114 protein-coding genes, 2 tRNA genes, 1 other RNA gene, 1 pseudogene and 1 other annotated feature (2 of these 119 cut by a window edge) are annotated in these 115343 nt (G+C 53.7%); of the genes and pseudogenes, 57 read left to right on the forward strand and 61 right to left on the reverse strand.

What is annotated here, in order from left to right; genetic code table 11:
* Window positions 1-343: the 5' end (the start) of an anhydro-N-acetylmuramic acid kinase gene (anmK, locus tag KE671_RS04750; RefSeq protein ID WP_206161967.1), read on the reverse strand. Its footprint begins 779 nt before the window's first position; 343 of the gene's 1122 nt are visible here — the first part of the coding sequence; the start codon lies at window positions 341-343; the stop codon falls past the left edge of the window.
* Window positions 344-614: 271 nt separating this feature from the next.
* On the opposite strand from anmK, the gene slyB reads away from it, so the two are divergent.
* Complete coding sequence (gene slyB, locus KE671_RS04755; RefSeq protein ID WP_206161968.1) at window positions 615-1082, forward strand: glycine zipper 2TM domain-containing protein; 468 nt, start codon at window positions 615-617, stop codon at window positions 1080-1082.
* Between the two features lie 44 nt (window positions 1083-1126).
* Here the strand turns inward: slyB and slyA are convergent, their stop codons facing one another.
* Window positions 1127-1567, reverse strand: coding sequence for a transcriptional regulator SlyA (gene slyA / locus KE671_RS04760; RefSeq protein WP_195293978.1), 441 nt, complete (start codon window positions 1565-1567; stop codon window positions 1127-1129).
* Between the two features lie 222 nt (window positions 1568-1789).
* Between slyA and KE671_RS04765 the strand changes: the two genes are divergently transcribed.
* From KE671_RS04765 to KE671_RS04775, 3 genes and pseudogenes are all read left to right on the forward strand, one after another.
* Window positions 1790-1999, forward strand: a complete 210-nt coding sequence (locus KE671_RS04765) for a DUF1656 domain-containing protein (protein WP_233623035.1) — start codon at window positions 1790-1792, stop codon at window positions 1997-1999.
* A 2-nt stretch (window positions 2000-2001) separates the two neighbouring features.
* Complete coding sequence (locus KE671_RS04770; RefSeq protein WP_206162755.1) at window positions 2002-2859, forward strand: efflux RND transporter periplasmic adaptor subunit; 858 nt, start codon at window positions 2002-2004, stop codon at window positions 2857-2859.
* A pseudogene (locus tag KE671_RS04775) lies at window positions 2860-4933 on the forward strand (FUSC family protein).
* On the opposite strand, the gene sodC reads toward KE671_RS04775, so the two are convergent.
* The 3 genes from sodC to KE671_RS04790 all read right to left on the reverse strand — a co-directional run bounded on the left by sodC (window position 4876) and on the right by KE671_RS04790 (window position 6660).
* Window positions 4876-5397 (reverse strand): superoxide dismutase [Cu-Zn] SodC, encoded by a 522-nt coding sequence (gene sodC / locus KE671_RS04780; RefSeq protein ID WP_206161970.1) that lies wholly within the window; start codon window positions 5395-5397, stop codon window positions 4876-4878. The pseudogene KE671_RS04775 and the gene sodC overlap by 58 nt on opposite strands.
* Window positions 5398-5474: 77 nt before the next feature.
* Complete coding sequence (locus KE671_RS04785; protein WP_206161971.1) at window positions 5475-6371, reverse strand: aldo/keto reductase; 897 nt, start codon at window positions 6369-6371, stop codon at window positions 5475-5477.
* A gap of 49 nt (window positions 6372-6420) precedes the next feature.
* Complete coding sequence (locus tag KE671_RS04790; RefSeq protein WP_206161972.1) at window positions 6421-6660, reverse strand: DUF1289 domain-containing protein; 240 nt, start codon at window positions 6658-6660, stop codon at window positions 6421-6423.
* A gap of 101 nt (window positions 6661-6761) precedes the next feature.
* On the opposite strand from KE671_RS04790, the gene KE671_RS04795 reads away from it, so the two are divergent.
* The 5 genes from KE671_RS04795 (at window position 6762) to KE671_RS04815 (ending at window position 14594) form a co-directional block, all read left to right on the forward strand.
* Window positions 6762-7361, forward strand: coding sequence for a TetR/AcrR family transcriptional regulator (locus tag KE671_RS04795; protein ID WP_206161973.1), 600 nt, complete (start codon window positions 6762-6764; stop codon window positions 7359-7361).
* 57 nt (window positions 7362-7418) lie between these two features.
* Window positions 7419-8516: an alkene reductase gene (locus tag KE671_RS04800; RefSeq protein ID WP_206161974.1), complete on the forward strand. Its 1098-nt coding sequence runs from the start codon at window positions 7419-7421 to the stop codon at window positions 8514-8516.
* Between the two features lie 97 nt (window positions 8517-8613).
* Window positions 8614-9021: a lactoylglutathione lyase gene (gloA, locus tag KE671_RS04805; protein ID WP_043000807.1), complete on the forward strand. Its 408-nt coding sequence runs from the start codon at window positions 8614-8616 to the stop codon at window positions 9019-9021.
* Between the two features lie 104 nt (window positions 9022-9125).
* The gene (gene rnt, locus KE671_RS04810) at window positions 9126-9773 is read left to right on the forward strand and encodes a ribonuclease T (protein WP_206161975.1); all 648 of its coding nucleotides are present in this window, start codon (window positions 9126-9128) and stop codon (window positions 9771-9773) included.
* Between the two features lie 147 nt (window positions 9774-9920).
* Window positions 9921-14594, forward strand: a complete 4674-nt coding sequence (locus tag KE671_RS04815) for an ATP-dependent helicase (RefSeq protein WP_206161976.1) — start codon at window positions 9921-9923, stop codon at window positions 14592-14594.
* A gap of 65 nt (window positions 14595-14659) precedes the next feature.
* Here the strand turns inward: KE671_RS04815 and grxD are convergent, their stop codons facing one another.
* Window positions 14660-15007, reverse strand: coding sequence for a monothiol glutaredoxin 4 (grxD, locus tag KE671_RS04820; RefSeq protein ID WP_042319226.1), 348 nt, complete (start codon window positions 15005-15007; stop codon window positions 14660-14662).
* A 335-nt stretch (window positions 15008-15342) separates the two neighbouring features.
* Here grxD and KE671_RS04825 point away from each other — a divergent pair, with 335 nt between their 5' ends.
* Window positions 15343-16176 (forward strand): C40 family peptidase, encoded by an 834-nt coding sequence (locus tag KE671_RS04825; RefSeq protein ID WP_206161977.1) that lies wholly within the window; start codon window positions 15343-15345, stop codon window positions 16174-16176.
* Window positions 16177-16302: 126 nt separating this feature from the next.
* Complete coding sequence (gene sodB / locus KE671_RS04830) at window positions 16303-16884, forward strand: superoxide dismutase [Fe] (RefSeq protein ID WP_206161978.1); 582 nt, start codon at window positions 16303-16305, stop codon at window positions 16882-16884.
* Window positions 16885-16930: 46 nt separating this feature from the next.
* Here the strand turns inward: sodB and KE671_RS04835 are convergent, their stop codons facing one another.
* Both KE671_RS04835 and KE671_RS04840 read right to left on the reverse strand, forming a co-directional pair.
* Window positions 16931-18097, reverse strand: coding sequence for an MFS transporter (locus KE671_RS04835; protein ID WP_206161979.1), 1167 nt, complete (start codon window positions 18095-18097; stop codon window positions 16931-16933).
* A gap of 167 nt (window positions 18098-18264) precedes the next feature.
* A complete protein-coding gene (locus tag KE671_RS04840; RefSeq protein WP_206161980.1) occupies window positions 18265-18354 on the reverse strand; it encodes a YnhF family membrane protein in 90 nt (29 codons plus the stop codon).
* Window positions 18355-18647: 293 nt separating this feature from the next.
* Between KE671_RS04840 and purR the strand changes: the two genes are divergently transcribed.
* Window positions 18648-19673: an HTH-type transcriptional repressor PurR gene (gene purR, locus KE671_RS04845; RefSeq protein WP_206161981.1), complete on the forward strand. Its 1026-nt coding sequence runs from the start codon at window positions 18648-18650 to the stop codon at window positions 19671-19673.
* Here purR and punR read toward each other — a convergent pair.
* On the reverse strand, window positions 19670-20602 hold the full coding sequence (gene punR / locus KE671_RS04850) for a DNA-binding transcriptional activator PunR (protein ID WP_206161982.1): 933 nt from the start codon (window positions 20600-20602) through the stop codon (window positions 19670-19672). The two genes, purR and punR, sit on opposite strands and share 4 nt — an antisense overlap.
* Window positions 20603-20713: 111 nt before the next feature.
* On the opposite strand from punR, the gene punC reads away from it, so the two are divergent.
* Both punC and cfa read left to right on the forward strand, forming a co-directional pair.
* Window positions 20714-21919, forward strand: a complete 1206-nt coding sequence (gene punC / locus KE671_RS04855; protein WP_206161983.1) for a purine nucleoside transporter PunC — start codon at window positions 20714-20716, stop codon at window positions 21917-21919.
* A gap of 291 nt (window positions 21920-22210) precedes the next feature.
* Window positions 22211-23359, forward strand: a complete 1149-nt coding sequence (cfa, locus tag KE671_RS04860) for a cyclopropane fatty acyl phospholipid synthase (RefSeq protein ID WP_206161984.1) — start codon at window positions 22211-22213, stop codon at window positions 23357-23359.
* A 41-nt stretch (window positions 23360-23400) separates the two neighbouring features.
* Here cfa and KE671_RS04865 read toward each other — a convergent pair whose 3' ends face one another.
* On the reverse strand, window positions 23401-24042 hold the full coding sequence (locus KE671_RS04865) for a riboflavin synthase subunit alpha (RefSeq protein ID WP_206161985.1): 642 nt from the start codon (window positions 24040-24042) through the stop codon (window positions 23401-23403).
* 219 nt (window positions 24043-24261) lie between these two features.
* Here KE671_RS04865 and mdtK point away from each other — a divergent pair, with 219 nt between their 5' ends.
* The 3 genes from mdtK (at window position 24262) to KE671_RS04880 (ending at window position 25944) form a co-directional block, all read left to right on the forward strand.
* The gene (gene mdtK, locus KE671_RS04870; protein ID WP_206161986.1) at window positions 24262-25635 is read left to right on the forward strand and encodes an MATE family efflux transporter; all 1374 of its coding nucleotides are present in this window, start codon (window positions 24262-24264) and stop codon (window positions 25633-25635) included.
* Between the two features lie 151 nt (window positions 25636-25786).
* Window positions 25787-25863 (forward strand) — tRNA-Val (locus KE671_RS04875).
* Window positions 25864-25867: 4 nt separating this feature from the next.
* Window positions 25868-25944: transfer RNA gene (locus KE671_RS04880), tRNA-Val, on the forward strand.
* Window positions 25945-25994: 50 nt separating this feature from the next.
* Here KE671_RS04880 and KE671_RS04885 read toward each other — a convergent pair.
* Entirely contained in the window at window positions 25995-26609 is a 615-nt protein-coding gene (locus KE671_RS04885; RefSeq protein ID WP_206161987.1) for a hypothetical protein, read from the reverse strand.
* 146 nt (window positions 26610-26755) lie between these two features.
* Here KE671_RS04885 and KE671_RS04890 point away from each other — a divergent pair, with 146 nt between their 5' ends.
* On the forward strand, window positions 26756-27061 hold the full coding sequence (locus KE671_RS04890) for a monooxygenase (RefSeq protein ID WP_206161988.1): 306 nt from the start codon (window positions 26756-26758) through the stop codon (window positions 27059-27061).
* Window positions 27062-27097: 36 nt separating this feature from the next.
* Here the strand turns inward: KE671_RS04890 and KE671_RS04895 are convergent, their stop codons facing one another.
* Window positions 27098-27895, reverse strand: a complete 798-nt coding sequence (locus tag KE671_RS04895) for an MBL fold metallo-hydrolase (RefSeq protein WP_206162756.1) — start codon at window positions 27893-27895, stop codon at window positions 27098-27100.
* A 167-nt stretch (window positions 27896-28062) separates the two neighbouring features.
* On the opposite strand from KE671_RS04895, the gene KE671_RS04900 reads away from it, so the two are divergent.
* Window positions 28063-29673 carry an FAD-NAD(P)-binding protein gene (locus tag KE671_RS04900; protein ID WP_206161989.1) on the forward strand — a complete coding sequence of 537 codons (1611 nt, stop codon included), beginning with the start codon at window positions 28063-28065 and terminating at the stop codon, window positions 29671-29673.
* Window positions 29674-29756: 83 nt separating this feature from the next.
* A complete protein-coding gene (locus KE671_RS04905; protein ID WP_152404854.1) occupies window positions 29757-29897 on the forward strand; it encodes a hypothetical protein in 141 nt (46 codons plus the stop codon).
* 119 nt (window positions 29898-30016) lie between these two features.
* Here KE671_RS04905 and KE671_RS04910 read toward each other — a convergent pair whose 3' ends face one another.
* Window positions 30017-30208, reverse strand: a complete 192-nt coding sequence (locus tag KE671_RS04910; protein WP_206162795.1) for a hypothetical protein — start codon at window positions 30206-30208, stop codon at window positions 30017-30019.
* A 232-nt stretch (window positions 30209-30440) separates the two neighbouring features.
* On the opposite strand from KE671_RS04910, the gene KE671_RS04915 reads away from it, so the two are divergent.
* From KE671_RS04915 to KE671_RS04930, 4 genes are read left to right on the forward strand one after another with little or no spacing between them, the layout of a single operon-like run.
* Window positions 30441-31280 carry an ABC transporter substrate-binding protein gene (locus KE671_RS04915; RefSeq protein WP_206161990.1) on the forward strand — a complete coding sequence of 280 codons (840 nt, stop codon included), beginning with the start codon at window positions 30441-30443 and terminating at the stop codon, window positions 31278-31280.
* Between the two features lies 1 nt (window position 31281).
* Window positions 31282-32100 carry an amino acid ABC transporter ATP-binding protein gene (locus KE671_RS04920; RefSeq protein WP_206161991.1) on the forward strand — a complete coding sequence of 273 codons (819 nt, stop codon included), beginning with the start codon at window positions 31282-31284 and terminating at the stop codon, window positions 32098-32100.
* Window positions 32097-32879 carry an amino acid ABC transporter permease gene (locus tag KE671_RS04925; RefSeq protein WP_206162757.1) on the forward strand — a complete coding sequence of 261 codons (783 nt, stop codon included), beginning with the start codon at window positions 32097-32099 and terminating at the stop codon, window positions 32877-32879. The genes KE671_RS04920 and KE671_RS04925 overlap by 4 nt, the downstream gene beginning before the upstream one ends.
* Complete coding sequence (locus KE671_RS04930; protein ID WP_206161992.1) at window positions 32869-33546, forward strand: amino acid ABC transporter permease; 678 nt, start codon at window positions 32869-32871, stop codon at window positions 33544-33546. Before KE671_RS04925 ends, KE671_RS04930 begins: the two co-directional genes overlap by 11 nt.
* A 4-nt stretch (window positions 33547-33550) precedes the next feature.
* On the opposite strand, the gene ydhT is transcribed toward KE671_RS04930, so the two are convergent.
* The 9 genes from ydhT to ttrS all read right to left on the reverse strand — a co-directional run bounded on the left by ydhT (window position 33551) and on the right by ttrS (window position 42389).
* Window positions 33551-34360, reverse strand: a complete 810-nt coding sequence (gene ydhT / locus KE671_RS04935) for a protein YdhT (RefSeq protein WP_206161993.1) — start codon at window positions 34358-34360, stop codon at window positions 33551-33553.
* Between the two features lie 3 nt (window positions 34361-34363).
* Complete coding sequence (gene phsC / locus KE671_RS04940; protein ID WP_206161994.1) at window positions 34364-35149, reverse strand: thiosulfate reductase cytochrome B subunit; 786 nt, start codon at window positions 35147-35149, stop codon at window positions 34364-34366.
* Entirely contained in the window at window positions 35146-35814 is a 669-nt protein-coding gene (locus tag KE671_RS04945) for a 4Fe-4S dicluster domain-containing protein (RefSeq protein WP_206161995.1), read from the reverse strand. Before KE671_RS04945 ends, phsC begins: the two co-directional genes overlap by 4 nt.
* Window positions 35815-35864: 50 nt before the next feature.
* Window positions 35865-36515 carry a YdhW family putative oxidoreductase system protein gene (locus KE671_RS04950; protein ID WP_206161996.1) on the reverse strand — a complete coding sequence of 217 codons (651 nt, stop codon included), beginning with the start codon at window positions 36513-36515 and terminating at the stop codon, window positions 35865-35867.
* A 10-nt stretch (window positions 36516-36525) separates the two neighbouring features.
* Window positions 36526-38628 (reverse strand): aldehyde ferredoxin oxidoreductase, encoded by a 2103-nt coding sequence (locus KE671_RS04955; RefSeq protein ID WP_206161997.1) that lies wholly within the window; start codon window positions 38626-38628, stop codon window positions 36526-36528.
* 20 nt (window positions 38629-38648) lie between these two features.
* Window positions 38649-39275, reverse strand: coding sequence for a ferredoxin-like protein (locus KE671_RS04960; RefSeq protein WP_206161998.1), 627 nt, complete (start codon window positions 39273-39275; stop codon window positions 38649-38651).
* 461 nt (window positions 39276-39736) lie between these two features.
* A complete protein-coding gene (gene fumD / locus KE671_RS04965; protein ID WP_206161999.1) occupies window positions 39737-39946 on the reverse strand; it encodes a fumarate hydratase FumD in 210 nt (69 codons plus the stop codon).
* Window positions 39947-40039: 93 nt separating this feature from the next.
* Window positions 40040-40642, reverse strand: a complete 603-nt coding sequence (ttrR, locus tag KE671_RS04970) for a tetrathionate respiration response regulator TtrR (RefSeq protein WP_206162000.1) — start codon at window positions 40640-40642, stop codon at window positions 40040-40042.
* Window positions 40617-42389, reverse strand: a complete 1773-nt coding sequence (gene ttrS, locus KE671_RS04975; RefSeq protein WP_206162001.1) for a tetrathionate respiration histidine kinase TtrS — start codon at window positions 42387-42389, stop codon at window positions 40617-40619. Before ttrS ends, ttrR begins: the two co-directional genes overlap by 26 nt.
* 179 nt (window positions 42390-42568) lie before the next feature.
* Between ttrS and ttrB the strand changes: the two genes are divergently transcribed.
* From ttrB to ttrA, 3 genes are read left to right on the forward strand one after another with little or no spacing between them, the layout of a single operon-like run.
* Window positions 42569-43297, forward strand: a complete 729-nt coding sequence (gene ttrB, locus KE671_RS04980) for a tetrathionate reductase subunit TtrB (protein WP_206162002.1) — start codon at window positions 42569-42571, stop codon at window positions 43295-43297.
* The gene (gene ttrC, locus KE671_RS04985) at window positions 43297-44319 is read left to right on the forward strand and encodes a tetrathionate reductase subunit TtrC (protein WP_206162003.1); all 1023 of its coding nucleotides are present in this window, start codon (window positions 43297-43299) and stop codon (window positions 44317-44319) included. Before ttrB ends, ttrC begins: the two co-directional genes overlap by 1 nt.
* The gene (ttrA, locus tag KE671_RS04990; protein WP_206162004.1) at window positions 44312-47383 is read left to right on the forward strand and encodes a tetrathionate reductase subunit TtrA; all 3072 of its coding nucleotides are present in this window, start codon (window positions 44312-44314) and stop codon (window positions 47381-47383) included. Before ttrC ends, ttrA begins: the two co-directional genes overlap by 8 nt.
* 86 nt (window positions 47384-47469) lie before the next feature.
* On the opposite strand, the gene KE671_RS04995 is transcribed toward ttrA, so the two are convergent.
* From KE671_RS04995 to KE671_RS05005, 3 genes are read right to left on the reverse strand one after another with little or no spacing between them, the layout of a single operon-like run.
* Window positions 47470-48282, reverse strand: coding sequence for a MetQ/NlpA family ABC transporter substrate-binding protein (locus tag KE671_RS04995; protein WP_206162005.1), 813 nt, complete (start codon window positions 48280-48282; stop codon window positions 47470-47472).
* A gap of 21 nt (window positions 48283-48303) precedes the next feature.
* Window positions 48304-48972 (reverse strand): methionine ABC transporter permease, encoded by a 669-nt coding sequence (locus KE671_RS05000; protein WP_054176650.1) that lies wholly within the window; start codon window positions 48970-48972, stop codon window positions 48304-48306.
* Entirely contained in the window at window positions 48965-49987 is a 1023-nt protein-coding gene (locus tag KE671_RS05005; RefSeq protein WP_206162006.1) for a methionine ABC transporter ATP-binding protein, read from the reverse strand. The genes KE671_RS05000 and KE671_RS05005 overlap by 8 nt, the downstream gene beginning before the upstream one ends.
* A 285-nt stretch (window positions 49988-50272) precedes the next feature.
* Here KE671_RS05005 and KE671_RS23050 point away from each other — a divergent pair, with 285 nt between their 5' ends.
* From KE671_RS23050 to lpp, 3 genes are all read left to right on the forward strand, one after another.
* Window positions 50273-50503, forward strand: a complete 231-nt coding sequence (locus tag KE671_RS23050) for a hypothetical protein (protein WP_432759329.1) — start codon at window positions 50273-50275, stop codon at window positions 50501-50503.
* A gap of 7 nt (window positions 50504-50510) precedes the next feature.
* Window positions 50511-51923 (forward strand): pyruvate kinase PykF, encoded by a 1413-nt coding sequence (gene pykF / locus KE671_RS05010; protein ID WP_043000839.1) that lies wholly within the window; start codon window positions 50511-50513, stop codon window positions 51921-51923.
* Between the two features lie 309 nt (window positions 51924-52232).
* Window positions 52233-52469, forward strand: coding sequence for a murein lipoprotein Lpp (lpp, locus tag KE671_RS05015; RefSeq protein ID WP_001082307.1), 237 nt, complete (start codon window positions 52233-52235; stop codon window positions 52467-52469).
* 65 nt (window positions 52470-52534) lie between these two features.
* Here the strand turns inward: lpp and ldtE are convergent, their stop codons facing one another.
* The 8 genes from ldtE to KE671_RS05055 all read right to left on the reverse strand — a co-directional run bounded on the left by ldtE (window position 52535) and on the right by KE671_RS05055 (window position 60489).
* Window positions 52535-53530 (reverse strand): L,D-transpeptidase LdtE, encoded by a 996-nt coding sequence (ldtE, locus tag KE671_RS05020; protein WP_206162007.1) that lies wholly within the window; start codon window positions 53528-53530, stop codon window positions 52535-52537.
* Between the two features lie 98 nt (window positions 53531-53628).
* Window positions 53629-54045, reverse strand: a complete 417-nt coding sequence (gene sufE / locus KE671_RS05025) for a cysteine desulfuration protein SufE (protein ID WP_206162008.1) — start codon at window positions 54043-54045, stop codon at window positions 53629-53631.
* A gap of 12 nt (window positions 54046-54057) precedes the next feature.
* Window positions 54058-55278, reverse strand: a complete 1221-nt coding sequence (gene sufS / locus KE671_RS05030) for a cysteine desulfurase SufS (RefSeq protein ID WP_206162009.1) — start codon at window positions 55276-55278, stop codon at window positions 54058-54060.
* Window positions 55275-56546 carry a Fe-S cluster assembly protein SufD gene (gene sufD, locus KE671_RS05035; RefSeq protein ID WP_206162010.1) on the reverse strand — a complete coding sequence of 424 codons (1272 nt, stop codon included), beginning with the start codon at window positions 56544-56546 and terminating at the stop codon, window positions 55275-55277. Before sufD ends, sufS begins: the two co-directional genes overlap by 4 nt.
* Window positions 56521-57267: a Fe-S cluster assembly ATPase SufC gene (sufC, locus tag KE671_RS05040; protein ID WP_206162011.1), complete on the reverse strand. Its 747-nt coding sequence runs from the start codon at window positions 57265-57267 to the stop codon at window positions 56521-56523. Before sufC ends, sufD begins: the two co-directional genes overlap by 26 nt.
* 9 nt (window positions 57268-57276) lie before the next feature.
* Window positions 57277-58764 (reverse strand): Fe-S cluster assembly protein SufB, encoded by a 1488-nt coding sequence (gene sufB, locus KE671_RS05045; RefSeq protein ID WP_206162012.1) that lies wholly within the window; start codon window positions 58762-58764, stop codon window positions 57277-57279.
* An 8-nt stretch (window positions 58765-58772) separates the two neighbouring features.
* The gene (gene sufA / locus KE671_RS05050; RefSeq protein ID WP_061077356.1) at window positions 58773-59141 is read right to left on the reverse strand and encodes a Fe-S cluster assembly scaffold SufA; all 369 of its coding nucleotides are present in this window, start codon (window positions 59139-59141) and stop codon (window positions 58773-58775) included.
* Window positions 59142-59601: 460 nt separating this feature from the next.
* A complete protein-coding gene (locus tag KE671_RS05055) occupies window positions 59602-60489 on the reverse strand; it encodes a LysR family transcriptional regulator (RefSeq protein ID WP_206162013.1) in 888 nt (295 codons plus the stop codon).
* Between the two features lie 124 nt (window positions 60490-60613).
* On the opposite strand from KE671_RS05055, the gene KE671_RS05060 reads away from it, so the two are divergent.
* Entirely contained in the window at window positions 60614-61465 is an 852-nt protein-coding gene (locus tag KE671_RS05060; protein WP_206162014.1) for a Vmh family MBL fold metallo-hydrolase, read from the forward strand.
* A 68-nt stretch (window positions 61466-61533) separates the two neighbouring features.
* Here KE671_RS05060 and KE671_RS05065 read toward each other — a convergent pair whose 3' ends face one another.
* From KE671_RS05065 to ydiJ, 3 genes are all read right to left on the reverse strand, one after another.
* Window positions 61534-61722: a YdiH family protein gene (locus KE671_RS05065; RefSeq protein ID WP_042282711.1), complete on the reverse strand. Its 189-nt coding sequence runs from the start codon at window positions 61720-61722 to the stop codon at window positions 61534-61536.
* A gap of 100 nt (window positions 61723-61822) precedes the next feature.
* Complete coding sequence (gene menI, locus KE671_RS05070) at window positions 61823-62233, reverse strand: 1,4-dihydroxy-2-naphthoyl-CoA hydrolase (protein ID WP_206162015.1); 411 nt, start codon at window positions 62231-62233, stop codon at window positions 61823-61825.
* Window positions 62230-65286: a D-2-hydroxyglutarate dehydrogenase YdiJ gene (ydiJ, locus tag KE671_RS05075; RefSeq protein ID WP_206162016.1), complete on the reverse strand. Its 3057-nt coding sequence runs from the start codon at window positions 65284-65286 to the stop codon at window positions 62230-62232. The genes menI and ydiJ overlap by 4 nt, the downstream gene beginning before the upstream one ends.
* A 205-nt stretch (window positions 65287-65491) precedes the next feature.
* Here ydiJ and ydiK point away from each other — a divergent pair, with 205 nt between their 5' ends.
* From ydiK to KE671_RS05120, 9 genes are all read left to right on the forward strand, one after another.
* Window positions 65492-66604, forward strand: a complete 1113-nt coding sequence (ydiK, locus tag KE671_RS05080) for an AI-2E family transporter YdiK (RefSeq protein ID WP_206162017.1) — start codon at window positions 65492-65494, stop codon at window positions 66602-66604.
* A gap of 186 nt (window positions 66605-66790) precedes the next feature.
* Window positions 66791-66898, forward strand: an RNA gene (gene rprA, locus KE671_RS05085) — antisense sRNA RprA.
* A gap of 197 nt (window positions 66899-67095) precedes the next feature.
* Window positions 67096-67452: a YdiL family protein gene (locus KE671_RS05090; protein WP_206162758.1), complete on the forward strand. Its 357-nt coding sequence runs from the start codon at window positions 67096-67098 to the stop codon at window positions 67450-67452.
* 129 nt (window positions 67453-67581) lie between these two features.
* Window positions 67582-68805: an MFS transporter gene (locus tag KE671_RS05095; protein WP_206162018.1), complete on the forward strand. Its 1224-nt coding sequence runs from the start codon at window positions 67582-67584 to the stop codon at window positions 68803-68805.
* Between the two features lie 246 nt (window positions 68806-69051).
* Window positions 69052-70296, forward strand: a complete 1245-nt coding sequence (locus KE671_RS05100) for an MFS transporter (protein ID WP_206162019.1) — start codon at window positions 69052-69054, stop codon at window positions 70294-70296.
* A 23-nt stretch (window positions 70297-70319) separates the two neighbouring features.
* Complete coding sequence (gene ydiB, locus KE671_RS05105) at window positions 70320-71186, forward strand: quinate/shikimate dehydrogenase (protein ID WP_206162020.1); 867 nt, start codon at window positions 70320-70322, stop codon at window positions 71184-71186.
* Window positions 71187-71219: 33 nt separating this feature from the next.
* The gene (gene aroD, locus KE671_RS05110) at window positions 71220-71978 is read left to right on the forward strand and encodes a type I 3-dehydroquinate dehydratase (RefSeq protein ID WP_206162021.1); all 759 of its coding nucleotides are present in this window, start codon (window positions 71220-71222) and stop codon (window positions 71976-71978) included.
* A 144-nt stretch (window positions 71979-72122) separates the two neighbouring features.
* On the forward strand, window positions 72123-73718 hold the full coding sequence (locus KE671_RS05115) for an acyl CoA:acetate/3-ketoacid CoA transferase (RefSeq protein WP_206162022.1): 1596 nt from the start codon (window positions 72123-72125) through the stop codon (window positions 73716-73718).
* Window positions 73719-73731: 13 nt separating this feature from the next.
* On the forward strand, window positions 73732-74883 hold the full coding sequence (locus KE671_RS05120) for an acyl-CoA dehydrogenase (protein ID WP_206162023.1): 1152 nt from the start codon (window positions 73732-73734) through the stop codon (window positions 74881-74883).
* Between the two features lie 72 nt (window positions 74884-74955).
* Here KE671_RS05120 and KE671_RS05125 read toward each other — a convergent pair whose 3' ends face one another.
* Entirely contained in the window at window positions 74956-75846 is an 891-nt protein-coding gene (locus KE671_RS05125) for an AraC family transcriptional regulator (RefSeq protein WP_206162024.1), read from the reverse strand.
* Window positions 75847-76174: 328 nt separating this feature from the next.
* On the opposite strand from KE671_RS05125, the gene KE671_RS05130 reads away from it, so the two are divergent.
* The 5 genes from KE671_RS05130 to fadK all read left to right on the forward strand — a co-directional run bounded on the left by KE671_RS05130 (window position 76175) and on the right by fadK (window position 81270).
* A complete protein-coding gene (locus KE671_RS05130) occupies window positions 76175-76942 on the forward strand; it encodes an electron transfer flavoprotein (RefSeq protein WP_206162025.1) in 768 nt (255 codons plus the stop codon).
* 20 nt (window positions 76943-76962) lie between these two features.
* Window positions 76963-77898: an electron transfer flavoprotein subunit alpha gene (locus tag KE671_RS05135; RefSeq protein ID WP_206162026.1), complete on the forward strand. Its 936-nt coding sequence runs from the start codon at window positions 76963-76965 to the stop codon at window positions 77896-77898.
* Between the two features lie 56 nt (window positions 77899-77954).
* Window positions 77955-79244 (forward strand): FAD-dependent oxidoreductase, encoded by a 1290-nt coding sequence (locus tag KE671_RS05140; RefSeq protein ID WP_206162027.1) that lies wholly within the window; start codon window positions 77955-77957, stop codon window positions 79242-79244.
* Window positions 79241-79534 carry a ferredoxin family protein gene (locus KE671_RS05145; RefSeq protein ID WP_206162028.1) on the forward strand — a complete coding sequence of 98 codons (294 nt, stop codon included), beginning with the start codon at window positions 79241-79243 and terminating at the stop codon, window positions 79532-79534. The genes KE671_RS05140 and KE671_RS05145 overlap by 4 nt, the downstream gene beginning before the upstream one ends.
* A 95-nt stretch (window positions 79535-79629) precedes the next feature.
* A complete protein-coding gene (fadK, locus tag KE671_RS05150) occupies window positions 79630-81270 on the forward strand; it encodes a medium-chain fatty-acid--CoA ligase (RefSeq protein ID WP_206162029.1) in 1641 nt (546 codons plus the stop codon).
* Window positions 81271-81394: 124 nt separating this feature from the next.
* Here the strand turns inward: fadK and ppsA are convergent, their stop codons facing one another.
* A complete protein-coding gene (gene ppsA / locus KE671_RS05155; RefSeq protein ID WP_206162030.1) occupies window positions 81395-83773 on the reverse strand; it encodes a phosphoenolpyruvate synthase in 2379 nt (792 codons plus the stop codon).
* A gap of 333 nt (window positions 83774-84106) precedes the next feature.
* Here ppsA and ppsR point away from each other — a divergent pair, with 333 nt between their 5' ends.
* The 3 genes from ppsR (at window position 84107) to hemP (ending at window position 86469) form a co-directional block, all read left to right on the forward strand.
* The gene (gene ppsR, locus KE671_RS05160) at window positions 84107-84940 is read left to right on the forward strand and encodes a posphoenolpyruvate synthetase regulatory kinase/phosphorylase PpsR (protein WP_061077338.1); all 834 of its coding nucleotides are present in this window, start codon (window positions 84107-84109) and stop codon (window positions 84938-84940) included.
* Window positions 84941-85096: 156 nt separating this feature from the next.
* Window positions 85097-86143, forward strand: coding sequence for a 3-deoxy-7-phosphoheptulonate synthase (gene aroH / locus KE671_RS05165; protein WP_206162031.1), 1047 nt, complete (start codon window positions 85097-85099; stop codon window positions 86141-86143).
* 143 nt (window positions 86144-86286) lie between these two features.
* Window positions 86287-86469, forward strand: a complete 183-nt coding sequence (gene hemP, locus KE671_RS05170) for a hemin uptake protein HemP (protein WP_206162032.1) — start codon at window positions 86287-86289, stop codon at window positions 86467-86469.
* A gap of 4 nt (window positions 86470-86473) precedes the next feature.
* Here hemP and selO read toward each other — a convergent pair whose 3' ends face one another.
* The 14 genes from selO to thrS all read right to left on the reverse strand — a co-directional run bounded on the left by selO (window position 86474) and on the right by thrS (window position 99111).
* Window positions 86474-87916 (reverse strand): protein adenylyltransferase SelO, encoded by a 1443-nt coding sequence (gene selO / locus KE671_RS05175; RefSeq protein ID WP_206162033.1) that lies wholly within the window; start codon window positions 87914-87916, stop codon window positions 86474-86476.
* Window positions 87917-87977: 61 nt separating this feature from the next.
* Window positions 87978-88691 (reverse strand): EAL domain-containing protein, encoded by a 714-nt coding sequence (locus KE671_RS05180; RefSeq protein ID WP_206162034.1) that lies wholly within the window; start codon window positions 88689-88691, stop codon window positions 87978-87980.
* 223 nt (window positions 88692-88914) lie between these two features.
* Window positions 88915-89379 carry a C40 family peptidase gene (locus KE671_RS05185; protein WP_206162035.1) on the reverse strand — a complete coding sequence of 155 codons (465 nt, stop codon included), beginning with the start codon at window positions 89377-89379 and terminating at the stop codon, window positions 88915-88917.
* Window positions 89380-89456: 77 nt separating this feature from the next.
* A complete protein-coding gene (gene btuD, locus KE671_RS05190; protein WP_206162036.1) occupies window positions 89457-90206 on the reverse strand; it encodes a vitamin B12 ABC transporter ATP-binding protein BtuD in 750 nt (249 codons plus the stop codon).
* Complete coding sequence (locus KE671_RS05195) at window positions 90206-90757, reverse strand: glutathione peroxidase (protein ID WP_206162037.1); 552 nt, start codon at window positions 90755-90757, stop codon at window positions 90206-90208. The genes btuD and KE671_RS05195 overlap by 1 nt, the downstream gene beginning before the upstream one ends.
* Window positions 90758-90820: 63 nt before the next feature.
* On the reverse strand, window positions 90821-91801 hold the full coding sequence (btuC, locus tag KE671_RS05200; protein WP_206162038.1) for a vitamin B12 ABC transporter permease BtuC: 981 nt from the start codon (window positions 91799-91801) through the stop codon (window positions 90821-90823).
* A gap of 100 nt (window positions 91802-91901) precedes the next feature.
* Window positions 91902-92201, reverse strand: coding sequence for an integration host factor subunit alpha (ihfA, locus tag KE671_RS05205; protein WP_001229265.1), 300 nt, complete (start codon window positions 92199-92201; stop codon window positions 91902-91904).
* 4 nt (window positions 92202-92205) lie between these two features.
* Window positions 92206-94593: a phenylalanine--tRNA ligase subunit beta gene (gene pheT, locus KE671_RS05210; RefSeq protein WP_206162039.1), complete on the reverse strand. Its 2388-nt coding sequence runs from the start codon at window positions 94591-94593 to the stop codon at window positions 92206-92208.
* 15 nt (window positions 94594-94608) lie between these two features.
* Entirely contained in the window at window positions 94609-95592 is a 984-nt protein-coding gene (pheS, locus tag KE671_RS05215; protein WP_125368003.1) for a phenylalanine--tRNA ligase subunit alpha, read from the reverse strand.
* Window positions 95593-95654: 62 nt separating this feature from the next.
* Window positions 95655-95778 (reverse strand) — a sequence feature (Phe leader region).
* Entirely contained in the window at window positions 95729-95773 is a 45-nt protein-coding gene (gene pheM, locus KE671_RS05220) for a pheST operon leader peptide PheM (protein WP_001386830.1), read from the reverse strand. It overlaps the preceding feature by 45 nt.
* A 119-nt stretch (window positions 95779-95897) precedes the next feature.
* Complete coding sequence (gene rplT / locus KE671_RS05225; RefSeq protein ID WP_000124850.1) at window positions 95898-96254, reverse strand: 50S ribosomal protein L20; 357 nt, start codon at window positions 96252-96254, stop codon at window positions 95898-95900.
* 89 nt (window positions 96255-96343) lie between these two features.
* The gene (gene rpmI, locus KE671_RS05230; RefSeq protein ID WP_001124225.1) at window positions 96344-96541 is read right to left on the reverse strand and encodes a 50S ribosomal protein L35; all 198 of its coding nucleotides are present in this window, start codon (window positions 96539-96541) and stop codon (window positions 96344-96346) included.
* A gap of 95 nt (window positions 96542-96636) precedes the next feature.
* Window positions 96637-97179, reverse strand: a complete 543-nt coding sequence (gene infC, locus KE671_RS05235) for a translation initiation factor IF-3 (RefSeq protein WP_043000875.1) — start codon at window positions 97177-97179, stop codon at window positions 96637-96639.
* 3 nt (window positions 97180-97182) lie between these two features.
* Window positions 97183-99111 carry a threonine--tRNA ligase gene (gene thrS / locus KE671_RS05240; RefSeq protein WP_042319370.1) on the reverse strand — a complete coding sequence of 643 codons (1929 nt, stop codon included), beginning with the start codon at window positions 99109-99111 and terminating at the stop codon, window positions 97183-97185.
* A 367-nt stretch (window positions 99112-99478) separates the two neighbouring features.
* On the opposite strand from thrS, the gene yniD reads away from it, so the two are divergent.
* The gene (gene yniD, locus KE671_RS05245) at window positions 99479-99586 is read left to right on the forward strand and encodes a small membrane protein YniD (protein ID WP_086512613.1); all 108 of its coding nucleotides are present in this window, start codon (window positions 99479-99481) and stop codon (window positions 99584-99586) included.
* A 124-nt stretch (window positions 99587-99710) separates the two neighbouring features.
* Here the strand turns inward: yniD and KE671_RS05250 are convergent, their stop codons facing one another.
* Window positions 99711-100469, reverse strand: coding sequence for a DUF481 domain-containing protein (locus KE671_RS05250; protein WP_206162040.1), 759 nt, complete (start codon window positions 100467-100469; stop codon window positions 99711-99713).
* 286 nt (window positions 100470-100755) lie between these two features.
* On the opposite strand from KE671_RS05250, the gene pfkB reads away from it, so the two are divergent.
* The 3 genes from pfkB (at window position 100756) to KE671_RS05265 (ending at window position 103045) form a co-directional block, all read left to right on the forward strand.
* Entirely contained in the window at window positions 100756-101688 is a 933-nt protein-coding gene (gene pfkB, locus KE671_RS05255) for a 6-phosphofructokinase II (protein ID WP_206162041.1), read from the forward strand.
* Between the two features lie 99 nt (window positions 101689-101787).
* Entirely contained in the window at window positions 101788-102078 is a 291-nt protein-coding gene (gene ghoS / locus KE671_RS05260) for a type V toxin-antitoxin system endoribonuclease antitoxin GhoS (RefSeq protein ID WP_206162042.1), read from the forward strand.
* A 106-nt stretch (window positions 102079-102184) separates the two neighbouring features.
* Window positions 102185-103045 (forward strand): fructosamine kinase family protein, encoded by an 861-nt coding sequence (locus tag KE671_RS05265; protein ID WP_046479718.1) that lies wholly within the window; start codon window positions 102185-102187, stop codon window positions 103043-103045.
* A gap of 42 nt (window positions 103046-103087) precedes the next feature.
* Here the strand turns inward: KE671_RS05265 and KE671_RS05270 are convergent, their stop codons facing one another.
* Complete coding sequence (locus tag KE671_RS05270) at window positions 103088-103624, reverse strand: YniB family protein (RefSeq protein ID WP_102601954.1); 537 nt, start codon at window positions 103622-103624, stop codon at window positions 103088-103090.
* 137 nt (window positions 103625-103761) lie between these two features.
* Between KE671_RS05270 and hxpB the strand changes: the two genes are divergently transcribed.
* The 4 genes from hxpB to tcyP all read left to right on the forward strand — a co-directional run bounded on the left by hxpB (window position 103762) and on the right by tcyP (window position 107549).
* Complete coding sequence (gene hxpB / locus KE671_RS05275) at window positions 103762-104430, forward strand: hexitol phosphatase HxpB (RefSeq protein WP_206162043.1); 669 nt, start codon at window positions 103762-103764, stop codon at window positions 104428-104430.
* Between the two features lie 147 nt (window positions 104431-104577).
* On the forward strand, window positions 104578-105339 hold the full coding sequence (gene kduD / locus KE671_RS05280) for a 2-dehydro-3-deoxy-D-gluconate 5-dehydrogenase KduD (RefSeq protein WP_206162044.1): 762 nt from the start codon (window positions 104578-104580) through the stop codon (window positions 105337-105339).
* 95 nt (window positions 105340-105434) lie between these two features.
* Entirely contained in the window at window positions 105435-106025 is a 591-nt protein-coding gene (locus KE671_RS05285) for a metal-dependent hydrolase (RefSeq protein ID WP_043000884.1), read from the forward strand.
* 132 nt (window positions 106026-106157) lie between these two features.
* A complete protein-coding gene (tcyP, locus tag KE671_RS05290; RefSeq protein WP_206162045.1) occupies window positions 106158-107549 on the forward strand; it encodes an L-cystine transporter in 1392 nt (463 codons plus the stop codon).
* A gap of 51 nt (window positions 107550-107600) precedes the next feature.
* Here the strand turns inward: tcyP and cedA are convergent, their stop codons facing one another.
* Window positions 107601-107855, reverse strand: coding sequence for a cell division activator CedA (gene cedA / locus KE671_RS05295; protein WP_206162046.1), 255 nt, complete (start codon window positions 107853-107855; stop codon window positions 107601-107603).
* 203 nt (window positions 107856-108058) lie between these two features.
* Between cedA and katE the strand changes: the two genes are divergently transcribed.
* Entirely contained in the window at window positions 108059-110317 is a 2259-nt protein-coding gene (gene katE / locus KE671_RS05300) for a catalase HPII (RefSeq protein WP_206162047.1), read from the forward strand.
* 51 nt (window positions 110318-110368) lie between these two features.
* Here the strand turns inward: katE and chbG are convergent, their stop codons facing one another.
* The 6 genes from chbG to chbB form a co-directional block, all read right to left on the reverse strand.
* On the reverse strand, window positions 110369-111127 hold the full coding sequence (gene chbG / locus KE671_RS05305; RefSeq protein WP_206162048.1) for a chitin disaccharide deacetylase: 759 nt from the start codon (window positions 111125-111127) through the stop codon (window positions 110369-110371).
* A gap of 11 nt (window positions 111128-111138) precedes the next feature.
* A complete protein-coding gene (locus tag KE671_RS05310; RefSeq protein ID WP_206162049.1) occupies window positions 111139-112494 on the reverse strand; it encodes a 6-phospho-beta-glucosidase in 1356 nt (451 codons plus the stop codon).
* A 119-nt stretch (window positions 112495-112613) separates the two neighbouring features.
* A complete protein-coding gene (gene chbR, locus KE671_RS05315) occupies window positions 112614-113456 on the reverse strand; it encodes a transcriptional regulator ChbR (protein WP_432759330.1) in 843 nt (280 codons plus the stop codon).
* 7 nt (window positions 113457-113463) lie between these two features.
* Complete coding sequence (chbA, locus tag KE671_RS05320; protein WP_206162050.1) at window positions 113464-113814, reverse strand: PTS N,N'-diacetylchitobiose transporter subunit IIA; 351 nt, start codon at window positions 113812-113814, stop codon at window positions 113464-113466.
* A 52-nt stretch (window positions 113815-113866) separates the two neighbouring features.
* Window positions 113867-115225 carry a PTS N,N'-diacetylchitobiose transporter subunit IIC gene (gene chbC / locus KE671_RS05325; RefSeq protein ID WP_206162051.1) on the reverse strand — a complete coding sequence of 453 codons (1359 nt, stop codon included), beginning with the start codon at window positions 115223-115225 and terminating at the stop codon, window positions 113867-113869.
* Between the two features lie 81 nt (window positions 115226-115306).
* Window positions 115307-115343, reverse strand: partial view of a PTS N,N'-diacetylchitobiose transporter subunit IIB gene (chbB, locus tag KE671_RS05330; RefSeq protein WP_042319411.1) — the 3' end only. 284 nt of this gene lie beyond the right edge of the window; 37 of the gene's 321 nt are visible here — the last part of the coding sequence; its start codon lies off the right edge, out of view; its stop codon occupies window positions 115307-115309.

The raw sequence follows: 115343 nt of genomic DNA on the forward strand, positions 1-115343 counted from the left end.
TCTGTAGCGTATGGGGAGCAGCGCCTGTAGGTTCATGCCACACGGTTTGCCCGTGGCAACCGATGGCGATAATGTCTTGCGGACGCAGTTTTTCCTGTGTCAGTAGCGCGTTGACCGCCTCGGCAAACAGCTTGCCCAGCCGGACATCCAACTGACCAAACTGGGAAAGGGTCAGGGATTGTCCCTGGCAAATATCGAGAATCGCCTGTTTAAGAGAAACAGGCATCGGCCAGGTGAGGCTCCCCTGTTGGGCTACCATCGTGTCATCTATCGTCGCCAGTACTACATCGACACCATCAAGGCTGGTGCCTGACATCACGCCAATATAACGGCCCGATTTCATACATGTTCCTTTTTAAGCATGACTTTGCGTCAACACTCCATCATAAACGCGTAGTCAATGCTACGCTTCATTTACGTTTTTCCGGAAAGTACCCTCGCTGTGCTGATTTAATATATTCACTGAATAGTTCGTTTAAAGTTGGTTAAGCTGCCTGTTATTATGATTTCTCCATCATTCAGACAGAACATGTGACCTTAAACGCGCAAATGCCATATAATTTGACCATGAGGGATGCTTGGGTAGCGTTTCATGGTGAACAGGAGATTTTTAAATGATTAAACGTATACTGATCGTTTCACTGGCAGGCTTGTCTTTAGTGGGTTGTGCCAACACGGATAGCCTTTCGGGCGATGTCTATACCGCTTCTGAAGCGAAGCAGGTTCAGAATGTCACCTACGGGACGATTGTAAACGTACGTCCGGTAAAAATTCAGGCCGGCGATAATGATAACGTAATCGGCGCCATTGGTGGTGCTGTGCTCGGCGGCTTCCTGGGTAACACTGTCGGTGGTGGTACGGGGCGTTCTCTGGCAACGGCTGCAGGTGCTGTCGCTGGTGGCGTCGCCGGTCAAGGCGTGCAGGGTGCAATGAACAAAACGCAGGGCGTTGAGCTGGAAATCCGTAAGGATGATGGCAACACTATCATGGTTGTTCAAAAACAAGGGGATACGCGTTTCTCTGCAGGACAGCGTGTTGTGCTGGCCAGCAATGGTCGTCAGGTGACCGTCTCTCCGCGCTAAGTGAATTAACGTGTGGTCAGATCCTGACCACACGTTCCATACGATTAATCGTGCGACTGAAGCTCAATAATATTGTGTTCAAGTCGGCTGATCAGTTTAATCAGCAGGTCAATTTCCTGCGCAGAAATCCCTTCCAGAATCTCACCGCGGGTTTTATTGATAACCGCTTCCATGTCGGCAATTAGCGGCTCTGCCTTTTCCGTGAGTTTGATCCGTTTGGCGCGGCGATCGCTGACACAGGTCTGACGCGAAATAAGCCCTTTCTCTTCGAGCTGATCCAGCGTACGTACCAGTGACGGCTGTTCAATGCCAATCGCTTTTGCCAGTTGTATCTGTGATTGATCCGGTGGCAATTGATGAATATTATGCAGCGTAACCCAGTGCGTCTGCGTCAATTCCAGAGGCTTAAGACGGTGGTCTATCAAAGCACGCCAAATGCGCACCAACCGTGCCAGATCAGAACCTAATGGCGATTCCAATTTCATCTCCTTATAATTAGCTTGCTAAGATATTATACTGATTTTAGAATAGTGTGCAGTAATTGTATTGCTAAAACAAATGTATTGCTGCATTTGGTTACCGCCAGACATATTTTTCAGACATTACGCGAAAAAAGCACGCGTTGTACCAGTTTTTGCTAAACCTGGATAAACGTAGCCTGACGCAAAGGACTATTGCTTGTGACCTCCGCACTCAATACAACAGGGATGCCCTTACAGGACTTGGTGATTGGCGCATCTGTTTACTTCCCTCCGCTGTTTAAGGCCTTTGCGCTGGGATTTCTCCTCTGGCTTTTCATCCATCGCCTGCTGCGCGAACGCATTTATTCTGGTGAAATCTGGCATCCTTTATTGATGGATCTGTCAATTTTTGCCCTTTGCGTCTGTTCGGGGCTTCTTTTATTGGTTGCGTGGTAATGATGACGCTTAAAACACTGAAATATTTCTCCACCATTGTGGTTGCAGCCCTCGCCGTTCTGGCGGGATGGTTTATGTGGAATTATTACATGCAATCCCCCTGGACACGTGACGGCAAGGTCCGCGCCGAACAGGTCAGCGTAACGCCGCAAGTGTCTGGCACTATCGTCGATCTCCTGGTTAACGATAACCAGTTCGTCAACGCCGGCGATCTGCTTTTTCGTATTGATAAGACCCCTTTTCATATCGCCGAACTCAATGCGCAGGCCCAACTGGCTAAAGCACAATCGGAACTGGCGAAAGCCAACAACGAAGCCAACCGTCGTCGCCATTTGACGCAAAACGTCATTTCCGCAGAAGAGTTAGACACCGCGAATCTGAATGTAAAAGCGATGCAGGCAAGCGTAGACGTCGCCCAGGCGACGCTCAGACAAGCGCAGTGGCAACTGGCGCAGACGGATGTCCACGCCCCGGTTTCCGGCTGGATCACCAATTTGTCGACGCGTACCGGTAACTTCGCTACCACCGGCCAGCCGCTGTTTGCCCTGGTAGATAGCCACTCCTTCTACGTAATGGGCTATTTTGAAGAAACCAAACTGCGTCATATTCGTGAAGGTGCGCCTGCCCAGATTACGCTTTACAGCGGCAATATTAAGTTACAGGGTCACGTATCCAGCATTGGCCGCGCCATTTACGACCAAAGCGTGGAGAGCGATTCCGGACTGGTGCCGGATATCAAACCCAATGTGCCCTGGGTCCGCCTGGCGCAGCGCGTACCGGTACGAATTGAATTTGACCAACTTCCGCGTGACGTGACGCTCGTCTCCGGCACGACCTGTAGCGTGGCGATCGACAAATAAATGAAGCGCCTGCACGTGTCTGTGGACAATACGCCATGGCTGAAAGCGACAGCTGGACAGTGGCGCTATGCGCTGCGTAATACTCTGGCGATGTGCCTGGCGCTGACGTTTGCCTACTATCTCAATCTGGATGAACCCTATTGGGCCATGACCTCTGCCGCTGTGGTCAGTTTTCCCACGGTTGGCGGGGTGATCAGTAAAAGTCTTGGACGCATTGCGGGGAGCCTGCTGGGGGCGACCGCAGCATTAATTCTCGCCGGACATACGCTCAACGAACCGTGGCTGTTTCTGTTGAGCATGTCCGCCTGGATTGGCTTCTGTACCTGGGCCTGTGCGCAGTTTACCAATAACGTGGCGTATGCCTTCCAGCTTGCAGGTTACACGGCCGCCATTATTGCTTTCCCGATGGTGAATATTGTTGAAATCACTCAACTGTGGGATATCGCGCAGGCGCGCGTCTGCGAAGTGATTGTCGGGATCCTCTGCGGCGGCACGATGATGATGATATTGCCCAGTACCTCAGATGGTACTGCGCTACTGACCGCGCTGAAGAACATGCATGCGCGTCTGCTGGAACACGCCAGCCTGCTGTGGCAATCCGAGACGACCGATGCGATTCGCTCCGCGCACGAAGGCGTGATCGGACAGATTTTAACGATGAATTTATTGCGTATTCAGGCATTCTGGAGCCATTACCGTTTCCGTCGCCAGAATGCGCTGCTGAACGCCCTTTTGCATAATCAACTGCGCCTCACCAGCGTCATCTCAAGTTTACGCAGAATGTTGCTGAACTGGCCCAATCCCCCGGCCCAGATGCGGGAAATCATTGACCAACTTCTGGCGGCGCTGGCCCGTTCACAGACCGACAGTTATGCCGTTGCGCGGATCATTGCGCCCCTTGCCCCCACCGACGTTAGCGATTATCGTCACGTCGCATTCTGGCAGCGGTTACGCTACTTTTGTCGCCTCTATCTGCGCACCAGCCACCAGTTACGCCTGATCGAAAATGGCGGGCCGCTAACCCCCGTTAACATTCCGCGTACTCCCGCGCTGGCACGACACACCGATAATGCAGAAGCCCTCTGGAGCGGCCTGCGCACCTTTGTCACGCTGATGGTCATTGGCGCCTGGAGTATTACGTCGCAGTGGGAATCGGGTTCGGGAGCGTTGACGCTGGCGGCCATCAGTTGTGTGCTCTATTCCGCCGTTGCCACGCCGTTTAAATCACTGACGCTGCTGATGCGCACGCTGGTATTGCTCTCGCTGTTCAGTTTCGTAGTCAAGTTCGGACTGATGGTCCAGATTAGCGACCTGTGGGAATTCTTGCTGTTCTTGTTCCCGTTGCTAACCACCATGCAATTATTGAAGTTGCAAATGCCAAAACTGGCGGGACTTTGGGGACAATTGATTGTCTTTATGGGGTCGTTTATCGCCGTAACTAATCCACCGGTCTATGACTTTGCCGATTTTCTGAATGACAATACCGCGAAGATTGTCGGGGTAGCGCTGTCATGGCTGGCCTTCGCGATTTTGCGTCCGGGATCGGATGCGCGCAAAAGCCGCCGCCATATCCGGGCGCTACGCCGGAGCTTTGTCGATCAGTTGAGTCGCTATCCGACGTACAGTGAAAACGAGTACGAGTCGCTGACGTATCACCATATCAGTCAGTTAAGCAACAGTCAGGATGCGCTGGCGCGGCGCTGGCTACTGCGCTGGGGCGTGGTGTTGCTCAATTGTTCACACGTCGTCTGGCAGCTTCGCGGCTGGGAGTCGCGTTCCGACCCGCTGTCACAGGTCCGGGACATTTGTATTGCCTTACTGCATGATGTGATGAGCGAACGCGGCGTCCAGCAGCGGTCGCTTGCTGCAACGCTGGCGGAACTCCTGCGGATTTGCCAGACGCTGTCGCGCCATCATCAACCCGCCGCGCAAGAACTGGCGGCGATCGTCTGGCGACTGTATTGTTCGCTTTCTCAACTGGAACAAGCGCCGCCAGAAGGCTCGCTGACATCCTGATTATTTAATCACCCCACAAGCAAAGCGTGCCCCACCGCCGCCCAGAGGTTTGGGCTGATCGGACATATTATCGCCTCCGACGTGGATCATCAGCGCTTTGTCTTTGATATCGTTAAGGGATTTAAGGCGCGTTGCCGTGACGGGAATGATGGCTTTACCTTCGTTATTCACCACCAGCACGGGCAGATCGCCAAGATGCCCTTCGCCATCCGGTCCGGCGTGTTTACCGGTTTTATGCGGGTCAAAATGCCCTCCGGCGGACTCGGCGGCAAAGGCTTTGCCGTCTTTAATGGCCGGCTGACAACTGCCGTTGGCATGGATATGAAAACCATGCTCACCTGGCGGCAACGCTTTCAGATCCGGCGTAAATTCCAGCCCGTTCGCTGTTTCTGCAATCGTTACCTCCCCGATGGACTGCCCGACCCCTTGTGAGGTAACCAGGTTCATCTCCACGGTCTCACTGGCGGCTTGCGCCCCCGCACAGGCCAACAGGGTTAACATAGCCAGACTCAATCGCTTCATAGGACCTCCGTTCTGTATGTATGTCGGTTAAGTGTAAACCAGTGACACCATTTTGAACGGAGATCCGCGATTTTCCCTTACGGTACGTCGTAACCCAGCGCGGCTTTACGGATACGGAACCACTGCTGGCGGCTCATTTTCAGAGATTCTGCTTCCACCGCTGCACGAACACGTTCGATTTTACCGGAGCCAATGATCGGCAGCGGCTGTGACGGCAGACGCAGGATCCAGGCATAAACCACTTGCTCAATGGAAGAGGCGTTCAGTTCTTGTGCGATCACCGCCAGCTCATTACGCAGCGGCTGGAACGCATCGTCATTGAACAGGCGCCCGCCGCCGAGACAAGACCAGGCCATCGGGCGAATGCGCAGTTGCTGGAGCTGATCGAGCGTGCCGTCTAACAGCAGCGGCTGGTGAACCGGAGAGATCTCCACCTGGTTGGTCGCCAGCGTGAACGGAAGGCGCGATTGCAACAACGTAAACTGCGCAGGCGTAAAGTTGGAGACACCGAAATGACGCACTTTTCCACTCTGATGCAGGTGTTTAAAGGCGTCGGCAACTTCATCGGCATCCATCAGCGGGTCCGGACGGTGGATCAGCAGCAGATCCAGATGGTCAGTCGCCAGATTGGTCAACGACTGTTCCGCGCTTTTCACAATATGATCGCGATCGGTGATGTAGTGGCCGAGCGCGTTTTCCGCGCGCGCGGTAGTGGCGATACCGCATTTAGTGACGATCTGCATGCGCTCACGCAGATGAGGGGCCAGTTTCAGCGCTTCACCAAAGGCTGCCTCGCACAGATAGCCACCGTAAATATCCGCATGGTCCACGGTCGTGACACCTAAATCCAGGTGCTCTTCAATAAAGCTCACCAGTTCCCGGGGGGACATATTCCAGTCCATCAGTCGCCAGTAACCCATAACAAAGCGGGAGAATTCCGGGCCTTGTGGTGCAAGAGTAATACGCTGAACCATAACTGCTTCCTCGTGAAGTAAATTACTGCGAGTATATACAATTAGTGGTTTAAAAGAGTGAAGGCTGTTGAGGTTCTTCTGGCGCGGCGGGTTTATTTGCGCGTAATTTACGCAGCAGACGCTGGCGGCATAACCGCAGCACATCTTGTTTTTGCGAGTCGCTCATATTTTGCCAGTTGAACCGCTCATCCCGGCTGCGCAGGCATCCCCGGCAAAAACCGCGCTCATCTGACTGGCAAATCCCCCGACACGGACTCTGAACAGGGAAAAACTCTAACTGCTCCGCCACACCTTTTCCTCTTCATTAGGCCTTCACTCTATTGAAGACGTAAACATGCTTTCTGGCAACCTGACTTGCATTAGACCGACTGGTCTATTACACTCACTGCCATGAACAAGCAAACTGAATACGACACCCGCGAACACTTACTGGCTACCGGCGAGCATCTTTGCATGCAGCGAGGTTTTACCGGTATGGGGCTGAGCGAGTTGCTCAAAACCGCCGGGGTGCCGAAAGGCTCGTTTTATCATTATTTTCGCTCCAAAGAAGCCTTTGGTGTCGCCATGCTGGAACGACATTTTGCTGGTTATCATCAGCGGCTGGCGGTGCATTTTGACTCCGGTCCGGGCAATTATCGCGATCGCATTCTGGCTTATTATCAGGAAACCCTGAACCAGTTTTGTCAGCAAGGGATCATCAGCGGCTGCCTGACTGTTAAACTTTCCGCCGAGGTGTGCGACCTGTCGGAAGACATGCGCGCCGCGATGGACCAGGGAGCCGGGAAAATAATGACAATTCTGGCGCAGGCGCTGGATAAAGGTCGTGAAAGTCATTGTTTGACGTTTGCAGGAGAACCGCTGCAACAGGCGCAAATTCTGTATGCGCTATGGCTGGGGGCGAACCTGCAGGCCAAAATTTCGCGCAGCGCCACTCCGCTTGAAAATGCGCTGGGGCATGTGAAAAATATCATTGCAACGCCTGATATTTGACGGGCGTTTTATTTAATCTCTCACTAGACGACCGGTCTATTCATAACGGAAAACATTATGTCATCTGATAAACTGTTTACCCCACTGAAAGTGGGCGCGATCACCGCACCAAACCGTATCTTCATGGCCCCGCTGACGCGTCTGCGCAGCATTGAGCCTGGCGACATCCCTACTCCGTTAATGGCCGAGTATTATCGCCAGCGCGCCAGCGCGGGTCTTATCATCAGCGAAGCAACACAGATTTCCGCACAGGCGAAAGGTTACGCCGGCGCGCCGGGTCTGCACAGCGATGAGCAGATCGCCGCGTGGAAGAAAATCACAGCGGGTGTTCATGCTGAAAATGGCCATATCGCCGTTCAGTTATGGCACACAGGCCGTATTTCTCACTCCAGCCTGCAGCCGGGCGGTCAGCCGCCGGTATCGGCATCGGCTATCAGTGCGGGTACCCGTACTTCCCTGCGTGATGAAAATGGTCAGGCAATCCGCGTAGACACCTCAATGCCTCGCGCGCTGGAAACCGAAGAGATCCCGGGCATCGTCAATGATTTCCGTCAGGCGATCGCCAATGCGCGTGAAGCCGGTTTCGATCTGGTTGAACTGCACTCCGCCCACGGTTATCTGCTGCACCAGTTCCTTTCCCCTTCTTCCAACCACCGTAACGATCGGTACGGCGGCAGCGTGGAAAATCGCGCACGTCTGGTGCTGGAAGTGGTTGATGCCGGCATTCAGGAATGGGGTGCGGATCGTATCGGTATTCGCGTCTCGCCGATTGGCACCTTCCAGAACGTCGACAATGGTCCGAACGAAGAAGCCGACGCGCTGTATCTGATTGAAGAACTGGGTAAACGCGGCATCGCCTATCTGCATATGTCTGAACCCGACTGGGCGGGCGGAAAGCCGTATACCGAAGCGTTCCGTGAAAAAGTCCGCGCTCGTTTCCACGGCCCGATTATCGGTGCCGGCGCCTATACGCCAGAAAAAGCTGAATCCTTAATCGAGAAGGGTTTGATCGACGCCGTCGCGTTTGGTCGTGATTACATCGCTAATCCGGATCTGGTGGCGCGTCTGCAACGTAAAGCCGAACTCAACCCGCAGCGCAGTGAAAGTTTCTACGGCGGCGGCGCGGAAGGTTATACTGATTACCCGACGCTCTGATACCCCATCCGCATTCCTTCATTGATAGCGGCGTAAAAACGCCGCTATACTAAAACAACATTTTGAATGTATTGACCATTTTTTAAGGGGACAAAACATGCGTTTACTTCATACGATGCTGCGCGTTGGCGATCTGCAACGCTCCATTGATTTTTATACTAAAGTCCTGGGCATGAAGCTGCTGCGCACCAGCGAAAACACGGAATACAAATACTCTCTGGCGTTCGTTGGCTACGGCGAAGAGAGTGATGAAGCGGTGATTGAGTTGACCTACAACTGGGGCGTCGATAAATACGAACTGGGTACTGCTTACGGTCATATCGCCCTGAGCGTGGATAATGCGGCCGAAGCCTGTGAACGCATTCGTCAGAATGGCGGAAACGTCACCCGTGAAGCCGGTCCGGTTAAAGGGGGCACTACCGTTATTGCATTTGTTGAAGATCCGGACGGTTACAAAATCGAACTGATCGAAGAGAAAGATGCCGGGAAAGGTCTCGGTAACTAACGTCCTGCCGGGCGCAGTTGCTCTCTGCGCCTGTAGTTTTACTGCATCACTCCGCTTTTTTTGGCATAATGCGCGCTGCAATTTTTCCGTACTAAGAGACCCTGATGTCCGATAACGCTCAACTTACCGGTCTGTGCGACCGTTTTCGTGGTTTCTATCCCGTCGTTATTGATGTTGAAACGGCTGGATTTAATGCCAAAACCGATGCGCTGCTTGAGATCGCCGCCATCACGCTGAAAATGGATGAACAAGGCTGGCTGATGCCGGACAGCACGCTACAATTCCACGTGGAGCCGTTTGAAGGCGCGAATTTGCAGCCAGAAGCGCTGGCATTTAACGGTATCGATCCCTCTAACCCTCTGCGTGGCGCGGTAAGCGAGTATGACGCCCTGCACGCCATTTTCAAAATGGTGCGCAAAGGTATTAAAGACAGCGGTTGCAGTCGTGCCATCATGGTGGCGCATAATGCGACGTTCGATCATAGCTTCATGATGGCTGCCGCCGAGCGCGCCTCGCTTAAGCGCAACCCGTTCCATCCGTTCGTAACGTTTGACACCGCCGCGCTAAGCGGACTGGCTCTGGGGCAAACCGTGCTCTCCAAAGCGTGTCTTGCGGCAGGTATGGAGTTTGACGGTAACCAGGCGCACTCTGCGTTGTACGACACCGAACGCACCGCTGTGCTGTTTTGTGAGATCGTCAACCGCTGGAAGCGTCTGGGCGGTTGGCCGTTAGCGCATCCCGAAGAAGCCTGATTTTTATGGCCTGATAACGCGGTTTATCAGGCCGTGCCTTCCCCGCCCCAATACTGTATATTTGACCAGTATCAATACACCCTGCTTATTTCCCGCTATTCTGTAAAAAGGTCTTGATCCGCCAACTCCGCAAAAAGGACAGGGAACATGTCAGCAAAAAATGCGACGCCTCCGCTGCCGGATATTTTCTCACAGGCAACCCGTGACTGGTTTACCTCGGCATTTCAGCACCCTACGCTTGTACAGTCGCAAACGTGGGCGGTTACCGCGGCAAATCAACATGCTTTGGTGATAGCGCCGACCGGGTCAGGGAAAACCCTCGCCGCATTTCTCTACGCGCTGGATCGCCTGTTTCGGGAAGGTGAGGAAAAACACACTACGCCTCCCTCCGGCAAAGAAAAGAAAGTTATCCGCATCCTCTATATTTCGCCGATTAAAGCGCTGGGCACCGATGTCCAGCGCAACCTGCAAATTCCCCTACAGGGGATCAGCGAAGAACGGAAGAAATGCGGCGCGCCAGAAGTGGCTATTCAGGTTGGGATCCGCACTGGCGATACACCGCCTCAGGAACGCGCGAAGCTTAGTCGTCAACCGCCCGACATTCTGATCACGACGCCGGAGTCCCTTTATCTTATGCTCACCTCCCGCGCCAGAGAAGCATTGCGCGGAGTAGAAACGGTGATCGTCGATGAAGTGCACGCGGTGGCCGGCACAAAACGTGGCGCGCACCTCGCACTCAGTCTCGAACGACTGGATGCGCTTCTGGCGGAGTCGGCTCAACGTATTGGTCTGTCGGCGACCGTGCGTTCCGTTACTGAGGTTGCCGCTTTTCTGGGTGGCGATCGCCCGGTGACCGTCGTCAATCCGCCCGCTTCCCGTCAGCCTGACATCCACATCGTCGCGCCCGCCGCCAATCTTGATGATGTTCTGGCAGATAACCGTGACAGCAGTGATGGCATTCACAAAGGCAGAGAAGGTTCGATCTGGCCGCGCATTGAATCCGGTATTCTGGAGCAGATCCTTAACCATCGCTCCACCATTGTCTTCACCAACTCACGCGGACTGGCAGAAAAACTGACGGCCCGCCTGAACGAACTCTATCTCGCGCGGCAGCAAGCATTCTCTGAGCCGCAAGGGGAACCGGTACACTATGACTCGTCAACAGGTTCCACCAGCAATCGGGCACAGGATACCGGAGAATACATTGCCCGCTCGCATCATGGTTCGGTCTCCAAAGAACAGCGGGCCGTCACGGAGCAGGCCCTGAAATCGGGCGAACTTCGCTGCGTGGTCGCAACCTCCAGTCTGGAACTGGGGATCGACATGGGCGCTGTTGATCTGGTGATTCAGGTGGCAACCCCCCTTTCTGTCGCCAGCGGTCTTCAGCGCATCGGAAGAGCCAGTCACCAGGTCGGTGGGGTATCGAAAGGGTTGTTTTACCCAAGAACCCGCCGGGATCTGATTGATTCTGCGGTGATTGTTGAATGCATGTATGCCGGGCAACTGGAGACCCTGACGCCTCCGCGCAATCCGCTGGATATTCTGGCGCAACAAACCGTCGCCGCCGTATCACTGGATCCGGTCAATGTGGATGACTGGTATGCCCTCGTCCGTCGCGCTTACCCGTGGAAAGATCTGCCGAGAAGCGCATTTGACGCCACGCTGGATATGCTGGCTGGCCGCTATCCCTCTGGCGATTTTGCCGTATTCCGACCGCGAATTATCTGGAATCGTGAAACCGGGTTATTAACAGCTCGCCCCGGCGCACAGCTGCTTGCGGTGACCAGCGGCGGTACCATTCCCGATCGCGGCATGTTCAGCGTGCTGCTTCCCGAAGGAGATGAACAGGCGGGATCAAGACGTGTAGGCGAACTGGATGAAGAGATGGTGTATGAGTCTCGCGTCAACGACATCATCACGCTTGGTGCCAGTTCGTGGCGTATACAACAAATCACCCGCGATCAGGTTATCGTCGTCCCTGCCCCCGGACGTTCGGCCAGACTCCCGTTCTGGCGCGGCGAAGGTGTCGGACGTCCGGCGGAACTGGGGGAACGCATTGGCGATTTCATCCATATGATGTCCGATGACAACGCAAACCAACAGCGCTCCCCACGACTGTGTGATGATAATGTTCTGTCAAATATCAAAGGATTAATTGACGATCAAAAAAATGCGACGGGCGTGCTCCCCTGGAGCCGTCATCTGGTGCTTGAACGCTGTCGCGATGAAATGGGTGACTGGCGGGTTATTTTGCATTCACCTTATGGCCGTCGGGTGCACGCGCCATGGGCACTGGCGATTGCCGGACGCCTCCACGCGCAGTGGGGGGCGGACGCGTCGATTGTCGCCAGTGATGACGGTATTGTCGCCCGCATACCTGACAGCGATGGAAAACTGCCCGACGCTGCTATTTTTCTGTTCGAACCGGAAAAACTTCTGCGCATTGTCCGGGAAGCCGTCAGCAGTACGGCACTGTTTGCCGCTCGCTTCAGAGAATGCGCAGCCCGCGCCCTGCTGATGCCGGGTCGCACGCCAGGGCGTCGTTCTCCACTCTGGCAGCAGCGCCTGCGCGCAAGCCAGCTTCTGGAAATCGCGGCAGGCTATCCTGATTTCCCTATTATCCTGGAAACGGCTCGTGAGTGCCTCCAGGACGTTTACGATCTCGACGCGCTGGAGCAGGTCATACGTCGGTTGAACACTGGCGAGATCCAGATTTCTGAAGTGACCACGCCAGCCCCCTCGCCGTTCGCCACCGATCTGCTTTTCGGCTATGTCGCCGAATTTATGTACGCCACCGATGCGCCGCTCGCGGAACGACGGGCTTCGGTGCTGGCGCTCGACAGCGAACTGCTGAGCAACCTGTTGGGCCAGGGCGATCCGCTGGAGTTGCTTGACCCGGAGATCATCCGCCAGGTTGAAGATGAACTTCAGCGCCGGGCGGCAGGACGAAAAGCCCAGGGGATGGAAGGCGTTTACGATTTACTGCGCGAACTGGGACCAATGGCCGTCGAGGAGATTACCGTACGGCACGAGGGAACCGTTGCAGACATCAGGATATGGCTCGATGAACTGTCCGCAGAAAAGCGGATATTCCCGGTTGTTATCGCGGGCACGGCGCAGATGGCCTGCATGGACGATGCGGCCAGACTTCGTGATGCGCTGGGCGTTCGCCTGCCTGCGACGATTTCGGAGACATGGCTGCATCCGGTGAACACGCCGCTGCGCGATCTCTTCATGCGCTTTAGCCGTACCCACACGTTGTTTACCCGCACCCAGATTGCACAGACGTTCGGGTTGGGGGTAGCCGTCGCCGACGATCAACTGCGCCACTTGCGTGATGAAGGAGTGCTCATTCAATTGCGTGCCGCTACTTCATCCACGCCTGACGATGCGTCAACGTGGGTGAATGAGGACGTATTCCATCGCCTGCGCATCCGCTCGCTGCATGCGGCAAGAGAGGCAACCCGTCCGGTTCCGGCGACAAGTTATACCCGCCTGTTGCTGGAGCGCCAGGGACTTATTTCATCTGCGGATGGAAGCCCGGCGCGCCTTCCGACTTTCTCCACGGGTACGCTGGAAGGAAGTGACGGTGTCACGCGTGTTATAGAGCAACTGGCTGGAGTCGGCCTGCCAGCGTCGTTATGGGAAAGCCAGATTTTCCCTGCACGTGTCCGCGATTATTCGCCGGATATGCTCGATGAACTGCTGGCGACGGGAGAAGTCATCTGGTCAGGGCAAAAGAAACTGGGTGACGATGACGGACGGGTGGTGCTGCATTTGCGGGATTATCTGGCGGAGACGCTGCTCCCACCATCCGGTGATAGCGAAGCGCTTTCAGAGTTACAGCGCGCCATATTAGACGTTCTTTCGGGTGGCGGCGCATGGTTTGCTCAGCAACTTAGCGCGTTGATTCAAACGCGTATGACAGACGCCTGCGGTGACGAATGGATAACGCCAGCCACGCTGCATGAAGCGCTTTGGGGCCTGGTCTGGCAAGGGTATATCACGACCGATATCTGGGCTCCGCTGCGTGGCCTGTCGCGTACTGTCGCTGCATCGCGCCAGCCATCACGACGATCGCCGCGTATGCGTCGGGGGCGTCCAGCCTATGCTGCGCCGCGCCCCACGTCCATCGCCGTACCGGTTTCCTACACCACGCCTGCACTGGCCGGTCGTTGGTCACTGCTGCCGCGAGAGACGCTAAATGATACCGAGCGGATGCTGGCCTGCGCCGAGAATATGCTCGATCGCTACGGTGTAATAAGTCGACAGGCCGTGATTGCCGAGAATATTCCCGGCGGCTTTCCCGCCATGCAGACGCTGTGCCGTAGCATGGAAGATTCCGGGCGAATTCTGCGCGGGCGTTTCGTTGAGGGAATGGGCGGCGCACAGTTTGCCGAACGAGACACTATCGACCGTCTGCGCGATCTGACTTCGTCGACGTCTGAGCAACAGGCGTTTGCAGCGGTGGCGCTGTCGGCGAACGATCCGGCCAATCCCTGGGGATTGCTGCTACCATGGCCTTCGCATCCGTCCTCTCTGGTTCCTGGACGGCGTAACGGCGCGTTTGTCGTGATTTCCGCCGGTCAGTTGCGATTGTATCTCGCCCAGGGAGGGAAAAAGATGACGTTATGGACGGAAAATGAGGCGTTGCCTTCGCCAGAGATTTTCAAAGCGCTGGCGAGCGCTTTACGCCGTGAACCGCGGCTTCGTTTTACGCTGTCGGAAATTAACGATAAACCGGTACGGCAGACCCCTCTCTTTACTCTGCTGCGTGAGGTCGGGTTTTCAAGTTCACCACAGGGACTGGACTGGGGGTAGGAAGAGCAGGAATGAAAAGGAGCTTAACCTGAGTCAGGAAAAGCTCCTTTTTAACCGTCTACTGATTACTCAGCGTCTGATTCTTCAGATTTATATTTTGCAGCGGTCTCTTTGATCAACTGCTGTAGTTCGCCGCGCTGGTACATTTCGATCAAAATGTCACAGCCGCCAACCAGTTCACCGTCGACCCACAACTGCGGGAAGGTCGGCCAGTTCGCGTATTTCGGCAGTTCTGCGCGAATATCAGGATTTTGCAGAATATCCACATAGGCAAAACGCTCACCACAGGCGGAAAGTGCCTGCACAGCCTGGGCGGAGAAGCCGCAGCTTGGCAGTTTTGGTGAACCTTTCATGTACAGGAGAATCGGGTTTTCAGCGATCTGGCGCTGGATTTTTTCGATAGTGGTGCTCATTGTCTTGCTTCCTTAACTTCTTTTACGGCAGTCGACTGACATTGTAGCGGTTCAGAGCGACATCGGAAAATAACATTTTTATTACGCTTTACTATTTTATCGTCTGAACGCATAAGTTGCATTCCCAATAATGGTTTCCACTAAGCCTGAGCCGAAAGTGTGCGCCAAATAAGCAGATTTAGCTTTGGCTGCTGTTTTTTTTTGCACTCAATAGCGAAACCGTATTTTTAACAATAAAAGCTATTAACTTTATCCGTTTCTATAGATTAGAATCATCAGGTTTTGTAAATCACACGCAGGTATGATTGCGACCTGCCTCAACAGAGGACTGCTCAGTGGCGCGGATAAACCGACTTTCCCTCACGCTCTGTGCTTTACTATTTACAACGATTCCCTTTATGCCGATGGCACATGCGTCCAAGCAAGCCAGGGACACTGCTGATCTTTCGCATAATAAAAAGGCCAGCGACAAAAAGAAAAGTACGGTAACAGCAAAAAAAACGAAGAAAACCAGTCAAAAAACCGTCAAGAAAACCGCCAGTAAATCCAGCACTAAAACCGCCTCTTCATCTAAGAAAAAAGTCACAGCGCCTGTTAAAGCCAGCAAAACTGCCAGTCGCGCAGGCAAAACTGTCGCGGCGAAAAAAGTCGCCTCCGTCACCTGGAGCGAAAAATGTACGTCACGCAAAGGGCACAAGCCGACGTGTGTAAAAGTGAAGAACACCGCGCCAGGAAAGATTGCCGATGCGCATAAAGTGAAAGTGCAAAAAGCGACCAGCACGGCGATGAACAAATTAATGAGCCAGATTGGCAAGCCGTACCGTTGGGGAGGCACGTCGCCACGCACCGGTTTCGATTGCAGCGGTCTGGTTTATTACGCTTATAAAGATCTCGTTAAATTCCGTATTCCGCGCACGGCAAATGAAATGTATCACCTGCGTGATGCCGCACCGATTGATCGTGGGGAATTAAAAAATGGCGATCTGGTGTTCTTCCGCACTCAGGGGCGCGGTACCGCCGATCACGTCGGCGTTTATGTCGGCAACGGCAAATTTATTCAGTCGCCGCGCAGCGGTCAGGAAATCCAAATCACATCGCTCAGCGAAGACTACTGGCAACGCCACTACGTCGGCGCCCGTCGGGTTATGACCCCCAAAACCATTCGTTAAAACTTTACCCTGTTGTTAACGCAACAGGGTAAGTTCATCTTTTGTCTCACCTTTCAATTTGCTACCCTATCCTTACGCACAATAAGGTTATTGCGCGAAATACTATTAATAATAAGGAGAGAAGCAATGTCGTTCGAATTACCTGCACTACCGTATGCCAAAGATGCGCTTGCGCCGCACATTTCCGCCGAGACGCTGGAATATCACTATGGCAAACACCATCAGACCTATGTCACCAACCTGAACAACCTGATTAAAGGCACCGCCTTTGAAGGGAAATCACTGGAAGAGATCGTACGCAGCTCGGAAGGCGGCGTGTTCAATAACGCAGCTCAGGTCTGGAACCACACGTTCTACTGGAATTGCCTGGCACCGAATGCAGGTGGCGAGCCAACCGGCAAACTGGCTGACGCGATTACCGCCTCTTTCGGCAGCTTTGCTGAGTTCAAAGCGCAGTTTACCGACGCGGCGATCAAAAACTTCGGCTCTGGCTGGACCTGGCTGGTAAAAGGAAAAGATGGCAAGCTGGCTGTCGTTTCAACCTCCAACGCTGGTACGCCGTTGACCACCGATGCCACGCCGCTGATGACCGTCGACGTATGGGAGCATGCGTATTACATTGATTACCGCAATGCGCGTCCTGGTTACCTTGAGCACTTCTGGGCACTGGTAAACTGGGAGTTTGTCGCGAAAAACTTCGCCGCGTAAAAATGATAACGCAGAAGGCATTCCCTTCTGCGTTTTTATCCGACCGTTAACTGGCGACGCACACCTGCTCGGGTTGTTTTCTCGCTGAGACAAATACCAGCAACAGCGCCATACCCGCCACAATTGCCCCCATCACAGGAACAAAACTGTAGCCTAACCCGCCTGATATGACTGCCCCGCCCGCAGCAGCGCCCAGCGCATTTCCGAGATTAAACGCGCCAATGTTCACGGAAGATGAGAGACCCGGCGCTTCATGAGCCACACGCATGACGCGCATTTGTAACGGAGGGACGACTGCAAAGGTCGCTGCCCCCCAGACCACCATGCTGACCGCCGCACCCAGTTCATTCTGTGCCAGGAATGGGATCGCCAGCATAATGACCATCAACAGCAATAAAAAACCTTTCAGCGTGCCGTTAACCGAACGATCGGCCAGTTTACCGCCAAGATAGTTGCCGATAGAGAAGCCCACACCGATCAGAACCAGCATCCCGGTCACAAAGACCGGCGTCGCATGAGTGATGCTTTGCAGGACGGGCGAAATATAGGTATAGAGCGTAAACATGGCCCCCGCCCCCAGAACGGTGGTCAGCAGCGCGGAAAGCACCTGAGGACGCATTAGCACCGCCAGCTCTTTTTTCACTTCCGGACGCGCCCCGGCACCACCTTTTGGCAATGAGAAGAAGAGACTCAGCATCGAGATAACGCCAAGCCCCGCCGTCGCCATGAACGACATCCGCCAGCCAATGGTTTCACCCAACCAGGTTGCCGCCGGTACACCGCCGATGTTGGCGATGGTCAGCCCCATAAACATAGTTGCTACCGCGCTGGCCTGTTTGTGTTTCGGTACCACGCTCGCCGCGACCACCGACCCCAGACCAAAGAATGCGCCGTGGTTAAGGCTGGTTAAAATACGTGACAGCATCAGCGTGGTGTAGTCTGGCGAAATCGCCGAGAGTACGTTACCAAGTGTAAAGATAGCCATCAGAAAAATTAGCGCATTACGGCGTCCACGATGTGACAGCAATAGCGTCATCAGCGGTGCGCCGACCATCACACCAACGGCATAGGCGCTAATCAGCATACCTGCCGCGGGGATAGATACATCGACGCCTTGCGCGATGACGGGCAGCAAACCCATTGGTGAGAATTCGGTGGTTCCGATGCCGAACGCGCCGATGGCCAGCGCCAGTAACGGATAATTAATTTTCATGCAGTGATGACTCCGGCTCTTCGCGACAAGGCGCGATGCTTAACTAAGAGTCAAAAGCATGACATCAATCACAAAAAAAGAGAAGTTAACAAAAATACAAAAGACTTTTGCAAATTCAATAACAATATGGCTGGAGAGTCGAGGGAGCAGGAACTCCCCCGGGGGAATCAGTGCAGTACCGCTGTAAGGCCGCCCGCAACGATTAACGCCAGAACAATAAACGTGGTCACTAATGAAAATTTCAGATCGGTGCTCATCAACTTTTCTCCTTTTTATTCCCACACAAAAAGTGATATAGCGCATTTTTACACACTTGAGTGTAAAAATCTCCCACGATTTAGAGTGATATGTGCTTTTAATACTTCCCCTTTTCGTAAAGATCAGACAAAATTCGACGCTTACTTGATTAGCGTACCGGCCATTGACCCCTTCCTGACGTTCCGTGTCGTTTTCCGGCGTGCCGCAGCGCTGATATTGGGCACAGGATGAGTAAAGGCAAACGTTTACTTGGCGTAATTTAATGTTCAGGTTGGGTCTGGAGTGAGATTTAATGGCAACAATTAAAGATGTAGCGAAGCGCGCAAACGTTTCCACTACAACCGTGTCACACGTAATTAACAAAACGCGTTTCGTCGCTGAAGAAACACGCAATGCAGTGTGGGCGGCAATTAAAGAATTGCACTATTCCCCCAGCGCTGTTGCCCGTAGCCTGAAAGTTAACCATACCAAGTCTATCGGTTTGCTGGCGACGAGCAGCGAAGCCCCCTATTTTGCCGAAATTATTGAGGCGGTTGAGCAGAACTGCTTCCAGAAAGGCTACACCCTGATCCTCGGCAACGTCTGGAATAACCTGGAAAAGCAGCGTGCTTATCTGTCGATGATGGCGCAAAAACGCGTTGATGGCCTGCTGGTGATGTGTTCTGAATACCCCGCTCCCCTGCTCTCGATGCTGGAAGAGTATCGTCATATTCCGATGGTGGTGATGGACTGGGGCGAAGCGAAAGCCGATTTCACCGACACGGTGATCGATAACGCCTTTGAGGGCGGTTATATGGCAGGCCGTTACCTTGTCGAGCGCGGGCATCGCGAAATTGGCGTCATCCCGGGACTGATGGAGCGTAACACTGGCGCAGGTCGTCTGGCCGGTTTTATGAAGGCAATGGATGAAGCGCTGATTAAAGTGCCTGAAAACTGGATTGTACAGGGCGACTTCGAGCCTGAATCCGGCTACCGCGCCATGCAGCAAATTCTGTCGCAGACGCATCGCCCAACGGCTGTCTTCTGCGGCGGCGATATCATGGCGATGGGTGCCCTTTGCGCCGCCGATGAGATGGGTCTGCGTGTACCGCAGGACGTATCGCTGATAGGCTACGACAATGTGCGCAACGCCCGCTTCTTTACGCCGGCGCTGACCACCATCCACCAGCCAAAAGATTCGCTGGGTGAAACGGCCTTTAATATGTTGCTGGATCGCATCGTCAATAAACGCGAAGAGTCGCAGTCGATTGAAGTCCACCCGCGGCTGGTAGAACGCCGCTCCGTTGCGGACGGCCCGTTCCGCGACTACCGTCGTTAAACCGCGTCTGCGGGAGTCTCATCAGGCTCCCGCAACCACTCTTTGTTCAGCGTTTCGCTGTCTCCCAGATAGTCCAGCAGCCAGTTCAGCGCGGGTGACATATCATTCTGCTGCCAGGTCAGGCAACAGGCTGAATCCGGGAACGGGTTCTCCAGATTTAACGCCACCCACTGCCCTTTATTGAGATACGGCATGGCAAAATGTGTCGGCACCATGCCGACACAAAGTCCGGCGCTGATACAGGTCGCGGAGGAATCCCAGTCAGGAACCACCACCCGCTTCTGGTTGTCCAGCAGCCAGGTCACACGTTTTGGCAGAGTGCGGGAGGTATCTTCCAGCACCAGCGACGGCCAGTTGCGCAACGTATCATCGCTTAACGGCCCGCTCATGGCGGCCAGCGGATGCGTACTGGCAACGACGCAACACCAGCTCAGCTTACCCATATCGCGGAAGGTGTATCGTCCTCCGACTGGGATAGCCTGCGTTGCACCGATAGCGAGTTCGACCCGGCCATCTGACAGTGCGTCCCAGACGCCATTAAACACCTCCTGAAAGACCAACAGTTCCACGTCATCAAAGTGGCGGTAGAAATCAACGATCAATTGCCGCGTACGCTCCGGGCGCACGATATTGTCTACCGCGATGGGGAGTTGGCCCCGCCAGCCGTTGGCTATCTGCTGACATTGCTGGCGTGTGATCTGCATTTTTTTGATGACAGAACGGCCTTCTTTCAAAAACCAGGCGCCTGCCGGGGTTAACACCACGTCACGATGACGACGTTCAAAAAGCGGGACGGCCAGCCACTCTTCCAGTTGGCGGACCGTATAGCTCACCGCCGAGGGCACCCGGTGCAACTCCAGGGCCGCAGAACTGAAACTCCCATTGCGCGCCACCGCATCGACCACTTCCAGCGCATATTCTGACCACATAATCTGCCTACAAAATTTTTGAATGCAATAAACAAATATTACCGTTTCACAAGCCGAAATTCACTCCCTACACTCTGCGCCAGTCTTACTAATCAAAATCAGAGAACAACTATGCAACCAGGAAAAGGGTTTTTAGTCTGGCTGGCAGGGCTCAGCGTGCTGGGCTTTCTGGCAACCGACATGTATTTACCCGCTTTTGCCGCCATTCAATCTGACCTGCAAACACCGGCCTCTGCCGTCAGCGCCAGCCTGAGCCTGTTTTTAGCCGGCTTTGCCGTCGCACAACTGCTGTGGGGACCGCTCTCGGACCGCTACGGTCGTAAACCGATCCTGTTGCTCGGCCTGTCTGTCTTCGCCTTAGGCAGCCTGGGCATGCTGTGGGTCGAGAGCGCAACAGGCCTGTTAGTACTGCGTTTTATTCAGGCCGTGGGGGTCTGTGCTGCAACCGTCATCTGGCAGGCGCTGGTTACTGATTACTATCCTTCGCATAAAATTAACCGCATTTTCGCGACCATCATGCCGCTGGTCGGACTGTCCCCTGCACTGGCGCCATTATTAGGCAGTTGGATCCTGACCCACCTTTCCTGGCAGGCAATCTTTGCCACGTTATTTTTCATCACGCTGCTGCTGATGCTGCCCGCGCTGTTTTTAAAGCCCACCACCCGGGCACGCGATGACCGCAAGGACAAACTGACGTTTACCACCCTGCTTAGCGCGAAAGCATATCGCGGCAATGTACTGATTTATGCCGCCTGTTCTGCCAGCTTCTTTGCGTGGCTGACCGGTTCGCCGTTTATTCTGAGTGAAATGGGCTACAGCCCGGCGGTGATTGGGCTGAGCTATGTACCGCAAACCATCGCTTTTCTGATTGGCGGCTACGGATGCCGCGCCGCGCTGCAAAAATGGCAGGGACAACAACTCTTGCCCTGGCTGTTGGTTATCTACGCGCTGAGCGTGGTGGCGACCTGGGCAGCAAGCTTTATCCATCACATCACGCTTGCAGAGATCCTGATCCCCTTCTGCGTGATGGCGATTGCCAACGGCGCAATCTACCCGATTGTGGTAGCCCAGGCGCTACGTCCTTTCCCGCAGGCGACGGGTCGTGCCGCGGCCCTGCAAAATACTCTGCAGTTGGGTTTGTGCTTCCTGGCAAGCCTGGTGGTTTCCTGGCTTATCAGCACACCGCTGTTGACCACGACCAGCGTGATGCTGTCGACAGTTGTGCTGGTTGGACTGGGCTACAAGATGCAACTGCAGGCATCGGGCGTCAGCGAGCAGCATGAAAATCGCGGGATTGCCCACAGCGAATCCCATTGATATCACTCACAATCACCGTTAATTAGTCGGCTAACAATTTTTGGTTGTATCATCCATTTTTGAGGCCTATACTAAATTTCGCTTGTTAAAATTACGATAATTATTATGTGTTAACGGGAACCGGAGCGTTCCCGCTTCACCATGGATGGCCTTTTCGGCAAGGGGTCCTCCCTTCCTCTGTTCTACGTCGGATAATAGACTCGCGGAATGTTTCCGTGGGATTTCTCACAAAGCCCAAAAAGCGTCTACGCTGTTTTAAGGTTCTGATCACCGACCAGTGATGGAGAAACTATGAGTTCATCGTGTATAGAAGAAGTCAGCGTACCGGATGACGACTGGTACCGTATCACTAACGAATTATTAAGCCGCGCGGGCATTGCCATCAACGGCTCTTCACCAGCAGATATACGCGTCAAAAACCCCGATTTTTTCAAACGCGTTTTACAGGAGGGGTCGCTCGGTCTCGGTGAGAGTTACATGGATGGCTGGTGGGAGTGCGATCGGCTGGACCAGTTTTTTAGCAAAGTCCTGCGGGCAGGACTGGAAAACCAACTTCCGCACCATTTCAAAGATACCCTCCGCATCGCGGCCGCTCGCCTGTTCAATCTGCAAAGTAAAAAACGTGCATGGATCGTCGGTAAAGAGCATTACGATCTCGGTAACGATCTGTTCAGCCGTATGCTCGACCCGTATATGCAGTATTCCTGCGCGTACTGGAAAGACGCGGATACGCTGGAGGCGGCGCAGCAGGCCAAACTGCGGTTAATCTGCGAGAAGTTGCAACTACAGCCCGGTATGCGGGTGCTGGATATTGGCTGCGGCTGGGGCGGTTTGTCGCACTATATGGCGACGAACTATAACGTCAGCGTGGTTGGCGTGACGATTTCCGCTGAACAGCAGAAAATGGCACAGGCACGCTGTGCCGGACTGGATGTGTCAATTTTGCTGCAGGATTACCGCGATTTACACGATCAGTTTGATCGCATTGTGTCAGTAGGCATGTTTGAACACGTCGGTCCTAAAAACTACCCGACCTATTTCAACGTGGTTGATCGCAATCTGAAACCAGACGGACTGTTCTTACTCCACACCATCGGTTCGAAAAAAACCGACAATAATGTCGATCCGTGGATCAATAAGTACATTTTCCCGAACGGTTGCCTCCCGTCAGTGCGTCAGATAGCCAACGCCAGCGAGGCACACTTTGTGATGGAAGACTGGCATAATTTCGGCGCGGATTACGATACGACGCTGATGGCATGGTACGAGCGTTTTCTCGCTGCCTGGCCTGACATTGCCGATAACTATTCCGAGCGCTTTAAACGGATGTTCACCTACTACCTGAACGCCTGCGCAGGGGCGTTTCGCGCTCGCGATATTCAGCTCTGGCAGGTGGTTTTCTCGCGCGGCGTCGAAAACGGCCTGCGCGTTGCCCGCTAAATCGGCTCATACCCCCGCTGTTTCGCGGGGGCTGGATGGTTTTACGCTTCGCTGGCGGTTTTCGCTACCGTCGCTTCACGTGCAGCCAGCACGCGTTCTACTGTGTCCACCACCGCCTGTGTTTGCGGATCGATTTCGATATTCACGCGCGCGCCCAGTTTTTTCTTACCCAGCGTCGTGCGTTCCAGTGTTTCCGGAATGAGATGCACGCAGAAGCGCGTCGCAGTGACTTCTCCGACGGTCAGGCTGATCCCATCAATACCAATAAAACCTTTATACAGAATATATTTCATTAGCGTCGGATCCTGAACTTTGAACCAGATCTGACGGTTATTCTCTGAGGTTAAAATCTTTGATACTTCCGCGGTAGTCATGATATGACCAGACATCAGATGCCCGCCAATCTCATCGCTGAATTTTGCCGCACGCTCAACATTCAGCAGGTCGCCCACCTTCAGATCGCCCAGATTGGTGATCCGCAGCGTTTCTTTCATCAGATCAAAACTGATGCGATTGCCGTTAATTTCTGTGACGGTAAGGCAGCAGCCGTTGTGCGCCACCGATGCGCCCGTTTCCAGCGCGTCCAGCATGTATTCAGGTAATTCCACTACATGGGTGCGAAAATTGGGTTTTTCATCGATCGACACCAGTCTGGCGGTGCCCTGCACAATACCTGTAAACATACCTGCAACTCCTGAATTCAGTTAAACCATTTCTGCCTGCCACAATAGCAGTTGGAAAATCAGGTTGCCAGTGAAGTGCCGCCCTGACCTGTTTTTTCACTGGTGAAATTAGCATTCATCGCTACAATAGACTGAAATTTCCCCTTACATCTTCTTCTTGCTGCCGCCCGTGGTGGCTTTTTTAGTCTCTCAAATAAAAACAAAATGATAGGTGTACACGTGCAGAAGTATATCAGTGAAGCGCGTCAGTTATTGGCTCTGGCAATACCGGTGATTCTTGCGCAAATCGCCCAAACCGCAATGGGATTCGTCGATACCGTCATGGCGGGAGGTTACAGCGCCACCGACATGGCGGCCGTCGCCATTGGGACCTCCATCTGGCTGCCCGCCATTCTGTTCGGTCACGGGTTGCTGCTGGCGCTGACACCGGTGATTGCTCAGCTCAACGGTTCCGGACGTCGCGATCGCATTGCGCATCAGGTGCGCCAGGGTTTCTGGCTGGCAGGTTTTGTCTCACTGCTGATCATGATTGTGCTGTGGAACGCGGGTTATATCATCCGCGCGATGCACAATATCGATCCGGCCCTGGCGGATAAGGCTGTCGGCTATTTGCGCGCATTATTATGGGGTGCGCCAGGTTATCTGTTCTTTCAGGTCGCGCGTAACCAGTGTGAAGGTCTGGCAAAAACCAAACCAGGTATGGTGATGGGTTTTCTCGGTCTGCTGGTCAACATTCCAGTAAACTATATCTTTATCTACGGTCATTTCGGCATGCCGGAACTCGGCGGCGTCGGCTGCGGCGTGGCGACGGCGGCGGTCTACTGGGTGATGTTCAGCGCAATGCTCTGGTACGTCAAACAGGCGCGTTCGATGCGCGATATCCGTAATGAACAGCGCTTCAGCAAACCGGACAACGTTGTGATGAAGCGTCTGGTGCAGCTCGGTCTGCCGATTGCGCTGGCACTGTTTTTTGAAGTCACGCTGTTCGCCGTCGTTGCGCTGTTGGTTTCGCCGTTGGGTATTGTTGATGTTGCCGGTCACCAGATCGCCCTGAACTTCAGTTCGCTGATGTTTGTATTGCCGATGTCGCTGGCTGCGGCGGTCACCATTCGCGTGGGCTATCGCCTGGGACAAGGTTCGACGCTGGATGCGCAAACTGCCGCACGTACCGGTTTGGGCGTTGGTGTCTGCATGGCGTGCCTCACCGCCATCTTTACCGTGTCGCTGCGGGAGCAGATCGCCCTGCTCTATAACGACAATCCTGAAGTGGTGACATTAGCGGCGCAGCTGATGCTGCTGGCGGCGATTTATCAGATTTCGGACTCCATCCAGGTTATCGGTAGCGGGATCCTGCGGGGCTATAAAGATACACGTTCGATTTTCTTTATTACCTTCACCGCATACTGGGTGCTGGGGTTGCCAAGCGGTTATATCCTCGCGCTAACTGATCTGGTGGTTGATCGGATGGGCCCGGCAGGATTCTGGATGGGCTTTATCATCGGTCTGACCTCGGCGGCAATTATGATGATGTTGCGGATGCGCTTCCTGCAACGCCAGCCGTCAACGGTGATTCTGCAACGCGCTGCGCGATAAACCGGCAATAGCCGCCAGCCGGCGGCTATTCTCTCGACATTTTGCGCACTTCCTCCGCAATCGAGTGAAATCCGGAAGAAAAATGCCATTTCCCTCTTGCCACCTCCCGGCTGTGCCGCTAATATTCGTCCCCGTTGTCACATACAACGTTGCGTTCATAGCTCAGTTGGTTAGAGCACCACCTTGACATGGTGGGGGTCGTTGGTTCGAGTCCAATTGAACGCACCATTTTGCGTCCGTAGCTCAGTTGGTTAGAGCACCACCTTGACATGGTGGGGGTCGGTGGTTCGAGTCCACTCGGACGCACCATTTCACTGCCTGGTGATATGGTGCATACCACGTCTTTTACGCTCAGTACGTTACTTCTGGTTTTCGTTTATCGACGCATAAGACTGCATCTTTCTGTTTAATATTCCCCCTTCATCAGAAATACTGCTGTGTAATTGCGTTTTCAGCTCATTAATTTTCTCCACAACCGTCAGTATTCTCGACATAAGAGATTGCCAGCCACTTTCATTTGTTTTGATATCTGTTCGCATCAGGTTTTCCTGATATCCCCAGAAAATATTGGTCTGGCTGTAAATGTCTTTTATCAGCGAACTGAATTTGGGGTAATACAAATCCGCGATGGCCATCGCCTCATGGAGACGATGGCAATTTTGTAGGTAACGTTCTCTGAATACCGCGACATCCGTTTCAGTGTGGAAATAACTCATCGTTTGCGAATTCTCTAATGAAATCAGCGAAATGATACAGTGCAACTCTTTGAGGTTTTTGCGGGCCAGTTCCACCTCACTTTTCACACGTTCATCCAGTAAACGTCCAGTTTGCAACGTAATATCTTTATCCGCATTCTCCCGGGCGATTTTCTGCTGCACACGACTCGCTGATTTTGACGCCAGCCAGGCAGGTATCGCCGTAATCATCCCCCCCATGACGACATATAATCCATTTGGTAAATTGGCAAAATCCATGGTTCCTCCTCCCGATAAAAGTCATATTGCCATTAATATGCCTGATGAAGCCGGTATCTGGTACAATACGGCGCAGAAAAACAGCGGAAGTCGCCTGGCTCATTATTACTGAGCGTTATTGTTGAATCGTTAAATGGAGAAAGAATATGCCCACGTTATTACAACTTCACTTCGCTTTTAGCGGTCCATTTGGCACAGAAATGGCAGAACAGTTGCGTGGTCTGGCGGAGTCGATTAACCAGGAGCCGGGATTTATCTGGAAGGTATGGACGGAGAGTGAACAAAACCAGGAGGCTGGCGGGATCTATCTTTTCACAAGCGAGGAGACCGCACTGGCTTATCTGGATAAGCATACCGCGCGTTTAAAAAAACTTGGCGTCGACGAAGTCATTGCCAAAGTGTTTGACGTGAATATGCCGTTGAGCGAAATCAACCACGCCAGAGTGAGTTAATGATGTCGCTGAGGGGGATTTTCTCCCTCAGCGGATTCAACGTGACGCCAGGCTGGAGAGATATTTTTCCCCCGAACGTTGCACGATTTGACTGGCACTGCGGATAATATTCTGTCCCTCAAATGCCCCATATAGACTGGAAAACGCCACTATGTCTAGCCGCTGTATGATCCTACTGACGGTTTTCGATGACAGCGGCAGCATGTTTGGATAGCTCCACATAAACGAAACCGCATCAGCACCGCGAGTGACCTGTAAGATATCTCCGGCGAGGATCGTCCCTTCTCCCTCCTCCAGATACAGAACCGTTCCCCCTGCAAAATGGCCGCCCAAACGCAATAATGTGACGCCTGGAAGCACGTTTTGTTCTTCCCCTTCCCATAGCCGAATCCAGGGGCTGTCGCGCATGATCCAGTCGCGGTCATCGGCATGGAGCCAGACGGGAGCGTCAAACGCCTCCGCCCAGTCCTGCATTGTGGTGTAGTAATGAGGATGCGAAATTGCGATGGCGCTCAATCCACCCAATGCCTGGATAAGCGTTCGGGTTGCCTGATCCAGATTCGCCACGCAATCCCAGAGAATATTCCCTACCGGCGTTCTGAGCAGAAACGCCCGCTGGTTTATCGCAAAAGAGGGAACGGTTTTCAGGCTGAAAAGTTGCGGCGTGTGCTGCTGCCACTTATTGGTATGGCTTGCAATGAGCTCATCAAAGTCAATCCACGCCTGCCCGGAAACCGGGATATATTGCCGCTCATCCTCGCAGATTTTACAGCGTTCAACGTTGCCGTGGCTGTTATCAAACGAGGTGCCGCAGGCTTTACACAGCGTTATCATCGTCACTCCTTTCCTCCAGCAAGACACCGTTAAGTATGGCAGAAGACGCGGCTCATCTGCCGCGCCATGCAATTTCAGACCGAAACACCCGTACCGTCCTCATCTACACTTATCTGATGTAACAGAAGTATCAGCGGCAAAATAAAAATAACAGGACGGAAAGGGATATGAAAAAAATCGCGATTATTGGGGCTGGCCCGACAGGGGTCTATACCTTTTTCTCATTACTAAAAGAGGAACCACCGCTGGAAATCACCGTTTTTGAACGCGGAAACCAGGCAGGAATTGGTATGCCTTACAGCCATTCTGAAAATAGCCCAATGATGTTAGCCAATATTGCCAGTATTGAAGTCCCCCCTCTTTTTGACACCTGGCTTGAGTGGTTGCAGACCCAGGAAGCACAGTACCTTGCGCAATATGGCGTTAAGAAAGAAACGCTGCACAAGCGTCAGTTTCTGCCACGTATTTTATTGGGCGACTATTTCCGCGCGCAGTTTTTGCAGGCCGTCCATCATGCAGAAAACCGGGGATTTAAGGTAATGTTGTACGAATCCTGCGAAGTCACGGATGTCGCAGCGTCTCCCGCAGGCGTTCAGCTCTGGACCGATCAACACACCGGGCCGCTACATGTCGACTTAGCGGTGATCGCCACGGGACATGTCTGGCCGGACGATGACGAATCAACACATGCATTTTATCCCAGCCCCTGGTCCGGCTTGATGGAAGCTGACGTTCCCGCCGCCAGAGTGGGGATTTTGGGAACGTCACTGAGCGGTCTGGATGCGGCAATGGCGGTAGCGGTACAACACGGAACGTTTCACGAAACGGAAGAAAATCAGATCCATTTCGCCCTGAATAAAGGCAGTGAAGCGCTGGAGATCACGCTGATGTCCCGTTCCGGGCTTTTGCCAGAAGCCGACTTTTACTGCCCCATTCCCTATGAACCGCTGGAATACGTTACCGATCAGGCGATTAAGCGTGAAATCGATGCCGGTTCAACTGGACTCCTCGATCGTGTTTTCAGCCTCATGCAACAAGAACTCACAGTAGCCGATCCGAAATGGGCTGAGCAAATATCGCTCTCTACATTGGATGCAGATACCTTTCCCGTGGCGGTGTTTGCCGACAGAGCGCACTGCGATCCGTTCGAATGGGCGGCTGCAAATCTGAAAGAGGTCGACGAGAATAAGCGTTGCAAACGCACCGTTGCCTGGCGCTATACCCTGCTGCGTTTACATGAAAAGGTTCAGGATATTGTTGCCCATCTGGATGAAAAAGACAGCAAACGGTTCAGTTCGGGACTTGCCCGCGTGTTTATTGATAATTATGCGGCGATCCCGTCAGAGTCCGTTCGCCGAATGCTGGCGTTACACGCAGCCGGTATTTTGCACATTATTGCGCTGGGACAGGATTACGGGAAAGCGATGAAAACCGATCGTACTGAGATTACGACGCACAGCGATCGTCTGTCATTTGACATATTCATCGATGCGCGAGGCCAAAAACCCCTGAAGACAGCGGATTTACCGTTCCCGCGATTACGCCGGCAATTATTGTCATGTGGAGATGCGATTCCGGAGGTTGGCGATGACTATACGCTTCAGGCGCCAGAGGATGTTCGCGGACGAATTGCCTTTGGCGCGTTACCCTATTTAATGCATGATCGGCCCTTTATTCAGGGGCTGGTCGCCTGTCAGGAAATTGGTAACGCGATGGCCAGGGCCGTTTCAAAACCAGCTTCCCGCCTGCGCAGGCGTTTAGCGCCTTATGATCGGTAATGGCGCACGCATTGTGGATGCATCCTGCTCCTCATTTGCCCTATACTTGTCGGAAGTCAAAAACGAATGAAGAAAGGTGAGCGATGGAAATTGATCTCGATAATCTGGTTTTTAACGGACTGGAAGAAGCACAGGAACGCAACGCAGAGCGTCTGGAAGATGCGGATAAAAAAGCAGAATCGGTGATTGCCGATGATGACTGTGGCGACGCCTGCAAGATCTGATCTGTTGTAACCCGCCGCGCAGAACCGCGCGGTGGGTCCATAAGCCCCTTTTTATTTCCTCAATATTCCCGCGGTGAGTGCAGATTTCATTCCAGTACACCTCGCGCATCTGGCGGTGTTCAGCGTGTTGTTTTATCACGAAACCACTCCGGGTCAATGTTAGCAATGTCCACGCCGTAGAGGCTGGCGACAGGAAGAATGGACTCCACAACGCGCTGCAGATTCACCTCTGCACCGGGCTGTCGGGTCGGTTCAGGCGTAACGGCAACAAGCGCCCTAAGACGCGCCATCTGCATTTTTACCTTCTCCATCTCCAGCTCCTCTGTTTTGTCAGATGCTTTTCATTGCAGCGCAAAAGACGCAAAAAATAAAATGCGAATTCTGCGCACCGTTATCTGTTTTTGTTCGTTAGCAACCTTTCTTTAACACATTGTTCACTAATAACTTTTTTAATATAAATAAGATTTTTTTCTTATTTTGCTGCAGGTTCGGGTTATGGGAGCGTAATAGGACAAACCAATAATTGCAGGGATATCAAAGAAAATGATGGCACCGAAAACAAAAACACAGATCGCAAAAAAAATGATTCTCGCCCTCGGCGTCATCCTCGCCACGGGCTTCATGAGCGTTCAGGCACAGGCTGACCAACTCGCCGATATTAAAGCGGCGGGTGTCGTCAGGGTCGCAACGTTTGACGCCAACCCACCGTTTGGTTCCGTCGATGCAAAAACCCATCAGATCGTCGGTTACGATGTGGATTTCGCCCAGGCGCTGGCGAAATCATTGGGTGTAAAACTGGAGCTGGTCGCTACCAATCCCGCCAACCGTATCCCGCTGCTGCAATCAGGCAAAGCCGATCTGATCGTCGCGGATATCACGATCACCCCCGAACGCGCCCAGGTTATCGACTTTTCCGTGCCCTACTTTGTCACCGGCCAGCAGTTCCTGGTGCCCGCATCGTCACCGGATAAGCTGGATGAATACAGCCGCGCACGCATTGGCGCGGTGAAAGGAACCACCGGTGAACAGGCGCTACATCAGCGATTCCCGGGATCCCGCGTTCTGGCCTATGACGATATCCCGCTGGCGCTCACCGCCCTGCGTAACGGCAACGTGCAGGCTATCACTCAGGACTCCACAATCCTGGCGGGTTTACTCAGTGGCGCACCGGACAAGGCGCAGTTCAAAATCCTGCCGGATTTACTCAGCAAAGAGGAGATCGGCGTAGGTGTGAAGAAAGGTGAACCGGCACTGTTGAAAGCGGTTAACGATGAATTATTACGGCTCGAAGCCAGCGGCCAGGCGGGCAAAATTTATGATGTCTGGTTTGGTCCGGAAACTAAAAATCCGCAGCCGCGCGCCTTTAAAATTGAGGCAAGATAAGATGCTGGCCAGTTTACTCACGCCCTCCGCAGCCGGAGCTGCGGATTTCCGCTCGTTACGTCAGGCGCGGGTTGAGTTACGCGACGTGGTGAAAACGTTTGGCGATCACCGGGTACTCAACGGCGTCAGTCTCACCGTCGAGCCTGGCGAAGTCGTGACTATTCTTGGCCCCTCAGGATCGGGAAAATCAACGCTGATTCGCCTGATTAACCAACTGGAATCATTGAGTGGTGGCGACATCTTTATTGATGACAAACCGGTCGGTCAGCTTAAGGGGGCCGCGCTGCGACAACTGCGCAGCCGCATTGGCTTTGTTTTCCAGCAGTTCAATCTTTATGCTCATCTGACAGCACAACAGAATATCACCCTCGCGCTGGAGTACGTTCACGGCTGGAATAAAACCGATGCCACACAGCGCGCCTATGCCCTGCTGGAACAGGTCGGGCTGGAAGAGAAAGCCGGTGCTTATCCGGCACAGCTTTCCGGCGGTCAACAGCAGCGGGTGGCGATCGCCCGCGCGCTGGCCTCCTCGCCGCAAATCATCCTGTTTGATGAGCCCACCTCTGCACTCGATCCGGAAATGATCGGTGAGGTGTTACAGGTCATGAAACGTCTGGCGCACAGCGGTATTACGATGATTGTGGTCACTCACGAGATGCATTTTGCCCGTGAAATCGCCGACCGGGTGGTGTTTATCGACGGCGGCGATATTCTCGAAATCGCGTCTCCGGAGGCCTTTTTTACCCAACCACAGCACCCACGAACCCAGCGTTTTCTGCAAAAAGTGCTGGATCCGCTGCATCAGGAGTTATCACGATAATGCCGTCAATGGACTGGCAGGGGGTGCTTACCGGCCTGCCCCTGCAATGGATCCTCTCCGGATTTCTCACCACGCTGTGGGTCAGCGCCGCGGGCATTTTCCTCGCCACGCTGCTGGCTATTTTTTTGTTAGCCCTTCGTCTTTCCGGCCATTGCGCGGGCCATCGTCTGGTAGCAGGCTGGGTATCGCTGTTTCGTAACACCCCGCTGCTGGTCCAGTTACTGTTCTGGTACTTCGCTGGCTGGAACCTGTTGCCGCGCAGTGTTGTTGCTTTTGTCAACGCAGAGCATGGCTGGTCAATCCTGCCCGGCAACGTCTGGTGGCTGACCCCCGAGTTTCTTTGCTCAGCGTGGGGACTCGGCGTGTTTACCTCAGCGTTCCTGGTCGAGGAAGTGGCCTCCGGGTTACAGGCGGTCTCCGCCGGACAACGCGAAGCCGCAGTCTCGCAGGGATTTTCCTCATGGCAGACCTTCCGCCATATCCTGTTGCCGCAGGGGCTAACGAATGCCTGGCAACCGGTGGTGGGGCAATATCTCAACCTGATGAAACTGTCGTCATTAGCCAGCGGCATTGGCTTTGCGGAACTGACCTACCAGGTTCGCCAGATTGAAAGCTACAACGCCCATGCGCTGGAAGCCTTTGCCGTGGGCACAGCGCTTTATCTGTTCACCGGCGTGGCGCTCGGTCTGCTGTTAACCCACCTGGGGCCCGCTCCCCGACAGGAGAAAGAGCGGCAAACCCGACAATCCCGGTTCAGGAGTCCCCAGCATGATCGCTAATATTGCGGTGATAACCGACAATCTGGATTATCTCCTGTGGGGACGGCTGGCCGACGGTCAACCCGGCGGCGTGCTGTTGACCCTGATGATGGCGCTGGGGGCGGCGATGCTGGCCTTACCTGCGGGTATTGCCCTTGCCGCTCTTGCCTGGCGGTATCCGGGCGTTATCCGTAAGGGATTGTTCGTCTGGGCAGAACTCATACGCGGGATACCGCTGATCTTCGTCATTTTCTGGATGTGGTATCTGCTACCCATGCTTACCGGCAGCGATCTCCCCGGTGCGGCAACCGTGACGCTGGCGCTGGCCTGGTTTACCGCCGCGTCGGTCATGCATTCGGTGTACGCGGGCCTCAACGCGCTGCCTGACGGACAGTATGATGCGGCGGTGGCTCAAGGCTTCAGCCCTGCGCAGGCATTAAGGGGGGTCCTGCTACCACAGGTGTTGCGCCATGTATTGCCCTCCCTGACCGGGATATGCATTGGCCTGTTGAAGGACACCTCGCTGGCGTTTATCGTCAACGTGCCGGAGCTGACGACGGTGGCGGGACAGGTCAATAGCCGTGAACAGATTTACCCGGCGGCCATCTTCATCTTTACGGGCCTGGTTTACTATCTGCTTTGCTACGGGATGGAGAAAGCGACCCGGCGACGATTTGCGCGTCGTTGAACGTTCAGCACTCGACAAACTGGTGTGCGTCGTCGAGCCTGTATTTCACGCCTGCGCGGATCCCCGCCTCACCTTCAACGGCGACGGCGAAACGCATGCGTTCACCGTCGTGATACGCCAGCGCCGCGCAGCCGCCCGGTCCCAGCATCACTGAATCCACAACCCCGGTACTGGCAACGATCGCGTTATCGCCGTTGCAGATAATATGCACATTGTCGCCGCTGTTAGCGATTTTCGCATTGGCGCCAAAGCTCACTATCTGGCTCAGATCGCCATTACTGGCGACATGGCTTCTCTCACCCAGAGTGCTCACGCGTACACGCATACCGCTGCTGGCGATCCGTGTTCCATCACCGGCGCTGCTAATACGCGTGGAGTTTCCTGCGGCAGCCAGCCGTGCGCGATCCCCTGAACTGCTGATATGGCTGTTATAGCCCACGCTACCAATGCGAACGCAGTAACCCGCACTGGCAATTTGTGACGCGTAACCCGCGCTGGCGATCTTCATGTTATCGCCCGCACAGCCGAGATTCGCGTTATCACCCGCGTTTGCCACCTGCTGATCGCCTGTTAAGGCGTCCGGGCGCGCCAGTCGGGACATGGCAGAGATATCCTGGCGAGCAAAATTTTCTTCGTCCAGCCAGCGCGACCAGGCGTATTCCACCAGACTGTTCGCCCAGTCGAGATACCCTTCGCGACTCAATGCCCGATGCACATCGGCGTAGTTACCGCCTTCAGGAAAACGGCGTAGAAACCAGCGGTACATCACCGCACCCACTCGCCAGTTGCGCAAGTCCTCTCGCGTGATCAACATTGGTTAATGCCGGTGATAGCCATCGACCATACAGCGGAACGTTTCGCCCGGCGTGCGGCCCGTGGTGCACAGGTAGAGGTGACCAAAAATAAAGAACAGGCTGATGATAGCCAACGCGAAGTGCGCCTGTAACAACCAGTAGCGCACGCCGGGGAACAGATCACCCACGACCTGCGGATACAGCGCCAGCAACCCGCTTAGCAACAACAGCGGCAACAGGCCGTACATCACGCCAACATAGGCCGCCTGCTGTAATGGATTAAACTTCGAGCGCGGCGTGGCCGGGAACGGATGCGCTTCACCCTGCATAATGCCGTAGAGGTAGAAACGGGTCTGTTTCATCGCCCGGGCCATCCAACCCTGAGGACGAATAATGTAATGGTGGCCGTTCCCACCCAACGCATTGATCAGAACGAAACCGACCCAGCATGCCAGTAGCAGAAATCCGCAGACTTCATGTACCGTCAGCAAGCTTTTGATCACCGCCGTACTGACCAACGAAAAATGATTGATGAGTCCACTGCCGAGCAAGAGTAGAAACAGCAACGCATTCGACCAGTGCCACAGCCGTACCGCTCGTGAGTACAGATATACTTTCTCACCATGCCCCGCAGCAGCCTTGTTGGCCGCGCGAAAACGAAGCCAGGCGTGCAGCCCAAGCACAAGCCACATCGCCACCAGCAGAAGTCCGGCGATCACCAGCCAGACGGGCCAATACTCCGGGGAAAACACCGGCACATAGTTTGCCAACTGGGCCTGAAACTGTTCAGCATTCTGCGACGCGTTCATACATTATCCTTTTTAATCAAATGTTGACCGAACCGACGATACAGATGGGGCTTGCCCGCGCCAGGAAGTTGATACTGGTAAAAGTTATTTTCCTGCAGCCAGCGCTGGATCTCCGGGCTGTCCTCGCGACCAAACAGCAGCGCATGCTCCGGGCAGGAGGTCACGCAAATGGGCGGGAAGCCTTTCGCCAGCCGGGACTGGGCGCAAAAATCACATTTATCCGCGACTTTGGTAATCGGATTCAGGTAGCGCACCTGATAGGGACACGCGCCGATACAGTAACTGCAACCGATGCAGCGCGAACCGTCGACGCGAACGATCCCGTCTTCATCGCGCCAGGACGCACCGGTCGGGCAGACCTCAATGCAGGGCGCATCGTCACAGTGCTGACAAGACTGACGGAAGTAGTGATACAGCGTCTCGTTGTCATTATCTGAAACGGGAATATGCGCAATCGACAAACGACTTCCCTGCGCGGGAACATGATTCGTTTTGCGACAGGCGCGAGTACAGATGTTACAGCCATTACATCGCGATTCATCATGGATCATGACGTATCGAACGGGCCCGCTTGCGGTTGTCTTCGCCAGCAGCGTCTGGCCGGGTCCGCTGAAAAAAATGACCGTTCCCATGCCAAGCACAAATTTTCGTCGAGTGAAGGACATCTTGTTATCCTCTAATGCTGTGGTCGCGCTCGTCCACGCTTTCCATGAATTCAGGGATTCTGAAACTGCTCAACTTCCAGCCATTCGCACAAACCGTAGGCTTTGCCGTAACTCATAAAGCGTTCGCTAAACAAATACGGCACGTCGTTCGACGACGAAACCGGGCGAATATCGGCATAGTCGGGATGCGTTTCAATTGTGGCCAGTGCGGCGTCTATCTGCTCAGGTGAGAAACCGTAAGGCGATTGTTCCAGCATGGCGACCTTGTACGGACGCGGATAGGTCTGGCAGTCAAAACGCACCGCCAGTGCGATTGCCCGACAGATATCCTTTTCCACCACCTGAACGCACATGTCGGCATAGTTGGCGGTCATGGTCCGGGTTGAGTAGTAATATTCATCCTGAGAGCCCGGCACCCGGGCGATATCCTCCCCGGCAAGCCCCTCTCTGAGCATTTCCAGAAGTGGCGTGAGCTCCGCCTCCTCCACCGAGTACGGCGGTTGCAGGAACAGTTCGCGCGCGACAAGCTGGCCTTTAGCCGAATGTTGGCGGATAAAATCCGCCATAATCTCAGCAGGGCTTTCTGTCGTCGCCTGTTCTTGCGCGCAGGCTACCGGCTCACGTCGTCCCTGCAACCACTGCCGCTTTTCGAGGTCGACATCGGGTGCGGCAAGCTGACTCACATCCTCTGGTTGGCTCATGTGATTTTCCCTACGCCGGCAACAGATTCTGTGCGGCCAGGTCATCGGCGACGTCTTCCAGACCGAGTCGATTCAACGTCTCACGCGTCGGACAGCCCAATTCAGGGTGCCAGCCCATCTCTTTATAAAACAGCGTCAGGGATTCACGCATATCGTCGCGGTCCATCTTGTCGGTGCCTTCGCTAAAGACCGGAATTTTGGGATCCTTATCAAACACCCACGAGCAGATCAGATCGTGCGCATTGCGCATATCGTTGGTCTGCATCAGTTTTACCGTGTAGGCGCGATGCAGGGTGAAGATGCGTTCTGCCGCTAAATCGAGACTGGCCTGCGTGGTTTCATCACCGGTTACGGCCTGGAAGAATTTGGCTTCAAGATCCAGATCCCCACGATAGTTGCGACTTTTCAGCGGCGACACGGTCATCGGCCAGACCCAGTTACACAGCGTAACGGCGTTATGCAGGCACACTTTCAGCAGCGTCCATTTGGCATATTTGATTTTTGCCGCGTTGATTGGCGTGTAATTTTTCGTTTCATCGTAGGCGTCAGGTGAGCCAAACAGCTCTGCGGCCACTTCTCGTTGAAGTGTTAAGGGCAAACCCGAGCCAATGAAATTGATGTGGGTGTGGGTCATACAGTCGCGGTTGAACATGCAGTTGGTGATAGCCCCCACCTGCGCCGAGGCTTCGTTGGCGTGGTGAACCGGAAAGCCGAACGGCGACCACAGTTTATTTTTTTCATACGCCCAGTATTCATCACCCAGTTGCCAGCGCTCGGCAATGGCATACGACCCATCCGCCAGATGGCTAAGCTCACCCACGCGATGCGCCAAACGATAATAGAAGTCCTTGATGAAATTCGGATCGCCCGCTTCCAGTTGATCCCAGCGGATCTGGGCGTATTCGTCTGCCGGCAGGACGCGTTTAAACACCCCTTTGCTGTAGCAATAGGTAAAGTCGCGGTGCAACTGACCGTAGTTACACCAGATACCGTAGTCATCAAACAGATTCAGGCCAATCAGGTTACCAATAACGCGGCCATCATCTTTGTCTTCAAAGTCTTTCGGGCCGTTCGGGAAAATGGTGGTATGGACGAAGTTCGCCACACAGGTATTCCCCCCTGTGCTCGGCACACCAAAATCTTTCACACGAGGAATGTTCATCTGCGTCATACAGCGAATTGGACAGGAATGGCAGCCGCTCATTTTCACGGTGTACTTTTCCGCTGCCGGACCTAAATCGAAGACCGATTTGTAGGTCCTGAAACCGACGGTGTTCTGATTACCCGGCGGGATCTCGCCGGTTTCGATCGGCCCACCTTCCGCCGCGCCCCAGAACAGTCCTTTGCGTGCGGTCCAGCGCGACGCGGGCGAGGAATATTCCGCCCATGCCTGTGGGGTACTGGGCACAACATGGTTATTATTCGCGCCAATCAGTTCTGTCATCATGTAATCATTCAACCGCTTCATTTCTTTGCGATCGGCAATGTTGACGCCTTTGGTTCCTTCCACGGCGATGGCTTTCAGGTTTTTCGAGCCCATCACCGCACCGGTCCCGGCACCACCGCTGTGGTTGCGGCTGTTGAGCATACAGGAGAGCGGCACGAGATTTTCACCCGCCTGACCAATCGCCGCCACGCAGGTTTCTGGTGACGTCATTCGGCAAATTTCTTCCGTGGTCGCACGAGTGCCTTTCCCCCACAGGAAATCGGCTTTTTCGAGAGTGACTTTGTCATCTTTAATATTGAGCCAGACGGGCGATGCCGCCTTGCCTTCAATAATGATGGCGTCATAGCCGGCAAATTTCATTTGTGCCGCAAAAAAGCCTCCCATATGCGCATCAACAACCAAATTGCCTTTTGTGAATGTGGAGAGCGATGTGATATTAACGCGAGAACTGCAGGGGGCGCCGGATCCGGTAAGCGGTCCCGTGGCAAAAACTAATTTATTGCCTTCATCAAAGGGTTTAGTGCCAGCGGGAACTTCGTCGTACATAATTTTGTAGCCGAATCCCATGCCGCCGACAAATTTTTTAAATTTACTGGAATCTTCAAGGGTAATATCGCCTGTTGTAAGATTGACCCGTAAAATATTACCTGTCCAACCGTTAGCCATAATGTTTTCCTTTGCAAGACTCAAACAGTAATATCTTTCCACTCGATGATTTTTAATGCCCCGGTCGGGCAGGCGTTGGCACACTCACCGCATAAAACACATTTTGCTGATTTCTTCGTTTCGGTATTGACGGTGGCCATCATCCAGGGACACGCGGTGGTACAGGCGCTGCAACCGATACAGCGTCGGTGATCAACGGCAATGCATCCGTCTTCCTGATTCCAGGTTATTGCCCCAATGGGACAAACCTTCATGCACTGCGGATCTTTGCACTGACGACAGGTATCCGGGGTGTAGTTCAGATCGCCATACAGGCCGCCGCCTGACCCTGGTCCCTTGTCGCCAAAGAAATAATGTCGGTGAATTTTTATGCGAGAAAAGAAGGTGCCGACTGCGCCATCATTGAAATTGGTACAGGAAATTTCACAGCGATGGCAACCGGTGCAACGGGCGCGTTGAGTTACCAGCACCCCTTTCGGCGTGGAGATCAACCCCACGGTACCGCTATCGATATCTTCTTGCTTACAGCCAAAAAGCGACAATAACGCGGGCGCGATGGTTAACCCTGCCAGGCCTTTTCCCGATATACGCAGGAATTCCAGCCGCGTTAAGCCAGTATCTAATAATGGACGATCAACCTGGTTCATTTATTTTGCATCCTCTTCGCAAACGCAGTGTCGACAACACGTCCCAGGCTGATGCTAATTATGCTGAAACAGAGCCTCTGATGTTGCCTCCTACAGCTGAAGTTCTGCCATAACCGGATTGCATAAATAACGCAACTTAACGCAAATAAACTAATCCTTTAGGGTTAGGCGAAATAAATAATGGGAGTTATTGGCGGGTATAACTTTGATCGTTATCAATTAAAAACGGGAAGGGAAATATTAAATGCGTAGTGATATTTATTATCATAAAGACTGTGAAACACTGTTTCGCCAGATTGCAAATAAATGTGAAACTGTTCTCAACTATAAATTAAAAAACGACCGATATATATATAACAATATAGCGAATTATCCCTTAACGGTAATTGTCGATAACTTAGAAACATGCCTGACATTTCCCTGTGACGGGAAATAAGGGATGATCCCATCCCTCGTTGCGGTTAGCCTGCCAGCGCGTTGATTACCGTTACCATCGCCTGCTTTTCGAGGTCGCTACGCTGAATTCGTTGGTTCGCCAGCGCTGTTCGTAACACCCCGGCAATCACGATATGTTTGGGTTCCTGTCCCAGATCGCGCATTTCCAGCACCACTTTGCCCACCACTCTGCACATCTCACGGTACAGTTCATCATCTTTTGTCAGGTTTCCCATTATTGTCTCTCATTGCAGGTCCAGTTAAACAGCATATATCAGACGGGATGGGATGACAAAAAACAAAGAAAATCAAAGAAATAACCAACGGTATTATTCAACGATATGCGTTTCCTTTAATTGTTGCCATTTATTGACCAGTTCTGCCAGATTTGCTGCCTGCATTTTTTCCATCACCCTGGCGCGATGCACTTCCACTGTACGTACCGCGATGTTCATCACCTGCGCGATCTCTCGGTTCATCAGTCCCTTAACGACGAATCCGGCCAGTTCACGTTCTTTTGCCGTGAGCACACGGTAACAGGTGGCGATCTGAAGTCGGCAGACAGCCTGTTCCGATACCACCAGCGCACGTTCCAGCGCCATTTGCAGCGGTCTGGCGCTGACCGGTTTTTGCAGGAAGTCTACTGCCCCCTGTTTCATCTGCTCGACGGCCATCGGTACGTCGCCATGTCCGGTGAGAAAAACCACAGCCAGCGTACTTCCACGCTGACGCAACACTTCATGAACATGCTTGCCGTCCATGACAGGCATCCGCATATCCAGCAACAGTACGCCCGTCTGATAGACATCGGCCTGTGCAAGAAAAACCGCCCCTTCTTTCCAGCACGTCACCGAATAGCCCAGACTCTCCAGCAGAAAGGCGCAGGCATCGGTGACCGCCGTATCATCATCGAGTAAATGAATTATCGCCATTACGGCTCTTATCCTCCTGTTGGGTAAAATCCAGTACAACCGCCACGCCGGGCAACCCGTCTGGCGCGCGCTGATTTCGCAGGTGAATCTCCCCCTGGCCGTAACGCACCAGCCGCTGACAAATCACCAGCCCCAGCCCCATCCCCTCTTTCCGACTGGTCTTGAAGGGCTGAAAGGCCTGATGCAGTAAAGCATCGTCAATACCGCCGCCATTATCCTGTAACGTGATGCGCACTCCCTGTGTCAACGCTGAGGCATCCATCCATAGCGTGGTGGCGCCCGCCTGCGCCGCGTTAAGGATCAGATTAGCCAGCACCTGCTCCAGCAAAACCGACGGCAGCAAAATCGTCAACGCGCGATCGACATTGCTGTGTAAGGTTAACATCGGGAACTGTTGTGCCAGGCGCAACAGTTGCCAGACATGTTGAACCGCCTCGTGAATGCTGATGTTCTCCCACTCTTCTGTGCGGGTCGGGCTTCCCTGAGCCTGACTCACCCAGCGGCGCAGATTTCGCAGGGTCTCTGCCCCACGCTGCGCCTGACGATCAATTTGCTCGAGCGCAGGCAATAACGCGTGCGCCGGATCCTGCGACTGCAGGCGAATCAGGCTTCCCTGCGCGTAATGACGAATTGCCGACAGCGGTTGATTCAGTTCGTGCGCGAATCCGGAGGTCATTTCGCCGAGGACGCTCATCTGCCTTGCCGTTTCCAGCGCCTGTTCCTGTTGGCGCAACTGGACGCCGTTGCGTTCAAGCTGTTTGCCACGACGACGTACCAGCAGCATCACCCAGATGTAGTTCAACGTCAGCAGCAGCAGGATCAGCACGGTCCCGCCCATTAGCCACTGATGCTGTATCAGCCAGCTTTTCACATCCAGCCACAAACGTCGCTGTTGTGGATGCTGCTGCACATCGCGCAGAAGCGCCTCTACCTGGCTTGTCGACGCCGGCGCGCCCCAGTGAAACGCGGCGGTGTCTGGCGCCGCCAGCAGTGCGCGGGTGACGCGATCGGCCAGCGCATCATTGACGGCAGGTAATGCGGCGAACGACCAGTCAGGATAGAGCGGCGTACTGGCTAAACAGTCAATATTACCGGGACGATTGAGCACCGCGATAAAATCGTTTTTTTCAACCAGTCCCTCTTCGTCCATTTTTTCCAGCAGGCAGACCGGAACAATCACCGCCTGTACCGCTTTTTCACGGAGCAAATAGAGAAGTGCATCGGCCGGAAAACCGGTAAAGCGCAGGCTGAGGTCGCGCTCAGGGCGCAGACCGGCGTCGCTCAGCGCTTTATATCCCAGCAGGTAGCCGCCGAACGCCTGGGGATCGATGGCCCCCACCGTTTTACCGATCAGATCGTGTGCGCCTGTGATACCGCTGTCGCGCCTGGCAAGGATCGCACTGCCGATGACGTTACCCGTACCGCGCGCTGAACGCAGAGACGCCAGCCAGCGCAGTGGTGAATGGCTGTTCAGTTGCACAAATTGCGCCGGGTTGGTCACCACAAATTGCACGCTTTCGTTGTTCACTGCCGCCTGCATCTGGTGCAGATCCAACGGCCGGATATGGAACTGTTCTCCGGGAATTTGCTGATTAAGCAGCGTTTCCAGTGGCTGCCAGTGGTTACGGGTAGAAACCTCTCCACGCATCGCCAGAATCCCGATATTCCATGACCCCGCTAACGCTGCGCCACTGAACATTAAGGCCGATGCCAGCAGCGTCAGTCCCTTCACCGTTTGACCTCTCACGTCATTATCCCCGTTGATTATGTTGTTTTAGATCAACAACCCGCCGGGTATGTGGTTAACCACAATAGAGCTGTCCCCGCCACGATTTTTACACTGTAAATCATCGACATTCTTTATTCATCACACGCAAACCAACGGCGTGACAAATGTTTCGTTGTTGCCTTGAGACAGGAGAAAAAATGGACAGCAGTAAACGGCAGTTTCTCCAGCAACTGGGCGTCCTGACCGCAGGCGCGTCGCTGGTTCCACTGGCGCAGGCGAGGTTTCCTTTGTCACCTGAGCGTCACGGCGGCTCCGCGAAGCAGCGTTACGCGATGCTTGTCGATCTGCGTCGCTGTATCGGCTGTCAGGCCTGCACTGTCAGTTGTGCGATTGAAAACCAGACGCCGCAGGGTGAATTTCGTACCCATGTGAATCAGTATCAGGTCCGGATGGCGGATGAGGTGACCAACGTGCTGTTACCGCGTCTGTGCAACCACTGCGACAATCCACCTTGTGTGCCGGTTTGCCCGGTACAGGCCACGTTTCAACGCGAGGACGGCATCGTCGTGGTCGATAACACCCGCTGCGTCGGTTGCGCCTACTGCGTGCAGGCCTGCCCCTACGATGCGCGCTTTATCAATCATGAGACACAGACCGCCGATAAATGCACGTTTTGCGTCCATCGCCTGGAGGCCGGACTACTCCCTGCCTGCGTTGAATCCTGCGTGGGCGGGGCGCGCATCATTGGCGACATTCGCGATCCGCAAAGCCGGATTTCACAATTGATCCGTACCCATCACGACGCCATCAAAGTACTGAAGCCAGAAAATGACACGGTACCCCATGTTTTCTATCTGGGACTGGACGAGGCGTTTGTCACCCCGTTGATGGGGCGCGCACAGCCCGCACTCTGGCAGGAGGTCTGATGATGCAATCCTTAATCATTGAAGAAGTGCTTACCCGTCCACAGGCGGTGAGTTGGCTTCCCTGGGCAGTACAGTATTTCTTTTTCATCGGCATTGCCGCCTGTGCGGCACTGTCTGGCTGCGTGCTTCACTGGCGTAAAAAGGCCAATCCGACGCTGGAAAATCTGACGCTGCTGATTGCCCTGACCTGTGCCATTACCGCACCGCTGGCGCTGACCGCCGATCTCCACCAGACGGCCCGCGTCTGGCATTTCTATGCTTACCCCACGCCCTGGTCATGGATGCCGTGGGGCGCACTGTTTTTACCGCTGTTCACTGCGTTCCTCGGCCTCTGGTTTCTGGCGCAGGTTTATAAACAACTCACCGGTAAAAGTTACGTTGTCACCAAATGGTTAGCATGTGCCAGCGCGCTCGCTGCTATAGGGCTGTTGCTCTATACCGGGCGGGAAGTCTCTGTGGTTCAGGCACGCCCCGTCTGGTTCAGTTATGCCTTTGTTCTCGCGATGTTCCTGAGCGCGCTACAAACCTTTTTAGCATTGTTAATTGTGGGGGGGCGCGATGATTTCCCATCGCAAAAACGCCTCGCTCTCGGACAACTGCTGACACTGCTCGCCCTCGCAGTCGTCATCCTTTTCTGGGTCAGTGGTAACACGCTTTCCGGAACGGCAATCCGCCAGTGGCTGACGATCTCCGCCTCTGCGCGTCATTACGCCTCGGGCTGGCTGATATTCTGGCTGATCTCACTGTTGTTTAGCGTTATCGCCCAGCGCCGTCCGCTGTCATTGCCTCTGCGCAGCCTGTTGGCGCTGAGCGCGATGGCGCTGTGCTGGCTCATGCGCTGGACCTTACTGATTCAGGTACAGACGCTGCCGAAATTCAACGCCCAGTTCAACCCCTACGCCCTGCCCGCGGGTACCGACGGTTGGCTTGCCATCCTCGGCACCTTCGGCCTGTGGGTAGCGCTGCTCATTATTGTTCGCGAAATCGTGAACGTACTCGCAAGGAGACTGCAACATGGCTAATTTATCCCGCCGCCAGTGGCTCAAAGTCGGTCTGGCCGTCGGCGGTATGGCGACGTTCGCCCTTAGTTATCGTGACGTGGCGAAGCGCGCCATTGAGGGTTTAATCAACGGCACCTCTGGTAAAATCACCCGCGACCACATCGTGGGTAACGCGCTGATCCCGGAAGCCAACGCGCACCCGCACTGGCAGCAGAATCCGCAGCAAACCATCGCCATGACCCAGTGTTTCGGCTGCTGGACGCAGTGCGGCGTCAGAGTACGCGTTGATCAACAAACCAACCGGGTACTGCGTATTGCCGGCAATCCGTATCACCCGCTTTCTCATGAGCATCACATTGACGCCTCGGTACCGTTCAGCACGGCGATGGCGCAACTGGCGGGCGAGAACGGTCTTGATGCCCGCTCGACGGCCTGCGCCAGGGGCGCGACGCAGCTGGAAGGTCTGTACAGTCCGCTGCGTATTCTTGAGCCGATGAAACGCGTGGGGAAACGTGGCGAAGGAAAATGGCAACGCATCAGCTTTGAGCAATTGATCGATGAAGTGGTGGAAGGCGGCGACCTTTTTGGCGAGGGGCACGTTGACGGCCTGCGCGCCATTTATGCCCCGTCGACCCCCATTGACCCGGAACATCCGGGTTTTGGCCCCAAAACTAACCAGCTCCTGGTCACCAATACCAGCGACGACGGGCGAGACACCTTTTTACGCCGTTTTGCTCTTAATAGCTTTGGCAGCAAAAACTTTGGCGCGCATGGTTCCTATTGCGGACTGGCCTATCGCGCAGGTTCTGGCGCGCTGATGGGCGATCTTGATAAAAACACCCACGTGAAGCCCGACTGGGATAACGTCGAGTTCGCGCTGTTTATGGGCACCTCGCCTGCGCAGTCCGGCAACCCGTTTAAACGCCAGGCCAGACAGCTTTCCAGCGCACGCCTGCGCGATGACTTCAGCTATGTGGTCGTCGCCCCGGCGCTGCCATTAACCACCGTGCTGGCTGACGATCACGGCCACTGGTTACCCGTGATCCCCGGCAGCGACTCCGCGCTGGCGATGGCGATGATCCGCTGGATTATCGAAAACCAGCGCTACAACGCCGATTATCTGGCGTTGCCTGGCACAGAGGCGATGCAACACGCAGACGAGAAGAGCTGGACCAACGCCACGCATCTGGTGATTGCCGACGATCTTCCTGGGCTTGCTGGCCAGCACTTAACGCGTACCCATCTGGACCCATCTTCTGCCAGTGATCCACTGGTCGTGAATGAGCGCAACGAACTGATCCCCGCCAGTGATTGCCAGCGTGCCGTACTGTTTGTCACGCGTCAGGTGACGCTTGCCGACGGGCGTCATGTGACGGTAAAAAGCAGTTTCCAGTGTCTGAAAGAAGCGGCGGAAAAAATGACGCTCGCACAGTACAGCCAGCAGTGCGGCGTGGCAGAGGAGAAAATCATCGCGCTGGCGGACGCCTTTACCCGTCACGGACGTAAAGCAGCAGTCATCACCCACGGTGGGATGATGGCAGGAAATGGCTTTTATAATGCGTGGGCGGTGATGATGCTGAACGCGCTGATCGGTAACCTCAGTCTGGAAGGCGGCGTCTTTGTCGGTGGCGGGAAGTTCAACGGCGCAACGGACGGGCCGCGCTACAACATGGCAAGTTTTCCGGGAAAAGTGAAACCCAAAGGGCTGAGCATCGCGCGAAGCAAAACGGCGTATGAATCCTCTGAAGAATACCGTAATAAAGTGGCTGCCGGGCAGTCCCCCTTCCCGGCCAAAGCACCGTGGTATCCGTTTGTCGCCGGCCAACTGACTGAGCTTTTGAGCTCTGCGCTGGAAGGGTATCCCTATCCGTTAAAAGCGTGGATTTCCAATATGACCAATCCGTTCTACGGTGTGCCCGGTCTGCGCGCGGTGGCGGAAGAGAAACTGAAAGATCCTGCCCGTTTGCCGCTGTTTGTAGCAATCGACGCCTATATGAACGAGACCACTGCCCTTGCGGATTACATCGTCCCGGACACGCATAACTTTGAAAGCTGGGGTTTCAGCGCACCCTGGGCCGGCGTCGCCAGCAAAGCCACTACCGCACGCTGGCCGATTGTTACCGCTGCCACCGCCACAGCCGCCGACGGTCAGCCGGTTTCGATGGAGGCATTCTGCATTGCGGTGGCAAAACAACTGAATCTGCCGGGATTTGGTGACAAGGCGATTTCCGACAGCGAAGGAAACCACTATCCGCTCAATTGTGCGGAAGACTATTATCTGCGCATCGCCGCCAATATCGCGTTTATGGGAAAAGCCCCGGTCGCCGAAGCCGCAGCAGAAGACATTGACCTTACTGGCGTCAGCCGCATTATGCCAGTCATTCAGCGGACGCTGAAGACGGAGGAAGTCCGTCGGGTTGCATTTATCTATTCCCGTGGCGGACGGTTCGCGTCCGATAAGAGTGGTCGGAGCGAAAATCGGGTCGGCAATGCGTGGGAGAAGCCGCTGCAAATCTGGAATGCCGACGTTGCCGCTCATCGCCATGCTATCACTGGCGAACGCTACAGCGGCTGTCCGGCGTGGTATCCGGCAAGACTGTCTGACGGACGTTCAGTGGAAGAACTATTTCCATTAACGCAATGGCCGCTCAGGCTTATCTCGTTTAAGTCCAATACCATGGCCAGCGCCTCCGCGGTGATCCCGCGTCTACACCACGTTAAACCGGTCAATCTGGTGGCGTTGAATCCACAGGACGGACAGCGTTTCGGGCTGTCGCATGGCGATACGGTGCGGATCACTACGCCGGGTGGACAGGTAGAGGCGCAAATCAGTTTACTGCACGGCGTAATGCCTGGGGTCATCGCGATCGAGCACGGCTATGGACACCGGGAAATGGGCGGCGCACAGCACACGCTGGACGGTGAACCGCTGCCGTTTGATGCAAAAGTGAAATCGGGGATAAACCTGAACGATCTGGGATTTGCCGATCCGACGCGAAAAGTGAGTAACACCTGGCTGGACTGGGTATCCGGCGCCGCGGTTCGTCAGGGGCTGCCCGCGAAAGTTGAGCGATTGCAACGCTAATGCCGGATAGCAAAGCTAACACGTTTTATCCGGCCTACCGACGTCGTAGGCCGGGTCACGTAAAGCCGCCACCCGGCAAAAACGGATCAGTTATTTACCGGAATGACCGCGCCTTTGTATTTTGTGCGGATCCAGTCCTGAATCTCTTTTGAGTGCAGGACGTCAACCAGCGCGACAATATCCTTTTTCTTCTCATCGCCGCGGTGAACGGTAATGATGTTGGCATACGGGTTATTCTCACCGCTCTCCACGGCGATCGGATCGTGGACCGGATCCAGACCGGCGTCGATGGCGTAATTGGCATTAATCACCACCGCATCGCCTTCGTTGTTGTTGTACATCTGCGGCAGCAGCGCGGCTTCGACGTTCGGCAGGAACTTCAGTTTTTTCGGGTTATCCACGATGTCGCTGATGCGCGCACTGACTTTATCCACGCCAGGCTTCAGTTTGATGACGCCCTCTTTCTCAAAGATAGACAGAATACGCCCCTCTTCCGACACCGCATCACGCATGATGATTTTGCCGCCTTCCGGCAGTTCCTTCAGCGATTTAACCTTCTTCGAATAGATACCGATAGGCTCAATGTGGATCGCGCCCGCGCTGACGAAATCGTAGGTTTTATCCCCGGCATGATCTTTCAGGACGCTGTTCAGATAAGGAATATGCTGGAAGTAGTTGGCGTCAATTTCGCGGCCCGCCAGCGCGGTGTTCGGCAGGATGTAGTCCTGGAACGGTTTGATTTCCAGATCGATCCCCTGCTTCGCCAGAATCGGTTTGGCCTGCTCGAGAATTTCGGCGTGCGGTACGTTAGAGGCGCCCACGGTCAGCGTGTCGGCCCAGGAGGCGAAGCTCAGGGCACTTAAGGTGGCTGCGGCAAGAAGTGTCAGTGATTTTTTCATGAGTATGGTTTCCGTATTTTATTAGCGTTTATCTAACAGAGAAGTGATCACATCGCCGCAAAACTGGATAATGAAGACGATGACCAGAATGGTCACTGTCGCCACCAGCGTGACGTCGTTGTGGTTGCGCTGGAATCCTTCCAGATAAGCCAGATTCCCTAAACCACCTGCCCCAATCACCCCAGCCATCGCACTGTAACTGACCAGCGCAATCAGCGTCACGGTGATACCGGACACCAGAGCGGGTGACGATTCAGGTAACAAAACCCGAAAAATTAAGGTGCTGAGACGAGCGCCCATAGAACGTGTCGCTTCAATGACGCCCTTATCCACTTCGCGCAGGGCGATCTCAACCAGACGCGCATAGAATGGCGCGGCACCGACAATCAACGCCGGTAATGCGGCATTGGCGCCAAGAATGGTGCCGACAATCGCTTTGGTAAACGGGATCAACAAAACGATCAAAATGATGAACGGGATCGAACGGAAAATATTCACCACCAGCGAAATGCCGCTGTACAACGCGCGGTTCTGGAACAACCCGCCGCGTGCGGTCAGGAACAGCGCCAGTCCGAGGACGATACCGAGAACAAAGGTAGCAATGCCTGAGAGCGCGGTCATATACAGCGTCTCCTGGGTGGCGGCAAAAAGTTGATCCCATTTCAGATGGGGAAACAGATTCTCAGCCATGTTGAATCACCTCGCCGTCAATGCCGCTTTTGTGCAGGTCGTCCAGAATGTTATTGAGCTGCTCTTCTGACGCCACCACGTGCAGCCACAGCTGGCCGAACACGCCGTGCGCCGTTTGCGTCATTTTGCCGTGCAGGATGTTGAATGGCAGGCCGTAGCGTAGCGTCAGTTCGCCGACGATCGGCTGATGCGTGCTGTGCCCGGTGAAGGTTAACTTAATCACCGTGCCGCCCAGTTCGCTCGCCAGCTGCGGATTAAAGGCCTCTTCATCGGCATACTGTCCTACCTGACGGACAAACTGGCGGGTAATCGGCTGTTGCGGATGTGTGAAGACGCTCAGTACATCGCCTTCTTCCACCACCTGACCGTTCTCCATCACCGCCACCCGATCGCAAATTTTGCGCACCACGTGCATTTCATGGGTGATCAGGACAATCGTCAGCCGGAAGCGGCGATTAATATCGAGCAACAGATCAAGAATTTGATCGGTTGTCTGGGGATCCAGCGCCGACGTGGCTTCATCACACAGCAATACATCCGGGCTGTTAGCCAGCGCTCGCGCAATTCCCACGCGCTGTTTTTGCCCGCCGCTTAGCTGAGACGGATAAGCATTTTCACGCCCCGTCAGCCCCACCAGCTCAATCAGTTCCGCCACACGCGCCTGAATTTTTGCTTTTGGCGCGCCGGCGATTTGCATGGAAAAGGCGATATTTTCGCGCACGGTGCGCGACCACAACAAATTGAAATGCTGAAACACCATGCTGATTTTCAGGCGCGCCTGGCGCAGCGATTCGCCCCGCGCGGCGGAAATCTCGTGACCGTTGATAGTGACACTGCCCGCGGTAGGTTTTTCCAGCCCGTTAAGCAGACGAATCAGGGTGCTTTTCCCGGCACCGCTGTAGCCAATAATTCCGTAAATCTGCCCCTGCTCTACGGTCAGATTGACATTATCAACCGCAGTAATGGATAGCCGGCCTGGCGTGAATACTTTCGAAATATTTTTCAGGACAATCATGTCGTTTGGGTATCCGTTGCTGCTTATTGTTATCCTGCCAGCGCTTTCAGCTATTTAGCAGTATGGATGTCCAAACGAGTGTAATCAGGGTAATTTAGATTTGAAATGATTTAAAAGTCATTTGTTATAACTTGAAGTAATAAGACCAGTTGCGCAACACAGCCTGGTTTTTGCGTTTGCGCAATTGGCAGACACGACTTGTTTAATAACAATTTGTTGTGTAATTGCCTGGATGTATTCTGAAACACCGTTTCCATTTTCCTTTTGTGTGGATTTCAGCGTATAATGCGTGACAATTGTCACTTGAATGGTTTCAGCACATTGACCTGTCATACTCAGAGACTACAAAACGTCCCTTTTTGTCGGGCTGAAATACGAGCACACATTCCTCTGCACGCTCTATCGATGTCACCTATCCTTAGTGCGAGGCATCCCAACTTTCGTAATACAGGTTTAGCTTCCAGGCAGTGCGTTCCGGAAGCCGGCTTTCCATATCCTTCTCAACTTAAAGACTAAGACTGTCATGAAAAAGACGAAAATTGTTTGCACCATCGGTCCGAAAACCGAATCTGAAGAGATGTTAACCAAAATGCTGGACGCGGGCATGAACGTCATGCGTCTGAACTTCTCTCACGGTGATTATGCAGAACACGGTCAGCGTATCCAGAACCTGCGCAACGTGATGAGCAAAACCGGCAAGAAAGCCGCAATCCTGCTCGACACCAAAGGTCCGGAAATCCGTACCATTAAACTGGAAGGCGGTAACGACGTTTCCCTGAAAGCAGGTCAGACTTTTACGTTCACTACTGACAAATCCGTCGTCGGTAACAACGAAATCGTGGCGGTCACCTACGAAGGTTTCACCTCCGATTTGTCTGTCGGTAACACCGTACTGGTCGACGATGGTCTGATCGGTATGGAAGTCACCGCCATCGAAGGCAATAAAGTAATCTGTAAAGTGCTGAACAACGGTGACCTCGGCGAAAACAAAGGCGTGAACCTGCCAGGCGTCTCTATCGCCCTGCCGGCACTGGCAGAAAAAGACAAACAGGATCTGATTTTTGGTTGCGAACAAGGCGTTGACTTTGTTGCGGCCTCCTTTATCCGTAAGCGCTCTGACGTGGTTGAAATCCGTGAGCACCTGAAAGCGCACGGCGGCGAGAAGATCCAGATCATCTCCAAAATTGAAAACCAGGAAGGCCTGAACAACTTCGACGAAATCCTCGAAGCTTCTGACGGTATCATGGTTGCACGTGGCGACCTGGGCGTTGAAATTCCGGTTGAAGAGGTGATCTTCGCGCAGAAGATGATGATCGAAAAATGTATCCGTGCGCGTAAAGTCGTTATCACCGCGACCCAGATGCTGGATTCCATGATCAAAAACCCGCGTCCGACTCGTGCGGAAGCAGGCGACGTGGCTAACGCCATCCTCGATGGCACCGATGCGGTGATGCTGTCTGGCGAGTCCGCAAAAGGTAAATACCCGCTGGAAGCGGTCACCATCATGGCGACCATCTGTGAGCGTACCGACCGTGTGATGACCAGCCGTCTGGACTTCAACAACGACAGCCGCAAACTGCGCATCACTGAAGCCGTCTGCCGTGGTGCGGTAGAAACCGCTGAAAAACTGGAAGCGCCGCTGATCGTGGTAGCGACTCAGGGCGGTAAATCGGCTCGCGCAGTGCGTAAATACTTCCCGGACGCCACTATTCTGGCGCTGACCACCAACGAAGTGACGGCTCGCCAGCTGGTTTTGAGCAAAGGCGTTGTGGCGCATCTGGTGAAAGAAATTGCTTCTACTGATGATTTCTACCGTCTGGGTAAAGAGGTTGCTCAGCAGAGCGGTCTGGCGCAGAAAGGTGACGTTGTGGTAATGGTTTCTGGTGCTCTGGTACCGAGCGGCACCACTAACACGGCATCTGTTCACGTACTGTAATAATTCTCGAGTGAATTAATTCGTTTAAAAAAGCGCCCTCGCGGCGCTTTTTTTATTATTCCAATAGCCACTATTAATAAAAAAGCAAATCGGATTGAGCTATCTAATTACAGATTATCTAAGACGAATCCGATGGAAGCCGCCTGTTTTCACTCAGTTTTTTAGCCGTTTTTGCGCATTTCGATGCTTCTTTGAGCGAACGATCAAAAATAAGCGTCTTCTCATCAAAAAAATATTCTCAACATAAAAAACTTTGTGTAATACTTGTAACGCTACATGGAGATTAACTCAATCTAGAGGGTATTAATAATGAATCGTACTAAACTGGTACTGGGCGCGGTAATCCTGGGTTCTACTCTGCTGGCTGGTTGCTCCAGCAACGCTAAAATCGATCAGCTGTCTTCTGACGTTCAGACTCTGAACGCTAAAGTTGACCAGCTGAGCAACGACGTGAACGCAATGCGTTCCGACGTTCAGGCTGCTAAAGACGACGCAGCTCGCGCTAACCAGCGTCTGGACAACCAGGCTACTAAATACCGTAAGTAATAGTACCTGTGTAATAGAAATGGCGCACATTGTGCGCCATTTTTTTGTCTCGCGTTTTTTTCCCGCTACTGCGTCTGCGTTTCTTCCTGCACTGAACCATTTTGCGCTGACTGTACAGCAGGCGTGGTCACGGCAGTTGGCGTTTGACCGGAGGAGACCGCTACCGGATAACCCGCACGACGATACAACGCTTTATCCACCAGCCCATCATCCACCTCTTTCGTCGCCTTAAACTGACTGAACCCGGCAGGCAACACGTATGGCATCGTCTGCACGTTTTGTTCTTCCTGTGGCGACAGTGGTCGATGGACCTCAACGTAGCGCAGTCCGTTCGGCTCTACGGAATACTTCACCGGCTCATTAATCACTCTCACCGGCGTTCCCGTTCTGACCTGGGAGAACAACGCTTTGATGTCCGGGGCGTTCATCCGGATACAGCCGGAACTGACGCGCAGACCCACGCTGTCTGGTTGACTGGTGCCATGAATGAGATACTCGCCGTTCCCGTACGCCAGACGCAGCGCAAAGAGCCCCAGTGGGTTATTCGGCCCGGCGGGGACCACCGGCGGCAAGGTAATACCTCGCTCCAGAGATCGCTTACGGATGCCTGCGGTTGGCGTCCAGGTGGGATTCGGGATCTTCTGTCCAACGCGGGTTTCCATCACCGGCGTTTCCAGTCCCTGCAAGCCAATACCGATCGGGTACACCTGGACGATATTTTCTCCCGGCGGATAGTAGTACAGCCGCAGTTCAGCCAGATTAACAATGATGCCTTCACGCGGCGCATCGGGCAGCAATAGCTGTGACGGGATCGTTACCAGAGTACCCGGCTTTGGCACAGGAGCAATGGTATTATTCGCCTCCAGAATGAGCATGGCGGCAGTATCAAAACGACGGGCAATGGCCTGAAGGTTTTTATCACCTTCCTGCACTGTGTACATTTGATTCTGCCCAACAAGGCGACTGCCGACAGGTGGTAAGGGATAATCCACCGCCCGGGCAGCCTGTATGGCGCTGTAAGCGCCGATAAGCATTAGAGTAATAAGAGACGCGCGTTTCATACCCAACCTCCTGTATTCACTGGCATGGCCAGAATGCTGATAATCCTGTAAGACAGCCCGGCTGCCTTACCTGACAGGATGAAAGCTGTCTATTGAGTTTAGCTAAGCGTTGCTGCTTTGGTACGGATCGCGCGAATCATCGCTTCCAGCCCCTGTGAACGAGACGGCGTGAGATGTTGCGCGAGCGCCATTTGCTCAAACCACGGCCGCACATCAAAATTCACGATATCCTGAGCCGTCATCTGATGATACAGAATGAAGACGACCGCAATCAGTCCTTTCACAATGGCAGCATCGCTATCGCCCTGCAATTCAATCACGCCTTGCGCATTCTGGCGCATCACTATCCAGACCTGACTCTGACATCCCTGAATCGTATTTTCAGGACTGCGATCCGCGACGGCTATCTCCGGCAGTCGCTGTCCCAGCTCAATGATGTACAGATACTTCTCTTCCCAATTAGCGCAACGCTGAAAATTACGCAACAACTTTTCTTTATCCGGCAGCGCAGCCATAGTGCCTCCCTGTTACCCCAGTAAGCGATGGATTCGTTGCAAGCCTGTCACCAGGCGATCCACCTCTTCATGGGTGTTATACATTGCCAGCGACGCCCGGCACATTGCCGGCACCTCATAAAAAGCCATCAGCGGCATCGCGCAGTGGTGTCCGGTCCGCACGGCGATCCCGTAATTATCGAGAAAACTGCCGACGTCATAGGCGTGATGTTTCCCGAGATTAAAGGCGATAACGCCCAGTCGGTTGTTCGGCCCGTACAAGGTGAGATCCGGCACCGCCTTCAGTTGTTCCAGTGCGTAATGCATCAGGTTTTGTTCGTATTCGCTAATCGCCTCCAGTCCCAGCGCGGATACATATTCCAGCGCGGCGCCAAAGCCGATAATTCCGCCGGTATTCGGCGTCCCTGCTTCGAAGCGCCACGGCGCTTTCGTCCAGGTCGTCCCCTGCGTCAGACTGACGGTGGCGATCATCGACCCGCCCCCTTCCCATGGCGGCATCTGTTGCAACAGCGCCTCTTTGACATAGAGCACGCCAATGCCGGTCGGGCCATACAGCTTGTGGCCCGAGAAGACATAAAAATCGCAGTCCAGCGCCTGAACATCTACCGGGTGATGCATCACCGCCTGCGCCCCATCCACCAGCACCTTCGCGCCATGCTGATGCGCCAGCGCGATCATGTCGGCGACAGGGTTTTCTGTGCCCAGCACATTAGAGACGTGCGTTATCGCCAGCAGGCGGGTTTTCTCATCAAACAGGGTAGGCAGGATCTCCTGTTGCAATGTGCCGTCGGCGTTCAGCGGGATCACCCGCAGCTCCGCTCCCATCCGCGCGCACAGCATCTGCCACGGCACAATGTTGGCATGGTGTTCCATCTCACTGATGATGATGTTATCGCCGGCGTGGACGTTCTCTGGCCCCCAACTGTTGGCGACCAGGTTAATGCCTTCCGTCGTACCGCGCACAAACACCAGTTCTTCCGCAGAGCGAGCGTTGATAAACAGCGACGCCAGTTTGCGCACGTTTTCCATTTTTTCGGTCGCCTGAGCGCTGAGGGTGTGGATCCCCCGATGCACCGCCGCATAACCGTGACGATAAAACTCGGCTTCCGCGTCAATCACCTGCGCCGGTTTTTGCGCGCTGGCGGCGCTGTCGAGATACGCCAGCGGCAGGCCATTGACTTCACGCGCGAGGACGGGAAAATCCGCACGTACTGTATCGATGGAAAATGTCATGCTACGCCTCCCGGCAGACGTTGACCGATCCGCGCCAGCACCTGTTGTTTCAACGCCTCGTCGCTCAGCGCTTCAGTCAGCTCCGCGGCAAAGGCATAAAGGATCATCTGCTGTGCATCCTGTTGAGCAATCCCACGCGACCGCAGGTAGAACATCTGCTCATCATCAATGCGCCCTACCGTTGCGCCGTGGCTGCACTTCACGTCATCGGCGTAAATTTCCAGCTGCGGTTTGGTATCAACTTCCGCGAGCTTCCCGAGTAGCAGATTGTTGTTCGTCATCTGCCCGTCCGTTTTGATCGCGTGTTGGGCTACGTTAATCAGCCCGTTAAATACCGCCCGACCCTTATCGCTGACGATGGTTTTATGCAACTGTCGGCTGTTGCAGTAGCCTTTGTTGTGCTCAAGCCAGGTGCGGGTATCGCAGACCTCATTTTTCACCGGCATCGCCAGGCTGTTGATCCTGAGCGTTGTATTCTCGCCGTTCAGTTGGGTGCTGGTGTTATGACGCAGCACCGCACCACCGAGCAGAAAGCTGTGGCTGCGCGCCGACGCATCCGCCGCCAGCAAAATGTCATTATGGGCGAAGTGATGGCTGAGCGGGTTTTCAAATGCCAGTTTGATGTGATGCAGGTGCGCGTTGGCCGCCACGTTCATGGTCAGGCGTGCGCCGGTGAAATGTCGGGCATCATTCAGACTGACATAATGTTCGATAATCGTCGCTTCCGCCCCTTCCGCCAGCTCAAGATGGTGGCGATAGTGTGCGGTATTCACTTCTTCAGCAGATACGCCCTGGGTGATGTGCATCAGCAGCAGCGGCGTTGCCGGGCGCTGATTACGCTTAATGCGAATGTGCGTCACGCTGCGCGCAAGGCTTTCGGTGAGATGTAAAAACACCTCCGGCTGTACTGCGGCTGGCAGGTTCTGCCGCTCATCATTGATTGCCACCTCATAACCGCTGTTTTCCCAGCTGTCGCTAAGCGCCGGGCTGAACTGCCCGTCGACAAACACCAGCCGCAGCGCCTGCACGTTAAGCGCTAACGCATCGCATTGCGCCGGGGTGACATTGGCATACCGACTGACAAACAGGCTGTTAGTGAGGCCTTCCAGCGGTGTGTATTTCCAGTTCTCATGCTTGCGCGTGGGCAATCCCAGGCGCAGAACCTGCTGGAGATGCTGCTGCGCCTGCTGTGAGCGCGTCTCGCCCTGCGCTTCAAAGAGGTGGTGCCATTGTTGCAGTGCGTTACTGCTGTTCGGTAAGCCAGCCATATCCCTGCTCCTCCAGTTGTTTGACCAGCGTGAAATCGCCAGACTTCACAATCCGCCCCTGATACAGGACGTGGACAACATCCGGCTTGATATAGTCAAGGATGCGCTGATAGTGGGTGACGATAATGAACGAGCGCTTACCGTCGCGCAGTGAATTAACGCCGTCGGCCACCACTTTCAGGGCATCAATATCCAGCCCGGAATCAGACTCATCGAGGATACACAGTTCCGGCTCCAGCACCGCCATTTGCAGAATGTCATTGCGCTTTTTCTCGCCGCCGGAAAAACCGACGTTCACCGAGCGGGTTAACAGGTCTTCTGGCATTTTCAGCAGCGCGATTTTCTCTTCCATCAGATCCTGAAAATCAAAGCGATCGAGCGATTCCTGGCCGCGATAGGTCCGCACGGCATTGAGCGCCGTTTGCAGGAAAAACTGATTGCTGACGCCAGGGATTTCCACGGGATACTGGAAGGCCATAAATATCCCTTCGCCTGCCCGCGCTTCCGGTGCCAAATCCAGCAGGTCTTTCCCTTTAAATGTCACCGACCCTCCGGTGACTTCATAATCTTCGCGCCCTGCCAGCGTCGCAGAGAGCGTACTTTTCCCGGAACCGTTGGGGCCCATAATGGCATGCACTTCCCCCGGACGAACCTCGAGACTCAACCCGCGCAGGATCGCTTTCTCTTCCACACTGACCTGTAAATCTTTAATCGTTAACATGTTGCTTCCTTAACCGACGCTGTGTTCAAGGCTAATGGCGAGTAATTTTTGTGCTTCGACGGCAAACTCCAGCGGCAACTCGGAGAACACGTCTTTACAGAACCCGTTGACGATCATCGAGATCGCATCTTCTTCGCTAATGCCGCGTTGCAGGCAATAAAACAGCTGATCTTCACCAATGCGTGAGGTGGTCGCTTCGTGCTCCAGTTGCGCGCTGTTGTTGCGGCATTCGACATACGGGAAGGTATGCGCTCCGCAGTCGGCGCCAATCAGCATTGAGTCGCACTGGGTAAAGTTACGGGCATTGGTGGCGGTCGGCATGATTTTAACCAGCCCGCGATAGCTGTTCTGGCTGTGTCCGGCGGAAATCCCCTTTGAGATAATGGTCGAACGGGTGTTTTTGCCGATATGGATCATTTTGGTGCCGGTATCCGCCTGCTGATGACCACTGGTCAACGCCACCGAGTAAAATTCGCCGATGGAGTTGTCGCCGCGCAGAATGCAACTGGGGTATTTCCAGGTAATGGCTGACCCCGTCTCCGACTGCGTCCACGACATTTTGCTGTTTTCACCCTCGCACAGTGCGCGTTTGGTGACGAAATTCAGAATGCCGCCAGTGTTGTTATCGCCCGGGAACCAGTTCTGAACGGTGGAGTACTTTACCTCGGCGTCTTTATGGATGATGACCTCCACCACCGCCGCGTGCAGCTGATAGCTGTCGCGAACTGGCGCTGAGCAACCTTCGATATAGCTCACATAGCTGCCTTCATCCGCCACCAGGATCGTGCGCTCAAACTGCCCGGTTTTCTCGGCGTTAATGCGAAAATAGGTTGAAAGCTCCATCGGACAACGCACGCCTTTCGGCACATAGATAAAGGTGCCATCGGATGCAACCGCTGCATTCAGCGCGGCGAAGAAGTTGTCGTTGCCGGGTACGACGGTGCCGAGATACTGCTTAACCAGATCGGGGTGATCGTGAATAGCCTCGCCGAAGGAGCAGAAAATGATCCCCTGTTCCGCCAGCTTTTCACGATAGGTGGTGGCGACCGAGACGGAGTCAAAAATGGCGTCAACCGCCACTTCACGACCTTCGCGTACCGGCACCCCAAGTTGTTCGAAGGCGGCTTCCACCTCTTTACTGAGAAACGCGTTCGCCCCGGTTTGCTGTACCGCCCCCGGTTCCGACGCGCAGGTCTCATCGCAATTCCCGCACGAGGGCGCAGAATAGTAGCTGTAATCCTGATAATTCAGCTTCTCGTAGTGCGCCTTTAGCCAGTGAGGCTCCGGCATGTCGACCCAGGCTCTGAACGCGTTGAGGCGAAATTCCAGCATCCACTCCGGTTCATTGCGTTTGGCCGAAATGGCGCGCACCACCTCTTCGTTGATCCCTTTCGCCAGCTCATCCGTTTGCAGTTGGGTAAAGAACCCCTCTTTGTAATTCAGGGGGCCTCCGGTCCAGGTTTTGACATCGTCTGTTGCTTCAGTATTACGAGACATAGTACCGCCTATACCCCAAAGCTTTCGCCACAGCCGCATTCGTTCTGGGCTTTCGGGTTATGAAATTTGAATAACTGGTTTAATCCTTCGCGGACGTAATCCACTTCCGTACCATCAATAAACGGCATCGCCTGAAGCGGGACATAGAGCTTCGCGCCCTCAACGTCGAACAGTAGATCGTCTTTTTCCGGCTCGCTTACGGTATCCAGCACATAGCCAAAACCAGCGCATCCCGTCTGCTTAACGCCAAGGCGCACGCCCAGCATGCCCGGCTGCTTTGCGACCAGTTCGCGAATATGCGCCGCTGCCGCTGGGGTTAGCGTCAATCCGCGCCAGGCGAAATCGTCCGGATTAAATGTTCCTGAATGCAGTTCCATAGGGTTACCTCGCATAATGAGCCATCAGGCTATAACACCATGTTAGTGATAACGATTCTCACTTCAACCCCTCAACAGCAGGGGCATTACGGCGTTTCACCCGTTTTGACCACTTTTATTAAGCATAGACCCTGCCACGCGGGTTAAAAGGAATGGATAAATTTGTTCAATATATTGATTAATAATCACTTTAGCGTTCGTCATCGATCTGACCGGTCAATACAGTAAAGATGTATAGAAAATGACTATTTCAGGGATAGGAAAGGCATGGGAAGAGTGAAACCGCAGAAAAACAAAACCCTTAAGGTTGTCAGTAACAGCCTTAAGGGTTCCGGCCCCATCCGGCGCTTATCTCCGGCACTCGCGATGGCTTAGCTCTTGAAGGGGCGATAAGAATAGTCTCATATCGGTAAAGGTCATTTTTAACACAAATTGCTATCCCGCACTTTTTTGTGGTGGATCAATTATGTGCGTTCAACATCGTTTCCTGGATCGCCTCCAGAAACAGCCGAATACCGACTGGCTGATGTTCACGGGAAAGATACAATCCATGCACCGCAAGGCGTCGGGGTTGCAGCGTCGGCAGCACCCTCACCAGTCGCCCCTCGGCCAGTCCTTCACGCGCTTCCTTTTCCGGCACCAGCGCAATCCCCATGCCTGCCAGCGCGGATTCGCAGAGCAGAGACGAAATCCCGGCACTCAGATTTCCCTTAATTGCCACCGAGACCGCCTCGCCCTGCGCGTCGATAAAATGCCACGATCTCCCGGAAAACCCACTGTAATACAGACAGTTATGCCGGGCGAGATCTTCCACCGTCTGCGGGGTGCCGTGCTGAGACAAATACGCTTCTGACGCACAGAGAACCGATTCGCAATCGCCGAGTCGGCGGGCTATCGTGCCGGGCTCTGGGTTGTCGGTAATGCGAATCGCGAGATCAATACGTTCACCGACCAAACTGACCGGCTGATTGTTTATCTCAACCTCAATACGCAGTTCGGGATAGCGCGCTAAAAAACCCGGCAGCACCGGGGCGAGAATATGCATTGCCGTAAAGTGCGCACAGGCAACGCGTAGCGTTCCGCTGGGAATGTCTGCCGCCGTTGATGCGCCAATCGCTTGCGAAAGTTGCGCCAGCGTCCGCGTCTTTAGCAGCGCCTCTTCTCCGGCTGGCGTAATTGTCAGCTTGCGCGAGGTGCGATGAATCAGCCGCGCCCCGACCCATTTCTCCATCTCATCAAGATAACGGCTCACCATCGGTCGGGAGAGACCCAGCGCCCGCGCCGCAGCACTCAGGCTGCCTAAATCGCAGATATGGTTAAACACTGTCGCTGCCATCACTCTGTCCATCGCCGCCCCATCCGATCGTTTTATGAAACTCAGCATGTTCTGATACGGGAATTCTAACAGATCGCAATTTCCTTAGAATAAGGACCACATATAAAACTACTTCATCTGCATAAGGTTATCCCTCATGAAAAGTAAACTGCTGGCCCTGTTGCTGCCTGCTGTCGCCTCTCCACTGTTTGCCGCGCCGCTGCAACTTGACGTTTATAACCCGCAGGAAAACGCCATCTTCCCTGTTTCTTCAACATTGGTATCCGGCCCTACGGAAGCGATATTATTTGATGCGCAGTTCAGCACCAAAGACGGTGAAAAGCTGGTGGAGATGATCAAATCCCGTGGCAAGACGCTGAAGGCCATCGTGATTACCTCCGGCGATCCGGATTTCTATTTCGGCCTGCAACCGGTTGTGAAGGCGTTTCCGCACGCGAAGGTACTGGCGATGCCAAGGGTCGTTGAGCATATTCGCGCCACTAAGCAGGATAAGTTGGAGTACTGGGGACCACAGATGAAAGAAGGTGCGCCAACGACGCTGACCGTACCGCAGGCCAGCACAGAAACACGTTTTCGCATCGATGGCGAAACGCTGGAGCTGCGTCATCCCAATGATTACGCGGCGTATGTTTGGGTGCCAGCGAACCGGACCATTCTCGGCGGCACGGGCGTGGCGTCGGGTATTCATGTATGGACGGCTGATACGCAGACACCAGAGCAGCGCGCATCGTGGCGTCATGTCCTGACTGAAATGCATAACCTGCAACCTGCACAGGTCATCCCAGGACATTACCTTGGCGAGCGCCCCGCTGGCGCTGAGGCCATCCGCTTTACGCAGGATTATCTGCAATCATTCGAACAGACCCTGGCGGCAAAAAAAGGCGCGACCTGGGTCATTAACACGATGAAAGCCGCGTGGCCGGGACTGGCAGAGGAAAGTTCGCTGGAGTTGAGCGCGAAAGTGAATTCGGGCGAGATGGCGTGGTAATACCGCCAGGGAGGAACAAAAAAACCCGACACGTATGTCGGGTTCTCTTTACGTTAACGATCGCTGAATCAATGAACGCCAAGGCGCCAGGCAAAGTAGATCTCTTCTTTTAATTCAGTGGAAGAGAGCGTCAGTAAATCGGCGAATTCCAGCTCAAGCTGTTTCAGTCTTTTAAGATATTGGGCTGGAGAGAGCTCGGTTTTATCACGACGTAAAAACTCAATTGCCAGTTGGGCCGGGTCTAGTTGGCTTGTCATATCATCCTCGCTTATGGTCAAAACCTGCACAGTATATCACCTTTTACTGCGCAGATTATGACCAAAAGCAATAGAGATCACATTTTATTTTGTGACAACGTCACACAACCGCCGTGGTCAATCTTGAAGTACAGCACAGTCGCTGCTGCTCATCGTAGATGTTGATCTGCCAGACCTGATGCCGGGAGCCGGTATGAATCGCCTTACAAATCCCCTTCACGCGCCCTTCCCGCGCAGAGCGGACATGGTTAGCGTTCACTTCCAGTCCCACGACTTTCTGCTCGCCCTGAGTGCACAGATAACCGGCAACAGAGCCGATGCTTTCTGCAAGCACGACGGAAGCGCCACCGTGCAGCAGGCCAAACGGCTGCTTCGTGCGTCCGTCGACGGGCATTGACGCTTCCAGCGTATCCTCGCCGATATGCTCAAAGCGAATATCCAACAGGCCGACCATGTTGCCAGCGCCCATCGCATTGAGGGCGTCGAGGGTAACTTCACGTTTCCAGATCATCCAATAATCTCCAGTAATGCCTGTACAGGATGACGCACGCCCGTGCCTTCGACCCGTTTCACCTGACTGCGGCAGGAATATCCCGTTGCAAGACACCGGTTACGCGGCAGCCGCTCCATCGCCTGATGCCATGACAGTTCATAAATGCCCAGTGAACTCGCATGATTTTTCGCCTCGTGACCGTAGGTACCGGCCATACCGCAGCAGCCCACGCCCACGTTTTCCAGCTTCGCGCCAAAGCGGGCAAAGATCGACACCCATTGCGCGGGAGCGCCGGGCAGTGCGGTCACTTCGGTACAGTGACCAAAGAAATACCAGGATTCGCCGCTGACGTCACGTGGCTCCTGCGAAGCCAGCGCCGTTGCCAGCCACTCGTTGGCGAGCTGCACCTGGAAATCACCGCGCGCTTCGCCTAACGCCAGTTTGTACTCATCGCGGTAACAGAGCACCAGCGCCGGATCAACGCCAACCATCGGCATTCCCAGTTTTGCCACGCGGTTCAAAAACTCAGAGGTTTTTTTCGCAGTCTTCGCAAAGCGGGTCAGGAATCCTTTAATATGCTGCGCTTTACCGTTTGGTGAGAACGGCAACAGAACCGGCTGCATCCCCAGCTTTTCAATCAGACGGACGAAATCCGCAACCACCTGCGCGTCGTAATAGCTGGTGAACGGATCCTGAACCACCAGCACCGTATTGGCTTTCTGCACATCCGTCAGCGCTTCAAGCTGCTCCAGCGTCATGTTCGCCGAACGATGCCCAACCATCTGCTGTTGCAGTGACGGCGTCGACAGCAGCGGCAGATCGACCATGCCAATATGTTTTGCCGACAGTTTGCGCACCAGCGGCTGATTAATAAAGAAGTTGAAGGTCCTGGGTGCCCGCGCCATCAGCGGCGCATAGGTTTCGACCGTCGCCACCAGATGATCACGCAGTGGGCGCAGGTAGCGGGTATGGTAAAGCTGCAGGAAGCGCGAGCGGAATTCCGGGACGTCGATTTTGATCGGACACTGCGTCGAACAGGCCTTACAGGCCAGACAGCCGGACATTGCCTCCTTCACTTCATGCGAGAAGTCATACTCGCCCTTGCTGGCATGCCAGGTGTTACGGGTGCGTGAAATCAGAGATCGCAGGCTGGGCCGTTTGCTCGCCAGCGCGTTTTCCAGTCGCAGCGGATCAACACCACGATCCGCCAGCAAACGCAACCATTCACGCACCAGCGTCGCGCGCCCTTTTGGCGAATGGATGCGATTGAGGCTGATTTTCATTGACGGGCACATCGGGCTCTTCGCATCAAAGTTAAAGCACAGACCGTTACCGTTACATTCCAGCGCGCCACGCCAGGTCTGGCGCACGGCCAGCGGGATTTGTCGGTCCCAAGTGCCGCGTTTGACCGCATCGACTTTCATCATCGGCGCATCGATACCTTCCGGCGGACAAATTTTCCCCGGATTCAGCCGGTTTTGCGGATCGAACGCCGCTTTGACCTTCCGCAGTTCCGCGAAGAGTTCATCGCCGAAAAACGCCGGGCTGTATTCGGCGCGGAAACCTTTACCGTGTTCGCCCCACAGCAGACCGCCATATTTCGCCGTCAGCGCCACTACCTCATCGGAGATGTGCTTCATCAACACTTCCTGCTGCGGGTCGCACATATCCAGCGCTGGCCGCACATGAAGCACCCCGGCGTCGACGTGACCGAACATGCCGTAGCTCAGACCGTGACTATCAAGCAGCGCGCGGAACTCCGCAATGTAATCAGCAAGATGTTCCGGCGGCACGCAGGTGTCTTCAGCAAAGGGAATCGGTTTTGCTGCCCCTTTCGCATTGCCCAGCAGACCCACCGCTTTTTTACGCATCGCATAGATACGCTCAACGCCCGCCAGCTCAGTGCATAGCTGCCAGCCAATCACGCCCGCCTCTTCACGAGAGATCAGTTCATCAAGCCGCTCGCACAGGGAGGCGACCTGCCCGTCGATAACGGTTTCATCATCCCCGGCAAATTCGACAATATTCAGGCCGAGCATCTCTTTGTCCGGTACATCGGTAATCAGTTCACTCACCGAATGCCAGACGATATCTTCACGCGCCAGGTTCAGCACTTTTGAATCAACGGTCTCCACCGACAGCGCGCGCGCGTCCACCATAAATGGCGCATTGCGCAACGCGGAGTCAAAGGAGTCATATTTCACGTTCACCAGGCGCCGCACTTTCGGCAGTGGCGTAATGTCCAGCCGTGCTTCTGTAATGAACGCCAGCGTACCTTCCGACCCCGTGAGAATGCGGGTCAGATCGAATTCGCTCATGTCATCATTAAACACATGGCGCAAATCGTAGCCCGTCAGGAAGCGGTTCAGCTTAGGGAATTTATCAATGATTAACTGACGGTTATCGCGGCAGCGCTCAAACACCGTGCGATAAATGCGACCAATCGTGGTGTTGCTCTGGCCGAGTGTTTCCGCCAGTTCCACCGGCAGCGGCTGCGTATCGAGAATATCGCCGCCCAGCAGCACGGCCCGCACTCCGAGCACGTGGTCGGACGTCTTCCCGTAGACCAGCGACCCCTGTCCGGAGGCGTCGGTGTTAATCATCCCGCCCAGCGTTGCCCGGTTACTGGTGGACAATTCCGGGGCAAAAAAATAGCCATACGGCTTCAGATACTGATTCAGTTGATCCTTGATCACCCCCGCTTCCACCCGCACCCAGCCCTCTTCCGGGTTGATTTCAATGATGCGGCTCATATAGCGGGACATATCGACAATGATGCCCTGGTTGAGCGCCTGTCCGTTAGTGCCGGTACCGCCGCCGCGCGGAGTGAAGAGCAGCGAGGTATAACGCGGTTGCGCCGCCAGGCGGGCAATCAGCGCCACATCGGCCGTTGAACGGGGGAAAACGACGGCATCGGGGAGGAGTTGATAGATACTATTATCTGTCGACATTGTCAGACGATCGGCATAACTGGTTGCCGTATCGCCGGTAAATCCTTGCTGCTCCAGCTCTTGCAAAAAATTGAGCACCAGTTGAACGACGCCGGGTGCCTGAGAAATTTGTGGAATCATTATCGTGACCCTTTCCTGCGGTCTGTGTGTTGTGGGTGTTAATCGTTTGCTTATTGTTGTATCACATTTTTTTCTAATACACCCAACAGAAATACTGGCAGAATCCGCCTGTCAAAAACCGCTGAAATTGCTCATCATTATGAGACGTGTTTCGAGCGGTCGCGTCGCGTCAACGATCTGACGCACTACATAGGTGAAAGAGTTTATGGTCAATAGTCGTCAGCCCAGGGATATCGCACAAGTGCTGCTGTCGGTGCTGTTTTTAGCCATCATGATTGTGGCGTGTCTCTGGATTGTTCAACCTTTTATTCTGGGCTTTGCCTGGGCCGGGACGATCGTCATTGCGACGTGGCCGGTTCTACTGCGTCTGCAAAAATTACTCTGGGGCCGCCGTTCGCTGGCGGTTCTGGTGATGACGCTTTTATTGGTACTGCTGTTTGTGATCCCCATTGCCCTGTTGGTCAACAGTATCGTTGACGGCAGCGGTCCGCTGATTCACGCCGTCACGGGCGGGGACATGACGTTGCCGGATCTGGCCTGGCTGAACAGCATTCCGCTTGTTGGCGCGAAGTTATACGCTGGCTGGCATAACCTGTTGGATATGGGCGGTACGGCGATCATGGCGAAGGTCCGTCCGTACATTGGCACTACGACGACCTGGTTTGTCGGTCAGGCTGCGCACATCGGTCGATTTATGATGCACTGCGGCCTGATGCTGCTATTCAGCGCCCTGCTGTACTGGCGCGGTGAGACTGTGGCGCTGGGTATTCGCCATTTTGCTTACCGTCTGGCGGCAAAACGCGGCGACGCGGCAATGCTGCTGGCCGCACAGGCGATCCGCGCGGTGGCGCTGGGTGTGGTGGTGACCGCGCTGGTGCAGGCCGTGCTGGGCGGCATCGGTCTGGCGGTTTCTGGCGTGCCTTATGCCACCCTGCTCACTGTCGTGATGATTCTCTCCTGTCTGGTACAACTGGGGCCGCTTCCGGTGCTTATTCCTGCCATCATCTGGCTTTACTGGACCGGTGATACCACCTGGGGCACCGTCTTGCTGGTATGGAGCTGCGTGGTGGGCACGCTGGATAACGTTATTCGCCCGATGCTTATCCGGATGGGCGCGGATTTGCCGCTGATCCTGATCCTCTCCGGCGTCATTGGCGGCCTGATTGCCTTTGGGATGATTGGTCTGTTTATCGGTCCGGTACTGCTGGCCGTTTCCTGGCGACTGTTCTCGGCCTGGGTCAACGAAGCGCCAGCCCCCACCAGCAAACCTGAAGAGATCCTTGCAGAGCTGAGTGAAATCGAAACCTCTAAAGAATAACGCTATCCCAGGCGACTCCGGTCGCCTGATTGATTAGCATGGCTAAACAATATCGTACCGCAACTTATCTCTACTCTCTGTTTCCGCTTCGCTATCCCTGATTTACATCTCATATTCTTTACGGTTTTTAAACTATTGAGACGAATCTGATCGACGCTAAAACGCCTCATACCCTACTATTAGCTCACGGTTATAGATCAAGACATTGATTTATAAGTATGGAAATCCCCTGAGTGAAACAACGAATTGCTGTGTGTAGTCTTTGCCCATCTCCCACGATGGGCTTTTTTTTATCCTGAAGTTGCTGCTGTCTCATCGCAAAATAATCCTTCCCCTCCTTTGTCTATATCCCTCTCTTTTTCAGGGAAATCCCCCTTTCACATGCCCATAACAAATAATATTGCACAAGATACTGTGACTCTCTTCATGCCGAAGCCTGCTTAATAGTGTTATTTATGCTCTATCGTTTTTTAATATGAGGTCATTCAATGATGAACGCTTATGAACTACAGGCATTACGTCATATTTTTGCAATGACCATTGAAGAGTGCGTGTCGTGGATTGCGCCAGATTATAATGTCGCCGACTGGCAGCGTTGGGAAAATAGCGAAGGCGAACCGCCTCGCGCCATTGTTGAAACGCTGCTGGACATGCGAAGGAAAAGAAAACTACGCATTAATGCCATTATTGAGAAGATAAACAATCGTATTGGTAATAATACAATGCGTTTCTTTTCTGATTTAGCTGATTTCCAGTCAGTCTATCGTGATGGCAGTTTCCTTGACTGGAAAATTTATCAATCCGTTGCTGCTGAACTCTATGCCCACGACCTGGAACGATTGTGTTAGACCACATATTTCCTGCCATTGGCGATTCATACTAAGAAACTTCAATTTATTCGAAAAATTGCACTTTTAAGGCACGGGTATTTAACCCGTACCAGGGAAAATCATTAGCCATTTCGCTGAGCAGGCATCATGAAAAATCACTATTTCCCCACCGCGATGGGGCTGTATCTCAATTACCTGGTGCACGGTATGGGAGTCATCCTGATGAGTCTCAACATGGCATCACTCGAACAACAGTGGCAGACAAACGCCGCAGGGGTGTCTGTCGTGATCTCCTCATTGGGAATCGGGCGCTTAAGCGTTCTGTTTTGCGCCGGATTATTATCCGACCGGTTTGGCCGCCGTCCCTTTATTATCCTGGGGATGCTTTGCTATGTGACCTTCTTTTTCGGTATTCTGACCACTCATAACATCATCATTGCTTATGCATTCGGCGTCCTCGCGGGCATGGCGAACAGTTTTCTGGACGCCGGCACCTATCCCAGCCTGATGGAGGCCTTTCCCTCCTCGCCGAGTACCGCCAACATCCTGATTAAGGCTTTTGTCTCCGGCGGACAGTTTTTACTCCCAATGATCATCAGTCTGCTCGTCTGGGCGGAACTGTGGTTTGGCTGGTCATTTATCATTGCCGCCGCAATCATGTTGATTAACGGTCTGTTTTTACTCCGCTGCGCCTTTCCGCCGCATCCAGGACGCCGCGCCGCGTCGATCGCACCAGCACAGGAACATCGCCAGCGCCCGGCACAGAAGCATCGCTGCGCCTTTATCGACCTGGCCAGTTATACGCTGTACGGCTACGTCTCGATGGCCACGTTTTATCTTATCAGCCAGTGGCTGGCGCAGTACGGTCAGTTTGTCGCCGGGATGTCATATACCCTGTCAATCAAACTACTGAGCATCTATACCTGCGGTTCTCTGCTTTGCGTCTTGATTACCGCCCCGCTGGTGCGCAAAACAGTGCGTTCAACCACTTTGCTGATGCTGTATACCTTCGTCTCGTTTGTCGCACTGCTGACGGTGTGTCTGCATCCCTCGGTGTATGTTGTGATTATCTTTGCCTTTGTGATCGGCTTTTCGTCTGCAGGCGGCGTGGTACAAATAGGCCTGACTCTGATGGCAGCGCGTTTCCCACACGCTAAAGGGAAAGCCACCGGCATTTATTACAGTGCGGGCAGTATTGCCACCTTCACGATCCCACTGGTCACGGCCCATCTGTCACAACGAAGTATCGCCGATATTATGTGGTTTGATACCGGTATTGCCGCCGTGGGTTTCTTATTGGCGCTGTTTATCGGCTACCGCAGTCGCCTGGAAACAAAACGCCAGTTGATGATGTCGCCGTTGGCAGAATAAGTGTGAAACCAGCGAATGCAACATTATTAACGCTGACTGCAATATAGTTTGTATAACGTCAATAACAGCCATAAAACAGTGCAGGAGACGTGGGCTTTCACACTTTCACCTGCAATATACCTGGTAACGAAAACGTCATGTTATGTAGTTCATGCCGTATTACCGCCGTATATTAATAAAATATCGCCGGATATAAAAACGCCGGCGAAAACAGAATTAAATTAACCGGCAAGGAGCTTTTAAAAAATGTCACAGAATAAGGCTTTCAGTACGCCATTTTTCCTGGCGGTCATCTGTATTTATCTCAGCTATTTTCTTCACGGCATTAGCGTCATTACGCTGGCGCAAAATATGACCTCACTCGCCGCGAAGTTTTCCACTGACAGCGCGGGGATCGCCTATTTAATTTCCGGTATCGGGCTCGGTCGTCTGGTGAGTATTCTGTTTTTTGGCGTTCTGTCAGATAAGTTCGGTCGTCGGGCGATCATTCTGTTAGGCGTCGCGTTATATATCCTCTTTTTCTTCGGCATCCCTGCCAGTCCCAACCTGATGGTGGCCTTTGTACTCGCCGTGTGCGTTGGTGTGGCCAACTCAGCGCTTGATACCGGAGGCTACCCGGCGCTGATGGAATGTTTCCCGAAAGCGTCAGGTTCGGCGGTGATCCTGGTCAAAGCAATGGTCTCCTTCGGGCAGATGCTCTATCCGATGCTGGTCGGTTATATGCTGCTCAACAACATCTGGTACGGCTATGGTGTAATCATTCCTGGCATTTTGTTTGTGCTGATCACCCTGATGCTGCTACGCAGTAAATTCCCCGGTCAACTGGTGGATGCCAGCGTCGCCAAAGAGTTGCCGCAGATGAACAGCAAACCGCTGGTCTGGCTGGAAGGGGTTGCTTCCGTGATGTTTGGCGTGGCCGCGTTTTCCACCTTCTACGTCATCGTGGTCTGGATGCCGAAATACGCCATGGCCTTCGCCGGAATGGAAGAGGCGGATGCGCTTAAAACCATCACATATTACAGCCTGGGTTCGCTGGTCTGCGTCTTTATCTTTGCCGCACTGCTGAAAAAAATGGTTCGCCCCATCTGGGCTAACGTCTTTAATGCCGGACTGGCCACCGTTACCGCTGCCGTCATTTATCTCTGGCCGTCACCGCTGGTGTGTAACGCGGGGGCGTTTGTGATTGGTTTCTCCGCGGCGGGCGGGATTTTACAACTGGGCGTGTCGGTAATGTCGGAGTTCTTTCCAAAAAGCAAAGCCAAAGTCACCAGCGTTTATATGATGATGGGCGGCCTCGCGAATTTTGTTATTCCGCTGATTACCGGCTACCTCTCTACCATCGGCCTGCAATACATCATTTTACTGGATTTCGCTTTTGCCCTGCTGGCCTTTATCACCGGCATTATCGTTTTTATCCGCTATTACCGGGTCTTCAACATTCCACAGAACGATATCCGTCTGGGCGAACGCTATTTTTCAACAAAAAGTTAAGCGACAATTTAAGGAGTCATGTTATGGATGTAACCGCGAAATATGAACTGATCGGCTTAATGGCTTATCCCATCAGACACAGCTTGTCGCCAGAAATGCAAAATAAGGCGCTGGAAAAAGCCGGATTGCCGTTTACCTATATGGCCTTTGAGGTCGACAACACGACTTTTGCTGGTGCCATCGAGGGACTAAAAGCGTTAAAAATGCGCGGGACCGGCGTATCCATGCCCAATAAGCAACTGGCCTGTGAATTTGTGGATGAACTGACCCCGGCAGCGAAACTGGTTGGCGCCATTAACACCATCGTTAATGATGATGGTTACCTGCGCGGTTACAATACCGACGGTACCGGTCACATTCGCGCGATTAAAGAGAGTGGTTTCGATATCAAGGGTAAAACCATGGTATTACTGGGTGCCGGTGGTGCTTCCACGGCCATCGGCGCACAGGCGGCCATTGAGGGGATCAAAGCGATTAAACTCTTTAACCGCAATGATGAGTTCTTCCAGAAAGCGCTGGATTTCGCTAAGCGGGTGAATGAAAACACCGACTGCGTGGTGACGGTAACAGACCTTGCCGACCAGCAGGCCTTCGCTGATGCGCTGGCGACAGCGGATATCCTGACGAACGGTACCAAAGTCGGCATGAAACCGCTGGAAAACGAATCTATCGTCAGCGACGTGAGCCTGCTACGTCCTGAACTACTGGTCACCGAATGCGTCTACAACCCGCATATGACGAAGTTATTGCAGCAGGCTCAACAGGCCGGTTGCAAAACAATCGATGGTTACGGCATGTTGTTGTGGCAAGGGGCTGAACAGTTCAAACTGTGGACCGGCAAAGATTTCCCGCTGGAATATGTAAAACAGGTGATGGGGTTTGCGGCCTGACGGCCAGGAACTAAGACTGATAAAAGGTACTAAATGAAAACCGTAACCGTAAAAAACCTCGTGATTGGCGAAGGGGCTCCAAAAATAATCGTCTCGTTGATGGGCAAAGATATCGCCAGCGTCCGCGCTGAAGCGCAAGCCTATCGCGACGCAGATTTCGACATTCTGGAATGGCGCGTTGACCATTTCGCCGATGTCGCCTCTGCCGATGCCGTTCTGGAGGCTGTCCGTGCGATCCGCGCTGAAATGCCCCAGACTCCCCTGCTGTTTACGTTCCGCAGCGCGAGCGAAGGCGGTGAGCAGGCCATTTCGACCGACGCCTATCTCGCGCTGAATCGTGCGGCGGTCGACAGCGGTCTGGTGGATATGATCGATCTCGAACTGTTTACCGGTGATGAGCAGGTCAAAGCGACGGTGGACTACGCGCACAGCAAAAACGTCAGCGTGATCATGTCCAACCATGATTTTCACAAGACGCCGGCAGAAGAAGAGATCGTTGCACGACTGCGCAAAATGCAGGAACTGGGTGCCGATATTCCAAAGATTGCCCTGATGCCGCAGAGCCATAGCGATGTTCTGACGCTGCTTTCCGCCACGCTGAAAATGCAGGAACAGTACGCTGACCGTCCGCTGATCACCATGTCGATGTCGAAAACCGGTGTGATTTCGCGCCTGGCCGGTGAAGTCTTCGGCTCCGCGGCGACCTTTGGCGCGGTTAAAAAGGCTTCGGCCCCCGGACAAATATCCGTTAGCGACCTGCGTACGGTATTAACGATTTTACATCAGGCGTAATACGCGAAATAAAGGCGGGAAGCATTCTCTCCCGCCATTAAATATAAATTGTATTCCACAGTGAATATTTAACATGAATATTCAGCGGAGGCCTGCGCCTGAACGCAGCGGCGTAGCATTTCCGCCGAATATCCAGGAGTTAATATGAAACCTGAAAGACCACCACGCATTAATGGTCGCGTGCCTGTGCTCTCGGCCCAGGACGCGGTGAATTATATTAAAGATGAAGATGTGCTGTGTATATTAGGTGCGGGCGGCGGCATTCTGGAAGCCACCACCTTAATTACCGCATTAGCCGAAAAATATAAACAAACGCAAACGCCGCGTAATTTATCGATCATCAGTCCAACCGGTCTTGGCGATCGCGCCGATCGCGGAATCAGCCCGCTGGCACAGGAAGGCCTGGTGAAATGGGCGTTGTGCGGACACTGGGGTCAGTCGCCGCGTATTTCAGAGTTAGCGGAACAGAATAAAATTGCCGCCTATAACTATCCGCAAGGGGTGCTAACCCAGGCTCTGCGCGCGTCTGCCGCCCACCAGCCAGGGATCCTCAGCGAAATCGGGATTGGCACCTTCGTCGACCCGCGCCAACAGGGTGGCAAGCTCAATGAAGTCACCAAAGAGGACCTCATCAAGCTGGTGGAGATCGATAACAAGGAATATCTCTACTACAAAGCGATTGCGCCTACCGTTGCGTTTATCCGCGCCACCACCTGCGACAGCGAAGGCTATGCCTCGTTTGAAGATGAGGTGATGTACCTCGACGCACTGGTGCTGGCTCAGGCGGTGCACAACCACGGCGGCATCGTCATGATGCAGGTGCAAAAGATGGTCAAGAAAGCCACGCTGCATCCCAAATCCGTACGTATCCCTGGTTATCTGGTGGATATCGTAGTAGTCGACCCTGAGCAGACGCAACTGTATGGCGGCGCACCGGTGAACCGTTTTATCTCGGGCGATTTCACCCTTGACGACAGCACTCAGCTCTCCCTCCCCCTTAATCAGCGCAAACTGGTCGCCCGTCGCGCCCTGTTTGAGATGCGTAAAGGTGCGGTCGGTAACGTCGGCGTCGGCATCGCGGATGGCATCGGACTGGTGGCCCGCGAGGAAGGCTGTGCGGATGACTTTGTACTGACCGTTGAAACCGGCCCCGTTGGTGGGATCACCTCCCAGGGTGTCGCCTTCGGTGCGAACGTCAACACTCGTGCCATTCTTGATATGACCTCGCAGTTTGACTTCTACCACGGTGGCGGACTGGACGTTTGCTATCTGAGCTTTGCGGAAGTTGACCGCCACGGTAACGTCGGGGTGCATAAATTCAACGGCAAAATTATGGGTACTGGCGGCTTTATCGATATCAGCGCGACCTCAAAGAAAATTGTTTTCTGCGGCACGCTAACCGCCGGCAGTCTGAAAACAGAGGTCGCCGACGGGAAATTAACCATCGTCCAGGAAGGTCGGGTGAATAAATTCATCCACGAACTGCCGGAAATCACCTTCAGCGGAAAGATCGCCCTCGAGCGTGGTCTGGACGTGCGCTACATCACTGAGCGCGCGGTATTTACGCTAAAAGAGGACGGTCTGCATCTTATTGAAATTGCCCCTGGGGTGGATCTGGAGCGCGATATTCTGGCCAGGATGGATTTCGCACCGGTTATTTCACCAGAGCTGAAACTGATGGATGAAAGCTTATTTATCGACGCCACCATGGGTTTTGAACTGCCGGAAGCGGCTAATTAAAAGGAGTACGATAATGGACTTTTCTTTAAGCGAAGAGCAAGAGCTGCTGCTTGCCAGTATTCGGGAACTGATTACCAGCAATTTTCCGGAAGAGTATTTCCGTACCTGCGATCAAACGGCAACCTACCCCAGAGAGTTTATGCGTGCGCTGGCGGATAACGGAATTTCCATGCTGGGCGTGCCGGAAGAGTTCGGCGGTATCCCGGCAGACTATGTCACCCAAATGTTGGCCCTGATGGAAGTGTCAAAATGCGGTGCTCCGGCCTTTCTGATCACCAACGGCCAGTGCATTCATAGCATGCGTCGTTTCGGCTCGCCAGAACAACTACGGAAAACGGCGGAAAGCACGCTGGAGACCGGCGATCCGGCCTATGCCCTGGCGTTAACCGAGCCAGGTGCAGGTTCTGATAACAACAGCGCCACCACCAGCTACACGCGTAAAGACGGCAAGGTGTACCTGAATGGCCAGAAGACATTTATTACCGGTGCCAAAGAGTACCCCTACATGCTGGTGCTGGCGCGCGATCCGGAACCGAAAGATCCGAAGAAAGCCTTTACGCTCTGGTGGGTGGAATCCAACAAGCCGGGGATCAAAATCAACCCGCTGCACAAAATCGGCTGGCACATGCTCAGCACCTGCGAAGTCTATCTCGACAACGTTGAGGTAGATGAAAGCGACATGGTGGGCGAAGAAGGCATGGGCTTTCTCAACGTAATGTACAACTTCGAGATGGAGCGTCTAATCAACGCCGCGCGCAGTACCGGCTTTGCCGAATGCGCCTTTGAAGATGCCGCGCGTTATGCCAACCAGCGCATTGCCTTTGGTAAGCCAATTGGACACAACCAGATGATCCAGGAAAAACTGGCGTTAATGGCAATCAAAGTCGACAACATGCGCAATATGGTGCTGAAGGTGGCATGGCAGGCCGATCAGGAACAGTCTCTGCGTACCAGCGCCGCGCTGGCGAAACTGTACTGTGCCCGTACCGCGATGGAAGTGATTGACGATGCGATTCAGATTATGGGTGGGCTGGGCTATACCGACGAAGCGCGTGTCTCCCGATTCTGGCGCGATGTCCGCTGCGAACGTATTGGTGGAGGGACGGATGAGATCATGATTTATGTCGCAGGCCGGCAGATCCTGAAGGATTATCAGAATAAGTAACCGACAGACCGGATAGCGGTACCTGCACCGCTATCCGGCGATTCATCGGTTTACCGGTGACGAAACCAAAAATCAGGCATCCGATAACAGACAGGCCTGCTCGGCCAGGCTGTTTTTAAACTGTTTGCGGTAATCGCCTGGCGAGCAGCCGACGTGGCGCAAAAACAGCTTGGCAAAGTGGTCGACATTCTCATATCCGACACGCCAGGAAATTTCGGCCTGAGAATAATCGGTATTGGTTAAGGCAAATTTCGCTTCAGTCATCCGCCGCTGAATCACATAATTGATCGGTGAAATATGGTATTCCCGGGTAAATTCGTGGCAAATATAGCTGACGCTGGCACGGAATTTTTTTGATAACTGTTCAAGCGTAATTTTCTCTCGATAATTATTATTGAGATAGACCAGAATATCTTTAATCAGAACATCTTTCTTAATATATCCCTGTTCCGAACGATACGCATTTTTAAAGTTCTCAAAGAAAAGCACTGTTAACGCATAGGCAAAGGCGTCACAGACGGACGATGTCAGTCCATTTTTACTTTGTGGCAACATCACGCCGAGCTCATTAAAAATACTTTTGATGACGTCTTTTCCCTGCCCGACGGCGACCACCGGACAGGAATGCGATTGCAGCAGTTGATTCTCCTCCCAGCCCTGAAAGCGAAAGCCATACAGCGCGCAGGTGTAGGTAGTGGCCGGCGCATTCACATCCGATGCCACGGCGTGTAACCGCCCCCGCTCCACCACGACAATATCATCTTCGTGAGCCACATAAAGTGAAGAGTCGATAGTTAATCTGACGATGCCTTTTTTGACATAAATCAGCTCGGTTTCATTGTCATGAACATGATGACCGGACTCCCAGCGGGGATCATCACTAATGACAAATCGGGAAAATCGCGGGGTCTTACCCTGGTCAAAAAGGCTTTCCATGGCATTATCAAAACAGCGTTGATACATGACAACCTCCACAAGCAGAAATTCATCCTGAACAATATAATGAGGATAAAATAAAGCGAGTACGGCGGTTATACAACCGTATTTAGTGAGAGCAAAACAAGATTATTTCCCTCACCTGCAAGATAGTACGTTTAATTTTCTCAAATGATTTTCTACTCATTTCTTTTGCATGAGCGATCCCACTTTTTTTGCAAGATACCTGGTAAGGAAAACAGATTGCTCCGTCGATAAAAAGCCATCGTCTGTCGCACACTATTTCCAGTCAATTTTCACTTTCCGCCGGGGTGGCCTGATTGTCACTGTCGGTATGCGACTCACAGGAGATGTCATGAAAATAATAACCTGCTTTAAGCTGGTGCCTGAAGAACAGGACATTGTTGTTACGCCCGAACAAGCACTCAGTTTTGACAATGCGGACGCCAAAATCAGCCAGTTCGATCTCAACGCTATTGAAGCTGCGACGCAACTGGCCACCGAAGCCGAGGATGAGATCGCTGCGCTGACGGTGGGCGGTTTATTATTGCAGAACTCGAAAGTACGTAAAGATGTTCTCTCGCGTGGGCCGCACGCACTGTACCTGATGCAGGATGCACAGTTAGAACACGCCCTGCCAAAAGACACTGCGCAGGCCATTGCCGCTACGGTGGAGAAAATCGGATTCGATCTGCTCCTGTTTGGCGACGGGTCTGGCGATCTCTATGCGCAACAGGTTGGTTTACTGGTTGGTGAGATCCTGCAACTGCCAACCCTTAACGCCGTCAGCCGCCTCCAGCGTCAGGGCGATAAGCTGCTCGTGGAGCGTACGCTGGAAGAGGACGTTGAGGTGATCGAATTGTCTCTACCCGCCGTTATCTGTGTGACATCGGATATTAACACTCCGCGAATCCCCTCAATGAAAGCCATTCTTGGCGCCGGGAAAAAACCAGTACATACATGGCAGGCAAGCGACATCGGCTGGAGCCAGGGCGAGCTGCGGGCAGAACTGGTGGCTATTACCGTACCGCCACAAACGGCGCGTAAGCACATCATTCTGGATAACGATTCACCGGAAGCCATCGCCGAACTGGCTGAACATCTGAAAAAAGCCCTGAACTGAGCCCAACGGAGAACACAATCATGAGTCAATTAACCCACGTCTGGGTATTTAGCGATAACGTTGAACGCTACGCAGAGCTGATGGCCGGTGCGCGTCAGTGGGGTCAGCAGGTCTATGCCATTGTTCAGGGTTCTGAACAGGCGGCGCATGTTAAGCCGCTCGGCGCTGACCGCATCATCGTACTGGATAAAACCTCCGACCTGCAGCGAATCGAAAATTACGCCGAAACGCTGGCCGCGCAGATTCGGGCAAAAGGCGACGGGCTGCTGCTGATGGCTGCAACCAAACGCTGCAAAGCGCTGGGCGCACGTCTGAGCATCCAACTGGATGCGGCAATGGTGAACGATGCGACGGCAGTGAACGTCGAAGAGAATGCGCTGTATGCCGAACATCGCATGTATGGCGGACTGGCATTTGGCAAAGAAAAACTGAACAGCCCGCTGGCTATTATCACCCTCGCGCCTGGCGTACTTGAGCCTTTCGAGGCGGATCCTGCGCATGACTGCCCGGTAGTTACCGCCGAGTGGGTGGCCCCGCGACAGGAGATCCTGTGTCAGGAACGTCGCGCCAAATCGCTCAGCAGCGTTGACCTGAGCAAAGCAAAACGCGTGGTAGGCGTCGGTCGCGGCCTGGCAGCACAGGACGATCTGAACATGGTGCGTGAACTGGCCGCCCTACTCGGCGCTGAAGTGGGCTGTTCTCGCCCTATCGCCGAAGGGGAAAACTGGATGGAACGCGAACGTTATATCGGCGTTTCCGGCGTGCTGCTGAAATCCGAACTGTATCTGACGCTGGGTATTTCCGGACAGATCCAGCATATGGTTGGCGGCAACGGCGCCAAAGTGATCGTCGCCGTGAACAAAGATAAAAACGCGCCAATCTTTAACTATGCCGATTATGGACTGGTGGGCGACATCTACAAAGTGGTCCCTGCCCTGATCGCGCAGTTGCGCTAACTCTCACCATTACCCACATCTCCCGCGGTGCAAACGGCGGGAAGGGAGCTTTAAGCATGTCGGATGAAAAATTTGATGCCATCGTCGTCGGTGCTGGCGTAGCGGGAACGGTGGCGGCGTACATCATGGCAAAAGCCGGACTCGATGTTCTGATCATCGAACGCGGTAATAGCGCGGGCAGTAAAAATATGACCGGGGGTCGCCTCTACGCCCATGTGATAGAGCGCATTATGCCCGGATTTGGCGAGAAGGCGCCCGTTGAACGCAAAGTCACCCGCGAGAAAATCTCGTTTATGACACAAGAAAGCGCGATCACGCTGGATTACCATCGCGAACAGCCGGATGTCCCTGCTCAGGCATCGTACAGCGTGTTGCGCAACCGCCTCGATCCGTGGCTGATGGAGCAAGCCGAAGAGGCGGGTGCGCAGTTTATCCCCGGCGTGCGCGTGGACGCGCTGATTCGTGAAGGCAACCAGGTGACAGGCGTACAGGCTGGCGATGATATTCTCGAAGCCAACGTGGTGATCCTCGCCGATGGCGTCAATTCAATGCTGGGTCGTTCGCTGGGAATGGTACCTGCCTCGTCGGCGCACCATTACGCCGTCGGTGTGAAAGAGTTAATTGGCCTCTCCCCGGCGCAAATCAACGATCGCTTTAACCTGTCCGGAAATGAAGGCGCGGCCTGGTTATTCGCCGGTTCCCCGTCAAACGGCCTGATGGGCGGCGGATTTCTCTATACCAATCGCGACTCCATTTCCCTGGGGCTTGTTTGTGGGCTGGGCGATATGGCCCATGCGCAGAAAAGCGTGCCGCAGATGCTGGAGGATTTTAAACAGCACCCCGCCGTTCGTCCGTTGATTCAGGGCGGCAAACTGCTGGAGTACTCGGCGCATATGGTGCCGGAGGGCGGGCTGGCGATGGTACCGGAACTGGTGGGCGACGGAGTGATGATTGTCGGCGACGCCGCGGGCTTTTGTCTGAACCTCGGCTTTACGGTACGCGGAATGGATTTAGCCATCGCCTCTGCCGAAGCGGCGGCGCACGCCGCGATAGTAGCCAAAGAGCGCAAGGACTTCTCTGCCCGCACTCTGACGGAATACAAAAGCGAGCTGGAAAAAGGGTGCGTTATGCGTGATATGCAGCATTTCCGCAAGATGCCGGCGCTGATGGAGAATCCACGCCTGTTCACCCAGTACCCGCGAATGGTGGCGAATATCATGAATGACATGTTCACCATTGATGGCAGCCCGAATCAGCCACTGCGCAAAATGATCCTGTCACATGCAAAACAGGTCGGTCTGATGAATCTGCTGAAAGATGGCATTAAGGGAGTCACGACACTATGAGCCAGGAAAATCGCGTTAACGTCGACGTCAAACTTGGCGTCAATAAATTCCATGTCGATGAAGGCCATCCGCACATCATTCTGGTGGCAAACCCGGACAGCAACGAGTTTCAAAAATTGCTGAACGCTTGCCCCGCCGGGCTCTATAAGCAGGATGAGGCAGGTACGATTCACTTTGATTCCGCAGGCTGTCTGGAGTGCGGAACCTGCCGGGTACTGTGTGGTGAGACGATCCTCGAAAAATGGGAGTACCCAGCAGGCACGTTTGGCGTGGATTTCCGCTACGGCTGAAACAACGGATGGACACCAATGCCGGAGAGTGACGCCAGGCGTCTTATCCGGCCTGCAATCTTCTTACTACCCATTTGATTGACCGGGAACCTCCGATGAGTGTCACATTAACGTTTGACGCCGGGCGGCGGGACGCATACCGCAAACTTGGCTTTTGGGGCGATGCCTCGCTGGGAGACTACTGGCAACATACCGCGCGCAGCGTGCCAGACAAAATCGCCGTCGTGGATAACCGCGGTACGGCATTCACCTACGCTGCGCTTGATCATGCGGCAAGCTGCCTTGCAAGCTGGATGCTGGCGAACGGCATTCAGCCCGGCGACCGCGTCGCTTTTCAGCTTCCCGGCTGGTGCGAATTTACCGTTATCTATCTCGCCTGCCTGAAAACCGGCGCGGTATCCGTTCCCTTGCTGCCCGCCTGGCGCGAAGCCGAGCTGGTGTGGGTGCTGAACAAGTGTCAGGCAAAACTGTTTTTCGCCCCAACCGTGTTTAAGCAGACGCGTCCGGTCGATGTGATCTTGCCCCTGCAAAACCAGTTACCGCATCTGCAACATGTTATTGGCGTCGATAAACTGGCGCCGGCTACCACCTCGCTCGCCCTCAGTCAGATAGTAGCGGACAACGAGCCGCTTGCCCGTCATATTCAGGTTCACGGCGACGAACTGGCCGCCGTGCTGTTTACCTCTGGCACCGAGGGGCTGCCGAAAGGCGTCATGCTCAGCCACAACAATATTCTCGCCAGCGAGCGGGCCTATTGCGCACGTCTGAATTTGACCTGGCTGGACGTCTTTCTGATGCCAGCGCCGCTGGGACACGCCACCGGCTTTTTACACGGCGTGACGGCACCGTTTCTGATCGGCGCACGCAGCGTGCTGCTGGACATTTTTACCCCAACGGCCTGCCTTGATCTGCTGGAGCAACAGCGCTGCACCTGTGTATTAGGGGCGACGCCGTTTGTGTACGATCTGCTCTGTACCGTGGAGCAGCAGCCTGCCGATCTCTCTTCGCTACGTTTCTTTTTGTGCGGTGGGACGACCATTCCGAAGCGTATTGCTCGCGACTGCCAGCAGCGCGGCATTAAACTGCTCAGCGTCTATGGTTCGACGGAAAGCTCACCGCATGCGGTAGTGAATCTCGACGATCCGCTCTCCCGCATGATGAATACCGATGGCTACGCGGCAGCAGGTGTGGAGATCCGCATTGTTGATGAAGCGCGTAACCCCTTGCCACCAGGCGTTGAAGGAGAAGAAGCATCACGCGGGCCGAACGTATTTATGGGCTATCTCGATGAGCCTGAGTTAACCGCCAGGGCACTGGATAGCGAGGGCTGGTATTACAGCGGCGATCTCTGTCGGATGGACGAGGCGGGCTACATCACGATCACCGGCCGCAAGAAAGATATTATCGTTCGGGGTGGTGAAAACATCAGCAGCCGCGAAGTGGAAGATATTCTGTTGCAACACCCGCGCATTCACGACGCCTGCGTCGTTGCCATGCCGGATGAGCGGTTAGGTGAACGCTCGTGCGCCTATGTCGTGTTGAAAGCGCCGCATCATTCACTGTCGCTGGAAGAAGTGGTCGCCTTCTTCAGCCGTAAACGGGTGGCAAAGTATAAATATCCGGAGCATCTTGTGGTGGTCGAGGAATTGCCCAGAACCGCATCCGGTAAAATTCAGAAGTTCCTGCTGCGTCAGGATATCATTGCGCGATTAGACGCGGCGCAGGCTGTGGGATAACTTGCCGGATGGCGGCGTACTGGGGCATTGCGGGTGTCTGTATTGCCGGATGACGGCGCATCGCCATCCGGCATACAGGAGAAGCGCTGTAGGCCTGATAAGCGTAGCGCCATCAGGCATCACATTACTTCTTCAGTTCAGCCAGGCTCAACCAGGTCTGGACAACGGTATCCGGGTTCAGCGACAGGCTGTCGATCCCCTCTTCCATCAGCCAGGCGGCAAAATCTTCGTGGTCAGACGGCCCCTGACCGCAAATCCCGACGTATTTACCCTGTTTCTTCGCTGCGCGAATCGCCATCGATAGCAGCGCTTTCACCGCCTCGTTACGCTCATCAAACAGCTCAGATACCACGCCGGAGTCACGATCCAGACCCAGCGCCAGCTGTGTCATGTCGTTAGAGCCGATCGAGAAGCCGTCAAAGTATTGCAGGAACTGTTCAGCCAGCAGAGCGTTGGACGGGATCTCACACATCATGATGATCTTCAGACCATTCTCGCCGCGTTTCAGCCCCTGTCGCGCCAGCTCTTCCACTACCGCTTTTGCCTGCTCAACGGTACGCACAAAGGGGATCATGATTTCGACGTTAGTCAGTCCCATCTCGTTACGTACGCGTTTAACCGCGTCGCATTCCAGCGCAAAGCAATCACGGAAGCTGTCCGACACATAGCGCCCGGCGCCACGGAAGCCCAGCATCGGGTTCTCTTCGTCTGGCTCGTAGCGCTCACCACCCACCAGATTCGCGTATTCGTTCGACTTAAAGTCGGACAAACGCACAATCACGCGTTTCGGCCAGAACGCCGCACCGAGGGTGGCGATCCCTTCCGTCAGGCGACCCACGTAGAATTCACGCGGAGAATCAAACCCTTTCATCATCTCGCGGATTTCGTTTTGCAGTTTGGCATCCTGGGAGTCAAACTCCAGCAGGGCACGCGGATGGACGCCAATCATACGGTTGATGATGAATTCCAGACGGGCCAGGCCAACGCCTTCATTCGGCAGACAGGCGAAGTCAAACGCCCGGTCCGGGTTGCCGACGTTCATCATCACCTTCAGCGGCAGATCCGGCATGGTATCGACACTGGAACTCTTAACGCTGAAGTCGAGCAGGTCGGCATACACGTAGCCCGTATCGCCTTCTGCGCAGGAAACGGTGACCTTCTCGTCATCCTTCATGCGCTCAGTGGCATCACCGCAGCCCACTACGGCCGGGATCCCCAGCTCTCGCGCGATAATGGCGGCGTGACAGGTACGCCCGCCACGGTTAGTGACAATCGCCGCCGCTTTTTTCATGATCGGTTCCCAGTCCGGATCGGTCATGTCGGTGACTAACACGTCGCCTGGCTCAATGCGGTTCATCTCGCTGATGTCGTGAATAACTTTTACCGGACCCGCGCCGATGCGGTGACCGATAGCACGCCCTTCCGCAATGATTTTACCCTGCGCGTGCAGCGTGTAACGCTCCATCACCTGGCCGCGAGAACGCACGGTTTCCGGGCGCGCCTGGACGATGTACAGCTTGCCGGTATGACCGTCTTTCGCCCACTCGATGTCCATCGGACGACCGTAGTGTTTTTCAATCTGTACCGCCTGCTTTGCCAGTTCCTGCACTTCGTCGTTGGTCAGGGAGAAAATATCGCGGCTTTCCTGCGGTACATCTTCAATCGTGACCTGTTTGCCGTGCTCCTGTGTCGGTGCATAGACCATGCGGATTTTTTTCGAGCCCATCGTGCGGCGCACGATCGACGGACGATTGGCCGCCAGCGTCGGTTTATGGACGTAGAACTCATCCGGGTTTACCGCACCCTGAACCACCATCTCGCCCAGTCCCCACGCCGAGGTAATAAATACCACCTGGTCAAAGCCAGATTCAGTATCGATAGAGAACATCACGCCAGAGGACGCCAAATCGGAACGAACCATCCGCTGAACACCCGCCGAGAGCGCCACGCCACGGTGATCATAGCCCTGATGAACACGGTAGGAGATCGCACGGTCGTTAAACAGTGATGCGAACACGTGCTTCACGGCGACCAGGACGGCATCAAACCCCTGGACGTTGAGAAAGGTTTCCTGCTGACCGGCAAAAGAGGCGTCCGGCATATCTTCCGCCGTTGCAGAAGAACGCACGGCGAAAGACGCATGTTGATCATCCGCTGAGAGCTGCGCGTAGGCATCACGGATGGCATTTTCCAGCTCGGGCTGGAAAGGAGTGTCGATAATCCACTGGCGGATCTGCGCGCCGGCCTTCGCTAACGCGGTGACATCGTCAATATCCGTCTGATCCAGCAGTTCATAGATGCGCTGGTTTACACCGCTCTGGTCCAGAAACTGGTTAAACGCATCGGCGGTTGTGGCAAAACCATTCGGTACCGATACACCCATACCGGAAAGGTTAGTAATCATTTCACCCAGGGAGGCATTTTTGCCCCCAACTCTGTCTACATCATTCATGCCGAGTTGGTTATACCAAAGCACCAGCGGTGACGAGCCATTGTTGGACATCGAACAATCCTTTTGTGATAAATGAACGAGTTTAGGAAACGCTTAATTACGTATTTATCTTTACATATTTAAACCGCTTAAAAAAACGGTGAATCGTTCAAGCAAATAGTTTTTTTATTTTTTCGGACAGTTTACCCATTTGCGCAAACCCACGAGTGGCGGGCGATCCCCACAAAATGTGTCGGTATAAACATTTGTTCCAGAAAATGAAATGCACTTTTCACAAAATATAAAAATACCATTTCATTTTCAAAATAAGCGTTATTTTCTACGCTTCAGAGTAATTTTAATTTATGCTTTCAGAGAATTATGACTGACTTTCAGGGTGTGAAAATGGATAATGCTGTAGATCGTCACGTATTTTATATTTCCGATGGAACAGCAATTACCGCTGAGGTGTTGGGCCATGCGGTGATGTCACAGTTTCCCGTCACTATCAGCAGCATTACGCTGCCGTTTGTCGAAAATGAGAACCGCGCCCGTGCCGTTAAAGACCAGATCGACGCCATTTTTCAGCAAACCGGCGTGCGTCCCCTGGTGTTCTATTCGATTGTGTTGCCGGAGATCCGCTCCATCATTCTGCAAAGCGAAGGCTTCTGTCAGGATATCGTACAGGCGCTGATCACCCCATTGCAGCACGAAATGAAACTCTACCCCACGCCAATTGCCCACAGGACTCACGGACTGAATCCGGGTAACCTGAACAAGTACGATGCGCGAATCGCTGCCATTGATTACACCCTTGCCCACGATGACGGTATTTCGTTGCGCAACCTCGACCAGGCGCAAGTGATTTTGCTGGGTGTCTCGCGCTGCGGCAAAACGCCCACCAGCCTCTATCTGGCGATGCAGTTTGGCATCCGGGCGGCGAACTATCCCTTTATTGCCGACGACATGGACAATCTGGTTCTGCCTGCCTCGTTAAAACCCCTGCAACACAAGCTGTTTGGTCTGACGATTGATCCTGAACGTCTGGCCGCCATCCGCGAGGAACGCCGGGAAAACAGTCGCTATGCTTCCCTGCGCCAGTGCCGTATGGAAGTGGCTGAAGTCGAAGCGCTCTATCGCAAAAACCAGATCCCATGGTTGAACAGTACCAACTATTCGGTTGAGGAGATTGCCACTAAAATCCTCGACATCATGGGACTCAGTCGACGCATGTACTAACAAACTAGTTCACGAGTTCTGTTTTTTTGTTATCATACCGTTCTGCCGCGAGGTGTGATCCATCTCGCACTTGAAATCAGCAGGGATTGGTTTAAGGTTGTGCCCATCACTTCCCGGTACCTCTGCCGTAGAAGCCACAAATTTCTGAGAATTGTCATGAACAGAACCGATGAACTGCGTACCGCGCGTATAGACAGTCTGGTTACGCCCGCGGAACTTGCGCAACGGCATCCTGTGTCGTCCGCCGTCGCCAGCCACGTTACCGACTCCCGACGCCGGATAGAAAGAATACTGAATGGTGAAGACCGCCGCTTGCTGGTTATTGTCGGCCCGTGCTCCATTCACGATCTCGATGCCGCACTGGAGTATGCCACACGCTTACAGACGCTGCGTACTCAGCACCAGGCGCGCCTGGAAATCGTCATGCGCACCTATTTTGAAAAACCACGTACCGTTGTCGGCTGGAAAGGTCTCATTTCCGACCCGGATCTTAACGGTAGCTATCGCGTGAACCACGGTATTGAGCTGGCGCGTAAGCTGCTGTTGCAGGTCAATGAGCTGGGCATCCCGACCGCCACAGAATTTCTCGATATGGTGACCGGTCAATTTATTGCCGACCTGATCAGTTGGGGCGCCATTGGTGCGCGAACCACCGAAAGCCAGATCCACCGAGAAATGGCCTCGGCACTTTCCTGCCCGGTCGGCTTTAAAAACGGTACCGACGGAAATACCCGTATCGCCGTTGACGCAATCCGCGCCTCCCGCGCCAGCCATATGTTCCTCTCGCCTGATAAAACCGGTCAGATGACCATTTATCAGACCAGCGGCAACCCGTACGGTCATATCATTATGCGCGGAGGGAAAAAACCGAACTACCATGCTGAGGATATTGCTGCAGCCTGCGATACACTGCATGAATTTGATTTACCAGAACATCTGGTCGTCGATTTCAGTCACGGCAACTGCCAGAAGCAGCATCGCCGTCAACTGGATGTCTGTGATGATATTTGCCAGCAAATCCGTAACGGATCGACAGCCATCGCCGGCATTATGGCGGAAAGCTTCCTGCGAGAAGGTACGCAGAAAATCGTCAGCGGGCAGCCGCTGGTTTATGGTCAGTCGATCACCGATCCTTGCCTTAACTGGGAAGACACTGAACTGCTGCTGAGCAAACTGGCCTCGGCGGTAGACAGCCGCTTCTGACCGGTCGCCCATCCGTTCAGGGTGGGCATTTTCTCTTCCCCTTTTCGCAAACTACCACATTTAATACTTGTTGTTACCACGCACATTATTGATAATAAAAATTATTGTTAAATTAATTATTATTAATAAATCGTGATACCCGTATGGATAACATTGAGCCACCCCGCCTTAAGGAACGAGAAAATGCAGCTCTCCCGCCTGCCCCTGTCCGCAAGATCAGCAGTCAGAAACTGTTAGGTGATGACGGTAAGGTGATTATCGATCACAACGGTCAGGAATACCTGCTGCGTCAAACGCAGGCAGGTAAACTCTTACTGACCAAATAGCGCTTTAGCTTGAACAGCTGACTTCCAGGCGCTTTCCCCAGTCAGGCGGACGCTGGCTGTAATCATCATCGCGTTCGCGGAAAGGCTCCCGCAGCACGGCATGCAGACGATGCAGTTCGCTCATGTCGTCTTTTTCCGCCGCAGCTATAGCCCGCTGCGCCAGCCAGTTACGCAGCACCACGGAAGGATTGGCGCTTTGCATTAGAGACTGACGCGCAGCATCGCCAACTTCATCGCGCTGCAAACGCGTTCTGTAACGAGAGAACCAGTCATCAAAGGTGGCACGATCGATAAATTCATCGCGCAGCGGAGAGGCGGCGCTCTGCTGTTCTGTTGCGCTTAGCATGCGGAAAGTGCGGGTATAGTCACTGTGCTCACGGGCCATCAGGCTGAACAATTCGTTCAGCAGGTCGTTGTCCTCTTTTTGTTCGGTCATGAAGCCCAGTTTCTGCCGCATCCGCTGACCGTAGCGCGTTAGTAATGCTAGCTGGTAACCGTCGAGGGCCTCATTCAGCGCCGCAGCGGCGATAAAAGGCGACAGGCTTTGCGCGAGGCGCTGAAGATTCCACAACCCTACCGCAGGTTGGTTGTCAAAGCTGTAGCGCCCCTGGTGGTCAGAATGATTGCAAATGAAGCCAGGCTCATAGTCATCCAGGAACCCAAAGGGGCCATAGTCCATCGTCAGCCCGAGAATCGACATGTTATCAGTGTTCATCACCCCGTGCGCAAACCCCACGGCTTGCCAGTCGGCTATCAATGACGCGGTCCGCGCGACCACGTCGCGAAACCAGAGAATATACTTATCGTCGTCTTGCTGGAGATGCGGCCAGTAATGACGAATCGCGAAATCCGCCAGCTGTTGCACTTTTTCCGGCTCGCGACGGTAATAGAAATGCTCAAAATGGCCAAAGCGCAGGTGGCTTTGTGCCAACCGCATCAGCATCGCCCCCGCCTCGACCGTTTCACGGTAAACCGGCGTTTCGCTGGTGACAATCGTCAGCGCCCGGGTCGTCGGTATGCCAAGATGGTGCATTGCCTCACTGGCGAGGCTTTCACGGATCGTAGAACGCAATACCGCGCGACCATCGCCCATGCGCGAATACGGCGTCAGACCGGCGCCTTTCAGGTGCCAGTCCATCGTGCTGCCATCTGCAAGTAACTGCTCACCGAGCAGAATACCGCGCCCGTCGCCCAGTTGCCCCGCCCAGACGCCAAACTGATGGCCGCTATAGACCTGCGCCAGTGGAGACATCCCCGGCAACAACGTTTCACCGCCCCAGACGCCCGCCGGGCTGTCAGGATGAAAAAGTGAGTCGGGAATACCCAACTGTTCGGCAAGCGCATCATTGTGCCAAATGAGTCGCGAGTGATTCAGCGGTGTGGGCGACAGTGCGGTAAATGTTGCTGGCAGTTCATCGCGCCAGCGGGCTGTAAAAGACAGGGTCATAGGGCCTCCTGCCTGTAGTGTAGACGGTTAATACCGTCATAAACACCAGCAAACAGAAAGGTTATCCGTGGAGTAATTGGGTGATCTGATTGGCCGTGACGGCAGGCCACAGCCCGCCCTGCATAGCGCTAAAACCAAATGGCGTCACACGGGTCAACATCGCCTCGCTGTCAATACCGGCGATCATCAGCGATTCACAATAGGGAGACACTTGCGTAAGGATAGCGCGCATGAACGGTTCGAAGGAAAGACGCGTAGCCCGGCGGTGGACAAAATTACGGTCCAGGATAATTCGTTTAAATAACCCATCGAATATGGCTTTGTTAGCACTTTCCCCTGCGCCGAAATTGGCCAGTACCAGAGGAAAACGTTCGGCCAGGGCATTCAGCGTTTTATTCTCTTTGCCTTCAGACAGTTCGGGAAAATTCTCATTTATCATGAGTTCGAGAAATGAAAATCGCTTAACAGCAGCAACGCACTCACTATTCGTTAATAATAGCGGTACAACTGCCGGGGTTATATAAATCCAGGCGACAAGTTTATGCTGAATAAAAAAGTGTTGGCACGATTCAAGCTGGGCCAGTTTTTCGATAAATAGCTGGCACTGTTCTTCAGGAGAAAGTCGCGGAAGCACCAGTTCTGTCGGGATACGAACCTCACCATCATCACTGACAAAGTTTGCGATGACACTTAAACCGATAAGTTTCTGTTGAACATTCCTGGCAGGCTGAAAATAGAGTTCAGAATGATAGACATTATCCAGTGAAACATTCATCACGGCAGTCCCACGTACAGGGAGTGATTCGGCAACCTATTACACAGGATGTCGTCGTCCATCTTTTTTAATGCCAGAAGGAAAATGTTCATGTTGTCCTTTTCACCCGGATCCCCGGTTCCTTAGTATTCAGCTTATCCTGATTATAAACGCTTATCCAGCATTGTTCTTATTTCGTCAATAAAAGCGCGGGAAACACTCAATCAGAAATAATGCCCGGCGACTAAATCCGTCTCGCCTGCCAAAAATTTTTCCGCCAGTAGACATTATCCAGCGACGAGCGCATCACGCCACGGCTGGTCGACGCATGAATGAACTGACCGTTGGTATCATAAATACCCACATGTAAACCGCTCTCTCCGGATCCGGTTTTGAAAAACACCAGATCGCCTGGCAGCAATTCATCTTTATCGATTTCCGTCCCCAGTTTTGCCTGTTGACGGGTTTCACGCGGCAGTTGCAAAGAGAACTGATCGCGCATAGTCATCAACACAAAACCAGAACAATCCACGCCGCCGCGACTCATGCCGCCGTAACGATAGGGTGTCCCGCGCCAGGTCTGGAGCTGATCATTTAGCCCGGCAATCACGGCGATGGAATCAGAGAGCCGGGCATTGGGCGGCGGCGCTCGATGGCTACTACATCCTGCTAACAACAATGCTGTGCAAAAAAGAAACCAGAAACGCATTCAGACGAATCCTCTGTATTTTCTGTTCTTCACCCGATAGAGCGGGTATTTACGCAGGTTTCAAAAAACCATTTCATTTAAGTGGTTGATATAATCATTCTGTGACCTTCTATGTCAAGACGCCGGAAGTGCAGACCATACGCATGCGCTAAATGCGCTGGCGTCAGCACTTCATCTCGCGGACCGCTGGCGAGCAGTTTCCCCTGTTTGAGCAACCAGGCCCGGTGCGCGTGGCGTAAGGTATGATTCAGGTCGTGGCTGCTCATTACGATGGCAATTCCCTGCTCACACAAGCGGTTAAGAATGCGATCCAGCGCATTTTGCTGCGCGACATCGAGGCTGTTCATGGGCTCATCGAGTAGCAATAACTGCCCCTGCGGGTTGGTCTCTGGCGCGATTTGCAGGATCACGGCGGCAAGACGAACGCGCTGCCATTCCCCTCCAGAGAGTGCTTTCGCATTGCGTCCGAGTTTATCCGCCAGCCCCAGCGACCCGGCCACTGCCGTCAACTGCTCGGTGCGCGTTTTGTCTGCCTGATGCAGCATCAGGAAGTGCCATACCGGCATCGCGAAGGGCGGGTTTTGCTGTTGCGCCAGATAAGCCCGATGGCGGGCAAGTTTGGCTGCGGGCCATGACGCCAGTTCAGTGCCCGCCAGAGTAATGGTTCCCACCCCACTGGTTAGCCCCGCCATCCGCGCCAGCAGCGTGCTTTTCCCGGCACCGTTCGGCCCGACCAGATGCAGGATCTCCCCTGCCCGAATCTCGCCGGACAGAGGCCCTAACCGGGTCGATTCGGCAACATCCTGTAATTGCATCAGTGTCGACATTATTTAGCCAACGCGAGTTTGATACTTTCCATCACGATGGGATCTTCCGGCGTCATATCCGGTGAAAAACGCTGTATCACCCTACCATCGCGGCCCACGAGGAATTTCTCAAAGTTCCACAGAATATCGTCCGGATAAAGTGGCGCGCGCCCTTTGCTGGCCATTCGTTCATAGAAACCGCTCCCTTCAGGGGCTACTGCCGTCGGCGCCGCGTCAATCAGCTTCTGGTACAGCGGGTGACGTCCTTCTCCGTTCACATCAATCTTGCTGAACATCGGAAAGGTCACGCCCCAGGTGGTTGCACAATACGTTTTAATCTCGTCTTCGCTGCCGGGCTCCTGCCCAAGAAACTGATTGCAGGGAAAACCCAGAACGGTAAAGCCACGATCGGCCCACGCTTTCTGGATATTTTCCAGTTGCTCATATTGCGGAGTGAGGCCACATTTTGACGCCACATTCACCACCAGCAGCACATTACCGGCAAATTTATCGAGGGTCGTCACCTCGCCATCAATTGTCGTTACTTCAGTGTTCAGAATCGAGTCTTGCATAGCCTCTCCAGGATCGTGAGTGTTTCAAATACCAGCTTCTAATCATAGACCGTCTTATCGGACCTAACGTCCTGCTTTGAGTAGCAGCCAGATAAAGACTGGCGCGCCGAGCGTCGCGGTGACCACGCCAATCGGCAACTCCGCAGAGGCCAGCGCCAGGCGAGCCGCCACATCCGCCAGCAGCAGCGCAATGGCTCCCGCCAGCGCACAGCCAGGTAACAGAACGCGATGGTCCGTTAAGCCGCACAGCCGCAAAATATGAGGGATCACCAGACCAATAAAACCAATAGCCCCCGCCAGCGCCACGCTGACGCCGACCATCCATCCGGTGGCAACCACCAGCAGGTTACGCCAGAACCACAGGGGAAGTCCCAACTGTCGGGCAGAGGTTTCCCCCAACGCCAGCATGTTCATTGCCTGCGACTGACAGCAGATCCAGATTAGCACCGGAATCAGGGCCAGCATCAGCCAGGACTGCTCCCAGTTGACGCCACCGAATCCACCCATCATCCAGTACATCAACTGACGCAGATCGAATGAGGTTGAAAAATAGATGGCCCAGGTCATCAGGGCGCTACAAATAATCCCCAGCGCCACACCGGCAAGCAGCAGACGACTGGTCGAAAGATGACGGCGGGCAAAACGCAAGAGGATAAGAGTGATGACCAGCGCACCGGCAATCGCACACAGCCCGAGCGCCCAGTGCGGCAGTATGCCCTTCCCCAGCAGCACGGCGGCGATCAGTCCCACCCCCGCGCCGTTGGAGACGCCGAGCAAACCAGGTTCCGCGAGCGGGTTTTCAAACAACGCCTGCATCACAGCGCCGGACAAGGCCAGCGCCGCCCCCACCAGCAGAACGGCCAGCGCGCGCGGCAGGCGAATTTGCCAGACAAAGAGTTCGCCACGCGGCGTCAGCCAGTCAGCAGGCGCTATCCACTGCTCTCCGGCGCACAGGCTTAACAACAGTGTCAGTAGCATCAGTACCGACAGGCTCAGGATCCAGCGCACATGTTGTCGCTGTTGTTGACGGGCAAAAGTCAGCATGATTTCCGTTCAACTGAAAAGGATGTCATTGATTCTACGGTGCGATATCTCCGCAGAAAAGAAAAAAGGCCGCAAAAGCGGCCTTTTTGGTTAGATCTGATTACTCATCTTTGGGCGAAGCGTTTTCGACTCGGCTCTTTAACTTCTGTCCGGGTCTGAAGGTCACCACGCGCCGTGCTGTAATGGGAATATCTTCGCCCGTTTTCGGGTTACGTCCCGGACGTTGATTCTTATCACGCAGATCGAAGTTACCAAAACCAGAGAGTTTTACCTGCTCACCGTTTTCCAGAGCACGACGGATCTCTTCGAAAAACAGTTCGACCAGTTCTTTGGCATCCCGCTTGCTAAGCCCAAGCTTATCAAACAGATATTCTGACATTTCAGCTTTTGTAAGCGCCATAGGTTCAATCCCTCAATGATGCCTGGAATCGCTCTTTTAATGCCTCTACACATTTGGCGACGGTAGCGGCAATCTCCTCTTCTTCGAGTGTACGGCTGGTATCCTGAAGGATCAGGCTAATGGCGAGGCTCTTATACCCCTGCGCAACACCCTTACCACGGTACACGTCAAATAAGTTTACGCCAACTACCTGATTTACGCCAACTTTCTTACACTCGGATAAAATATCGGCAGCGGGAACGTTTTCGGCGACGACCACCGCGATGTCACGACGGTTTGCCGGGAAGCGTGAAATCTCGCGCGCCTGAGGCACCACGCGGTCTGCGAGCTTGTTCCACTCCAGTTCGAACACCAGAGTACGCCCATTGAGATCCAGCTTACGTTCCAGCTCAGGATGAACAACACCAATGAAACCAATGCGTTCACCTTTCAGATAAATCGCTGCAGACTGGCCCGGATGCAGTGCAGGATTGACCTCTGCTCGGAACTGAATGTCGCTAAGCTTACCCGTCAGATCCAACACCGCTTCCAGATCGCCCTTCAAATCATAGAAATCAACGGTCTCTTTTGCCAGGTCCCAGTGCTCATCGTAGCGGTTACCGCAAATAACCCCTGCCAGCATCAGATCCTGACGAATGCCCAGATTGGCCTGGGTATCCGGCACAAAGCGCAGCCCGCTTTCAAAAATACGTACACGGTTCTGCTGACGATTCTGGTTATACACCACCGTTGCCAGTAACCCCGTCCACAGCGACAGGCGCATTGCCGACATTTCGCTGGAGATCGGGCTTGGCAGCAGCAGCGCCTCTTCACCCGGATGAAGCAACTGCTGCACTTTCGGGTCGACGAAGCTGTAAGTAATGACTTCCTGGTAGCCTTTGTCATTCAACAGGGTTTTCACACGTTTCAGCGACAGATTCGCTTCACGGTGCGTCCCCATGATCAGACCCGCCTGGATCGGTTCATCAGGGATGTTATCGTAGCCATAGACGCGGGCGACTTCTTCGACCAGATCTTCTTCAATTTCCATGTCGAAACGCCAGCTCGGCGCAACCGCCTGCCACTCGCCTTCACCTTCGGTAACGTCGCAACCCAGACGACGCAGAATGTCGCTCACCTGCTCATCGGCAATGTGATGACCAATCAGGCGATCCAGTTTGCTACGGCGCAGCGTAATGGTCGCACGCTTCGGCAGCGTGGCTTCATCCGTCACGTCGATAACCGGACCGGCTTCACCGCCACAGATGTCCATCAGTAGACGGGTGGCACGTTCCATCGCTTTGTATTGCAACGCAGGATCCACACCACGTTCATAACGGTGAGACGCGTCGGTATGCAGGCCATGACGGCGTGCGCGGCCGGTAATTGACAACGGGTTGAAGAAAGCACATTCCAGCAGCACATTTTGCGTTTCATCGTTCACGCCAGAATGCTCACCACCGAAGATGCCACCCATCGCCAGCGCTTTATTATGATCGGCAATCACCAGCGTATCCGCGTTAAGCTTCGCTTCCGTGCCATCGAGCAGCACCAGCGTTTCGCCCTCTTTTGCCATGCGAACGACAATCCCGCCTTCGATACGGTCTTTGTCAAAGGCATGCATTGGCTGACCCAGTTCAAGCAGCACATAGTTGGTCACGTCAACCACGGCATCAATGGAGCGAATACCGCAACGGCGCAGTTTTTCTTTCATCCACAGCGGCGTTGGCGCTTTCACGTTGATGCCTTTCACCACGCGGCCAAGATAGCGCGGACAGGCGTCGGTGGCGTCTACAGTAATCGGCAGGACATCGCTGATGGTTGCCGTTACCGGCGTGATTTCCGGCTCTGCCAGCGGCGCTTTGTTAAGCACCGCCACATCACGGGCGACACCGATGATGCCTAAGCAGTCAGCACGGTTAGGGGTAACGCTGATCTCAATGGTGTTGTCGTTAAGCTTCAGATACTCGCGAATGTCGGTACCGATCGGCGCATCGGCCGGCAGTTCAATAATGCCGCTGTGATCGTCAGAAATACCGAGTTCAGAGAAGGAGCACAGCATGCCTTCAGATGGCTCGCCGCGCAGCTTAGCTGCTTTAATTTTGAAATCGCCCGGCAATACGGCACCGATGGTGGCCACCGCCACTTTCAGCCCCTGACGGCAGTTTGGCGCGCCGCAGACGATATCCAGCAGACGCTCACCACCGACGTTAACTTTCGTTACGCGCAGTTTGTCCGCATTAGGATGCTGACCGCATTCAACCACTTCACCCACGACGACGCCGTGAAATGCACCGGCGACCGCTTCAACACCGTCAACTTCCAGGCCTGCCATGGTGATTTGATTCGACAGCGCGTCGCTATCGATAGCCGGGTTAACCCACTCGCGTAACCACAGTTCACTGAATTTCATTGTTTTATCCTGCCTTTATTTAAACTGTTTGAGGAAACGCAGATCGTTTTCGAAGAACGCACGCAGGTCAGTCACACCGTAACGCAACATGGTCAGACGCTCCATCCCCATCCCAAACGCGAAACCTGAGTAGATTTCCGGATCGATGCCAACGTTACGCAAAACGTTTGGATGCACCATGCCGCAACCCAGCACTTCCAGCCACTTACCGTTTTTACCCATCACGTCCACTTCGGCAGACGGCTCAGTAAACGGGAAATAGGAAGGACGGAAACGAATCTGCAAATCTTCTTCAAAGAAGTTACGCAGAAAGTCATGCAGCGTCCCTTTCAGATTGGTAAAACTGATGTTGGTATCCACAATCAGACCTTCCATCTGGTGGAACATCGGGGTATGCGTCTGATCGTAGTCGTTACGATACACACGACCCGGCGCGATAATGCGAATCGGCGGCTGCTTTTCTTTCATCGTACGGATCTGTACGCCGGATGTCTGAGTACGCAGCAGACGCGTTGCATCAAACCAGAAAGTGTCATGATCGGCACGGGCCGGATGGTGACCCGGAATATTGAGCGCATCGAAGTTGTGGTAGTCATCTTCGATTTCCGGGCCGGTCGCAACGGTAAAGCCAAGCTCACCAAAGAAACTTTCAATACGGTCAATGGTACGGGTAACTGGATGCAATCCGCCGTTTTCAATACGGCGACCCGGCAGAGAAACATCGATAGTTTCCGCCGCCAGACGCGCATTCAGCGCAGCGTTTTCCAGATCGGCTTTACGCGCGTTGAGCGCCTGCTGTACCTGCTCTTTCGCTTCGTTAATCACCGCACCGGCTGCAGGACGCTCTTCAGCAGGCAGCTCGCGCAGAGTCGTCATCTGAAGGGTCAGGTGTCCTTTTTTGCCCAAATATTCGACGCGCACATTGTCTAACGCGGCAACATCTGACGCCTGGTTAATGGCCGCCTTCGCACTGGCTACCAGTTCTGCGAGATGTGACATGGTTTTCCTCATTGTGTCGGTGAAGACACCGGTTCGTTGAACGTAATCTCTCGATTTCGGGCACAAAAAAAGCCTCCATCAGGAGGCTTTTTTGCGCTGTTTTTCGTTTCTTCTTTCACGCGCTAGCCTCCCGGAGTCAGGTGCTAAAGTAAAAAAAGAAGCGGAAAATAGCAGCATTCATGCTTGCGTTACCTTGTGTGGTAAAACCGGAGAACCTTTATTGAAAAGGGTTATGGATAAATTGTCAACTCATTGACGGAACAACAAATAAAAGAGAGGGAGCCAGGCTCCCTCTTTTCACTGGCTTATGCCAGAGCTGCTTTCGCTTTTTCGACCAGAGCGGTGAACGCTACTTTGTCGAATACTGCGATGTCAGCCAGGATCTTACGGTCGATTTCAACAGAGGCTTTTTTCAGGCCGTTGATGAATTTGCTGTAAGAAATACCGTTCTGACGTGCTGCTGCGTTGATACGCGCAATCCACAGTTGACGGAACTGACGCTTACGTTGACGACGGTCACGGTAAGCATACTGACCTGCTTTGATAACGGCCTGGAAGGCAACGCGGTATACGCGAGAACGCGCACCGTAGTAACCTTTGGCTTGTTTCAAAATTTTCTTGTGACGTGCGCGTGCAATTACACCACGTTTTACGCGAGCCATAGTGCTCTCCTGTATCTATTCTGATTTGCCCCCTCTTTCACCACGGTGAAATCGGCTGGCATTAAAAAGTTAAAAAAAACGTTAACGGCTTATGCGTACGGCAGGCACGCGATGACCAGGCCCAGATCGCCTTTGGAAACCATGGCTTTCGGACGCAGGTGACGTTTACGTTTGGTCGCTTTTTTGGTCAGAATGTGACGCAGGTTAGCGTGCTTGTGCTTAAAACCACCTTTACCGGTTTTTTTGAAGCGCTTAGCAGCACCGCGTACGGTCTTAATTTTTGGCATTTTAATAACTTCCACTTCGCATTGTTAATAAATGAAACCCAGGCGAGCAAAACCTGTGAAGCCAAAAGGCTCCACAGGAAATACTACTTGAAGGCCTACTGTTTCTTCTTGGGAGCGAGCACCATGATCATCTGGCGGCCTTCGATCTTCGTTGGGAAGGATTCGACTACTGCCAGTTCACTCAGATCGTCACGAACGCGCGTCAGCACTTCCATACCAATCTGTTGGTGGGCCATCTCACGACCGCGGAAACGCAGCGTGATCTTGGCCTTATCGCCATCTTCCAGAAAGCGAATCAGGCTGCGGAGTTTTACCTGATAATCGCCATCGTCGGTACCAGGACGGAATTTAATTTCCTTAACCTGGATAACTTTTTGCTTTTTCTTCTGTTCCTTAGAAGACTTACTCTTTTCATAAAGGAACTTGCCGTAGTCCATGATACGACAAACTGGCGGTTCGGCGTTAGGGCTGATTTCGACTAAATCTACTCCAGCTTCTTCAGCTTTTTCGATCGCTTCTCTCAGACTCACAATACCCAGTTGCTCGCCTTCCAGACCTGTTAAGCGAACTTCCTGGGCGCGAATCTCGCCATTGATACGATTCGGACGTGCCGTTTGAACTCGTTTTCCGCCTTTAATACCTTATTCCTCCAGTTGTTGAAGACTGCGGCTGCGAATCTCTTGTTGCAGCTTCTCAATCACTTCACTTACGTCAAGGCTGCCCAGGTCTTTTCCGCGGCGAGTGCGAACGGCGACTTTGCCTGCTTCCACTTCTTTATCACCACAGACCAACATATAAGGGACACGACGTAAAGTGTGCTCGCGGATTTTAAAGCCTATCTTCTCATTTCTCAAGTCTGCTTTTACACGAATGCCCGCATTTTGAAGTTTCTGCGTCAATTCGTTAACGTATTCAGACTGTGAATCGGTAATGTTCATCACCACTACCTGAACCGGCGCAAGCCAGGTCGGGAAGAAGCCTGCAAACTCTTCGGTCAGGATACCGATAAAACGTTCCATAGACCCAAGAATTGCGCGGTGAATCATCACCGGCACCTGACGCTCGTTGTTTTCGCCCACATAGGAGGCGCTCAGACGAGACGGCAGGGAGAAGTCCAGCTGTACCGTACCGCACTGCCATGCGCGATCGAGGCAGTCATACAGGGTAAATTCAATTTTCGGACCGTAGAATGCACCTTCACCCAGTTGATATTCAAATGGGATATTGTTTTCTTCCAGCGCAACCGCCAGATCCGCCTCAGCACGATCCCACATTTCGTCGCTGCCGATACGCTTTTCGGGACGAGTGGAGAGTTTGACGACGATCTTCTCGAAGCCAAATGTGCTGTACATATCGTAGACCATACGGATGCAGGCGTTAACTTCATCGCGGATTTGCTCTTCAGTACAGAAGATATGCGCATCATCCTGGGTGAAACCACGCACACGCATCAGACCATGCAATGCACCTGACGGCTCGTTACGATGGCAGCTACCAAACTCCGCCATACGCAGCGGCAGATCGCGGTAGGATTTCAGACCCTGATTAAAGATCTGTACGTGGCCCGGGCAGTTCATCGGCTTGATGCAGTATTCACGGTTCTCAGAAGACGTGGTGAACATCGCATCTTTGTAGTTGTCCCAGTGCCCGGTTTTTTCCCACAGCACGCGGTCCATCATGAACGGCCCTTTCACTTCCTGATACTGATACTCTTTGAGCTTGGAGCGCACAAAGACTTCCAGTTCGCGGAAGATAGTCCAACCGTCGTTATGCCAGAACACCATACCCGGCGCTTCTTCCTGCATATGATACAGGTCAAGCTGCTTACCGATTTTACGGTGATCACGTTTCGCCGCTTCTTCCAGACGTTGCAGATAAGCGCTAAGAGCCTTTTTATCTGCCCAGGCCGTTCCGTAGATACGTTGCAACATCTTATTGTCGCTGTCGCCACGCCAGTATGCGCCTGCGGTTTTCATCAGTTTAAAGTGATGGCAAAAGCGCATATTCGGCACGTGCGGACCGCGGCACATATCGACATATTCTTCATGATGATACAAACCAGGTTTGTCATCATGGGCAATGTTTTCATCAAGAATGGAGACTTTATAAATCTCGCCACGCTTCACGAAGGTTTCACGCGCTTCGTGCCAGCTGACTTTTTTCTTAATGACGTCGTAATTTTTCTCAGCGAGCTCGTGCATCCGCTTCTCGAGCGCATCGATATCTTCCTGGGTCAACGTACGGTCAAGGTCTACGTCATAGTAGAAGCCGTTGTCGACAACCGGACCGATAGCCATTTTGGTATTCGGCCAAAGTTGTTTGATCGCATGACCTAACAGGTGCGCACAGGAGTGACGAATGATCTCCAGCCCTTCTTCATCTTTTGCGGTGATGATAGAGAGCGTCGCATCATTTTCGATCAGGTCTGAAGCATCAACCAGTTCGCCATTAACACGGCCAGCGATAGTGGCTTTCGCCAGACCTGGACCGATGTCCAGCGCAACATCCATGGGGCTTACAGCGTGGTCGTAATGGCGTTGACTGCCATCAGGAAGAGTAATAACAGGCATGTTATGTCCTTATTTGCAGTGGTGACCCATACGCAAGATCACATACAAAGAGAAAATTTATTTGTTTACAGTATGTTGCGTAGCCATCTAACCAACAATTGCTAAATTGGCACACAATCAGGAGCACATCCGCTTTCGCGATGCGAACACGGCAATGTGGTCGAACGATGGTAACATTAAAAAAAGGGTGAATGCACCCTTCTGTTTTATATTGGGCTGGAACATGACGTTAGCACGCGTTTTTCGTCCCCTCTTCTCACCTGCCCCTTAAGGATTGTCCTGTAGACAGAATGAATATCCATTCACTGACGGGCTGACAGTTTTGTTACACTAGGATTAACCGTCTGAAACCGACAGGAAATAAATGATGCCATCAAATCGCTTCGCCAAAAAACACTGGAAAATGGTGGTCGTCCTGATCGTCATCTGCGGCGCAATGTTATTACTACGCTGGGCGGCAATGATTTGGGGATAGCCGCGAAACGACGCGCCGTCGTGATCCTAGCTGCGTATACATTCTGAATCAAAGCGCTAACGGGCAAATCGTCATCAAACACCATAATAAAAAAAGCCAGACTGGTGAACAGTCTGGCCTCAGCTTACATTCGGTAGCCCAACGAGACGGTGGTGCGTCTGTCCGTATGCTCCGGCGCCGTTTCCGGCGGTTCGGAGTTCCACGTCACGTTGTACGCCACCTTCAGGCCAAAATGCTCATTGATAGCCACATTTAGCGCCGTCTCGGAGTTCAGCGTCGTATCTTCCGCACCGAACACTGACACGCCCTGAGTAAATTTGGTGTTGTCCGAAATCTGCCATGCATACGCGCCAGAGGCATAGCCCAGCGGCTGCGTTTCGGTCGTGCCATCCGTGTGTTCGTCGTACCGCACGCCTGGACCGAATTCAAAACGGAAGCTGTGTACGGGCCCGTTAAGGAACTGGCGACCATAACCGGCGGTGAACACGTCGCGCTCACGGTAGCCGTTATAACGATCCGTCAGCCAACTCGCCTGGCCGAAAAGGTAGTCATTATCGGTCACGTTATAACGACTACGGCCACCAACCGCATATTTCTCTGAAGAGCGTTCATCATTGGAAGAGGTGTTGCTCGCATTCCCCCACAATGACCAGGCCGTCGTTTGGCCATACCAGGTCATGGTCGTATCCGCGGTCAACGAAGAACTTTTCGTGTTGCCTGACTGCGCAAGATAACCTGCGTTGAGATTGCCTTCGAAGGGTTTCTTGGCACTTGAGGGGTCATCCATGACAGTAAAAACGGAATCATCGGCAGTTGCATACATCGACGCAAACACGCCCCCCGCCAGCAGAACGGCAGCGGGAACTGTCTTTAAAAGCTTCATTTATAAAGAGTCCGTACAACAAAAAAAGAGACCTTTACGGTCCCGGAAACTTTCAGAGGGATCAATGACAAACGCCCCAGGAAAGGTAACAAATTATAAAAAGGCGCGAATAACATAGCAATGAATTCTTATTTCATTTTTTGAATAAGAGAGCTCTTAAAACCAGTAAATATTTATATAACCTTACGCCAAATTAAATAAATAAACTTTAATTAATCATATTGTTAATGACTTCACTTTAAGGCTATTCGGTGCCAGACTGAACACAGCCTAACAGGAGGTAACGATGGTACGTATCTATACGTTAACGCTTGCGCCCTCTCTCGATAGCGCAACGATCACCCCGCAAATCTATCCCGAAGGGAAACTCCGCTGTACTGCCCCGGTATTTGAGCCCGGCGGCGGTGGCATTAATGTCGCTCGCGCCATTGCTCACCTGGGCGGAACGGCGACCGCCATTTTCCCCGTCGGTGGTGCAACCGGTGAACATCTGGTGGCTCTGCTCGCTGATGAAAACGTTCCGGTCGCGACCATTGATGCAAAAGACTGGACGCGTCAGAACCTGCATGTTCATGTCGAATCCAGCGGTGAACAGTATCGCTTTGTTATGCCCGGCGCGGCCCTTAATGACGATGAGTTTCGCCAGATAGAAGAGCAGGTGCTGGAGATCGAATCCGGCGCGATTCTGGTGATCAGCGGCAGTCTGCCGCCAGGCGTTAAGGTCGAAAAACTCAGCCAGTTAATAACCGCCGCGCAGAAACAGGGCATCCGTTGCATTATTGACAGCTCCGGCGAGGCGCTGACGGCCGCGTTAGCCATTGGCAATATCGAACTGGTCAAACCTAACCAGAAAGAACTGAGCGCGCTGGTTAATCGCGAACTTACCCAGCCTGATGACGTGCGCAAAGCGGCGCAGGAGATTGTCCGCAGCGGCAGGGCGCAACGCGTTGTCGTCTCACTCGGCCCTCAGGGCGCGCTCGGCGTCGACAGTAAAACCTGCGTGCAGGTTGTGCCACCGCCGGTGAAAAGCCAGAGCACCGTTGGTGCGGGCGATAGCATGGTGGGGGCAATGACCCTCAAGCTGGCTGAGGGCGCCTCGCTTGACGATATGGTGCGCTTCGGCGTTGCGGCCGGTAGCGCCGCGACCATCAACCAGGGAACACGCCTGTGCTCCCATGACGATACGCAAAAAATCTACGCTTACCTTAGCCAGCCATAATGTTCTCCCCCTCTTTTGAGGGGGAATTTTGCGTAAACCTGTCGGCTTACGCGTTCACCGTCTATGCTACAAACTCATGAGATTACAAAGGGGTGTCAAATGGCCAGTGGTGAAATCACCCGATATGTTATTACTGTCACGTTCCACGAGGACTCCTTAACGGAAATAAATGAACTGAACAACCATCTAACCCGTGCCGGTTTTCTGCTCACTCTCACGGATGATGACGGAAATGTGCATGAGCTGGGAACGAATACCTTTGGGTTAATTAGCGCCCAGAGTCCGGATGAGGTCAAAGCACTGGTCGCTGGGCTGGCTGAAAGCGCGTTAGATAAAGTACCGGAGGTCAGCGTGGAGACCTGGGAAGCGTGGGATCTCCGCGGACAATAAATGCCATTACCAGGAAAACACGTCCACGGTGTGCGTTAGTTCGTGTTTTTTTACCGCATCTTTGCGCTAACCTTATGATCTGGCAGACAACATGGGGAGAGACATCATGTGGCAGGCTATCAGTCGTCTTTTAAGCGAGCAACTCGGTGAAGGCGAAATCGAACTGCGTAACGAACTGCCTGGCGGAGAAATTCATGCCGCGTGGCATTTACGCTATGCGGGACGCGATTTCTTCGTTAAATGTGATGAGCGAGAACTGCTTCCAGGCTTCACGGCAGAAGCCGATCAATTAGAACTGTTATCACGCAGCCATACGGTGACGGTCCCCAAAGTGTGGGCGGTGGGTGCGGATCGTGATTACAGCTTTCTGGTGATGGATTATCTCCCTCCCCGTCCACTGGACGCGCACAGTGCGTTTATTCTCGGGCAACAGCTTGCCCACCTGCATGAATGGAGCGATCAGCCGCAGTTTGGGCTGGACTTCGATAACGCGCTCTCAACTACGCCGCAACCCAATGCCTGGCAACGCCGGTGGTCGACTTTCTTCGCCGAACAGCGCATTGGCTGGCAGCTCGAACTGGCGGCGGAAAAAGGGATTGCCTTTGGTAATATCGACGCCATCGTCGAGCACGTGCAACAGCGTCTCTCCTCTCACCAACCACAACCTTCTTTATTACATGGCGATCTGTGGTCCGGGAACTGCGCGCTCGGGCCAGACGGTCCGTATCTGTTTGATCCAGCCTGTTACTGGGGAGATCGGGAGTGCGATCTGGCAATGTTGCCGCTGCATACTGAACAGCCGCCGCAAATTTATGATGGTTATCAGTCGGTGTCGCCGCTGCCGTTAGATTTTCTCGACCGACAACCGGTATATCAGCTGTATACCTTGCTCAACCGGGCAAGACTGTTTGGCGGTCAGCACCTGGTGATTGCGCAGAAGGCAATGGACAGACTCCTCGCGGCGTAATAATGGCTGACATCAAAGGCCGCCGGTCGGCGGCCTTTTTGTTCAGACAAATCCCAGCAGCGAAAAGAATACATAGCCGAGAATGATGATAATCACCGGCAGGATGTAGAGCGGAAAAAATTGCAGGAAAATCGTGTGATGCGGTACCACAATGCGCGACTCAATCTGCTCGCGTGACAGCCCTTCACTGCCCTTAGCTTTCTCCAGAATCAACTGGTCTTCGACGCCTTCACGTAAAAACCGCGCCTGGCGACTCATGCGCGCACCGGAATCCTGCATCGCCAGCCCGATAAAAATCAGCGCAAAAATCAGCCAGAACAGAATATTCAGGCTGTTCTGAAAATCCGGCGTCGGCGAGTTGTACCAGAAGAGGTTCAGAAACGGGGTATTCACTCGCATCATGTCAATCATGACGTGGGTAAAATCGAGCATCACCGCGTTAATTCCTTCCTGCTTTTCGCTGTGCGCGTACATAAATTTCAGCGCAGAAATCAGCGTGGAGAGGAGCGCCGGGATAAATATCACCCATCCTAAGATCCTTTTTAACACTGCTATGCGTCCAGCTTGTTGATACGTCATGAGTTCCCCTTGGTGAAGACGCGTCGTTCTGGCTTAAGTCTACCTGCTGATAACCCTTTTCGCCCGATCTTTAAAAACGTTATGATAGCGGCTAACACTGAATACCCTACATTTAATGCTCAACAGGAGAGGTTGTAATGTCAACCCCGCGTCAAATTCTTGCGGCCATATTCGATATGGATGGATTGCTGATTGATTCCGAGCCGCTGTGGGATCGGGCCGAACTGGACGTGCTGTCCAGCGTCGGCGTTGATATCACTCGTCGTCATGAACTCCCGGATACGCTGGGGCTACGCATCGATATGGTTGTTGATCTCTGGTTTGCTCAACAACCGTGGAATGGGCCAAGCCGCCAGGAGGTCACCGATCGCGTCATTACCCGCGCCATCGCGCTGGTTGAAGAGACGCGCCCGCTGTTGCCTGGCGTCAAAGAAGCCGTCGCCTTATGTAAAGCGCAAGGTTTGAAGGTCGGACTGGCGTCTGCATCCCCTCTGCATATGCTGGAAAAAGTACTGGCGATGTTTGACCTGCGGGAGAGCTTCGATGCCATCGCCTCCGCGGAAAAACTGCCCTACAGCAAACCGCATCCTCAGGTTTATATCGACTGTGCGGCAAAACTGGGCGTCGATCCGCTATGCTGTGTGGCGCTGGAAGATTCCGTCAACGGTATGGTGGCATCGAAAGCGGCGCGGATGCGCTCCATCGTCGTACCGGACAAAGAGGTGCGACACGATCCACGCTATATTCTTGCTGACGTCAGGCTCACTTCACTTACGGAGCTGACCATCGCCGATTTACTTGGTTAACAGGGATCGGGCAATGACCATATTGCCCGTTTTGCCAACCAGTCAATAAAATTAAAACAACGTTTCATTTTTAATTGTATTCTTTCCGTTCCTCTCCTATCCTTCTTACAGGCACATAACAGATAAAAACGGATAGCCGAGGTTATTATGATTCTGGATGCATTTCGTCTCACAGGTAAAGTCGCCGTCGTCACCGGTTGTGATACCGGGCTCGGGCAAGGGATGACTCTCGCGCTGGCGCAAGCCGGTTGCGATATCATCGGTGTGAACCGCAAGGTTCCGCACGACACTGCCGCCAAAGTGGAAGCGATGGGACGCCGCTTTTTCGCCATACAGGCCGATCTAAGCCAGCAGGCGGTCATCGCGGACGTTATCGCCCAGGCGGTAGAGAAATTCGGTCGCATCGACATTCTGGTGAACAACGCCGGGACCATTCGGCGTGAAGACGCGCTCAGCTTTACTGAAAAAGACTGGGACGACGTGGTGAACCTGAATCTCAAGTCGCTCTTCTTTCTCTCCCAGGCCGTTGCACGTCAGTTCATCGCCCAGGGTGAGGGCGGGAAAATCATCAATATCGCGTCAATGCTGTCGTTTCAGGGCGGCATTCGCGTACCGTCCTATACCGCCTCAAAGAGCGGCGTGCTGGGCATAACCCGGCTGTTAGCCAACGAATGGGCGCAGTATCAGATTAACGTCAACGCCATCGCCCCCGGCTATATGGCAACCAACAACACCCAGCAACTGCGGGAAGATGCTGAACGCAATAAAGAGATTGTCGATCGCATCCCAGCAGGCCGTTGGGGAACGCCGGACGATCTGCAGGGACCGGTCGTTTTCCTCGCCTCCCCGGCCTCGGATTACATCAACGGTTATACGCTGGCCGTCGATGGCGGTTGGTTAGCGCGATAAACGCGCATTATTGACAAAGAGTTACAACGTCACCACTTCCGCCCACTGTATAAAAATCCTATACTGTACGAATTCACAGTTTATCAGGTTTTATCATGACGGCGGAAGGTCACCTCCTCTTTTCCATTGCCTGCGCGGTGTTTGCTAAAAACGCGGAACTCACGCCCGTGCTCGCGCAGGGTGACTGGTGGCATATTGTTCCTTCCGCTATCCTAACCTGTCTGTTACCGGATATCGATCACCCAAAGTCATTCCTCGGTCAGCGACTGAAATGGATTTCGAAACCGATCGCCCGTGCGTTCGGCCATCGCGGATTCACTCACAGCCTGTTAGCCGTCTTTGCACTACTGGCCACCTTCTACCTGAAAGTGCCGGAAAGCTGGGTTATCCCTGCCGATGCCTTGCAGGGCATGGTGATAGGCTATCTGAGCCATATTGCCGCTGATATGCTGACGCCAGCGGGCGTCCCCCTGCTCTGGCCCTGCCGCTGGCGCTTTCGTCTGCCCATTCTGGTTCCGCAAAAAGGCAACCAACTGGAGCGCTTTCTCTGCATGGCGCTGTTTGCCTGGGCGGTATGGATGCCACAAACCTTGCCCCAGAATAGTGCAGTTCGCTGGTCATCCGATATGATTAATACGCTGCAATGGCAGTTCAATCGCTTTATAAAGCATCAAATCGACCAGTAAAACAGCGGAATTATCGTTTTTGGCATAAACAATTCCATTTGAATATAAGAGCCAGGTCACAGTTCTGCTAACCTTGCGGCAACAGGATCGCTGTGACACAGCGGGACGAATAATAAAATCAGGAGAACGGGGATGAATTTTCCATTAATCGCGAACATTGTGGTGTTCGTCATTCTGCTGTTTGTGCTGGCGCAAGCCCGTCATAAACAGTGGAGTCTGGCAAAGAAAGTGCTGGTCGGTCTGGTCATGGGGGTGCTCTTTGGCCTTGCGCTGCACACCATTTATGGTTCTGACAGCCAGGTGCTGAAAGATTCCGTTCAGTGGTTCAACATCGTCGGTAACGGTTATGTTCAACTGCTGCAAATGATCGTCATGCCGCTGGTATTTGCCTCGATTCTGAGCGCCGTGGCCCGCCTGCATAACGCCTCGCAGTTGGGAAAAATCAGTTTCCTGACCATCGGTACTCTGCTGTTTACCACATTGATTGCCGCACTGGTCGGTGTGCTGGTGACCAATCTGTTTGGCCTGACGGCTGAGGGTCTGGTTCAGGGCGGTGCCGAGACGGCGCGTCTGAATGCCATTGAAACCAACTATGTCGGCAAAGTGGCCGATCTCAGCGTTCCACAACTGGTGCTCTCATTTATACCGAAAAACCCGTTTGCCGATCTGACCGGCGCGAACCCGACGTCTATCATCAGCGTGGTCATTTTTGCCGCCTTCCTGGGTGTCGCCGCGCTGAAACTGCTGAAAGATGACGCGCCGAAAGGCGAGCGTGTACTGACTGCTATCGACACCCTGCAAAGCTGGGTGATGAAACTGGTTCGTCTGGTCATGCAGTTAACGCCATATGGCGTACTGGCGCTGATGACCAAAGTGGTGGCGGGTTCTAACCTGCAGGACATCATTAAGCTGGGCAGCTTTGTCATCGCCTCGTATCTCGGTCTGGGCATTATGTTCGTCGTCCATGGCGTACTGCTGGGCGTGAACGGCGTGAGCCCGCTCAAGTACTTCCGTAAAGTGTGGCCGGTTCTGACCTTCGCGTTTACCAGTCGTTCCAGCGCCGCCTCTATCCCGCTGAACGTGGAGGCGCAAACCCGTCGTCTGGGCGTGCCGGAATCTATCGCCAGCTTCGCCGCCTCTTTTGGTGCGACGATCGGTCAGAACGGCTGTGCTGGTTTGTATCCGGCCATGCTGGCCGTTATGGTGGCACCGACGGTCGGCATTAACCCGCTGGATCCGGTCTGGATTGCGACGCTGGTCGGTATTGTGACCGTCAGCTCAGCCGGGGTGGCTGGTGTCGGTGGCGGCGCCACATTCGCCGCGCTGATCGTTCTGCCAGCAATGGGGCTGCCTGTCACGCTGGTAGCGCTGCTTATCTCCGTTGAACCGCTGATCGACATGGGCCGTACCGCGCTGAACGTCAGCGGGTCGATGACCGCCGGTACGCTGACCAGCCAGTGGCTGAAGCAAACCGATAAAACCATTCTTGACAGTGAGGACGACGCCGAACTGGCGCACCACTAAGCGTCCCAAAGACAGATAACCGCCCTTCAGGGCGGTTTTTTTATGCCGGAATTACTCCGCTATTTCGTTTTCCTGACGGACCTGATTTGCCCAGCGCTGGGCTGATTCCGCCTCGCTGAAGGCCGGCGATCGCTGGAACGACTCCCCCATTAAGACAAACGCGACATATTTCCCGCGTAAGATCCACACGTCACGAAACCCGTCCATTTTTATCGCATGTTCGGGCGGCGCAGGTTCAACACGCGGAACATAGCTAATAACCGGGCGATTTTGTTGGCGAAGAGGTTTCATCATTAATAGCTTCACTAAGACAAATTCAAAAATCAGAAAAGAACTATCTTAGCCGATTTTATCCCCGTCCGTCCTGCCCCGGGCGTGCTCTTTCCCCTTTCAACCGACGTTGTCATCCGCGTTCTGCCCGGCGGGATCACACGAGTGGACTATAGTTAGGGGGTTTTTGACAAAAAAAACATCGACCCTTTCAGCAATGAAAAATGGAGACGAGTTCAATGTCGCATAACGAGAAAAATCCCCATCCACACCAATCACCGGTACACGATCCACGCGAAGCAAAACCGGGTCTGGACTCTCTGGCACCTGACGACGGGTCGTATCGCCCTGTTCCTGAGCCGACGCCTCCCGGCATGCACCCCACGGCACCCGGCAGTCTGAAAGCCCCGGATACCAGCAATGACAAGCTGAGCGATCTGGAAAACGTCCGCACAGGTAGCGAGAATTATGCCCTTACTACCAACCAGGGCGTACGCATTGCCGATGACCAGAACTCGTTGCGAGCCGGGCATCGCGGTCCTACGCTGCTGGAAGATTTTATCTTGCGCGAAAAAATCACCCATTTTGACCATGAGCGCATTCCCGAGAGAATCGTCCACGCGCGCGGTTCGGCCGCACACGGATATTTCCAGCCCTACAAAAACCTTAGCGATATCACCAAAGCCGACTTTCTCTCCGACCCGGATAAAATCACCCCGGTTTTCGTGCGTTTCTCCACCGTACAGGGCGGCGCAGGCTCGGCAGATACGGTGCGTGATATCCGTGGCTTTGCCACCAAGTTTTACACTGAAGAAGGCATTTTTGACCTGGTCGGTAATAACACGCCTGTCTTTTTTATTCAGGATGCGCACAAGTTTCCTGATTTCGTCCATGCCGTGAAACCGGAACCACACTGGGCAATCCCCCAGGGGCAAAGTGCACATGACACCTTCTGGGATTACGTGTCGTTACAGCCGGAAACCCTGCATAACGTCATGTGGGCGATGTCCGATCGCGGCATTCCACGCAGTTATCGCACGATGGAAGGCTTTGGGATTCACACTTTTCGCCTAATCAATGCGGCGGGCAAGGCCACCTTCGTTCGTTTTCACTGGAAACCCCTGGCAGGTAAAGCCTCACTGGTATGGGATGAAGCACAGAAGCTCACCGGCCGCGACCCGGACTTCCATCGCAGGGAACTGTGGGAAGCCATTGAAGCGGGTGATTTCCCGGAATATGAGCTGGGGCTGCAATTGATACCGGAAGAGGATGAATTGAAGTTCGATTTTGACTTACTGGATCCCACCAAACTGATCCCTGAAGAACTGGTTCCGGTGCAGCGGGTCGGTAAAATGGTACTTAACCGCAACCCCGATAATTTCTTCGCCGAAAACGAACAGGTCGCCTTCCATCCGGGTCACATCGTCCCCGGCATTGATTTCACGAACGATCCTCTTCTTCAGGGCCGTTTGTTTTCTTATACCGATACGCAAATCAGTCGTCTCGGCGGACCTAATTTTCATGAAATCCCGATCAACCGTCCGACCTGCCCGTATCACAACTTCCAGCGTGACGGGATGCATCGGATGAGTATCGATACCAATCCGGCAAACTATGAACCCAATTCCATCAATGACAACTGGCCACGTGAAACGCCGCCGGGGCCGAAACGCGGCGGCTTTGAGTCATATCAGGAACGTGTCGAAGGCGACAAAATCCGCGAACGTAGCCCCTCATTTGGCGAATACTACGCCCATCCTCGCCTGTTCTGGGCAAGCCAGACGCCCGTCGAGCAGTTGCATATCGTCGATGCCTTCAGCTTTGAGTTGAGTAAGGTCGCTCGCACCTGGATCCGTGAGCGGGTGGTTGACCAACTGGCGCATATCGACATTAGCCTTGCGCAGGCGGTCGGGAAGAATCTGGGCATTGCCTTAACCGATGAGCAGACACAAATTGCCCCGCCGCCAGAGGTGAACGGACTGAAGAAAGATCCGTCGCTCAGTCTGTATGCCGTGCCGGATGGCGATATTAAAGGCCGCGTCGTCGGGATTTTACTTAACGGTAAGGTGAAATCAGCCGACCTGATGTCCATCCTGCCGGCGCTTAAGGCGAAGGGCGTTCACGCCAAACTGCTCTATTCACGGATGGGTGACATTGTTGCCGATGACGGTTCGCGACTGACCATCGCCGCCACCTTTGCCGGGGCACCGTCTCTCACCGTTGATGCGGTTATTGTACCGTGCGGCGACATCGCCGATATCGAGGACAACGGCGATGCGCAATACTACCTGCTGGAAGCGTATAAGCATCTCAAACCTATCGCGCTAGCCGGTGACGCACGGCGCTTTAAAGCGCAACTGCATATCGACAACCAGGGTGAGGAAGGCGTTGTGGAAGGCGATAACGCAGATAGCCGTTTTATGGATGAACTGTTTTCGCTGATGGCAGCCCACCGCGTCTGGTCACGAACGGCTAAAATTCCGGCCGTACCGGCCTGAGGCAGCAGCAGGCAAAAAAAAGCGGCGCACCACGCGCCGCAAACTCAGGAGTCAGACATCAAGAAAACTGCCCAGACGGTAACCACGTTCGGCAATCGCGTACCTGAGCGATGCCGACGTCAGCACGTCCAGTTCAGTCAAGCGGGGGTAACAATAGGCGCTCTGACGGATGATATTGTCGATAAACGCCGGGTGACACATCATTTCCAGTGAGGATTCTCCACGCTTTGCTGAAGCATCAAGAGCCTGCAGGAACAACGCTTCCGAAATCGCTTCCCCATAGAACTCACTGCTGAACCCTTGCGAGCAACGTAGCGTGGCCGGGAGATCGCCGGGCTGGAGCACCGCCTGACGATCAATGCGCAGCGCAATATTACGTTCTGCGGCAAAATGTGCGACAAGGGGGAAGATCTGCGGAAACATATGCACATGGTGATGGCTATCCAGATGCGTAGGCTCCCGCCCGAACAGGTCGATGAAACGCTGGTACTGACAGGCAAGTTCACGGGCGATTTCGTCCAACGGCAGCGTATCTTCCTCTGCCATCTGCCAGATCCATTTTCCCAGATGCCCTTCACGGGTTAAACCCGGCATCTCGGTAAGCGGTTTTCCCAGCGTCAGAACAAAGTGCATCCCTACTGCCAATGTCGGCAGGTCACGGCTCAAGGTGACCGCATGCTCAATGGCATCACCGTTCACCAGTGCCGTAGTCGAGGTCACCACGCCGTGGCGACAGGCTTCCACGATGCCGTAGTTTTGCCCTTTGCTCAGACCAAAATCGTCCGCGTTTACAATCAATAAGCGTTCCATAGCCGACCTCTTTAGTGTTGTGCGTCTTTAAGCTTCGCAATGCACCCGGCAAAGTTTGGCAACCATTTTTCGTGCGCCAAAATCAGTTCACGCGCCAGCCCTTCTGCGTCGTGGTCCGAATGCACCAGCGGACTCAGGTTAAGCGCTAACAACACATCATTAAGCTCACCGCTCAGCGCCGCGTTGCTGGCCGCCACTTCAAAGCCTTTGATGGTATAGATCAATCCCAACACTTTCTCGTCAAAATGGGTGATACGCGGCGTCGGCGTCGCCCCATTGCGGCCCAGCGTACAGGTCATCTCTACCGCCCAGTCGGCCGGAATGTTATCGACGTGGCCGTGATGCGGAATATTGACGTAATGCTCGGTCTGCTTGTCATTGAAAATCGCATTAATGACTTCACAGGCGGCGTCAGAGTAGTACGCCCCCCCGCGCTGTTCCAGCTCCTTCGGCTTGATGTTCAGCTCCGGGTTCTTATACAGTTCAAACAGCTGTTTCTCGACCTTCTGTACCACCTGGGCCCGCGCGCCGCCCTTGTAGTATTCGCCTATCTCAATCGCCAGCATCTCTTTTTGCTTGAAGTAGTACAGCAGATACGAGCACGGCAGCAGATTCAGAGAACGAATCAGCCCTTCGCTGAACGGCAGATCGAAAATATTTTTCACCGTGGACGCTTTAAGCTGGCCCGAGGCTACGCCATCCAGCAGCTCAGCAAAGCGTGACTGCCCATTGACGATCACATCTTTGATGAACACCATGTGGTTGAGGCCAAACAGGTCGATCGACAGTTCATCACTCTCTTTCAGCGCCAGCACATCATGAATGAACATTTTCATCCCGACCGGAATGTTGCACACGCCAATAAAGCGTTTGAAGTTCGTATGACGATAGACCGCTTCGGTCACCATGCCAGCCGGATTAGTAAAGTTGATCACCCAGGCATTCGGGCACAGTTCTTCCACATCGTTAATAATGTCGAAAATCACCGGGATCGTGCGCAGGCCTTTAAACAGACCACCGGCACCGTTGGTTTCCTGTCCCAGGTAGCCGTGACTCAGCGGAATACGCTCATCCAATTCACGCGCTTTCAACTGCCCTACGCGCAGTTGAGTGGTCACGAAATCGGCATCTTTCAGCGCTTCGCGACGATCCAGGGTCTTGAACACCTTCATCGGCACGCCGGCTTTTGCGATCATGCGCTGACAAAGTTGGTAAATAATATCCAGTTTCTCTTCGCCGCCTTCGACATCAACCAGCCACAATTCGGAAACCGGCAGCTCGTGGTAGCGCTTAATAAACCCTTCCAGCAATTCCGGGGTGTAGCTGCTGCCGCCACCAATGGTGACGACTTTTAATTTCTGGCTCATCGTTTCTCCCTTCAGTGCTTAACACTGGCGTGAATGATGCTTTGCCCTTCAGTCAGATATGACGCAGGCGTCCCGCGTCAATGATGGGCAAGCGTAAACCTGGTTGTTGAGTAAAATAATTACTGATTATATTGCGTGAGTTTTTTTCTGTAGCTATTAGGCGTAAACGACGTCATTTTTTTAAACGTCTTAATAAACAGACTTGGACTACTGTATCCCGCTTCATACGCAATATCCGTTACGGAGTAGTTGGTCATCTCCAGCTGTTTCTTGGCAAAGTTGATACGAATTTCATTAATTAATTGCATCGGTGTTTTGCTGTAATAACGCTGGGTCGCTCGCGTCAGGTATTCCTGGGACTTTGCGGACAGAGAAATCATATTTTCCAGAGCGTTTTCACCAAACTGCGCTTTATTGTGCATGGTTTCCACGGTGGCTTTCAGCCACTGCGGAATATCATCAAGAACCTGTTCTTCACGATAATGGCGCAGGCGGTTGATAATGTAGAAGGTGACCACTTCAACAAATTCTTCCAGCCCGGTATCACGAAAATTGAGCGAGGCGATAACCGTCTCGACATAGGTTAAAAATGCGCTGTTGGTGCGATAGACCTGCGATGCCACAAAACAGAACGGCATAAGCGGGCTGTAGTGCTGTTCAAAAAAACGTTTACTGATGCCAACGTTAAGAATACGCGTCGAACCGAACTCATAGAAGCTCTGGTGGTGCGAACCGAGCGGGACAAACACAAAATCCCCCCGTTCCAGCAGCACGCGTTTACCGTTGATCTCCTGGTAATAGCGCCCCGTAAGCACCAGCGTAAACTCATAGTAATCGTGCTGATGCAGACCGCAGGCGCTCTCTGTCTTGTTGTAGATAAAGACATGGAAATTTTTACCGTTAAACAACTGTTGTTCACGGGCAATGGTGATTTCCGGTGCGGTAGCCTGTAGTTGCATCATCAACTCCTTACTGTTTCAGCTTCTCATGAAGCTCAATCAACTCTGTCACCAGTTCGCGTGCCAGCATTGACGTCATCAGGTGATCCTGCGCGTGAACCAGAACCAGACTGACTTTCATTTTACCTTCGCCCTGATCGCCTTCAATCAGTTTCGTCTGCACCAGATGCGCTTCGTTCAGCGCCATGCGCGACTGCTCCATCATCGTTTTCGCGGCGTCGAAATCCCCCTGCTTAGCCTGTTTTAAGGCCGCGTAGGCCAGACTGCGCGCCTGTCCGGAGTTGATGATAAGCCCCATCACCACTTCTTCAAGCTCTTCGGCTTCGGTCTGCGTATCGGTAATATTCTCGAGATCCATCATAAATCATTCCTCTTTGACGGCCCGGCATGCGTCGCCACATGCCGGGTTAAACTTAGAATTTCAGTGCGTTAGCGATATCTTCTTCGCTCTCTTCCTTGTCGATAGCGTTCTGCGCTTTGTTCGCCACCACCACGAACGGAAGGTAAATCAGCGTCGCAATCCCTAAGTTGAACAAGGCGACCAGCAGAGCCGCAACGCTCCCGTTGGTGTTAAAGAACGCTCCCAGCCCGGTGGGCATGGTCCACGGCGCGATGTTAGTAATCGGCGGGATGATCCCCATGTAATACGCTATCAGCGTAATCGCGGCCAGAATCGGCTGTACCAGAATGAACGGAATAAACATCACCGGGTTCATGATGATCGGCAGACCAAACAGAATCGGTTCGTTAATCTGGAAAATACCTGAAGGCAGTGCCAGTTTCGCCACCTGACGGTAATCCGCACGGCGAGAGGCGATAAAGATGGCAAGGATCAGACCCAGTGTTGCACCGCTACCGCCGAGGAAGATAAAGGAGTCAAGCATTGGCTTCGCCCAGACGTGGAACGTCTTACCGGCGGCCAGCGCAGCATCCACTGAACCGTACTGCTGATAGATAGCGATGTTTTCCAGCGCCCATGGCGTCATGATGCCGCTGTCGAGCGCCGTCAGCGCCAGGGAACCGTGGATACCGAAGAACCACAGCAGCGGAACAAAGAGCACATACGCCCAGCCAACCACACTGCCCAGCGACGCCAGCGGTGTAGAGATGGTGTCCATAATGATCTGGTGGAAGTTAGTTCCCCAGGTCGTCAGTGCCCAGGCAATGATCCCCATAATGGAAAGGATAATAAAGCCCGGAATCAATGCTGAGAATGAACGGGAGACGGATGCAGGCACGCTATCGGGTAATTTAATGACCCAGTTGCGATGGACGATAAAGGTAAACATTTCCGCGACCACCAGACCGATAATAATACCGGAAATGATATTCGCGCCGCCCAGCCAGTTCGCCCCGACCGCATAGGCTTCGCCCACACTGTAAGGCGTGACGGTCATAAAGGCTGCAACGGATAACAGACCGGCCGCAAGAGCGTCGACTTTACGTTCTTCTGCCAGCGCCATACCGATAAAAAATGGCGCCATCAGGGACATAATACCCAGCGTACCGTTATAGACGTTTCCGCCGATACCTTTCAGACTATTAAGGTTTTCAATGGTTGACGCATCCAGTCGAACACCGAGGGAATAAAAAAACGACCCCTCCCCAAAGCTCAGGAAAACGTTATTGATTAATACAAACATCGCCCCCGCGAGGGTTAATGGCATTAAACGAATAAAACCGTTTTTGATTGCATTAACGTGTGGCTGCTTTCCTATTTTGACAGCAAAAGGAAGGAGTACCTTTTCAAGTGAAGCAATGACGTTACTCATAGAAAAATACCCTTAAAAACCGCAATTAATTATTGCGGTATATGTAAATGAAATAACTCTTTGACGGGAAAATTTAAAATATTAATTTGCAGCGGCTTTTTTAATTGCTGCAACCGCA

Origin of the sequence: Citrobacter amalonaticus (genome assembly GCF_018252635.1) — a bacterium.
GTDB lineage: Bacteria > Pseudomonadota > Gammaproteobacteria > Enterobacterales > Enterobacteriaceae > Citrobacter_A > Citrobacter_A amalonaticus_E.

Bases quoted from the DNA above. Each gene is read 5' to 3' on its own strand.
- KE671_RS05005 (WP_206162006.1), bottom strand. From the start codon at position 49,987: ATGATTGTCCTGAAAAATATTTCGAAAGTATTCACGCCAGGCCGGCTA.
- punR (WP_206161982.1), bottom strand. From the start codon at position 20,602: ATGTGGTCAGAATATGCGCTGGAAGTGGTCGATGCGGTGGCGCGCAAT.
- sodB (WP_206161978.1), top strand. From the start codon at position 16,303: ATGTCGTTCGAATTACCTGCACTACCGTATGCCAAAGATGCGCTTGCG.
- thrS (WP_042319370.1), bottom strand. From the start codon at position 99,111: ATGCCTGTTATTACTCTTCCTGATGGCAGTCAACGCCATTACGACCAC.
- sufA (WP_061077356.1), bottom strand. From the start codon at position 59,141: ATGGAACTGCATTCAGGAACATTTAATCCGGACGATTTCGCCTGGCGC.
- chbG (WP_206162048.1), bottom strand. From the start codon at position 111,127: ATGGAACGCTTATTGATTGTAAACGCGGACGATTTTGGTCTGAGCAAA.
- rplT (WP_000124850.1), bottom strand. From the start codon at position 96,254: ATGGCTCGCGTAAAACGTGGTGTAATTGCACGCGCACGTCACAAGAAA.
- KE671_RS05090 (WP_206162758.1), top strand. From the start codon at position 67,096: ATGAACGCTTATGAACTACAGGCATTACGTCATATTTTTGCAATGACC.
- sufE (WP_206162008.1), bottom strand. From the start codon at position 54,045: ATGGCTGCGCTGCCGGATAAAGAAAAGTTGTTGCGTAATTTTCAGCGT.
- KE671_RS05185 (WP_206162035.1), bottom strand. From the start codon at position 89,379: ATGCGTTTCTGGTTTCTTTTTTGCACAGCATTGTTGTTAGCAGGATGT.
- KE671_RS05145 (WP_206162028.1), top strand. From the start codon at position 79,241: ATGAGCCAGGAAAATCGCGTTAACGTCGACGTCAAACTTGGCGTCAAT.
- KE671_RS05265 (WP_046479718.1), top strand. From the start codon at position 102,185: ATGTGGCAGGCTATCAGTCGTCTTTTAAGCGAGCAACTCGGTGAAGGC.
- aroD (WP_206162021.1), top strand. From the start codon at position 71,220: ATGAAAACCGTAACCGTAAAAAACCTCGTGATTGGCGAAGGGGCTCCA.
- gloA (WP_043000807.1), top strand. From the start codon at position 8,614: ATGCGTTTACTTCATACGATGCTGCGCGTTGGCGATCTGCAACGCTCC.
- KE671_RS04785 (WP_206161971.1), bottom strand. From the start codon at position 6,371: ATGGTTCAGCGTATTACTCTTGCACCACAAGGCCCGGAATTCTCCCGC.
- slyB (WP_206161968.1), top strand. From the start codon at position 615: ATGATTAAACGTATACTGATCGTTTCACTGGCAGGCTTGTCTTTAGTG.
- KE671_RS04765 (WP_233623035.1), top strand. From the start codon at position 1,790: ATGCCCTTACAGGACTTGGTGATTGGCGCATCTGTTTACTTCCCTCCG.
- KE671_RS04795 (WP_206161973.1), top strand. From the start codon at position 6,762: ATGAACAAGCAAACTGAATACGACACCCGCGAACACTTACTGGCTACC.
- KE671_RS05195 (WP_206162037.1), bottom strand. From the start codon at position 90,757: ATGCAAGACTCGATTCTGAACACTGAAGTAACGACAATTGATGGCGAG.
- ttrB (WP_206162002.1), top strand. From the start codon at position 42,569: ATGGACAGCAGTAAACGGCAGTTTCTCCAGCAACTGGGCGTCCTGACC.
- KE671_RS04920 (WP_206161991.1), top strand. From the start codon at position 31,282: ATGCTGGCCAGTTTACTCACGCCCTCCGCAGCCGGAGCTGCGGATTTC.
- pfkB (WP_206162041.1), top strand. From the start codon at position 100,756: ATGGTACGTATCTATACGTTAACGCTTGCGCCCTCTCTCGATAGCGCA.
- KE671_RS05095 (WP_206162018.1), top strand. From the start codon at position 67,582: ATGAAAAATCACTATTTCCCCACCGCGATGGGGCTGTATCTCAATTAC.
- tcyP (WP_206162045.1), top strand. From the start codon at position 106,158: ATGAATTTTCCATTAATCGCGAACATTGTGGTGTTCGTCATTCTGCTG.
- KE671_RS23050 (WP_432759329.1), top strand. From the start codon at position 50,273: ATGCGTGACAATTGTCACTTGAATGGTTTCAGCACATTGACCTGTCAT.
- purR (WP_206161981.1), top strand. From the start codon at position 18,648: ATGGCAACAATTAAAGATGTAGCGAAGCGCGCAAACGTTTCCACTACA.
- KE671_RS05000 (WP_054176650.1), bottom strand. From the start codon at position 48,972: ATGGCTGAGAATCTGTTTCCCCATCTGAAATGGGATCAACTTTTTGCC.
- KE671_RS04815 (WP_206161976.1), top strand. From the start codon at position 9,921: ATGTCAGCAAAAAATGCGACGCCTCCGCTGCCGGATATTTTCTCACAG.
- ttrR (WP_206162000.1), bottom strand. From the start codon at position 40,642: ATGGCGATAATTCATTTACTCGATGATGATACGGCGGTCACCGATGCC.
- ppsA (WP_206162030.1), bottom strand. From the start codon at position 83,773: ATGTCCAACAATGGCTCGTCACCGCTGGTGCTTTGGTATAACCAACTC.
- KE671_RS04945 (WP_206161995.1), bottom strand. From the start codon at position 35,814: ATGTCCTTCACTCGACGAAAATTTGTGCTTGGCATGGGAACGGTCATT.
- chbR (WP_432759330.1), bottom strand. From the start codon at position 113,456: ATGATGCAACTACAGGCTACCGCACCGGAAATCACCATTGCCCGTGAA.
- katE (WP_206162047.1), top strand. From the start codon at position 108,059: ATGTCGCATAACGAGAAAAATCCCCATCCACACCAATCACCGGTACAC.
- selO (WP_206162033.1), bottom strand. From the start codon at position 87,916: ATGACCCTGTCTTTTACAGCCCGCTGGCGCGATGAACTGCCAGCAACA.
- sufS (WP_206162009.1), bottom strand. From the start codon at position 55,278: ATGACATTTTCCATCGATACAGTACGTGCGGATTTTCCCGTCCTCGCG.
- KE671_RS04960 (WP_206161998.1), bottom strand. From the start codon at position 39,275: ATGAACCAGGTTGATCGTCCATTATTAGATACTGGCTTAACGCGGCTG.
- KE671_RS04905 (WP_152404854.1), top strand. From the start codon at position 29,757: ATGGAAATTGATCTCGATAATCTGGTTTTTAACGGACTGGAAGAAGCA.
- KE671_RS05130 (WP_206162025.1), top strand. From the start codon at position 76,175: ATGAAAATAATAACCTGCTTTAAGCTGGTGCCTGAAGAACAGGACATT.
- sufB (WP_206162012.1), bottom strand. From the start codon at position 58,764: ATGTCTCGTAATACTGAAGCAACAGACGATGTCAAAACCTGGACCGGA.
- rnt (WP_206161975.1), top strand. From the start codon at position 9,126: ATGTCCGATAACGCTCAACTTACCGGTCTGTGCGACCGTTTTCGTGGT.
- KE671_RS05065 (WP_042282711.1), bottom strand. From the start codon at position 61,722: ATGACAAGCCAACTAGACCCGGCCCAACTGGCAATTGAGTTTTTACGT.
- sufD (WP_206162010.1), bottom strand. From the start codon at position 56,546: ATGGCTGGCTTACCGAACAGCAGTAACGCACTGCAACAATGGCACCAC.
- hxpB (WP_206162043.1), top strand. From the start codon at position 103,762: ATGTCAACCCCGCGTCAAATTCTTGCGGCCATATTCGATATGGATGGA.
- KE671_RS04995 (WP_206162005.1), bottom strand. From the start codon at position 48,282: ATGAAAAAATCACTGACACTTCTTGCCGCAGCCACCTTAAGTGCCCTG.
- ppsR (WP_061077338.1), top strand. From the start codon at position 84,107: ATGGATAATGCTGTAGATCGTCACGTATTTTATATTTCCGATGGAACA.
- KE671_RS05125 (WP_206162024.1), bottom strand. From the start codon at position 75,846: ATGTATCAACGCTGTTTTGATAATGCCATGGAAAGCCTTTTTGACCAG.
- menI (WP_206162015.1), bottom strand. From the start codon at position 62,233: ATGATCTGGAAACGTGAAGTTACCCTCGACGCCCTCAATGCGATGGGC.
- ydiK (WP_206162017.1), top strand. From the start codon at position 65,492: ATGGTCAATAGTCGTCAGCCCAGGGATATCGCACAAGTGCTGCTGTCG.
- KE671_RS05060 (WP_206162014.1), top strand. From the start codon at position 60,614: ATGAAAAGTAAACTGCTGGCCCTGTTGCTGCCTGCTGTCGCCTCTCCA.
- cfa (WP_206161984.1), top strand. From the start codon at position 22,211: ATGAGTTCATCGTGTATAGAAGAAGTCAGCGTACCGGATGACGACTGG.
- KE671_RS04865 (WP_206161985.1), bottom strand. From the start codon at position 24,042: ATGTTTACAGGTATTGTGCAGGGCACCGCCAGACTGGTGTCGATCGAT.
- yniD (WP_086512613.1), top strand. From the start codon at position 99,479: ATGCCATCAAATCGCTTCGCCAAAAAACACTGGAAAATGGTGGTCGTC.
- KE671_RS05135 (WP_206162026.1), top strand. From the start codon at position 76,963: ATGAGTCAATTAACCCACGTCTGGGTATTTAGCGATAACGTTGAACGC.
- punC (WP_206161983.1), top strand. From the start codon at position 20,714: ATGCAACCAGGAAAAGGGTTTTTAGTCTGGCTGGCAGGGCTCAGCGTG.
- phsC (WP_206161994.1), bottom strand. From the start codon at position 35,149: ATGAACGCGTCGCAGAATGCTGAACAGTTTCAGGCCCAGTTGGCAAAC.
- KE671_RS05285 (WP_043000884.1), top strand. From the start codon at position 105,435: ATGACGGCGGAAGGTCACCTCCTCTTTTCCATTGCCTGCGCGGTGTTT.
- KE671_RS04895 (WP_206162756.1), bottom strand. From the start codon at position 27,895: ATGATAACGCTGTGTAAAGCCTGCGGCACCTCGTTTGATAACAGCCAC.
- ldtE (WP_206162007.1), bottom strand. From the start codon at position 53,530: ATGAAACGCGCGTCTCTTATTACTCTAATGCTTATCGGCGCTTACAGC.
- KE671_RS05250 (WP_206162040.1), bottom strand. From the start codon at position 100,469: ATGAAGCTTTTAAAGACAGTTCCCGCTGCCGTTCTGCTGGCGGGGGGC.
- kduD (WP_206162044.1), top strand. From the start codon at position 104,578: ATGATTCTGGATGCATTTCGTCTCACAGGTAAAGTCGCCGTCGTCACC.
- rpmI (WP_001124225.1), bottom strand. From the start codon at position 96,541: ATGCCAAAAATTAAGACCGTACGCGGTGCTGCTAAGCGCTTCAAAAAA.
- ydhT (WP_206161993.1), bottom strand. From the start codon at position 34,360: ATGTTGATCACGCGAGAGGACTTGCGCAACTGGCGAGTGGGTGCGGTG.
- KE671_RS04930 (WP_206161992.1), top strand. From the start codon at position 32,869: ATGATCGCTAATATTGCGGTGATAACCGACAATCTGGATTATCTCCTG.
- KE671_RS04770 (WP_206162755.1), top strand. From the start codon at position 2,002: ATGACGCTTAAAACACTGAAATATTTCTCCACCATTGTGGTTGCAGCC.
- ihfA (WP_001229265.1), bottom strand. From the start codon at position 92,201: ATGGCGCTTACAAAAGCTGAAATGTCAGAATATCTGTTTGATAAGCTT.
- KE671_RS04890 (WP_206161988.1), top strand. From the start codon at position 26,756: ATGCCCACGTTATTACAACTTCACTTCGCTTTTAGCGGTCCATTTGGC.
- KE671_RS04885 (WP_206161987.1), bottom strand. From the start codon at position 26,609: ATGGATTTTGCCAATTTACCAAATGGATTATATGTCGTCATGGGGGGG.
- KE671_RS04955 (WP_206161997.1), bottom strand. From the start codon at position 38,628: ATGGCTAACGGTTGGACAGGTAATATTTTACGGGTCAATCTTACAACA.
- aroH (WP_206162031.1), top strand. From the start codon at position 85,097: ATGAACAGAACCGATGAACTGCGTACCGCGCGTATAGACAGTCTGGTT.
- lpp (WP_001082307.1), top strand. From the start codon at position 52,233: ATGAATCGTACTAAACTGGTACTGGGCGCGGTAATCCTGGGTTCTACT.
- ydiJ (WP_206162016.1), bottom strand. From the start codon at position 65,286: ATGATTCCACAAATTTCTCAGGCACCCGGCGTCGTTCAACTGGTGCTC.
- pheT (WP_206162039.1), bottom strand. From the start codon at position 94,593: ATGAAATTCAGTGAACTGTGGTTACGCGAGTGGGTTAACCCGGCTATC.
- pheS (WP_125368003.1), bottom strand. From the start codon at position 95,592: ATGTCACATCTCGCAGAACTGGTAGCCAGTGCGAAGGCGGCCATTAAC.
- slyA (WP_195293978.1), bottom strand. From the start codon at position 1,567: ATGAAATTGGAATCGCCATTAGGTTCTGATCTGGCACGGTTGGTGCGC.
- KE671_RS04910 (WP_206162795.1), bottom strand. From the start codon at position 30,208: ATGGAGAAGGTAAAAATGCAGATGGCGCGTCTTAGGGCGCTTGTTGCC.
- btuD (WP_206162036.1), bottom strand. From the start codon at position 90,206: ATGTCGACACTGATGCAATTACAGGATGTTGCCGAATCGACCCGGTTA.
- btuC (WP_206162038.1), bottom strand. From the start codon at position 91,801: ATGCTGACTTTTGCCCGTCAACAACAGCGACAACATGTGCGCTGGATC.
- KE671_RS04840 (WP_206161980.1), bottom strand. From the start codon at position 18,354: ATGAGCACCGATCTGAAATTTTCATTAGTGACCACGTTTATTGTTCTG.
- KE671_RS04915 (WP_206161990.1), top strand. From the start codon at position 30,441: ATGATGGCACCGAAAACAAAAACACAGATCGCAAAAAAAATGATTCTC.
- KE671_RS05270 (WP_102601954.1), bottom strand. From the start codon at position 103,624: ATGACGTATCAACAAGCTGGACGCATAGCAGTGTTAAAAAGGATCTTA.
- KE671_RS05140 (WP_206162027.1), top strand. From the start codon at position 77,955: ATGTCGGATGAAAAATTTGATGCCATCGTCGTCGGTGCTGGCGTAGCG.
- KE671_RS05180 (WP_206162034.1), bottom strand. From the start codon at position 88,691: ATGAATGTTTCACTGGATAATGTCTATCATTCTGAACTCTATTTTCAG.
- ghoS (WP_206162042.1), top strand. From the start codon at position 101,788: ATGGCCAGTGGTGAAATCACCCGATATGTTATTACTGTCACGTTCCAC.
- fadK (WP_206162029.1), top strand. From the start codon at position 79,630: ATGAGTGTCACATTAACGTTTGACGCCGGGCGGCGGGACGCATACCGC.
- chbC (WP_206162051.1), bottom strand. From the start codon at position 115,225: ATGAGTAACGTCATTGCTTCACTTGAAAAGGTACTCCTTCCTTTTGCT.
- KE671_RS04800 (WP_206161974.1), top strand. From the start codon at position 7,419: ATGTCATCTGATAAACTGTTTACCCCACTGAAAGTGGGCGCGATCACC.
- KE671_RS04835 (WP_206161979.1), bottom strand. From the start codon at position 18,097: ATGAAAATTAATTATCCGTTACTGGCGCTGGCCATCGGCGCGTTCGGC.
- pykF (WP_043000839.1), top strand. From the start codon at position 50,511: ATGAAAAAGACGAAAATTGTTTGCACCATCGGTCCGAAAACCGAATCT.
- KE671_RS05100 (WP_206162019.1), top strand. From the start codon at position 69,052: ATGTCACAGAATAAGGCTTTCAGTACGCCATTTTTCCTGGCGGTCATC.
- KE671_RS04900 (WP_206161989.1), top strand. From the start codon at position 28,063: ATGAAAAAAATCGCGATTATTGGGGCTGGCCCGACAGGGGTCTATACC.
- hemP (WP_206162032.1), top strand. From the start codon at position 86,287: ATGGATAACATTGAGCCACCCCGCCTTAAGGAACGAGAAAATGCAGCT.
- KE671_RS04950 (WP_206161996.1), bottom strand. From the start codon at position 36,515: ATGAGCCAACCAGAGGATGTGAGTCAGCTTGCCGCACCCGATGTCGAC.
- KE671_RS05115 (WP_206162022.1), top strand. From the start codon at position 72,123: ATGAAACCTGAAAGACCACCACGCATTAATGGTCGCGTGCCTGTGCTC.
- ttrC (WP_206162003.1), top strand. From the start codon at position 43,297: ATGATGCAATCCTTAATCATTGAAGAAGTGCTTACCCGTCCACAGGCG.
- chbA (WP_206162050.1), bottom strand. From the start codon at position 113,814: ATGATGGATCTCGAGAATATTACCGATACGCAGACCGAAGCCGAAGAG.
- fumD (WP_206161999.1), bottom strand. From the start codon at position 39,946: ATGGGAAACCTGACAAAAGATGATGAACTGTACCGTGAGATGTGCAGA.
- sodC (WP_206161970.1), bottom strand. From the start codon at position 5,397: ATGAAGCGATTGAGTCTGGCTATGTTAACCCTGTTGGCCTGTGCGGGG.
- ydiB (WP_206162020.1), top strand. From the start codon at position 70,320: ATGGATGTAACCGCGAAATATGAACTGATCGGCTTAATGGCTTATCCC.
- KE671_RS05055 (WP_206162013.1), bottom strand. From the start codon at position 60,489: ATGGACAGAGTGATGGCAGCGACAGTGTTTAACCATATCTGCGATTTA.
- KE671_RS05120 (WP_206162023.1), top strand. From the start codon at position 73,732: ATGGACTTTTCTTTAAGCGAAGAGCAAGAGCTGCTGCTTGCCAGTATT.
- ttrA (WP_206162004.1), top strand. From the start codon at position 44,312: ATGGCTAATTTATCCCGCCGCCAGTGGCTCAAAGTCGGTCTGGCCGTC.
- sufC (WP_206162011.1), bottom strand. From the start codon at position 57,267: ATGTTAACGATTAAAGATTTACAGGTCAGTGTGGAAGAGAAAGCGATC.
- KE671_RS05310 (WP_206162049.1), bottom strand. From the start codon at position 112,494: ATGAGCCAGAAATTAAAAGTCGTCACCATTGGTGGCGGCAGCAGCTAC.
- grxD (WP_042319226.1), bottom strand. From the start codon at position 15,007: ATGAGCACCACTATCGAAAAAATCCAGCGCCAGATCGCTGAAAACCCG.